This window comes from Amycolatopsis rifamycinica (assembly GCF_000695625.1).
Classification (GTDB): domain Bacteria; phylum Actinomycetota; class Actinomycetes; order Mycobacteriales; family Pseudonocardiaceae; genus Amycolatopsis; species Amycolatopsis rifamycinica.
On record NZ_JMQI01000050.1, the window covers coordinates 57,672 to 147,561 of the forward strand.

An 89,890-nucleotide genomic window follows, 5' to 3' on the forward strand; every position below is an offset into this window, starting at 1 on the left:
GAGCAGCGGAGTCACCTTCGCCATGCCACCGTAGTCCGAGATGCGGGACGACCCGCCACGCGCGATGACCAGGCCGATCACCACGATCAGCATGCCGGTGGCGAGGCTGTGGTTGAGCATGTACGTCGCCGAGCCGACCATCGCCTGCTCGTTGAACGCGAAGATGCCCAGCGAGATGAACCCGAAGTGCGCGATGGACACGTAGGCGATGAACCGCTTCATGTCCCGCTGCCCCGCGGCGAGGATCGAGCCGTAGAGGACGCCGATCACCGAGAGCACCAGCACCAGCGGCGCCAGGGTCCGGCTCGCGTCCGGGAACATCGGCAGGCAGTAGCGCAGGAACCCGAACGTGCCGACCTTGTCCAGGATGCCGACCAGCAGGACGGCGACACCGATCGGCGCCTCCCCCGCCGCGTCCGGCAGCCAGGTGTGGAACGGCACCAGTGGCGCCTTGATCGCGAAGGCCAGGAAGAACCCGAGGAACAGCCAGATCTGCGTGGACAGCGGCGCGTCGCGCACCACCGTCACCAGCGTGGCCCAGTCGAACGTGCCCTTGCCGAGCTTGTCCGCCGCCAGCGAGTACGCCCCGATCGCCGACGCCAGCATGATCAGGCCGCCGAGGAACGAGTACAGGAAGAACTTCACCGCCGCGTACTGCCGGTTCGCGCCGCCGTAGCCGCCGATCAGGAAGTACATCGGGATCAGCATGATTTCGAACAGCACGTAGAACAGGAAGACGTCGGTCGCGGCGAACACGCCGATCGTGAGCGCCTCCTGCAGCAGGATCAGCGACAGGTACCCGCCCGCGCTGCGCCCCGCCGGCAGCTTGTCCATCGTGCCGAGCCCGCCGACGACGATCGGCACCAGCAGCGCGATCACCGCGATCATGATCAGCGCGATGCCGTCGACGCCGAACGCGATGTGCACGCCGAAGCTGGGGATCCAGTCGAAGCTCGACGTCATCTGCAGCCGCGCGCCCGAAGGCGAGTAGCTGAGCCAGAACGGGATCACCAGCAGGAACTCGAGGATCGAGAACCCGAGCGCGGCCAGCACCGCGGCGCGGTCGTTCCCCTTGAGGAACGCCAGCACCAGCGAGCCGGCGAGCGGCACCAGGATGAGGATGAGCAACCAGGTCATCAGGAGAACCTCACCAGCAGGAGAGCCGCCAGAAGCAGGAACGTGCCGCCCAGCATCGACAGCGCGTAGGACCGGACGAACCCGGTCTGCAGCCGCCGCAGCCGGCCGGACCCGCCGCCGAGACCGGCGGCCAGGCCGTTGACCGCGCCGTCGACGCCGCGGTTGTCGACGAAGACCAACGCCCGCGAGAGCCAGGTGCCCGGACGGGCGACCAGCGTCTCGTTGAGGGCGTTGCCGTACAGGTCCTTGCGCGCGGCCCGGGTGACGAACGAGACCCGCTGGGGCTGCTCGACCGGGACGTCACGGCGGAAGATCAGGGCCGCGATCACCACGCCCAGCACGGAGAACACGATCGCGGCGGCGGAGATCACCCACGCGTCGAACGGCGCGTGGTGCGCCTCCTCCAGTTTGCCGACCGAGGGGGTCAGCCACTCGGCGAAGCGGTGGCCGAGTGCGAAGAACGCGCCGGCGCCGACCGAGCCGATCGCCAGCACCGCCATCGGGATCCACATGATCGCCTTGGACTCGTGCGGGTGGAAGTCGCGGCCGTCGGTGCTCTTGATGTCCTTCCAGCGCTCCTTGCCGAAGAACGTCATCATCATCAGCCGGGTCATGTAGAACGCGGTGAGCCCGGCGCCGAGCAGGGCCGCGCCGCCCATCACCCAGCCGCGCCAGCCGCCCTGGCCGAACGCCGCCTCGATGATCGCGTCCTTGGTGAAGAAGCCCGACAGCGGCGGGATGCCGATCAGGGCCAGGTAGCCGAGGCCGAAGGTGATGAAGGTGATCGGCATGTGCTTGCGCAGCCCGCCGAACTTCCGCATGTCGACCTCGTCGTTCATGCCGTGCATGACCGACCCGGCCCCGAGGAACAGCCCGGCCTTGAAGAAGCCGTGCGCGACCAGGTGCATGATCCCCAGCGCGTAGGCGATCGGCCCGAGGCCGACGGCCAGCATCATGTAGCCGATCTGGCTGACCGTGGAGTACGCGAGGACCTTCTTGATGTCGTCGTACGCGCAGCCGATGATGCACCCGAGCAGCAGGGTCACCGTGCCGACCAGCGTGACGATCAGCCTGCCGTCCTCGGTGGCGTTGAAGATGTCCTTCGAGCGGGCCACCAGGTAGACACCCGCGGTCACCATCGTGGCCGCGTGGATCAGGGCCGACACCGGGGTCGGGCCCTCCATCGCGTCCGGGAGCCACGCCTGCAGCGGGAACTGGCCGGACTTACCGCAGGCGCCCAGCAGGAGCAGGATCGCCATGGCGGTGATCGCGCCCGGCGAGAACTTGCCGTCGCCGACCGCCTGGAACACCTGCGCGTAGCCGGTGGAGCCCGCGTACTTGAACATGATGAAGATGGCCAGCGCGAGCCCGACGTCACCGACGCGGTTCATCAGGAACGCCTTCTTCGCCGCGGTCGCGGCGGACGGGCGGCCCTGGTACCAGCCGATGAGCAGGTAGGAGGCGAGACCCACGCCCTCCCAGCCCATGTAGAGCGTCACGAAGCTGTTGCCCAGCACCAGGACCAGCATCGAGGCGACGAAGAGGTTCAGGTACGCGAAGAAGCGGTACCGGCCCTCGTCGTCGGCCATGTAGCCGATCGAGTAGTAGTGGATCAGCATGCCGACGCCGGTGATGAGCAGCACGAACGTCAGCGACAGCGCGTCGATCCGCAGCCCGAAGTCGATCTGCAGCGCGCCGGCCGGGATCCACGAGTAGACCTTGGTGTCGGTCGTGGTGCCGGTGTCGGCGGTGAAGAACAGGATCAGCCCGTAGACGAAGGCGAGGGTGACGGTGGCACAGCCGAGCAGATGCCCCCAGGCCTTGGCCCGCTTACCCGCCAGCAGCAGGATCAGGGCGCCGAGGCCAGGCAGGGCCACCAGCAGCCACGATGATGCGGTCACTCGGTGTCTCCTAGTACTTCAGCAGGTTGGTGTCGTCGACCGAAGCCGAGCGCCGGGTGCGGAAGATGGCCATGATGATCGCCAGGCCGACCACGACCTCGGCGGCCGCGACGACCATGACGAAGAACGCCATGATCTGGCCGTCGAGCCCGCCGTTGATCCGGGCGAAGGTGACCAGCGACAGGTTCACCGCGTTGAGCATCAGCTCGATGCACATGAACACGACGATCGCGTTGCGCCGCACCAGCACGCCGACCGCGCCGAGCGCGAACAGCAGCGCCGACAGCAGCAGGTAGTACGTCGGGGTCATGCCCTCTCCCCTTCCGAGGCTTCCGGGGCTTTCGAAGCACCCTCGGAGCCGACCAGCGCGTGCGCGTCGGGGTGCGGGCCCTCGTCCGCGACGAGCTTGCGTTCCTTCGCCAGCTCGATCGCCGAGGTGGACTCGATGATCGCCGAGAGCGACTCCGGGGCGACCGAGCCGTCCGGCAGCAGCGCCGGCGTCGCCACCGAGTTGGCGGTGGCGAACACACCCGGGCCGGGCAGCGGCGACGGCCGGTCGTGCTCGCCGCGGAAGCGCAGGAGCACGAGTTCCCTCTGCGACAGCTTCCCGCCCTTGGCGTGCCGGTCGGTGAAGGCCAGCACCATCGCGCCGATCGCGGCGGTGATGAGCAGCGCCGACGTCAGCTCGAAGGGGAAGAGGTAGTCGGTGAAGATCAGCCGGCCCAGGCCCTTCGGCCCGCCGCCCGCCGGGGTGGCGGAGTCGAGCGGGACGGCCGGGGTGACGTTGGCCAGCGCCCGGTAGATGCCGGTGGCGAGCAGCGCGGCCAGCCCGATGCCGAGCACGGTCGCCGCCAGCCGCTGTCCGCGGAGGACTTCGACGACGGAGTCGGAGCTCTCCCGGCCGACCAGCATCAGCACGAACAGGAACAGCATCATGATCGCGCCGGTGTAGACGATGATCTGCGTGAAGCCGAGGAACGGCGCCGACTGGATCATGTACAGCGCGCCCAGGCTCAGCATCGTCAGGACCAGCCACAGCGCCGAGTGGACGGCGTTGCGGGAGAAGATCATGCCGAGCGCGCCGAGCAGCGAGAGCGGGCCGAGGATCCAGAACGCCACGGCCTCGCCGGTGGAGACACCCGCCGACGCGTTCGGCGCCTGGGCGAGGAGTGCGGAGATCACTTGACGCCCTCCCCGCGTGCCAGTTCGGGGCCGTTGACGTAGTAGTCCTGCTCGTTCTCGCCGAGCCGCATCGGGTGCGGCGGCTGCTCCATGCCGGGCAGCAGCGGGGCGAGCAGGTCCTCCTTCGTGTAGATCAGCCGCTGGCGGTCGTCGTCCGCCAGCTCGTAGAAGTTGATCATCGTCAGCGACCGGGTCGGGCACGCCTCGATGCAGAGGCCGCAGCCGATGCAGCGCAGGTAGTTGATCTGGTAGTCCTTGCCGTACCGCTCGCCCGGCGAGAACCGCGCTTCCTCGGTGTTGTCACCGCCCTCGACGAAGATCGCGTCCGCCGGGCACGCCCACGCGCACAGCTCGCAGCCGACGCACTTCTCGAGGCCGTCCGGGTGGCGGTTCAGCTGGTGCCGTCCGTGGTACCGCGGCGCGGCGGGGGCGCCGGCTTCCGGGTATTCCTCGGTGGCGACCTTCTTGAACATCATCCCGAAGGTGACGCCGAAGCCCTTGACGGGATCAAGAAACCCCATCTTGTGCCCCTTCCTGTGCGGTACCGACGGCCGCCGGCTTGCGGCGGGCCGCCTTCGCCTCGGCCTTGGCCAAAGCCTTCTGACGCGGGGTGGTCTGCGGGACCTTGAGGTCCAGCGGCGGGACCGGGAAGCCGCCGCCGGTCACCGGGATCGACTCGCTCTCCTCTTCGCGGCCCGCGGCGCGGACGTAGAAGAACAGCGCGACGACGATGAAGATGGCGACCGCGGCGATGATGATGGTCGTGGTGTTCCAGGTGATCACCTTCGCGAAGGTCACCATGACGATCCACACCAGGTTCAGCGGGACCAGGACCTTCCAGCCCAGGCGCATGAACTGGTCGTAGCGCAGGCGGGGCAGCGTGCCGCGCAGCCAGATGAACCCGAACAGCAGGACGAACATCTTCGCGAAGAACCACAGCACCGGCCACCAGCCGGTGTTGAGCACGTTGTTCCCGATCAGCGACAGCGGCCACGGGGCCATCCAGCCGCCGAGGAACAGCGTCGTCGCGAACGCCGAGACGATCACCATGTTGACGTACTCGGCGAGGAAGAACATCGCGAACTTCATCGAGCTGTACTCGGTGTGGAACCCGCCGACCAGCTCCGACTCGGCCTCCGGGAGGTCGAACGGGGCACGGTTGGTCTCACCGACCATCGAGATCAGGTAGATCACGAAGCTCGGGACCAGGTAGAGGAACCACGCGGGCTGCTGCTTGCCGACGATGTCGGCCAGGTTCAGCGACCCGGCCTGCAGGATCACCGCGACGATCGACAGGCCCATCGCGATCTCGTACGAGATCACCTGCGCCGCGCTGCGCATGCCGCCGAGCAGCGGGTACGGCGAACCGGATGACCAGCCGGCGAGCACGATGCCGTAGACGCCGATCGAGGAGCAGGCCAGGATCACCAGCGCGCTGACCGGCAGGTCGAGCAGCTGGAGCACGGTCCGCTCGCCGAAGATCGACACGACCGGGCCGAACGGGATGGCCGACAGCGCGATCAGCGAGGGCACCACGCACATGACCGGGGCGAGGAAGTACACCTTGCGGTCGGCGGTGTCCGGGATGATCTGTTCCTTGAACGGCAGCTTGATCGCGTCCGCCAGGGACTGCAGGTAGCCGCCAGGGCCGACCCGGTTGGGGCCGGGCCGGTTCTGCATCCGGCCGACCGCCTTGCGCTCCCAGACGATCAGGAAGATCGTCATGATCGGCCCGATCAGCAGGATGACCACGCACTTGAGCAGGATCAGCCACAGCGGGTCGTCCGCCAGCAGCGCCGCCCGCGTCGCCGCGTCCGGAACACTCCCGACGGCGGCTTCGGTCAGCAGCGGGGTCATTGCCCACCTCCAGCGAGGTTCACGACGGCGCCGTGCCCGGCGCCGAGCGTCTTGAACACGGCGGAGCCGTCGGAGTTGCCCGGCAGCCACACGACGCCGTCGGGCAGGTCGGCGATCTCCACCGGCAGCGTGATCGCACCGCGCTCGGTGCTGACCCGCACGGTGGTGCCCAGCCCTTCGGCGGTCTTCGCGGACAGCCGCGCGACCGGCGTGCGCTGGGTGCCCTTGAGGTGCGGTTCCCCGTCCTGCAGCGAACCGTTGTCGATCAGCTGGCGCCAGGTCGACAGGATCGCCTGGCCGTCACCCGGCGTCGCGGGCGGCGCGACCTCGGCGGCGACGTGGCTCCAGCGCAGCGCCGAGGCCTGGCCCAGCTTCTCGAAGTCGCCGCGGGCGGCGGCCGGCGTCTGCGTGAACAGGTCCGCGTCCATCTCGACGGCGAGGGTGTCGAGCACCCGGCAGTCCGGCAGGGCGCCGGTGCCTTCGATCGTCGTGTCGAACGGGCGGGTGCGGCCCTCCCAGTTGAGGTAGCTGCCGGCCTTCTCGTCCGACGTCGCCACCGGGAGCACGACGTCCGCGCGCTCGGTCACCGCGCTGTGCCGCAGCTCGAGGCTGACGACGAAGCCGGCCGCGTCCAGTGCGCGCAGCGCGAGGTCCGGGTCCGGCAGGTCGAACGGGTCGACACCGCCGACGACCAGGCCGCCGAGCTCGCGCGCCGAGGCGGCCAGCAGGATGTCGGTCGTGTCGCGGCCCGGGGTGGCCGGGAGCGGGACGCCCCAGGCGTTCTCGACGGCGACGCGGGCGGCGTCGTCGCCGACCCGGCGACCGCCGGGCAGCAGCGACGGCACGCAGCCGGCTTCCAGCGCGCCCCGGTCGCCGGCGCGGCGCGGGATCCACGCGAGCCGGACGCCGGTGCGCTCGACCAGGTCGTGCAGGGCGGCGAACAGGCCGGGGATCGCGGCGGCGCGCTCGCCGACCAGGACGACGGCGCCTTCGCCGCGCAGGGCCTCGTCGAGGTCCGGCGCGTGCTTGGCGATGCCTTCGACGGCCGCGGCCTCCTGGCCGGGGACGCAGGCGAGCAGCTCGCCGAACGTCTTGCGCACCGACGACGTCGTCCACTGTCCCAGGTGGACGACCCGGGTCTTGTTCCGGCGGGCCGCCTTGCGCAGCCGCAGGAACACGATCGGGGCTTCGTCCTCGGGCTCGAAGGCGACGCACAGGACCGTGCGGGCCCGCTCGATCTCGCCGAAGGTGACGCCGGACTCCGGCGTCACGCCCACGACGTGCGAGGTGAGGAACGCGAGTTCCTCGGTCGAGTGCGGGCGGGCGCGGAAGTCGACGTCGTTGGTGCGCAGGGCGACGCGGGCGAACTTCGAGTACGCGTAGGCGTCCTCGACGGTCAGCCGTCCGCCGGTCAGCACGCCGACGCCGCCGTTGCCGCGAGCCTCGGTGAGGCCCGCCGCCGCGATGCGCAGCGCGTCGGTCCAGGACGCCTCTTCCAGCTCACCGGTCGCCTGGTTCCGGACGAGCGGACGGCGGATGCGGTCCTCGGCGCCGGTGTAGCGGAAGGCGAACCGGCCCTTGTCGCAGATCCACTCTTCGTTGACGTCCGGGTCGTCGCCGGCCAGCTTGCGCTGGACCTTGCCGCGCCGGAAGTCGGTGCGCTCGGCGCAGCCGGACGAGCAGTGCTCGCAGACGCTCGGCGAGGACACCAGGTCGAACGGCCGCGACCGGAACCGGTAGGCCGCGCTGGTCAGGGCGCCGACCGGGCAGATCTGGATGACGTTGCCGGAGAAGTAGGACTGGAACGGCTGGCCGCTGGTCGTCCGCGAGGCCAGGTCCAGCACGTCCGCCGTCTCCGCGGTGCCGATCTGCTGGTGGGCGCCGCGTTCGAGGAGCTCGATGAACGGGTCGCCGGCGATCTCGCGGGAGAACCGGGTGCAGCGCTGGCAGAGCACGCAGCGTTCGCGGTCCAGCAGCACCTGCGTCGAGATCGGCAGCGGCTTCGGGAACGTCCGCTTGGTGTCGACGAACCGCGACTCCGTGCGGCCGTGGGCCAGCGCCTGATTCTGGAGCGGGCACTCGCCGCCCTTGTCGCAGACCGGACAATCCAGGGGGTGGTTGATGAGCAGGAGCTCCATCACGCCCTGCTGGGCCTTGTCCGCGACCGGCGACGTCAGCTGCGTCTTGACGACCATGCCGTCGGCGACGGTCATCGTGCAGGACGCCTGCGGCTTCGGCATCGGCCTGCCGCCCATTTCGACCTCGACCAGGCACTGGCGGCAGGCGCCCGCCGGGTCGAGGAGCGGGTGGTCGCAGAACCGCGGGATGACCGTGCCGAGGCGTTCGGCCGTGCGGATGAGCAGTTCGCCCTTGGGGGCGATGACCTCTTCGCCGTCGATGACCAGCTTGACGTGGCCTTCGGGGACCGGCGTCTCGGTGGTCTCTGGCTTGTCGGGCGCGATCGTCATGATGCCTGCGCTCCCACGAGTTCGGGCTTGGTCTGTTCGTGGCGGTTCGCTTCGCACAGCGCGAGGAACTCCTCGCGGAAGTACTTGATGCCGCTGGTGATCGGCGACACCGCGCCGTCGCCGAGTGCGCAGAACGACCGGCCGAGGATGTTGTCGCAGACGTCGAGGAGGGTGTCGATGTCCTCCTCGGTGCCGTGGCCGGAGACCATGCGCTCGAGGATCTGCGCCAGCCAGTACGTGCCTTCGCGGCACGGCGTGCACTTGCCGCAGGACTCGTGCTCGTAGAACTGCGTCCACTTCATCACGGCCCACGGCACCGACACGGTCTCGTTGAAGACCTGGACGGCGGTGGTGCCCAGCATCGACCCGGCTTCCGCCGCGCCTTCGAAGTCCAGGGGAACGTCGAGGTGCTCGGCGGTGAACATCGGGGTGGACGAGCCGCCCGGGGTCCAGAACTTGAGCGGGATGCCGTCCTTCATGCCGCCCGCCATGTCCAGCAGCTCGCGCAGCGTGGTGCCGAGCGGGCACTCGTACTGGCCGGGCTTCTCGACGTGACCGGAGATCGAGTAGATCTTCGGGCCGGGCGACTTCTCGCGGCCCATCTCGCGGAACCAGCTGGAGCCGCCGTTGACGATGTAGGGCGCGCTGGCGATGGTCTCGACGTTGTTCACCGTCGTCGGCGCGGCGTAGAGACCCGCGGCGGCCGGGAACGGCGGCTTGAGCCGCGGCTGCCCACGACGTCCCTCGAGGGAGTCGAGCAGCGCCGTCTCTTCGCCGCAGATGTACGCACCCGCGCCCGCGTGGACGGTGATCTTGAGGTCGAAGCCCGAGCCGAGGATGTTCTCGCCCAGGTAGCCCGCCGCTTCGGCCTCGCGCACGGCCGCGTTGAGCCGGCGGATGCAGTGCAGCGCCTCGCCGCGGACGTAGATGAAGCAGTGGTTGGACCGCATCGCGTACGAGGCGATGATGCAGCCCTCGATGAGGGAGTGCGGGTCCGCCATCATCAGCGGGATGTCCTTGCAGGTCCCCGGTTCGCCCTCGTCGGCGTTGATCACCAGGTAGTGCGGCTTGTCGAAGTTCGGCGGCATGAACGACCACTTGATGCCGGCCGGGAAGCCCGCGCCGCCGCGGCCGCGCAGGCCGGAATCCTTGATGAGCTGGACGAGCTGCTCCGGCGTCCCCGCGAGGGCCTTGCGGATCGCGGTGTAGCCCTCGAGCGCCTCGTACTGGCCGATCTGCCAGGAGTTCGGCGACAGCCAGCGCTTCGTGAGGACCGGAGTGATGGGGTCAGCCATTACTTCTTCTCCACTTCCGGAAGCGGGACGTCCTGGGCGGCGGGGGCGACCCAGCCGCGCTCCTGCGCGAGCTGGGCGCCCCGCAGCGTCTCGACGGCCTGCGAAGGGCCGTCGACGTCCCGGCGGTAGGTCGCCTCGTCCTCCGGGAAGAACCCGGCGAGCTGCAGCTCGGCGCCCTTGAAGTTCGTCAGCGGGGCCCCGCGCGTCGGGGCCGGCTTCTTGCCCGCCTGCAGCGCGTCGACCAGGGCGACGGCCTTCTCCTCGGTCTGGTTGTCGAAGTACTCGTAGTTGACCTGGATGACCGGCGCGAGGTCGCAGGCCGCGAGGCACTCGGCGTGCTCGAGGGTGATCGAGCCCGGCTCGTTCGGCGTGCCCGCGGTCTCGTTGTGCCCCAGCGGCCGCTCCTCGGAACCGAGGTGCGTCTGGAGCTTCTTGTAGATCGCGTCGCCGCCCATGGCCGCGCACAGCGTGTTGGTGCAGACGCTCACGAGGTGCTCGCCGCACGGACGCCGCTTGTACATCGTGTAGAACGTCGCGACCGCGCTGACCTCGGCGTCGGACAGGTCGAGCTGCTTCGCGCAGAACGCGATGCCTTCCTGGCTGACGTAGCCCTGCACCGACTGCACGAGGTGCAGCATCGGCAGCAGCGCCGAGCGGGACATCGGGTAGCGCGCGATCAGCTCCTGCGCCTTCGCGTGGATGTCCGCGTCGAAGACGTCTTCCAGCGGCGTCTCGGTGATGATCCCGGCGGCCACCGCGGAGTCCGGCGCGATGGCGACGACGTCGGTGTCCGCCGACGCCGCCGCGTACGTCGTCGCCGCGTCCTTCGGTCCCGGCTCGGGGAACGTTGAGGTCATCGGTCCACTCCCCCCATGACGGGGTCGATCGAGGCGATCGCGGCGATCACGTCCGCGACCAGGCCGCCTTCGGCCATTGCGGGCATCGACTGCAGGTTCACGAAGCTCGGGTCCCGCACGTGGACGCGGACGGGCCGGGTGCCGCCGTCGGAGACCAGGTGCACGCCGAGCTCGCCGCGCGGCGACTCCACCGAGGCGAAGACCTGGCCCGGCGGGACCTTGAAGCCCTCGGTGACCAGCTTGAAGTGGTGGATCAGGGACTCCATCGACTGGCCCATGATCTTCTTGACGTGCTCGAGCGAGTTGCCCATGCCGTCGCTGCCGATGGACAGCTGCGCGGGCCACGCGATCTTCTTGTCCTCGACCATGACCGGGCCCGGCTCGAGCTTCTCGAGGCACTGCTCGATGATCTTGAGGCTCTCGTGCATCTCGTGGACGCGGATCAGGTAGCGCGACCAGCAGTCGGCGCCGTTGTCCACGGGCACGTCGAAGTCGAACTCGTCGTAGCAGGAGTACGGCTCGGTCTTGCGCAGGTCCCACGGCAGGCCGGCGGACCGCAGCACCGGGCCGGTGACGCCGAGCGCGAGGCACGCGTCGACCGGCAGGTACCCGACGCCCTTGAGCCGGTTGCGCCAGATCGGCTGCCCGGTGAAGAGCTTGTCGTACAGCGGAAGGCGTTCCTTCATCGTCTTGACGAATTCGGTGACCTTCTCGCGGTAGTCGGCCGGCATGTCCTGCGCGAGGCCGCCGGGGCGGATGAACGCGTGGTTCATCCGCAGGCCGGTCAGGTGCTCCAGCAGGTGCAGCACCTCTTCGCGCTCGCGGAAGCCGAGCGTCATCGCCGTGGTGGCGCCGAGCTCCATGCCGCCGGTGGCGATGTAGACCAGGTGCGAGCCGATCCGGTTGATCTCCAGCAGCATCACGCGCAGCAGCTGCGCACGACGCGGGGCCTCGATCTGCAGCAGCTTCTCGACGCCGAGGCAGTACGCCATCTCCGTCGACAGCGGGGCCAGGTAGTCCATGCGCGTCACGAAGGTGACGCCCTGGGTCCAGGTCCGGTACTCGCAGTTCTTTTCGATGCCGGTGTGCAGGTAGCCGATGACCGACCGCAGCTGCGTGACGGTCTCGCCCTCCATCTCCAGCACGAGCCGGAGCACGCCGTGCGTCGACGGGTGCTGCGGGCCCATGTTGATGACCATGCGCTCGTCGTGCGCCGCGTCGGCGATGACGTCGTCCCAGTCGCCGCCGGAGACCGTGTAGACGCGGCCTTCGGTGGTGTCGCGGGAGTCGGCGTAGCCGACGTTGTCGGTGCCGGCCTTGTCGTCGGTGCTGTCGCTGCCGGCTTTGGTCGTCGACGTGCCCGTGGTGACGTCGGAAAGGTTCTCGGTGCTCACGAGTACGACCTCCGCTGGTCCGGCGGCGGAATTTCCGCGCCCTTGTATTCGACCGGGATCCCGCCGAGCGGGTAGTCCTTGCGCTGGGGGTGGCCGTCCCAGTCGTCCGGCATGAGGATCCGGGTCAGCGCGGGGTGGCCGTCGAAGACGATCCCGAACATGTCCCAGGTCTCCCGCTCCTGCCAGTCGGCGGTCGGGTAGGTCTCCACCAGCGACGGCACGTGGGCGTCCTCGACGTCGAGGGCGACCTCGAGGCGAATCCGGCGCCGGTAGGTCAGCGACGTGAAGTGGTAGACCGCGTGCAGCCGCTGCGGGACGTCGACGCCGTAGTCCACACCGGACACCGACGACAGCAGCTCGAAGCGGAGGCCGCCGTCGTCGCGCAGCGTCTTCGCGATGGCGGGCAGGTGCTCTCGGGCGACGTAGAAGGTGATCTCGCCGCGGTCGACCGTCGTCTGCAGGATCGCCTCGGCGGGGATCTTGCGCTCGGCCAGCGCGGCGTAGAACTCGTCGGCGAACTGGTCGAACCAGCCGCCGTACGGGCGCTCGGCCGGCGCCGGGCTGTACGCCGGGAGCCGGACGCCGCCGTAGCCGGAGGTGTCGCCGGTGCCGCGGACACCGAACATGCCCCGGCGCTCGCTACCGGTGACGACGGCTTCGGCCGAGCCCGGCCCCTTCGCCGTCAGGCCGGTTTCGGCTCGCTCGGCGCTGGACTGCTCTTCGCCGGGTTGGGGGTTCTCAGTCATCGCTCTACTTCTTCGCGTACTTGATCGACGACGCGACGAGCTCGGTGCGCTCCCCGCTCGCGGCGCGGATCGCGGCGCGGCGGGCGTTGATCGGCTCGTCCTGGATCTTGGCGTGCAGCTTGAGGATCGCGTCCAGCAGCATCTCCGGCCGCGGCGGGCAGCCGGGCAGGTACATGTCGACCGGCACGATGTGGTCGACGCCCTGGACCACGGCGTAGTTGTTGAACATGCCGCCGGAGGAGGCGCAGACGCCCATGGCGAGCACCCAGCGCGGCTCGGCCATCTGGTCGTAGATCTGGCGCAGGACCGGCGCCATCTTCTGCGTGACGCGCCCCGCGACGATCATCAGGTCGGCCTGCCGCGGCGTCGCGCTGAAGCGCTCCATGCCGAAGCGGGCGATGTCGTAGCGGGAACCGCCGACCGTCATCATCTCGATCGCGCAGCAGGCGAGGCCGAAGGTCGCGGGCCACAGCGAGTTCTTGCGCGCCCAGTTGACGAGGCCTTCGAGGCTGGCCAGCAGGACGCCGTTGGGGAGTTTTTCTTCCAGGCCCATGGGTCTAGTTCCAATCCAGGCCGCCGCGCCGCCACACGTAGGCGTACGCGAAGCCGACCGTCGCGATGAACAGCAGGATCTCCACCAGGCCGAACGTGCCCAGCGCGTCCGCCTGCACGGCGAACGGGTAGAGGAAGACCATCTCGATGTCGAACAGGATGAACAGCATCGCGGTGATGTAGTAAGCGACCGGCATCCGCCCGGCGCCGACGAGCGGCTGCGGGGACGGCTCGATGCCGCATTCGTAGGCGGACAGCTTGGCCCTGTTGTAGCGGCTGGGTCCGACGAGCGGGCCCAGCAGGACCGACAGCACGGCGAACGCCAGTGCCAGCACGAACAACAGGACCAGGGGCAGGTAGGGCTTCAGGCTCGGGGCCTCTTGCGCCAGCTGCACCGTGTCGGTCCGGGTCAGCAACGTCAGCACGGGGTCTTCGCCATCCTTTCCGCGCCGCTGCGGTTGAGCTTGGGGTGGGGAACCGCTGGGCCTCGTCGGCACCCTAAGGGACCTGGGTCACACCGCCGAGGGTCAGGGTCTCCTTACGGCCCGTGGCTGGACCTGGAGGGGAAACACAGCTCGCTTGTGAAATAGTTCACAAGCCACTCGTCGCGGATGTGAAGGGATTCACAAAGCATGGGGGGAGTCTAGGACGCGACTCACACTCTTGTCCCTAGTACCCCGTGTTATAAGGGTCGCCTAAGTTCTGTCGCCATCGTTGTCACGGGTCGGCAACGCCGCGCGCGCGACCTGCGCGAAAGCCGTCCAAGATCGCGTTCCGGCCGGACAAACCGGGCGTTGACCTGTGACTTATCCCACTGACCGCACGGCCAACTTGCTAGGCCACTCGTGTGTCCGCGCGCGAAACCCGCCGTGCCCCAACGGGCATCACGCGTGCTTGAAGGGGCATCACGCGTGTCTGCAGAGGCATCACGCGTGACTGACCGGGCATCACTCCGATGCCCGCCGGATCACGCGTGATGCCCGCCGGATCACGCGTGATGCCCCGCTGGTCACGCGAGATGCCTCTGGGAGCACGTGTGGTGCCCCGGAGCGCGCGGGGGGGCCAGGCCGGGCGAGCGGCACTTTCACGTGAAAGTGCCGCTTTGGGGTCAGCGCGGGCTGGGCGTCACCTTCGCCAGCGCTGCGATGAGGCGGTCGACGGCGTCGCCGCCCTTGGCGTCGTAGCAGCCTGAGAGGCCCTTGTAGACCAGCGGGAGGAGCTTGTTGACGCGCAGGCCGTACTTGGTGCACGCGTGCATGATCTTCGGCTTGCCGATGATCTTCGCGAAGACGTTGCCCAGCGCGTAGTAGCCGCCCATCAGCTCGCCGACCGCGCGCGGGTACGCCTCCAGGGCCCGCTCCCGCGAAGGGCCTTCGCGCCGGGCCAGAGCCTGCACGACGACCTCCGCGGCGATCTGCGCGGACTCCATCGCCGCCGAGATGCCTTCGCCGTTGAACGGGCTGACCATGCCGCCCGCGTCGCCGAGCAGCAGGAGGCCGTCGCGGTAGTGCGGGGTGCGGTTGAAGCCCATCGGGAGGCCGGCGCCGCCGACCTTGCCGATCGCGTTCTCCTCGCGGTAGCCCCACTCCTCCGGCGTCCCGTCGAGCCACTGGCGCAGCAGGGCGCGGTAGTCGGTGTTCCGGAACGAGGCCGACGTCGAGAGCATGCCGAGGCCGACGTTCACCGTGCCGTCGCCGAGCGGGAACGCCCAGCCGTAGCCCGGCAGCAGCTTCGGGTCCCGCGGGTCGGAGTGGTCCCACAGCTCGAGGTGGCCCTCGATGAACGGGTCGTCGTGGCGCGGGCTCTTGTAGTACTGGCGCACCGCGACACCCATCGGGCGCTTCTCGTTCTTCTGGATGCCGACGCTCAGCGCGAGCCGCGCGGACACGCCGTCGCAGGCCAGGACCAGCGGCGCGTAGTACTTCACCGGCGTCCGCTCCGGGCCGACCTTCGCCTCGACGCCGACCACGCGGCCGCCCGCGTTGGTGATCGCGCTGGTGACGGTGGTGCGCTCGTACAGCCGCGCGCCCGCCTTCACGGCGAGCTTCGCGAGCAGGTCGTCGAAGTCGTGGCGGGTGCGGGAAACGCCGTACGGCGGGTAGCTCGTCAGGTCCGGCCAGTCGAGCTCCAGCGTGAGGTCGCCGGTGAGGATCCGCAGGCCGCGGCTGTGCACCCAGCCCGCGTCCTCGCTCGTGTCGATGCCGAGGTCGATCAGCTGCTTGACGCCGCGCGGGGTCAGGCCGTCGCCGCAGACCTTCTCGCGGGGGAACTCGGTCTTCTCCAGCAGGAGGACGTCGACGCCCGCGCGGGCCAGGTAGGTGGCCACGGTGGAACCGGCGGGTCCGGCGCCGACGACGATGACTTCGGCGTCCTGGTCTGCGGTGCGTCGCGTCATAGGCGCGAGTTTAGGCAGGCTTTCGCGCGCGGTGGATCGCCACGACCCCGAATGTGAGGTTCAACCACTCGACGTCGGTCCAGCCCGCGCTCGCGATGATCTCGCCGAGGGTGCGCTGGTCGGGCCAGGTCAGCATGGATTCGGCCAGGTACTGGTACGCCTCCGGGTTCGACGACGTCCGGCTGCCGACCCAGGTCAGCAGCTTGAGGACGAAGTTCCGGTGGACGAACCGGATCGGCGCGAACGGCGGCGTCGAGACCTCGCAGATCACCAGGCGGCCGCCCGGCTTGACCACCCGGGCGATCTCGGTGAGCGCGGCCTTCGGGTCGACGAAGTTGCGCAGGGCGAGCGAGATCGTCACGGCGTCGAAGCTCTCGTCGGCGAACGGCAGGTGCAGCGCGTCCGCGGCGACCATCGGGACCTTGCGGTGCAGCCCGGCGCGCAGCATGCCGAACGAGAAGTCCGCGGCCAGGCACCAGGCGCCCCCGCGGGCGTACTCGACGGTCGAGACGCCGGTGCCGGCCGCGAGGTCCAGGACCTTTTCGCCGCGGCGGGCGTCGAGGACGCGGGCGGTCGTGGTGCGCCAGCGGCGGTCGAAGCCGAAGGTCATGAACGAGTTCGCCCGGTCGTACCCGTCCGCGACGCCGTCGAACATCGCGGCGACTTCGTGCGGATCCTTGTCCAGGCTTGCGCGTGACATGACTCGAATCTAGACGCCGGGCGCAGCTCGCCCGTCGAGGGTCGCGGTGGCCGGGCAAATCCGCAGCAAAGCGGTGGCAAAGTAACAGCAAAGCCGACCTCGGCAGTGTCTTCCTCACGGCAGGCGAACAGCCGGCCCCCGAGAAAGGCACTACGAGATGAGCTTCGTCAAGAAGGCGGCGGCCGTGGCCGCGCTGACCGGCGCCGTCGTCGGTGGTTCCCTGATCAGCTCGGCTCCCGCGATGGCGGGCACCGACGGTGTGGTGACGATCCAGGGCACCTGCGGTGACAAGTTCAGCCCCTCGGTCGGCGGTGGCTCCGCCGCGTGGACGATCACCTGCACCAGCGGCAAGGTCGCGGTCAACGGCTGGGTGAAGGACACCGACGCCGACGGCAAGGCCGCCGAGGTCTACGGCACCTGGGAGGACGGCACCAACTTCGGCACCGTCCGCGCCGGCGGCGAGGGCACGAAGAAGGAGTTCAACAAGACCCACGCCGGCTCGCACGTGTACCTCTACCTGCGCGTCATCTGATCCCGCCGGACGGGCCCGGTGCCGCGCGGGCGCCGGGCCCGTCCGCCAGGATCCGCCGTTCGAGGTCGCGCAGCGCGCGGCCCGGTTCCAGGCCGAGCTGCCGGACCAGCACCCGGCGGGCGCGGCGGTAGGCCTCCAGGGCCTCCGCGCGCCGCCCGTCCAGCGACAGCGCCATCACCAGCAGGTAGTGCAGCCGCTCGCGCAGCGGGTACCGCCGCACCAGCCCGGTCAGCTCGGCCACCACCGCGGCGTGCCGGCCGAGGTCCAGTTCGGCCTGGTGCAGCTGTTCGAACAGGGCCAGGCGGCGCTCGGTCAGCCGCAGCACCTCGTCCGCGAGGACCGGGACGTCCAGCCCGCCGTAGGGCGTGCCGTGCCACAGCCCGAGCGCCTCCCGGATCAGCGCGGTCCGCTCGGCGGGCCGCGGTTCCGCCGCCGCCCGCACCGCGAGCGCCTCGAAGCGCTCGGCGTCCAGTTCCCCGGGCCGCACGACGAGCCGGTAGCCGCCGTGCCCGGAGTCCAGCCGCTCGCGTTCGGGCAGCGCGGACCGCAGCTTGTGCACGTGCCAGTGCAGTTTCCGCGCCGCGCGCCGGTCAGGATCGCCGTCCCACAGCACGTCGGCGAGCACGTCGGCGCGGACGAAGTGGTTGGCGTCGGCCAGGAGCACGCCGAGCAGGGTGCGCCGCAGCCGTCCGGGCACGGGGATCGCCCGTGCGCCGGCCACCAGGGTGATCGGACCCAGAACCTCGAACTCCACCGGACTGTCCCCCTCCTCCGTCGAGAAGTTGACCTTGATCAGCCGGCGTACAAATCGCGTACAGAGCGGGCTCAGCCGTGGGTGGCCAGCATCCCGGCAACGGCCGCGGGCCAGGTGAACTCCTCGGCGCGGGCCCGCGCGGCCGCCCGCCGCAGGTCCTCCGGGCAGCCGAGCAGGTCGGTCACGGCGGCGGCGAACGCGGGCGCGTGGTCGTCGACCGCCGCCCCGCAGCCCGGCCGCACGATCTCCCGCAGCGCCGAGGACGCCGAGACGACCACCGGCGTCCCGGACGCCAGCGCTTCCAGGGCCGCGAGGCCGAACGTCTCGTGCGGACCGGGCGCGAGGGAGACGTCCGCGCTGGCCAGCAGCCGGGCGACGTCGCCACGGCCCGGCAGGAATCCCAGGAACGTCACCGGCAGGCCGCGCGCCCGGCGTTCGAGGGCCCGCCGCCGCGGCCCGTCGCCCGCCACCACCAGCCGCACGCGCGCCCCGGCCTCCGTCAGCTCGGCGACGGTGTCCACGCTGCGCTCCACGTGCTTTTCCGGCGATAAGCGTCCACAATGGACCAGCAGGGCGTCGGCGCCGGAGATGAGCCCGGCGCGCCAGCCGTCGTCGCGCATCGCGGGCCGGAACGTCGTGAGGTCGACGCCGAGCGGGACGCGGCGGACGTTCGGCGCGGCGATCCGGTCGAACTCCGCGCGGGCGAACGCCGTCGTGCAGACGACCGTGTCGTAGCTCGCGGCCATCCGCCGGTTCGCGGCGTCGGCGACGCGGCGGGCCATCGGCGCGGGCAGCAGGAACTGCTCCAGCAGGCGGTCCAGGCGCTCGTGGGAGATGACCGTGCTCGGCACGCCGTGGCGGCTCGCCCAGCCGCCCATCCCCCGCAGCGTCAGCCGGTCGGACACCTCCAGCCGGTCGGGCTCGAGCTTCCGCAGCACCGCGCGGACGCGGTGCGGGTCGACGGCGCGGTAGCCGCCGGTGCCCGGGATCCGCGGCGCCGGCAGGGTGAACCGGCGCACGCCGGTCGGCAGGACCTCGTCGGCGTACCGGCGGCCGGGCACCACGAGCGTCACCTCGTGCCCGCTCGTGACGTACCCGGCGCCGAGGTGGTGCAGCGCCGTCCGCAGCCCGCCCGAGCGCGGGCCGTAGAAGTTCGCGAGCTGGACGATGTGCACGTCAGGCCGCGCGGGCGGCCGGGCCCCGCACGGCTTCGTAGTGCCCGACCAGCTCGTGGCAGACGGCGGACCAGGTGCGGCCCAGCACCACCTTGCGCGCCTTCTCGCCGAGCCTCGCGCGCAACGCGGCGTCCCGGAGGGCGTCGACCTTCTCGACAAGCGCCGGGCCGAACCGCTCGCGGTCCGCCGGCAGCAGATAGCCGGTGCGGCCGGGCAGGACGAGGTCCTTCGGGCCGCCGGCGTCCGGGGCGAGCACCGGCAGCCCGGAGGCCATCGCCTCCTGCACCGCCTGGCAGAACGTCTCGTGCGGTCCTGTGTGGACGAAGACGTCGAGGCTCGCGTACGCCTTCGAGAGGTCTTCGCCGTACTTCGCGCCGAGGAAGGCCGCGCCGGGCAGCTGCTCCCTGAGGGGTTCGAGCTCCGGCCCGTCGCCGACGACGACCACCCGGACACCCGGCAGCCCGGCGAGCGCGGCCAGCCGGTCGACCTCCTTCTCCGGCGCCAGGCGGCCGACGAACCCGACGAGCAGTTCGCCGTCCGGGGCCAGCTCGGCCCGCAGCGCCGGGTCGGCGTGCGCCGGGGAGAACCGGTCGATGTCGACGCCGCGGGCCCACCGGTGCACCCGCGGGACGCCGTGCCGCCGCAGCTGCTCGACGGAGTCGCTGGAGGGCGCGAGCGTCCGGTCGGCGCGCGAGTGCAGCCGCCGCACCCACCGCCACGCGGCGCGGGCGGCGATGCCGAAGCCGTACGCGGCGGCGAACCCGGCGATGTCGGTCTGGTAGACGGCGATCGAGGGGACGCGCAGCCGTCTCGCGGCGGCGAGCCCGCGCGCGCCGACGACGAACGGCGAGGCCAGGTGCACGACGTCCGGACCGAACGCGGCCAGCGCGTTCAGCACCGTGCGCGTCGGCAGGCCGATCGGCAGGGAGCTGACCCCGGGGACGTCGAGCGCGGGGATCCGGACCACCGGGGCGCCGCGGTAGGAGTCCGGGCCCGGGCCGGGGGCGATGATCAGCACGTCGTGCGCGCGTTCGCGCAGGTGCTCGACGACCCGCAGGACGGAGTTGGTCACGCCGTTCACCTGGGGCAGGAAACTTTCGGTGACTATGGCGACTCGCACGTCTTGGACGATCGCACCCGATCCTGGCGCTGGTGTGACGTGTGAGCCAACGGTGCCGGAACAGATCGGCTACGACATGTCATCTCAAGGTCGCGTGCCGGAAACCCGGGTGACCCAGACTAAGCAGGCATGACCCTCTTGTCCTCACGGCCGCCGCGGCCCGTCGAGCCCGGCCTGCTGTCGAGGGCGCTCGAAGTGGCCGGGCGGCTGGCCAACGACGCCACCGACGTGATCACCGCGACCGCCGGCCGCGGCGCCCACCCGTCCACGCTGGACTCGCCGTTCGACTGGGTCACCGACACCGACCGGATCCTGGAGCGGCACACGCGGCGCGTGCTGACGGCGGAGTTCCCGGGCATCCCGGTGGTCGGCCACGAGTTCGGCGCCGACCACGGCGCGGACGTCGCGGAGTACCGCTGGGTGGTCGACTCGGTGGACGGCACGGCGAACTACGTGGCGGGGGTCCCGTGGTGCGCGTACAGCCTGGCGCTGGTGGACGCGGCGGGCCCGGTGGTCGGGGTGGTGGCGGACCCGTACCGCGCGCAGATCTACGCCGCGGCGCGCGGCCGGGGAGCCCGCGCGAACGGCAAGCCGATCCAGCTGACGGACCGCTGCGTGACGGCGGGAGCGCTGGTGTGCACGGAGCTGGCCCGCACGGGCCCGTGGCCGGGCATGGGCGGCTTCATCGAGCGCGCGGCGGCGGCCCACGCGGGGGTACGGGTGCTCGGGTCGGCGGCGCTGTCGATCGCCCAGGTGGCACTGGGTCACGCCGCGGCGGCGGTGCTGCACAGCTACCACGAGTGGGACGTGGCGGGCTCGGTGGCGATGGCCATCGAGGCGGGCGCGGTGGTGCTGGACAAGCACGGCGAGGACACGGCCCTGCCGACGGACGGCCTGCTGGTGGCGGCCCCGGGGGTGGCGGACGAGGTGCTCGGCTGGTGGCAGGAGACGGCGGGCTAATCCAGTTGCGGGCGCGGTGAAGATCGAGGCATGCCGGCCCTGCACACCCCACGGCTCAGGCTCGAGCCGCTGAGCGACGACCACCTGGAGCTGGAGTACGAGCTGGACTCCGACCCGGCGGTGATGCGCTACCTGACCGGCCGGGCTTCGACCCGCGAGGAGGTCTCCCGGGCGCACGCCCGCCGGATGGCCACCGCGCCCGGGTTCGGCTTCTGGATGGGCTTCGCGGGCGAGAACTTCGTCGGCTGGTGGCTCCTGCGGCCGCCGCACGGGCCGGACCAGCCGGAGGTCGAAGGCGAGGCGGAGCTGGGGTACCGGCTGCTGCGCCGCCACTGGCGGCAGGGATACGCCCGGGAAGGCTCGCTGGAGCTGATCCGGTACGGCTTCGAGGAGCTGGGCCTGAACCGGATCTTCGCCCAGACGATGGCGGTCAACACTCCTTCCCGCGCGACGATGGCCTCCGCCGGGTTGACGTTCGCGAGGGCGTTCACCTCGGCCGCGGAGTACGACGACCCGATCGAGGGGGCGGAGGAGGGCGAGGTCGAGTACGAGATCACGCGGCGCCGCTGGCTCGAGGTGGTGGGCTGAGTTGTCCACATCGGGTCCGGCTGTCCACAGATTCGCCGCGTCACCCGTTTGTGAAGCCACCCGCCGATAGACTGGAACAGGGCACGCCCCCCAGGGTGTGGCGGGGGAGCTCTTCGGGCGGTCGGCCGCCCCGGCGGTCAGCCGCCCCCGGCGATCAACCTGTCCCGGCGATCAACCTGCCCCGGCGGTCGACTGCCCCGGCGGTCAGCGGGCAGGGGCCGGAACTCGCTTGTTCTGCCGCCGGATCCACCACAACGCCGGGCCGGCCACCAGCCAGGTGAAGACCACGAAACTCCCCAGCGGCAGCACCGTCAGCGCCGCCGAGCGGCCGGCCACCCGGGCCAGCTCCGGGTCGGACGCGTCGTACTCGATGCGGACCAGCTGACCGGCCGCCAGGCCGTCCGGGTACAGCACCCCGTTCGCCGGGCTGTGGACGATCCCGTCCGGGGTCTCGAAGTGGATGATCGTCCGGTCGAACGCCACCGAATCCACCGTGGCCGTTGCCGTGCCGAGCTGGGCCGAGATCGCTCCGTCGTTGCGGATCGCCGCGAACAGGAGGCACACGCACATCACCGTGAGGAGCGAGGCGACGCCGAGGGTGGTCCACCACCCGACGCGCCTCGCCCGCTCACCTTTCGTGCTCACGCCGCGAGCGTAGCGGTCTTGCTCAGCCCGCGTGTTCGGCGGCGAGGAACCGGTGGTTCGCCTGGATCTGGTCGTACGAGCGCGGCTTCACCGAAGCCGGAGCCGGGGCCGCGGCGGCCCGGAAAGCGGCGACCGAACCGTTCGGGCCCACCGCCGGCTTGCCCGCCGTGTACAGCCATGTCTGGAACAGGTCGTGCAGCGGCTTGCCCGAGATCTTCTCCGCCAGCGCGATGAACTCCAGGATCCGGCCGTCCTTGCCCGCCTTCTGCGCGTGCCAGGTCTGCAGGATCTTGAAGAACGCCTCGTCGCCGACGGCGGTCCGCAGCGCCTGCAGGGTCAGCGCTCCGCGGTCGTACACCGCGTTGTCGAACTGGTTGTCCGCGCCCGGGTCGGCCGGGACGAGCTTCCACAGGTCGGCGTCGGCCGCGTTGGAGTCGTAGGTGTACTGCGCCAGCTCCGCGACCGTGCCCTCGCCCTCGTGCTCCGACCACAGCCACTCCGCGTAGGACGCGAAGCCCTCGTTCAGCCAGATGTCGCTCCAGCGCCCCAGCGAGACGCTGTCGCCGTACCACTGGTGGGCGTTCTCGTGCGCGATCAGCGTCGTGTTCGAGCCGGCGCGGAAGTTGCGGGCGCCGTACGTCGGGCGGGTCTGGTTCTCCAGGGAGAAGCCGATGCCGCTGGTCACGACGCCGCCTTCGGCCTCGAACGGGTACGGGCCGAACTGGGTCCCGAGGAACTCGTTGATCTCCGCCGTCCGCTCGACGCTGGCCTTCGCCGCGTACAGCGAGTCGCCGAGGTCGGCGCCGTAGGCGTTGATGTACGGCTTGCCGTCGGGCGTGGTCGACTCGACGACTTCGTACTTGCCGACGATGAACGACGTCAGGTACGTGGCCTGCGGTTTCGTGCTGCGCCACTGCCAGCGGGTCCAGCCGGCGCGCTGCTTCGTCTTGCGGACGAGGGTGCCGTTGGAGATGGCCGCGTCGCCGTCCGGCGCCTCGATCGAGACGTCGTAGGTCGCCTTGTCGGTCGGGTGGTCGTTGGCCGGGAACCACCACGCCGAGCTCTGCGGCTCGTCGATGCCGAGCGCGCCGAAGGAGCCCTTCTTCCACGCGTTGAGCCCGTCCACCGTCGCGGTCGACGGCGTGTCCGCGTAGGCGACGACGACCGTCGCCGTCTGGCCCTTGAGCAGCGGCTGCGCCGGCGTGATGACGAACTCGCCGTTGCCGGTCTGGTTCGTGAACTGCGCCGGCCGGTTGTTCACCCGCACGCTGGAGGCCTTCAGCGCGAAGTCCAGGTCGAACCGCGAGAGGTCCTGCGTGGCGGTGAGCAGCAGCGTCGTCGTGCCCGACAGGAGGTCGGTCGCGGGCTGGTAGGTGAGCCGGATGTCGTAGTGCAGCACGTCCGTGCCGCCGTTGCCGGCGTTCGGGTAGTACGGGTCGCCGACGCCGGGGGCGCCGGGCGCGGGCGCCGCGCTCGCGGTGCCGGCGAGCAGCACCGAGACGACGCCGGCCGCGAGCGCACCGAGACCGGTGCGCGTTCTTGCACGCATTCGAAATCCTCCAAAGGAGTGAGGAAGCAGCGCGCTCGAACGTAGCCAGCCAGGAACCACCCAGGAACAGCCGAAGGGAGGTTTCTTGCCTTTTGGGAATCCACCCGGAAAGCGGTTGACGTCAGCTCGCCGAGACGGCCGCCGACACCGCCGCCCGCAGGCGGGCGTGCAGGTCCCGGTGCCGTGACCGGTCCACCCGCACCTCGACGACCCGCAGCCCCGGCGCCGGTTCCAGGGCCGCCCGGAACTCCGTCAGCGTCTCCGCGACGACGTGCGGGACGCGGTAGCCGGCACACAGGGCCCCCAGGTCGGCGCCGTGCGGGGTGCCGAAGACGCGCTCGAAACTGGCCGAGTGCTCCGGTGCCCCCTGCTCCAGCAGGGAGAAGATGCCGCCGCCGTCGTCGTTGAGCACGACGATCGTGAGGTCGGGCCGCTGCTCGGCGGGGCCGGTCAGCAGCCCCGACGCGTCGTGCAGGAACGTCAGGTCACCCAGCAGCGCGTACGACGGCCCGCGGTGGACGTACGCGGCGCCGATGGCCGTCGAGACCGTGCCGTCGATGCCCGCGACGCCGCGGTTGCGGTGCACCAGGACGTCCGGGCGCAGCCGTCCGGCCAGCGCGACGTCCCGAGTCGGGTTGGACGAGCCCACGACCAGCAGCGAGTCCGGCGGCAGCACGTCCACCAGTTCGGTCGCCACCCGCAGGCCGCTGGGCCACGGCTCGTCGGCCAGCGTCGAAGCCACCGCGGCCGCGGCCGCGGCGTCGGCCCGGCGCCAGCTCGCCAGCCACTCCGGGTCGGCGGGCTTGGTCGGCTCGTCGAACCACTGCCCGACCTGCCGGACGTTGTGCGCGGGCGCCGGCCAGTCCGAGTCCGGGCGCACCAGCAGCACCTCGACCGAGGCGTCCGAGAGCACCTTCTGGATCTGCCGGAACACCGTCGGCCGGCCCAGGCAGAGCACCTGCTCCGGCCGGTGCCTGCTGATGAACTCCTCGACGGCCAGCAGCCACACGCCGGAGGAGATCGCCGTCCCGCCCGACAGCCCGAGCCCGCCGGTCTCCGAGATCACCGGCCAGCCGTGCTGCTCGGCCCACTCGCTGGCCGCCTGGACGCCGGTGTCGCACGCGATGACCAGGCCGTGCCGCGCCGAGGGCACCACGAACGACGGCAGCGCGCCGAAGTCCGGCAGCTCGGTCCAGCGCGAACCGTCGGCGCGGCCGTCGAGCGATTCGTACCACTCGCCGTCGTCGTCCAGGTCCGGGACGAGCGGCTCGCGGAACGGGATGTTCAGGTGCACCGGCCCGCAGCGCCACTCGCCGTAGGCGGCGTTCCACACCCGGCAGATCTGGCTGCGCCAGTACGAGTTCTGCCCGGCCCGCCGCTCGGCGACGGCCAGCTCGTCGAAGTAGCGGATGGCGTCGCCGTAGAGCCGGTGCTGGTCGATGACCTGCGACGCCCCCGCGGCCCGCAGCTCGGGCGGCCGGTCGGCGGTCATCACGATCAGCGGGACGCCGGCCCGGTCGGCCTCCAGGACCGCCGGGTGGAAGTTCGCGGCCGCGGTGCCGGACGTGCAGAGCACGGCCACCGGGCGGCCGGTGCGCGCGGCGATGCCGAGGGCGAGGAAGGCGGCGCCGCGCTCGTCGATGCGGACGTGCAGCCGCAGCTTCCCCGCGGCCGCCGCGTCGTACAGGGCGATCGACAGCGGCGCGTTGCGGGAGCCCGGGCAGAGGACGACGTGCGAAACGGTGTTGCGGACGAGTTCGTCGACGATGACCCTGGCCTGCGCGGTGGATGGGTTCACCGGCACGCCCCTGGTACACCCAGCTGGTTCATGTCCACACGTCCTATCCTCGCAAACGTGGATGACGCCCGAGTTTCCGAGCTGTTCGATCCGGCCGCGTGGACCGAGGTCGAAGGTTTCGCCTTCACCGACATCACTTACCACCGCTCCGCTGAGAGCCGCGGCGGCAAGCGCGTCGTGCGGATCGCGTTCGACCGTCCCGAGGTCCGCAACGCCTTCCGGCCGCACACCGTCGACGAGCTCTACCGGGCGCTCGACCACGCCCGGATGAGCTCGGACGTCGGCTGCGTCCTGCTCACCGGGAACGGCCCCTCGCCGAAGGACGGCGGGTGGGCGTTTTGTTCCGGTGGTGACCAGCGTATTCGCGGACGGTCCGGGTATCAGTACGCGAGCGGGGAGACCTCCGACACGGTGGACCCGGCGCGGGCCGGCCGGCTGCACATCCTCGAGTGCCAGCGGCTCATCCGGTTCATGCCGAAACCGGTGATCGCGGTGGTGGCGGGCTGGGCCGCGGGCGGCGGGCACTCCCTGCACGTGGTGTGCGATCTCACCCTCGCCTCGGCCGAGCACGCGAAGTTCAAGCAGACCGACGCCGACGTCGGCTCGTTCGACGGCGGCTACGGCTCGGCCTACCTGGCGAAGATGGTCGGGCAGAAGTTCGCCCGCGAGATCTTCTTCCTCGGCCGCGAGTACTCCGCCGAGCAGATGCACCGGATGGGCGCGGTCAACGCCGTCGTCCCGCACGCCGACCTGGAAACGGAGGCGCTGACCTGGGCGTGGGAGATCACGCGCAAGTCGCCGACGGCGCAGCGGATGCTCAAGTACGCGTTCAACCTCACCGACGACGGCTTGGTCGGCCAGCAGCTGTTCGCCGGCGAAACCACCCGGTTGGCCTACATGCAGGACGAGGCCGTCGAAGGCCGTGACGCCTTCCTCGAGAAGCGCGACCCCGACTTCAAGGACGTCCCCTATTACTACTGAGCTGCTCCCGGTCCACCTCGACGGCTCGCCCGGCGCCCTCGACGCGCTGACCAGAGCCGTCGCGGACGCGCTGGGCGGCGGCCCGGCGGTGCTGCCGTTCACCGACCCCGCGCTGCGTGACGCGATGGCGCCGGACGAACCCGCCGAGCCGGGCACGGCCGTGGTCATCGCCACCTCGGGCTCGACCGGCGCGCCCAAGGGCGTGCTGCTGTCGGCCCGCGCGCTGACCGCGTCCGCCGAGGCCACGCACGCCCGGCTCGGCGGGCCGGGCCACTGGCTCCTGGCGACGCCGGCGCACTACATCGGCGGGCTGCAGGTACTCGTCCGGTCGCTGCTGGCCGGGACGACCCCGGCCCTGCTGACCGGCGCCGGCTTCCGCCCGGACGACTTCGCGGCCGCGGCGGCCCGGCTCAAGGGCAGCCCGCGGTACACGGCGCTGGTGCCGACCCAGCTGGTCCGCCTGCTGGACGACGGCGGCGCGGGGCTGGCCGCGGCGAAGGCGTTCGACGCGATCGTGGTCGGCGCGGCGGCGACGTCGCCGTCCCTGCGCGAGCGCGCCGCGGACGCCGGGGTGCGGATCGTGCCGGCGTACGGGATGAGCGAGACGGCCAGCGGCTGCGTCTACGACGGCTTCCCGCTCGACGGCGTCCGGGTGGACGTCGACGGCGACCGCATCCGGATCGCCGGGGACGTCCTCGCCCACGGCTACCGCCGCCGTCCCGACCTCACCGCGGAGTCGTTCTCGGGTGGCTGGTTCACGACGTCCGACCGTGGCGTTCGCCACGGCGACGGCCGCGTCGAGGTCCTCGGCCGGGCCGACGACATGATCAACACCGGCGGCGTGAAGGTGTCGGCGACCGCGATCGAGCGCTGCCTCTGCGCGCAGCCGGGGGTGCGTGACGCGTGCGTCGTGGGCGTGCCGGACCCCGAGTGGGGCGAGGCCGTGGTCGCGCTGGTCGTCCCGGAAGGTGAGCACGGAGACCTGCGCGCGGCCGTTCGCGCGGAACTGGGCGCGGCGGCGACCCCCAAGCGCTTCGAATTCGGCCCCGAGCTGCCGTTGCGCGGACCGGGCAAGGTCGACCGGGCGGCGGTGAAGGCCCGGCTCGCCCCGCGTTCGACCGGCTGAATGGCGGCACTTCCTTGACATTCACGGGGCGCGGCCGCTTGGCTACTCACCATGACGCGCTGGATTCGCACTGCTCTCGTCGGTACCGCGGTCGCGCTGGGGATCCTCCTTCCCGCAGGCACGGCGCTGGCCGACGGCCCCTTCGCGGACCCCAACAGCGGCCAGCTCGTCTGGCAGCTGCCGACCACGAACTGACCCGGGAGAACCGGGACCGCGCCGCCCCCTCGGCGGCATGGGCCCGGCCCCGCTCCCGCGACCGCTCACGCGGTGTGTTCACGACTGTGCCGTGCGCATCGTGACAAAACCTTGCAGCCCGCTTGAACGAGCTGGTCGAATGCGGTGCCGGCTCGGCACGGGCCCGGCTGCGGGGAGGGTGCAGGGGTGGAGTTCCGGTTGCTGGGCACGATCGAAGCCCGCCAGGACGGCAGGCGGGTGGACCTCGGGCCGGTCCGGCAGCGGTCCGTGCTGGCGGCCCTGCTCGCCGACGCGAACCGGATGGTGCCGGTCGACCAGCTGATCGACCGCGTGTGGGCGGAGAGCCCGCCGTTGCGGGCGCGCGACACGCTGTACAGCTACCTGTCCCGGCTGCGTGGCGTGCTGGCGGGCGGCGGGCTGGAGATCGAGCGGCTCGGCGGCGGCTACCTCCTGCGCGTCGACCCGGACGCGGTGGACCTGCACCGGTTCCGCCGGCTTGTGGCCGAGGCACGCGAGGCCGGAGACAACGAGGCCGCCGCCGTCCTCTTCGACCGGGCCCGCGCGCTCTGGCGCGGGGAAGCGCTGGCCGACGTCGGCACCGAGTGGGCCGACGAGCTGCGCCGTGACCTGCGGGCGGAAAAGTGGGCGGCGGAGCTCGACCACACCGATGTGCGCCTGCGCCAGGGCCGGCACGCCGAACTGGCGGCGGAGCTGACGGCGTGGACCCGCGAGCACCCCTTGAACGAGCGGCTCGCGGGTCAGCTCGTGCTGGCGCTGTACCGCTGCGGCCGCCAGGCCGATGCCCTCGACCACTACGAGCAGCTGCGGCGAAGGCTCGTCCGGGAGCTGGGGACCGATCCCAGCCCGCCGCTGCGGGAGCTGCACCAGCGGGTCCTCCGCGGCGACCCGGACCTGATCGCGGCGCCGGCAGGCACTCCGGCCGGCGCCGACGCGGTGCCGCACCACTTTCCCGCGGCACCGCCGTCGTTCATCGGCCGCGCCGACGAGCTCGCCGCGCTCACCGCCGCGTCCCGCCCCGAGGCGGACGTGAGCCGCGTGGTGCAGATTTCCGCACTGGCCGGCGCCGGCGGGGTCGGCAAGACCTGGCTGGTCCTGCACTGGGCACACGCGCACCGCGAGCGGTTCCCGGACGGCAGGCTGTTCGCCGACCTGCACGGGTTCTCCCCGGCCGGTGCGCCGCTCGATCCGTCCGTCGTGGTGCGCGGGTTCCTCGGCGCGCTGGGCGTCGCCCCGAGCCGCATCCCGCCCGATCAGGACGCCCAGGTCGCGTTGTACCGGAAGCTCGTCGACGGCAAGCGGATGCTGGTCGTGCTGGACAACGCGGCGAACGCCGGCCAAGTGGTCCCGCTGCTGCCGGGCAGCCCGGCCTGCACGACCATCGTCACCAGCCGGCGGCACCTCGCCCCGCTGATCACGCGCTACGGTGCGCGTCACCTGCAGCTCGACATCCTCAGCCACACCGAAGCCCGCGCCCTGCTGGCCGAACGCCTCGGCGAGCCCCGGATCGCCGCCGAGCCCGCCGCGGCCGAAGCGCTGATCAGCCTGTGCGGGCGCTACCCACTGGCGCTGGCCATCATGAGCCGGCACGCCCAGACCCGGCCCCACATCCCGCTCGCCGAGTTCGCCGCCGAGCTGCGCGACCTCGGCCTCGACGCGCTGGACCACGAAGATCCCACCGTCAGCCTGCCGACGGTCCTGTCGTGGTCCCTGCGGGCCCTCACCGGCGAACAGCGCGCCTTGTTCGCCCTGCTCGGCATCGCGCCCGGAGCGGACATCGGGCTGCCCGCCGTGGCCGCGCTCGCCGGCTCGCCCCCGCGGCGGACCGCCAAGGTGCTGAGCATGCTGGAGGAGGCCTCGCTGCTGACCCGCCGCGCCGGTGGCCGGTACGCGATGCACGACCTCATCCGCGACTACGCCGCGGCCACCGCCGACCGGGACCTCCCGCGCGAAGAGCGTGAATCCGCGCTGCGCCGGGTGATCGACCACTACACCCACACCGCGCACGCCGCCGACCACCGGGTGGATCCGCACCGCAAGGTCGTCCCGCTCCCGGCCCCGGCACCCGGCGCCGAACCCGGCTCGCCGGCCGACGACTCGGGCGCCATGGCGTGGTTCGACGGCGAGCACGCCAACCTCCTGGCCGCCCAGCGCACCGCCGCGGCACTCGGGTGGCACGACGCGGTGTGGCACCTGGCGTGGGGCCTGCACACCTTCCAGAACCGGCGCGGGCTGCTCCACGACCGGCTCGCGGTGTGGCAGGCCGCACTGGACGCTGCCGCGCACCTGCCCGACCCGGCCGCGGGCATCCGGGCGCACCGGCTGCTCGGCGACGTCTTCCTCTACTGCCGGCGGCACGACGAGGCGGTCAAGCACCTCCACGAGGCCATCACCCTCGCCGAACAGCACGAAGACGCCACGGAAGAGAGCCTGGCCCACCACAGTCTTTCGTGGGCTTGGCAGCTGCGTGGCGACGACCACCGGGCACTCGCGCACGCCTCCCGCGCGCTGGAGCTGTTCCGCGTACTGGGCCAGCGGGTCTGGGAGGCGCGCGAGCTCAACCAGGTGGGCTGGTTCGCCGCCCGGACCGGCGACTTCGAGACCGCGCGCGGCCACTGCACGGCCGCACTGGCCCTGCACCGGGAGCACGGCGATTCCCACGCCGAGGCGGACACCCTGGACAGCCTCGGCTACATCGAGTTCCACACCGGCCACCACTCCTCGGCGATCCGGCGCTACCGGGCGGCGCTCGCCCTCTACCGCGACCGCGGCAACACCTTCCAGGTGGCCGACACCCTCGACCGCCTCGGCGAGCCGCACGCCGCTCTCGGCCACCACGACGACGCCCGCACGGTGTGGCGAGAAGCACTCGAGATGTACCGGCAGCAGGACCGGGCCCACGACGCCGGCCGCGTCCAGCGGCAGCTCGACGCCCTGGACGGCGACCGGTCACCGGGAGCGGTCCGGGAAGCGTCCGGGTTCCCGTCCCCCGGCTGATCACCATGGCGTTGAATGGCGCCATGGCGAGCTTGAGCGAGTGGATCGAAGGGGCCCGGCCGCGGACGCTGCCCAACGCGGTGGCGCCGGTGGTGGCGGGCGTCGGCGCGGCGATCGCGCTGGACGCGTTCTCCTGGTGGCGTTCGGTGCTGGCGCTGCTGGTGTCCCTCTCGCTGATCGTCGGCGTCAACTACGCCAACGACTACTCCGACGGCATCCGCGGCACGGACGAAAACCGCGTCGGCCCGCTCCGGCTGGTCGGCTCCAAGGTCGCCGCCCCCAAGGCCGTGCTGACCGCCGCGCTGGTCTCCCTGGGCCTCGCCGGGGTGCTGGGACTGGTCCTGGTGGCCGTCAGCGGCCACTGGTGGCTGCTCGCGATGGGCGCGCTGTGCATCCTCGGCGCGTGGTTCTACACCGGCGGCAAGAAGCCCTACGGCTACTACGGCTTCGGCGAGATCGCCGTGTTCGTGTTCTTCGGCCTGGCCGGCGTGCTGGGCACGGTGTACGTCCAGGCGGGCCGGGTCAGCTGGGCGGCGCTGGCGTGCGCGGTCGCGGTCGGCTGCTTCTCGACGGCGGTCCTGACGGCCAACAACCTGCGTGACATTCCGACGGACATCGAGTCCGGCAAGCGCACCCTGGCCACCCGCCTGGGCGACCAGGGCACCCGGCGGCTCTACCTGGCCCTGATCGCGGTGCCGTACGTGCTCAGCGGAGTCCTGCAGTTCACCACGCACTCGCTTGCCGCGCTCACGGTGCTGAGCGTCGCCCTGCTGCCCCAGTCGGTCAGGGCGATCCTCCAGGACGCGACCGGTCGCGCCCTCATCCCGGCGCTGCGGGACACCGGGCTCGCGATGCTCGCCTGGGCCGCGCTGGCCGCGTTCGGCCTCAACCTTTAGAGCGCCGGGAACTTCCCGGTGGCCAGGAACTCCTCGAACAACGCCGTGTGCGGCGCGAGGTCCAGGTCCTGCTGGGCCAGCCACTCGTCGTTGTAGTACGTGTGCGCGTACCGCTCGCCGCCGTCGCACAGCAGGGTGACGACGCTGCCCGCCTGGCCGTCCTCGACCATCCGGGAGATGAGCCGGAAGGCGCCGTAGAGGTTGGTGCCCGTCGAGCCGCCCGCCCAGTGCCCGGTGCGCTCGCGCAGCAGCCGGATGGCCGCCAGGGACCCGGCGTCGGGGATCTGGAACATCTCGTCGATGACGCCCGGGACGAACGACGGCTCGCAGCGCGGCCGCCCGATGCCCTCGATCCGGGACGGCATGCCGGTGCCGTAGTCCAGCGCGCCGGTCTCCCAGGCGCCGTAGAACGACGAGTTCTCCGGGTCGACGACGCAGATCTTCGTCGTGTGGCGCTTGTAGCGGACGTACCGGCCGAAGGTCGCGCTGGTGCCGCCCGTGCCCGCGCCGACGACGATCCACTTCGGGATCGGGTGGCGCTCCGCGCGCATCTGCGCGAACACCGACTCGGCGATGTTGTTGTTCCCGCGCCAGTCCGTCGCGCGCTCGGCGTAGGTGAACTGGTCGAGGTAGTGCCCGCCGCACTCGGCCGCGAGCCGCTCCGCCTCGGGGTACATCGCCGGGGCCTCGTCGACGAAGTGGCACTCGCCGCCGTAGAACTCGATGAGCGCGACCTTCTCCTTCGACGTGCGCCGCGGCACGACGGTGATGAAGCGCAGCCCCAGCATCCGGGCGAAGTAGGCCTCGGACACCGCGGTGGACCCGCTGGAGGCCTCGACGAGCACGGTGTCCGGCCCGATCTGGCCGTTGACCAGCCCGTAGAGGAACAGCGACCGAGCCAGCCGGTGCTTCAGCGAGCCGGTCGGGTGGACCGACTCGTCCTTGAGGTACAGGTCGATGCCCCACTCCGGGGGCAGCGGGAAGACGTGCAGGTGCGTGTCGGCGCTGCGGTTGGCGTCGGCCTCGATGATCCGGACGGCCTCGCGGACCCAGCTGCGGTTGTGCGGGCGGCTCACTCGGACTGCCCGGCGGCCGTGTCACCACGCAGCTGCGCGCGCAGCTGCGCCCGGGCGCGGGCGCGCTTCTCGTTGCGCTTCGCCAGGCCGGCGGTCACGCGGGCGTTGAGCGGGCGGAACAGCAGCAGGCCGAGCGGCAGCCCGACGACCAGGCCGATCACCAGGCCGACCAGCAGGGGCACGCCGGCCAGCGAAAGCGCCCACGCGATCACCCCGACCAGCACGAACCGCGCCAGCAGGTACAGCGTCAGGTCACGGGGCAGGTGGTCGGCCTTCACGTCGCTCACATCAACGCAGGCTACGCCCCGCCCGGCCGGTCCTTCTGCAGGCCCGCGTTGTTCGGGCGGCCCTCGAACCGCGTCGAGAGCACGACGGTGGTGTTCGTCCGCCCGACGCCGGGGATGCGGCGCAACCGGCCGAGCGTGCGTTCCAGCTCGTCGACGGTCGGCACCCGCACCTTGATGACGAAGGCCTCGTCGCCCGCCACCGCGTAGCAGCTCTCGACCTCGTCGAGTTCGGCGAGCGCGTCGGCGACGTCGTCCTCCGTGGCGGTGTCGGTCGGGTGGATGCTGACGAGGGCGGTGACGCCGAGGCCGACGGAACTGGGGTCGACGACCGCGTGGTAGCCGGTGATCACGCCGGCGGCTTCCAGCTTGCCCACGCGTTCGTGCACCGACGACGCGGACAGCCCGACGGCTCGTCCGAGATCGGCGTAAGTGGCCCGTCCGTTGATGCGCAACGCTGCGATGATCTTCCGGTCCAACTGATCCACGGCATCACTCTATGCGGTTGGACAATCCCCCATTGGCACCACGCCCGGCCGCCGTCGGCCACCGGAGCGCCGTCTCCGCACGTCAGGTCACCGGAGGGTAGTTGCATAGCGTGAACAAACTGTCCGTTTTGACCTTTAAGGGCTCTTTACTCGCGGACAACCGTTCGAGTACCCGACGGGTGAAGTGCAACGATTGCCTCGTTGGCTACCCCGGCGCGACGGGCAGAAGGGCCCGGACGCCTCCGGTATAGCAGTGAGTTCGTTAAGGAGGCGGAAAATGACCGCGACGATGGGCGGACGCCTGCTCACCCCTGGCGAGGTGGCGGCGCTGTTCCGAGTGGACCCCAAGACGGTGACGCGGTGGGCGACCGCGGGCCGGATCGGCTCGATCCGGACCCCGGGCGGGCACCGGCGGTTCCGGGAGTCCGAGGTGAACGAGCTCCTCGCCGAGCTGACCACCGACGCCAGCGAACCGGCGCGCAACGCCTGAACCATCCGGACGTCAGGGCCGTGTCGGGTACGGGAACACCCCGTCCCCGGCACGGCCTTCGTGCTTTCCCGGCCCGCTTCAGGCCCACCACACGGCCGGAGAGGTTAACCTCGGGGGACAGGCAGCCATACGGAAGGATCCGGCATGCTCGCTCTGCTCGCGGCGGTCGGCGCGCTGGTCGTCGCCCTGCTCCTGTGGCGGTCGTTCGCCGGTCAGCGGATCGGGGTGCCCTCGGCTCCGCGCCGCGCGCCCCTCGCGCCCGACGACGACCCCGACTTCCTGCGCCAGCTGGCCGAACAGCAGCGCAAACGCCGGGACGAAGACCTCTAGGCCCCTTTACCTTCGCCCACCCCCACGTGCCGAAGCCGGCACTTTCACGTGAAAGCGTTCCGGAGTTACGAACTCCGGGTCACTTTCACGTGAAAGTGCCGGGCCGGGGTCAGCGGTAGCCCTGCGAAAGCGGGGTGGCGAAGCCGTCGGCGACGGTGGCCGCCAGTTCCAGCAGGGCCAGGCGGGTGTCGCCGGACAGGCGGTCCAGCTCGATCTCCGCGCCTTCCTCCAGGTGCGGGTCGAACGGCACCTTGCAGACCGCGCGGACCTTCGCGCCGAAGTGCGCCGACAGCTTGTCGAGGTCGACCGAGCCGCCCTTGGGGCGAACCGAGTTGATCACCGCCACCGAGCGCTTGACCAGCTCGCCGTAGCCGTGCGCCTCGAGCCAGTCGAGCGTCGCCGAGGCGCTGCGGGCGCCGTCGACCGAGCCGGACGAGACCACGACCAGCGCGTCCGCGACGTCCAGGACGCCCTTCATCGCCGAGTGCATCAGGCCGGTGCCGCAGTCGGTGAGCACGATGTTGTAGAAGTGCTCCAGCAGGTTGACCGTGCGGCGGTAGTCGTCCTCCGAGAACGCCTCCGACACGGCCGGGTCCTGCTCGCTGGCCAGGATCTCCAGCCGGCTCGAGCCCTGGGACGTGTAGGACCGGACGTCGCTGTAGCGCGTGATGCGGGCCGCGTCGCGCAGCAGGTGGCGGACCGTCGCGGTCGTCTCCAGGGGGATCTTCTGCGACAGCGTGCCGCGGTCCGGGTTGGCGTCCACCGCGACCACGCGGTCGCCGCGCAGGGACGCGAACGTCGAGCCCAGCGTCGTCGTCACCGTGGTCTTGCCGACGCCGCCCTTGAGCGACAGCATCGCGATCTTGTAGCACCCGCGCAGCGGCTGGTTGACGCGGGCGATGAGCTCGCGGCGGCGGGTGTCCGCCGGGCTCTCCCCCGGGTTCACCAGCTTGCCCGTGCCCACGTAGACCGCCTTGCGCCAGCCGGACTGCGGCGGCCGCCTGGTCTGCTTGACCAGGTGCGCGGTCGACAGGTCGTGGCCGTGGCCCGGCTGCTGCGGGGCCGCGTGCCGGCCGCCCTGGGGCTGCGGGAGCCCGGACGCCGGCTGCTGCTGCGGGTACTGGGCGTGCGCCTGGTACGGCTGCGCCGGGTCGCCGTACTGCGGCTGCAGCGGCGGGAGGTTCCGGTCGTAGCCGTAGGGCACCTGGTGCGGCCCCGACACGGCCGGATTGGGCACTTGGTGCGGGCCCGACACAGCCGGGTTGGGCACCTGGTGCGGGCCCGAAACCGCCGGGTTGGGCGGCGGGGCCACCGCCTGCGTCGGCTGCACGTCGAACGCCCCCGACGTCTCGGGGTGCGGGTGCGAGTCCGTCCGATCGTCGGCGAACAGGCCCGGCTGCGGTGCGGCAGCGGCCGGTTCAGCCTGTTCGGGGTGGCCTGGAGCCGATTCTTCGCTGGGTCCGGTCACCGGTGAAAACCTCCACGCGCTCCGCCTGACACTCCGCCCCCGGTGACGACGGTAGTCGGCGGACGCGCGGGACGCTCAGCCCACCCCGGCGTAGGAGTGCAGGCCCGCGGTGACGAGGTTCACGAAGAACAGGTTGAAGACGATCGCGGCGAACCCGACGATGTTGATGGCCGCCGCCCGGGCCCCGCGCCAGCCCGCGGTCGCCCGCGAGTGCAGGTAGGCCGCGTAGACCACCCAGGCGATGAACGCGACGGTCTCCTTCGGGTCCCAGCCCCAGAACCGGCCCCACGCCGACTCGGCCCAGACCGCGCCGCAGAGCACGCCGAAGGTGAACACCGGGAAGGCGAAGATGGTGGTCCGGTAGGCGATCCGGTCGAGGACGTCGGCCGCGGGCAGCTTCGGCGCGAACCGGGCGAACTTCGTGTTGTCCTTGTCGTGGGCCGCGCGGAACAGGTACAGCACGCTCGCGACCCCCGGCACGAGGAAGACACCGGACCCGATGATGGCCGCCGAGACGTGGATGACCAGCCAGTACGACTGCAGCGCGGGCTGCACCGGCGCCGCGATCGTGTACAGCATCGTGCCGTTGACGAACATCAGGATCACGACGGGCAGCAGCAGGAAGCCGGTGAGGTGGCGGACCGGGAACTTCCCCATCACGACCAGCCAGGTCACCACCGTGATGAAGGTGACGGCCATGCCGTACTCGTACATGTTGCCCCACGGCGCGCGGTGCACGGCGAGCCCGCGCAGCACGATCGCCGACAGCTGCAGCAGCGCGCCGAGCACGAGCAGCGACGCGCCCATCCGGCCGATCCGCTCGGGGCGGCCGACCTCGCGCGGCGCGGCCGGGGCCTCTTCGACCGGCGGCCCGCCGGCGCCGACGAGCTCGCGCGAGCGCCGCTGGGCCCGCTCCATGGCGAGCCGGCCCTTGGCGCCGAAGCCCTGCTCGATCAGCGTCATCATCAGCGCGACGACGTAGATCGCCGCGGCGGTGGTGTACAGCCAGTCGCTGTAGCGCGACAGCGTCTCGTTGATCGGCATGCCTCAGCCCTTCTGCCCGCCGAGCAGGCGTTCGCTGACCCGGTGGAACTCTTCGCCGTACCCGGCCTGGTCGGTGCGGGCCAGCCCGGCAACCTCGATCACGGTACTCGGGTCGTCTTCGGTACCGGGCTTCACCCGCACCCACAGCCGGCGGCGCTTGACCAGCAGGGACGCGCCGAGACCGACGAACATCGCGATGGCGAAGCCGAGCACGAACCCCTGCGTCGGGTCGTGGGACACCTGCAGCGAGACCCACTGGCCGACGCCGTCGAAGCGGATCTTCGTGCCGTCGTCGAGCTTGATCTCCTGCCCGACCTCGAGGTTCTGCCGGGCGACCTTCTTCAGCCTGCCGTCGTCGACCCGCGATTGGTCGACCTCGAAGACCGACTGGCCGCGTCCGGAGTCCAGGCCGAGGTCGCCGCGCAGGACGTCGACGGCGACGGCCGGGTCCTTCGCCTCGGGCGCCGACGACGTCAGGACGGTGCCGTGCAGGAACGCCGTCGGCGCGAACAGGCCGGTGATGGCCAGCTGGCGGGTCCGCCGCTGCACCTCGTCCGTGATGCCGGGCTGGTCGAACTTCGTCGCGCCCTCGGCGAGCATCGTGGCCGGGTCGACGGTGCGCCACTGCGTGCTCTGGGTGCGCTGCGAGCCGTCCGGGAAGGTGACCGTGAACTTCGGCGAGTAGCCGTGGCCGAGCAGGTAGACGCGGTCGCCGGCGGTGCGCAGCGGCGAGTTGACCTCCAGGCCGTACGGGCGCCAGGTGCCCGTCTCGAGGTCCGGGCCGGACTGGTACTCGATGTTCGAGTGGTAGTAGTCCGGCTGGCCCGACGCGGTGTAGCGCGCGGTGAAGTCGTTCACCTTCACGCAGAACGGGTTCAGGTCGGTGCCGTCGACGCGCAGGCCGGCGTTGAACGAGTCGTAGTTGTAGATGCCGGCGTTGCAGAACGAGCTGCCGTCGGCCTGGACGATGACCTGGCCTTCGTAGCCGAAGAGCTTGCCGAGGGCGAAGAACACGATCAGGCCGAGCATGCTGAAGTGGAAGACGAGGTTGCCGGTCTCGCGCAGGAACCCGCGTTCGGCGGAAATCGTGCGGACGCCGCCATCCTCTTCACGCTCGATGCGCCGCCAGCCGGACAGCTGCTGGTGGGCGGCCGCGATCACGGTGGCGACGTCGGCGGTGGCGGCGCCGCGGCCGGGCCGGTAGTGCGGCATCCGGGCCAGGTTGCGCGGCGTCAGCACCGGCTTGGCGCGCATCGCCTTGACGTACTCGAAGCTGCGCGGGGTCAGGCAGCCGACGAGCGAGACCATCAGCAGCAGGTAGATCGCCGAGAACCAGATGCTGGAGTAGACGTCGTAGAACTCGAGCTGGTCGAGCAGCGTCCCCCACCAGCCGTGCGCGCTGATGTACTCGTCGACCTTGGGGGCGTTGAGCTTCCGCTGCGGCAGCAGCGCGCCCGGCAGGGCGGCCAGGGCGAGGAGGAACAGCAGGACGAGCGCGGTGCGCATCGACGTCAGGCCGCGCCAGGTGTTGCGGAGGAAGGCGAAGGTGCGCTTGACGGGCGTGTGGTGCGGCTTCGGCGCGGCGGGCGGCGCCTCGGTGGTCGTCACAGCGGCAGCTCCAGGTTGAGCGAGAACTCGTTGCGGAGCCAGCCCATCAGATCCCCCCAGACGCCGGTGACCAGCAGGATGCCGACAGCCATCAGCAGCACACCGCCGAAGATCTGCACCTGACGGCCGTGCCGGCGCACCCAGTCGGTGGCGCGCACGGCCCAGCGGGCGCCGAGCGCGATGAGCAGGAACGGCACCCCGAGGCCGAGGCAGTAGACGGCGATCAGCAGGTACCCGCGGGCCGCGGCGCCGCCGGTGGCGCTGGCCAGCGTCATGACCGCGGACAGGGTCGGCCCGATGCACGGCGTCCAGCCGAGCCCGAAGACCGCGCCGAGCAGCGGAGCGCTCCAGACCCCGCCGCGCGGCACGTGGTGCGAGCGGACCTCGCGCTGCAGGCCGGGGATCCAGCCGAGGAACACCAGCGCCATGGCGATGGTGAGCACCCCGCCGAAGCGCTGGAGGACGTCCTGGTTGAGGGTGAGGGTCGCGGTCAGCCAGACCAGCGTGCCGAGCGTGGCGACGAAGACGGCGGTGAACCCGAGCACGAACAGCAGCGCGGCCCCGACGACGGCCCAGCGCCCCTGCTTGCGCTCCTCGTCGGCGCTGACGGCCGGCGCGTCGGCCCCGACGAGCGCGGCGAGGTAGGCGAGGTACCCCGGCACGAGCGGCACGACGCACGGCGAGGCGAAGGAGACGGCCCCGGCCAGCAGCGCGACACCCGCGGCGAGCAGCAGCGGCCCGGAGATCGCCAGCTCGGTCACGGAGTTCACTCCGTTGAGGGTAGGCAGTGAGGTCCTGGTGAGAACGCCGGGGCCGCTTCACCGGACCTCGGTCACAGCAGATCAGGACCTTGGTCCCCCTGTCACGTCCCGCCCGAGCGCACCCAATGTGGCGTTCGGTGCTCCATCCATGCCCCCGCCACCGCCCTCAACGGAGGCGCTCCGCGCCGCAGTGCTGATTCCAGCGCACCCAACGCCACATTGGGGCGCTCGGGTCAGGCCGGAGCGCCGAGGATCAGAAGCGCACCTCGACGCACGGACGGCCGCGCAGGGAGTGGCCGCCGTCGGCGTTCTTCACCCAGGCTTCGACGCAGAGGACCGAACCGTTCGGCAGGTCACGCCGCGGGTAGATGGTCCAGCCGAGGCCGGGTGTCCAGTTGCCCGTCGAGCTGTTGGTGTCGATGCCGCCGCCGTAGATGTGGTAGTGGCCGTAGAAGTCCCTGCCCGACAGCGAGTCGGCGGTGATCGACTCGACGCGCAGGCCCTGGCCTTCGACCCCGATGCAGGTGCCCTCGTTGCACCCGCTCGCCGAGGCGAACGCGGCCGTCGGGACGAGCACGGTGGCAGCCCCCGCGACCAGCGCGGCGGCAGCGATCTTCTTCAGCATGGGTTCCCCCTTGGTCCGGTGAAATGATCAAGGGGAAACCTAGCCGAAAAATCACCCGTGCCGGTTAAAAACCGGCAAAAGCTCCGACGACTGCGGTCAGGCTTCCGCGGTCAGCCGCCGCGCCACCGGCAGCAGGTCCTGGGCCAGGACCGGCCGCAGGAACACCGCCGCCACCCGGTGCTGCTTGTCCAGCACGATCGTCGACGGGATGATGTTGCGCGGGTAACCGCTGAGCTTGAGCAGCACCCGGCCGTCCGGGTCGTAGATCGACGGGAACGTCAGCTTCCGGTCCCGCACGAAGTCCTGGGCCACCTCGCGCGCCGGGTCGCGGACGTCGATGCCCACCACCTGCACGCCCTGCTTCGCCAGCGACTCCATCTCCGGGGCCTCCGTGCGGCACGGCCCGCACCACTGGCCCCACAGGTTCAGGACGACGACCTTGCCGCCGAAGTCCGCCAGCGACAGCTGCTTGCCCTCGTTCATCAGGTCCTCGCCCGCCAGGACCGGGGCCGTCTGGCGCTGGGCGAGGTCGTAGGTGATGTCGACCTTGCCGCCCGGGGAGACGAAGCTGAAGCTGCTTCCCTGCACCACCGCGTCCTTGCCGGTGCTGCACCCGGCCAGCGCCAGCACCGCGGCCACCCCGGCGACCAGCCGCTTCATGCGCCGGTCACCTTCGGGTCGGTGGAACCCGCAGGCTCGCTGTAGACGATCTCGCGCAGCTCGTCGCCGTCGAAGACCAGGCTGGTCAGCGACGCGAGCGAGCACTGGCGGCGCCGCGGGTCGTGCCACAGGCGCTTGCCCTCGAGGAACCGCCGGAGCGTCCAGATCGGCAGCTGGTGCGACACGCACAGGGCCTCGTGCCCGTCGGCCGCCTCGCGCGCCCGGTGGACCGCGCCGAGCATGCGGTGGGCGATCTCGAGGTAGGGCTCGCCCCACGACGGCTTGAACGGGTTGACCAGCTTCGGCCAGTGCTTCGGCTCCCGCAGCGCGCCGTCACCGACGGCCACGTGCAGGCCTTCGAACTGGTTGCCCGCCTCGATCAGGCCTTCGTCGGTGGCGATGTCGAGCCGGTGCGCGGCGGCGATCGGGGCCGCCGTCTCCTGCGCCCGCTGCAGCGGCGACGCGACGACGTGCACGAGGTCGTGGCCCGCGACGGCCTCGGCGACCGTCAGCGCCTGCCGTTGCCCGCGCTCGGAGAGCCGGTAGCCCTCGAGACGGCCGTACAGGATCTTCTCGGGGTTGTGCACTTCGCCGTGACGCAGCATGTGGACGACGGTGGTCACTGGACGGCTCCAGCCGCCGCGCGTGCCGCCGCGGGCAGAGCCGCTTCGATCACCGAGAACGCTTCGTCGTCCATGGCCGCGTTGACGAACCAAGCTTCGTACGCGCTCGGCGGCGCGTACACGCCTCCGTCGAGCAACGCGTGGAAGAACGGCGGAAAGCGCCACGTTTCGGACGCCTGCGCGCCCGCGTAGTCGTGGACCGGCGTCTCGCCGAAGAACACGCTGACCAGGTTGCCCGCGTACTGGACGTTGTGCGCGACCCCCGCTCCGCTCAAAGCGGCGTGGAAGAGGTTGCCGAGACGCTTCGCGTTGGCGTCGAGAGCCGCGTACACGGCGTGGTCGGCCGCGCGCAGCGTCGCCAGGCCCGCGGCCACCGCGACGGGGTTCCCGGAGAGCGTCCCGGCTTGGTAGACCGGACCGCCCGGGGCGAGCTTGGCCATCACGTCGGCGCGGCCGCCGAAGGCCGCCGCCGGCAGCCCGCCGGACATCACCTTGCCGAACGTGTAGAGGTCGCCGGCCACGCCTTCGAGGCCGAACCAGCCCGCGTGCGAGACGCGGAACCCGGTCATCACCTCGTCCATGATCAGCAGCGCGCCGTGCTCGTGGGCGATCTCGCGCAGCCCCGCGTTGAAGCCGTCGGCGGGCGCGACCGCGCCCATGTTGCCGGCCGCCGCCTCGGTGATCACCGCGGCGATCTCGCCCGGGTTGTCCACAAAGGATTTCCGGACGGCGTCGAGGTCGTTGTACGGCAGCACCAGCGTGTCCGCGGCCTGTGCGCCGGTCACGCCCGGCGACGTCGGCAGCCCGAGCGTCGCGACGCCGGAGCCGGCCTGGGCGAGCAGCGCGTCGACGTGACCGTGGTAACACCCGGCGAACTTCACGATCTTCGACCGGCCGGTGAAGCCCCGGGCCAGCCGGATCGCGCTCATCGTGGCTTCGGTGCCCGAGTTGACCAGGCGGACCCGCTCGACGGGCCCGACGCGGTTGATGATCTCCTCGGCCAATTCGACCTCGCCGATCGTCGGCGTGCCGAACGAAAGCCCGGACGTCGCCGCCGTGCGCGCCGCCTCGACGACCGCCGGGTGCGCGTGCCCCAGGATCATCGGGCCCCAGGACGACACCAGGTCGACGTAGCGGTTGCCGTCGGCGTCCCACAGGTGCGGGCCCTCGCCGCGGACCATGAACCGGGGCGTGCCGCCGACCGAGTTGAAGGCCCGGACCGGCGAGTTCACCCCGCCCGGGATGGCCGTCTTCGCGCGGTCGAACCATGCCTTGGACTGCTCGGTTCCAGTGCTCACCTGCCCAGTGTGGCAAACCCGCCTAGGATGGCGGGCAGCCGCCCGGGAGGGGAACAGCCGGTGACCGAACGCGCCCCGCACCGCAACCAGTGGCTCATGCTGGCCGGGTTCCTGGGCGTCGTCGCCGTGGTGGCCGTGGTCGGCGGGCTGGCCGCGACGTCGGCGAGGGAGGTCTACGCGCGGCTCGAGCAGCCGCCGTGGGCGCCGCCCGCGTCCGTGTTCGGTCCGGTGTGGACGGTGCTGTACGTCACCATCGCGGTGGCCGGCTGGCTGTACTGGCGGACCGACGGCGAGACACGCGGGTTCGCCGCCTACGGCGTCGGCCTGCTGTTCAACCTGCTCTGGACGCCGCTGTTCTTCGAGAGCGGCGCGGCCAGGGTGGCGCTGGCGGACATCGTGCTGCTGGACGTCGTCGTGGTCGTGACGATCGCCCTGTTCGGCCGCCGGTCGAAGGCCGCCGCCGCGCTGCTGGTGCCCTACCTGGCCTGGATCCTGTACGCGACGGCGCTCAACACCGCGATCGTCGTCCTCAACTAGCGCGCGGCCTCCTGGGTGATGGCCTGGGCGGCCACCGTCCCGTCGCTGCCCGCCTGTCCCTGCACGACGACGGTCGCCCCCGGCTTGAGGTCCGACAGCTTGCCCTGCTGGGTGACCCCGACCGTGGTGGAGTCCGATGTGGACACCTTGACGTCGGTGCCCTGCGTGGTCTTGACGTACACGGTGGTGCCGTCGACGCGGTCGACCGTGCCCGTGGTGCCCCGGCCGCCGCGGAACCCGCCGCCCTGCTGGCCCGCACCGGCCTGCTGGCCGCCCGCCTGCCGGGTGGGTGCGGAAGGGGTCGAGGAGCCGAACGCCGCGTGCGTCCAGGCGCCGCCGCCGAACGCGATCGCGAGCACCACGAGCCCGGCGAGCACCAGCGTGGTGCGCGAAAACGGCTTCGCGGCGTGGCGCATTTCGGCGTTCAGGTCACCGTCGACCGCCGGGCTGGCGATGATCTCCTCAGCGCCACTTTCACGTGAAAGTGGCGCCCCCTGGTGGTCACTTTCACGTGAAAGTGGCGGCTGGGCGGATGGGGGCGTGGGAACTCCTTATTCGTGACGCAGGGCGTCGATGGGCCGGAGCTTGGCGGCCCGGTTCGCGGGGAAGCTGCCGAAGAACAGGCCGATCAGGGCGGACACCGCGAAGGCGAGCAGGATCGACGACGGCACGATGACGGGTTTGATCCCGGAGATGGTGAACCGGCTGCCGATCAGCCCGATCGCGACGCCGAGCAGCCCGCCGAACAGGCTGAGCATGGTGGCTTCGGCGAGGAACTGGCCGAGGATGGCCGAGCGCGGGGCGCCGATGGCCTTGCGGATGCCGATTTCGCGGATCCGCTCGGTCACCGTGACGAGCATGATGTTGGTGACGCCGATCCCGCCGACGAGCAGGGAGATCGCCGCGACGGCGGCCAGCAGCACGGTGAACGTCTCGGTCGCCGACGTCCGGGTCGCCAGCAGCTGCTCGGAGTTCTGGATCTGGTAGTCCGGGGTGCCGCCGAGGCGGATGCCGTGGCGGGCGTTCAGGATCGCGGTGATCTCGGACTGGGCCAGCGAGACGGAGTCCGCGCTGATGGCCTGGACGGCGATCTGGCTGAGGCTGCCGTAGCCGGCGAGGGAGTTCTGGACGGCCGAAATCGGCGCGATGGCGACGTCGTCGGCGTTCTGGAGGCCGGTGCTGCCCTTGGCCTGCAGCACCCCGATGACGGTGAACTGGATGCTGTTCAGCAGGACGTTCCTGCCGACCGGGTCGGCCGTGCCGAAGATCGACTCGGCGGTCGTCGGGCCGAGGACGACGACCTTCCGCGCGGCCGTGACGTCCTCGCTCGTGAACAGCTGACCCTGGGCGAGTTCGCGGTTGGTCGTGGTGAAGTACGCGGGTTCGGTGCCGGCGACGCTGGAGATGTCGTAGGACGTCTGCCCGTAGGTCGCGGTCGCCGTCGTGTTGACCACCGGCGACGCGGCCTTGACGTCCGGGGCGCCGACGGGGTCGACCAGGGCGTGCGCGTCCTGCACGGTCAGCGGCCGGGCGGTCGCGCCCTGCCCGCCGCCGCGCGCCGGGGAGACGTTGACGACGTTGGTGCCGAGGCCCTGGATGCTGGCGGCGATGGCCGCCGACGCGCCGTTGCCGACCGCGACCAGCAGGATCACCGCCGCGACGCCGATGGTGATGCCGAGCGTGGTGAGGGCCGACCGCAGCTTGTTGGCCGTGAGCCCGCGCACCGCGAACCGCAGGATTTCGAGGAGGTTCACGAGACGGCTCCGACCGCGCGCGTCACTTCGTCGGACACGATGAGGCCGTCGTCGACCCGGACGACGCGGTGCGCGTGCTCGGCGACCTCGTCTTCGTGGGTGATGACGACGATGGTGCGGCCGAGGGAGTTGAGCCGGTCGAACACGCCGAGGACGTCTTCGGTGCTGCGCCGGTCGAGGTTGCCGGTCGGTTCGTCGGCCAGCAGCATCGCCGGGCCGGTGACCAGCGCCCGCGCCACCGCGACGCGCTGGATCTGCCCACCCGAAAGCTCGCTCGGGAGGTGCTTGGCCCGGTCGGACAGCCCGACCATCTCCAGCGCCGCGAGCGCGCGCCGCCGTCGCTCGGACCGGCGTAGTCCACTGTAGACCAACGGCAGTTCCACATTGGACAACGCCGACGTCCGGGGCACGAGGTTGAACGACTGGAAGACGAAGCCGATCTTCCGGTTACGCAGCAACGCCAGCTGCCGCTCGTTCAGCCTGCCGACCCCGAACCCGTCCAGGAGGTACCGGCCGGACGTCGGCACGTCCAGGCAGCCGAGCATGTTCAGCAGGGTGGACTTCCCCGAGCCGGACGCGCCCATGATCGCGACGTACTCGCCGGGCCACACCGTGAGGTCGACGCCGCGCAGCGCGTGCACCGCCGTCTCGCCGTCCCCGTAGGTCTTGCGCAGCGCGGAGACCTCGATCACCGGGTTCATCCGCGCCCGCCGAAGCCACCGCCGGCGCCGGTGCCCGTGCCGCGCTGGCCACCGCCCGGGAACCCGCCGGTCCCGCCGCCGGGGAACCCGCCGGTGCCACCCGTTCGGCCGGTGGTCCCGGTCGAAGCCGTCCCGGTGAGCACGACGTTCTCGCCCTCGGTCAGCCCGGAGGTGATCTGGACCGTCGACTCGCCGCGCAGCCCGACCTGCACCTGACGCGTGACGTTCTGCCCGTTCTCCTGCACGGTGACGAGGTTGGTGCCGCCGGCCGTCTGCACCGCCGCGGCCGGCACGCTCAGCGCGTCGGCCGCCTCGGCGACGGTGATCACGACGCTCGCCGACTGGCCGGGCCGCAGCCCGTCCGGCGGGCTGGTCAGCGCCAGCTGCGCGCCGTACGAGACGACGCTGCCGCTGGTGGTCGGGGTCAGGTTGACGCTCGACACGGTGGCCTGGATCGGCTTGTCCGGCAACGCGTTGAGGGTCACCGTGGCCTTCTGGCCCGCCTTGACCTTGCTGACGTCGATCTCCGCGACGGAGGTGTTGACGACCAGGCCGGTCAGGTTCGTGATGGTGATGAACCCGCCGGAACTGCTGCTGCTGCTGCTCGCCGCGGCGGCGCCGGAGTTCGACGAAGAGCCCTGGCCGCCCTGGCCGCTGCTGCTGCTCGACGACTGGCTCGTGGCCGAGGAGCCGCTGGAGGACTGCTGCCCGACGGTGCCGTTGATCGCGGTGACCGTGCCCGCGCCGGGGGCGTACAGCACGGTGTTGTCGAGCGCCTGCTGCGCGGTCTGGACGTCGAGCTCGGCCTGGTCGAGCTTGGCCTGCGCGGACGTGACGCTGTTGGCCTGGCTGTTCTGTCCGGTCGCCGGAGCGGCTTCGGCGCTTTCGGCGGTGTCGAGGCCGTCCTGCGCGACGGCGAGGTTCGCCTTCGCGACCTGAAGCTGCTTCGCCGCCTGGGTGCTGTCGATGGTGGCGAGCTTCTGCCCGGCGCTGACGACGTCACCGACCTTGACGTCGATCGAGGTCACCTTGCCTGCCGTGGCGAAGTTCGCCGCGCCGGTGTAGCTGCTGGCGAGCGTCCCGGCGGCGGCGACGGTCTCGGTGACCGTCGCCCGGCGGACCGGGGTGCTGCGCGACTGCGCCTGCGCCGAGCTCGGCGCCGGGCTGAATGCCTGGTATATCCCGAATCCCGCTCCGGCCAGCAGGACCACCAGAGCTCCGTTGATCACCCATGCCTTCGAGGCACGCACGCGCGTCATGCGGCAAACTCTGGGGCCACTGCTTAGCAATGGACTGTTCGTTGCCTGTGCGCGAGCTGTGTATCAGGCCTTCGGCTGGGGGCTCCGCGCCCGGATGGCGAGCGCCAGCTGACGCACCGCGTCGACGAGCAGCAGCGCGGCCACGGTCCCGAGCCCGATGGCGGCGGCGAGCAGGCCGCCGAAGTACCGGTGCGACTCGAGCACGGCACCGTCGTCGGTCCGCGTGACCACGCTGGCGACGCTGTTGTGCCAGCAGGCGTAGGCGGCCCACCCGGCCAGAACGGCGAGCACGACCTCCACGACGGCGACGAGCGTTCGCCACGGCTTGTGCAGCCGGGCAGCCGGGCCGGCTTCTTCCGGCGGCCAGAGCTCGGCCCCGGTGGGCTGCGGAAGGTCGATCACGCCGCCGATTTTCTCATGCTTCGCGCGGCGTCGCCCGGACGAGCCGGTCCAGCGCGTCCCGCAGCGCCTCGACGTCCTTCGCCCAGGCCAGCACGACCGTGCCGTCCGCCAGCTTCACCGGCAGCGAGTCGTACTTCCGCGGCACCGACCAGCCGCCGCCGAGCACCCGCGCCCCGACCGGCGTCCCGACGTCCGTCACCGACGCGATCTGCGCCGCCGGCACCTGCTCGCGGCCCTGCCGCAGCTGCTCGGTCGTCACCTCCAGCGACAGGAAACGGCGGCGCGCGTACACCCACGGCATCGTGATGACGCCCAGCGCGAACCCGGTCATCAGCCAGCCCACCACGTGCACCGGACCGCCCGTGACCAGCTCCGCCAGCGCGCCCACCAGTGCGAACAGCGGACCCCAGCCGATCGCCGCCCAGCTCACGCCGGACTCGGCGTAGAGCCTCACGGCTTCTTGCCCACCTTGGGGAAGTAGCCGCTCACCGAAGGCAGGTACAGCAGCACCACCGCGATCACGAACAGCAGCACCGCCGCCAGCGTCAGGTACGTCAGCACCGGCGCGAACGTGAAGATCAGCAGCAGCAACACGAACGGCAGCACGGTGAGCACCGTCCGGGCCGAGCGGGTGCCTTCGCGGGCCTTGTACGCGAACAGCAGGAACAGGAGGGTGAACACGATCGCCCCGGCCAGGAAGAACCACAGCATCGCCGTGACGCCGTCCGTGATCATCTGCCGGGTGATCTTCGGGTCGGTGGTGCCCCGGACGAACTGGTCGATGACCGCGGACTTGCTGGCCATCAGCTGGACGTACCCGAGGATCAGCAGCACCCCGCCGGCCAGCCACAGCCAGAACGACACGGCCACCGGGCGCGGCGGAGCCGCCTTGGGGGCCCGTTCGCCGGGGAGCACCGGGTCGGGCGAGCGGCCGCGCTTGCGCCGTTCGTCGTCGGTCAGACCCGAGAGGTCCTCTTTGTCTTCCACGCGTGGACTATAAGCCTCAGTCCAGCCAGGCAGCGGCTTCGGCGGCCCAGTAGGTGAGGATCATGTCGGCGCCCGCGCGGCGGATCGACGTCAGCACCTCGAGGACCGTCCGCTCGCGGTCGAGCCAGCCGTTCGCCGCGGCGGCCTCGACCATCGCGTACTCGCCCGAGATGTTGTACGCGGCCACCGGCACCGGGGAGATGTCCGCCGCCGCCTTGATGACGTCCAGGTAGGCCAGCGCGGGTTTGACCATGATCATGTCCGCGCCCTCGGCGAGGTCCAGCTCGATCTCGCGCAGCGCCTCGCGGCCGTTGCCCGGGTCCTGCTGGTAGGTCTTGCGGTCGCCTTTGAGCTGCGAATCGACGGCCTCGCGGAACGGTCCGTAGAACGCGCTGGCGTACTTCGCGGAGTACGCGAGGATCGCGGCCTCCTTGTGCCCGACCTCGTCGAGCGCCCGGCGGATGACGCCGATCTGGCCGTCCATCATCCCGCTCGGCCCGAGCACGTGCGCGCCGGCTTCGACCTGCGCGATGGCCATCTGCGCGTAGATCCGCAGGGTGGCGTCGTTGTCGACCGCGCCGTCGGCGTCGAGGACGCCGCAGTGACCGTGGTCGGTGAACTCGTCGAGGCAGGTGTCGGCCATCAGCACGGTGGCGTCCCCGAGCTCGTGGCGCAGGTCGCGCAGGGCGACGTTGAGGATGCCCTTTTCGTCGACGGCTCCGGAGCCCTCGGCGTCGCGCGTGGCCGGGATGCCGAACAGCATCAGCCCGCCGACCCCGGCGTTGACCGCGTCGACGGCGGCCTTCCGCAGCGTGTCACGGGTGTGCTGGACGACACCGGGCATGCTCGAGATCGGCCGCGGCGCGTCGATCCCTTCGGCGACGAACATCGGGAGGATCAGCTGGCGTGGCCGCAGCGTCGTTTCGCCCACCAGCCTGCGCATGGCCGGGGTGGTGCGAAGCCTGCGGGGACGATGCTCGGGGAACACCCTTACCAAGTTACTCCGGCGGCTTTCGCCGGGGTTCCGCAAGGGTGCGCTTGACGCGGCTCCCGCGGGGACGCTTCGGTGCGGAGGTGTACGTCGAACGCCTGCCCGTGCCCGCGCTGGCCGGCCTCGTGCGGACGGTCTGGATCCAGCGCACCGGCGACGAGCCGTACGTCCAGCGGCACCTGCCCACCGGCGGCGCCGAGCTCCACTTCCCCCTCGGCGGCCGTCCCCGGCTGCTCGGCCCGCTCACCACCGCGCGGCTCGAGGTCATCCCGGCGCGCACGACCCTCGTCGGCGTGCGGTTCCGGCCCGGGGCCGCGCCGCCGCTCCCGGTGCCCCTCGGGGACCTGGTGGACCAGCACACGGATCTCGCGGACGACCGCCTGGCCGAAGCCGTGGCCACGGCCGGGTCTCCGGAGCGCGCGCTCGAAGTCGTCCAGGCCAGGCTGCCGGTGGAAGCGGCGGATCCGCTGGTGCGCGAGGCCGTCCGGCGGCTGATGCCGTGGCACCCGGTCGGCCTCGACACCCTGGCCGGGCACCTCGCGCTCTCCCCCAGCCAGCTGCGCCGACGGTGCCTGCGGGCGGTGGGCGTGAGTCCCAAGGTTCTCCAGCGGACGCTGCGGTTCCAGGGTTTCCTCGCGCTGGCCCAGGCGGGCGCGGTCAGCCCGGCCGGGCTCGCCGCCGACGCCGGGTACGCCGACCAGGCCCACCTCGGCCGCGAGTGCCTCCGCCTGACCGGGCTGACGCCGCGGGCGCTGCTCGGCGGCAGCGTCGAGGAGTGCGCCTGCGGCCACGACCACTCCGCGTCCTACCTGCCGTTCCTGCGCGATTCGTTCAAGAAACGGCGACCGGACGTCCCTAGCCTGGCGCGATGATCCTCGTCACCGGCGGGCTCGGCATGATCGGCGCCCACACCGCCCGCGCGCTCCTCGACCTCGGCCACGACGTGGTCGTGACGTCCCACCGGCGCACCGAAGTCCCGTCTTTCCTGGCCGGCCGGGTCACGGTCGAGCAGCTCGACGTCACCGACCGCGACGCGTTCCTGGCGCTCGGCTCGCGCCACGGGATCAGCGACATCGTGCACCTCGCGGGCAGCATCCCGGGCGGCGATCCGGTCGGGTTCTTCCGCACGGACACCTCCGGGCTGCTGAACGCGCTGGAGGCGGCCCGGACGTGGGGCGTCCGCCGGTTCGCGGTCGCGAGCAGCCTCGGCGTGTACATCGGCCGTCCCGAGGTCCCGTGGACCGAAGGCCTCGCCCTGCCCACGGCGGCCCTGCCGCACCTGATCATCGCCTACAAGAAGGCGGTCGAGCCGCTGACGACGCACAGCCTCGCCGGCAGCGGCGTCCAGCCGGTGGTGCTGCGAATCGGCACGATCTGGGGCCCGCTGGTCGACCCGGACTCCCCGTTCTGCCCCATCCCGTCGTTCGTCAACACGGCCGAGCCACCCCCGGACGTGCACGCGGACGACGGCGGCGACGTCTGTTACGCCCCGGACGCGGGCCGCGCGATCGCTCTCCTGACGACGGCGCCGGAGCTGCACCACGAGGTCTACAACGTGTCCAGCGGCCGCCCGTTCACGTACGGCGAGTTCGCTTCGGCGCTGGGCGTAACCCTCCAGCCAGGCGGCTCGAGCGGCCCGTACCTGGATATCTCCCGGCTTACCGAGGACACCGGGTTCGAGCCGCAGTTCGACGTCGCGGCGTCGGTGGCCGACTACCTGAAGTGGCGCGAGACCAACGCCCGCTGAAACGAGCGAAGGCCGCCCCGGCGAACCGGAGCGGCCTTCGTCGTGAAGAACCTCAGGAGCGGCGAGCCCGCTTCGCCTTCCGCGGCGGCGGCAGCGCACCCTCCGCGCGGAGCCGGGCAGCGTGCTCGGCGAGCGCGTCCACCAGGTGCGGCACGTCCGCCTTCTCCGGCTGGACGTCGACCCGCAGCCCGAACTCCACCGCGGTCTCGGCGGTCTTCGGGCCGATGCACGCGACCAGCGTGCGGGTGTGCGGCTTGCCGGCGATGCCGACCAGGTTCCGCACGGTCGAAGACGAGGTGAAGCAGACCGCGTCGAACCCGCCGGTCTTGATCATCTCGCGGGTCTCGGCGGGCGGCGGCGCCGCCCGGACGGTCCGGTAGGCCGTCACGTCGTCGATCTCCCAGCCGCGCTCGCGCAGGCCGGCCGACAGCGTCTCGGTGGCGATGTCCGCCCGCGGCAGCAGCACGCGGTCGACCGGGTCGAGCACGTCGTCGTACGGCGGGAACTCGGCCAGCAGCCCTTCCGAGGACTGCTCACCCGAGGGGATCAGCTCCGGGATGATGCCGAACGAACGCACCTTCGCCGCGGTCGATTCGCCGACGCAGGCGATCTTCACGCCGGAGAACGCCCGAGCGTCGAGCCCGAACTCCTCGAACTTCTCCCACACCGCGCGGACCGCGTTGGTGGAGGTGAAGACGATCCACTGGTAGCGGCCGTCGACCAGGCCCTTGACCGAGCGCTCCATCTGCGCCGGGCTGCGGGGCGGCTCGACCGAGATGGTCGGCACCTCGTGCGACGTCGCGCCGTGGCCGCGCAGGCGCTCGGCCATCTCGCCCGCCTGCTCCTTGGTGCGCGGCACCAGGACCTTCCAGCCGTACAGCGCCCGCGACTCCCACCACGACAGCTTCGAGCGCTGCCCGGCGGCCTGGCCGATCGTGACGATCAGCGGCCCGACGAGCTCGCCGGCGTCGTTGGCCAGCTTCTCGAGCGTGGTGTCGAGGGTGCGCTGGGTGTTGATGGTGCCGTTCGCGGTGACCGCGACCGGGGTGGCCGCCGGCACGCCGTTGCCGGTCAGCGCCGAAGCGGCCTCGGCCAGGTGCGCCGACGTCGCGTGCAGCACCAGCGGGCCGGGCGCGGCGGCCAGCGCCGCCCAGTCGACGTCGCCGCGGACGTCGACCTCGGTGTGCGTGCCGCCCAGCGCGACGCCCGCGTACGCCGGGACGGCCGCGGCCGGGGAGACACCCGGGATGACGTCGAACACGGCGCTCGTGCGCGCGACCGCCTGGACCTCGGCCACCACGGCCGGGGTGGTCAGCGGGTCGCCCGCGACCAGGCGCAGCACCAGCCGGCCGGCCTTGGCCTCGGTGGTCAGGTCCTTGGCGACCTCGGCGGCCTCGCCGACGGCGGGCCGGACCTCGGCGCCCTCGGCGGCCATGGCCAGGACGGTCTGCGGCACGTCGGGGTCGGTCACCACGACCTCGGCCTTGGCGAGCAGTTCCTGGGCACGGACCGTGAGCAGGCCGGCGTCGCCGGGGCCGGAGCCCACGAACGCTACGCGCCCTGTGGTCTTTCGCGCGGGGGTCATCTGTGCGTTTCTCCTCTTGCGGCGGCCGTGCCCGATCGCCAGGCCGCAGGTCTCCTACGTTCTGAAAGCGCTCGCGAGAGCGCTACTGAGCGGGACCGGAGAGTGCTCCGGCGCCCAGGTCCAGCAGCTCGGCGGCCAGGTCCTTGCCCAGCTGGGCGGCCTGGTCCTTGTCGGCCAGCGCGGAGGCCCGGACCATGTCCACCGCGCCGTTCCCGTCTTCCGCGGCGGCGGTGCCACGCAGCGAGATCCGTTCCACGACCTTGCCCTCGGCGTCGAGATCTTCGACGATCTCGGCGAGCGCGCCCACCGGCGCGCTGCACCCCGCCTCGAGCGCGGCCAGCAGGGCCCGCTCGGCCGTCACCGCGGCCCGCGTGCCCTCGTCGTCCAAAGTGGACCGGAGCAGCTGCTCGAGGTCCACGTCTCCCGTCCGGCACTCCACCGCCAGCGCGCCCTGCGCGGGCGCCGGCAGCATCTGGATCGGGTCGAGGGTCTCGGTGATCGCCTCGGCCCGGCCGATCCTGGCCAGTCCGGCACGCGCGAGCACCACGGCATCGAGCTCGCCGTCGGACACCTTGCGCATGCGGGTGTCGATATTGCCGCGAATCGGCACGATTTCCAAACCGAGACCCAGCGCGCGCAGCTGCGCGGTGCGCCGCGGGGAGCCCGTGCCCACCTTCGCGCCCGGCAGCAGCTCGCCGAGCGTCAGCCCGTCGCGCGCGACCAGGGCGTCCCGCGGGTCCTCGCGCGGCGGCACGGCGGCCAGCGTGATGCCCGGTTCGGGGGCGGTCGGCAGGTCCTTGTAGGAGTGGACGATGACGTCGACCTCGTTGCCCAGCAACGCTTCCCGCAGCGCCGACGTGAAGACGCCGACCCCGATCGTGGGAATCGGCGCGGAGGACTGGTCACCGGGCGTGGTCACCTGGACGATCTCGACCTCGGCGCCGGTGGCGCGCAGGGCGTCGGCGACGGTCCCGGTCTGGGCGAGCGCGAGCTTCGAACCGCGCGTGCCCATGCGAATGACTCTGGTCACTGCTACTTCTTCTCTGGTGGGGGCTTCGGGCTCGCCACCGCGGCGGGCGCCTGCGGGTCGAGGCAGAACAGTTCTCGCAACGCGTTCGCGTAGTCGGTTTCGGCCGTCTCGGCGGCCAGCTGCTTGACCCGCACCGTCGGCGCGTGCAGCAGCTTGTCGACCACCCGGCGGACCGTGCGGCCGACCTCTTCGCGCACCGCGCTGTCCAGCTCCGGCAACCGGTTGTCCAACCGCAGGAGCTCGGCGTCGACGACCTCGGCCGCGCGGCGGCGCAGCGCGGTCACCGTCGGCGTCACCTCGGCGCTGCGCTGCCCGGCGAGGTAGTCGCGCACCTCGTCGAGGACGATCCCGGTCGCCTTGGCGGTCTGGCGCTCGGTGGTCGGGGTCCCGGCTTCGCGCATCCGGCGCTGGATGGTGGCCAGGTCGACCACCCGGACGCCGGCCAGCTCGCCGACCGCGGGGTCGACGTCGCGGGGCAGGCCCAGGTCGCAGACGACGAGGTCCCGGCCGCCGCGCGGCAGCACGTGCTCCGGGCCGAAGACGGCGTCCTGCGCGCCGGTGCAGCAGATCACGACGTCGGCGTCGCGGACCGTGTCGGCGACGAGGGACAGCGGGACCGCGCGGGCCGGCACGCCCTGCTCGGTGACGTTCGCGGCGAGCCGGCGCGCGCGGGCGTCGGTGCGGTTGGCCACGGTGATCTCGCCGATCCCGGCCTTGCGCAGCTGCGACGCGCTCAGCGCGCCCATCGAGCCGGCCCCGACGATGACGGCGTGCTTGCCGGCGACGTCCCCGGCCGCGGCGAGCGCTTCGGACACGACCGACGCGCCGAGCTGGTCGAGCCCGGTCTCGCTGTGCACGCGCTTGCCGACGCGCAGCGTGGTCTGGATCAGCTCGTGCAGCGTGCGGCCGACGGTGCCGGCCTCGCGCGCGGTGGCGTAGGCGGAGCGGATCTGGCCGAGGATCTGCGTCTCGCCGACGACCATCGAGTCCAGGCCGGAGGTGACGGAGAACAGGTGCTCGACGGCGGCGCCGGCGTAGTGGACGTACAGGCTGTCGTAGAGCTCGGCGGGGGTCATCCCGGCCTGCCGGGCGAGCACCTCGGAGACGTCGTTCAGGCCGCCGTGGAAGGTCTCGACGACCGCGTAGACCTCGATCCGGTTGCAGGTCGAGACGAGCATGACCTCACTGACGTGCTCGGCCTGCTGCAGTTCGTCGAGGACCTTGCCGATTTCGGGCGCGGGGATCGCGACGCGCTCGAGCGTGCTCAGCTCCGCACTCCGATGCGAAAGCCCGACCGCCAAGACGCTCATGAGCGCACCACCATTTCCCGTCCGCCGTCCGGACCCGCGCCGTTCCGCCTGCCGTTCCCATTTTCGGACGGGAGCACCGGGCCGGGTAATCCGGAATTGCCCTGATTACCGGCGGCGTCGTCCGCACGGCGGGCCACATGGAACGAGAGTATCTGCAGCTCGACGGCCAAATCCACCTTGCGGACCTCGATGTGAGCAGGAACCTGCAGCACGACCGGAGCGAAGTTGAGGATGCACTGGACACCGCCCGCGACCAACCGGTCACAGACCGATTGCGCCGCGGTGGGCGGGGTGGCGATCACGCCGATGGAGATGCCGCGCTCGGCGCAGATCCGCGGGATGTCGTCCATGTGCGAGACGGGGAGGCCGCCGACCGGCACGCCGATCAGGTCCGGGTCCAGGTCGAACAGCGCTTCGACCGGGAAACCGCGCCCCGGGAAGCCGCCGTAGTTGGCCAGCGCGTGGCCCAGGTTGCCGATCCCGACCACGGCGACCTTGTGCTGGCGGGTCAGGCCGAGGATGCGCTCGATCTGGCTGACCAGGACGCCGACTTCGTAGCCGACGCCGCGGGTGCCGTAGGAACCCAGGTAGGAGAGGTCTTTGCGCAATTTCGCGGAATTGACGCCCGCGGCCTGCGACAGCTCTTCGCTCGAAACGGTCGTCGCGCCCTGTTCGGACATACCGGACAGCACCCGGAGATAGACGGCGAGCCGGGCGACGGCGGCTTCGGGGATGGATTTCGCCCGGACGGCCTCGGGGGCATCCCCGTTGCGGCCCGGCTCACCGGCCGGCACCGCGGGTATTTCGGCGGTCGGGGCGTTGTCGGCGTCGAGACCGGCCGGACGGCGGGGCCGCCGGGGCGCCCGGCCCGGGGAGTCCGCCGCGTCGCGCCTCCCCCGCTGTGTCACCACGCCGTCGTCTCCTGCCCGCTGTGCACGTCTGGCGGCCATCGCCATTCGGAACTGTGTCTTGACCCAGGACCCGGAGTCCGGTTCGATACCGGCCGCTCCGGGCGATGGCCCTACGGTAGACCACTTGTGAACGCACGCACAAAGTCACTGGTCGGAGGCGGTTCCGGCGCCGCACGCGCGGGGCCGCGATCACGACACGGCGTCAGAATCCTTGTCCGCCAGGCACTTCCGCGTTCACCGCGGCCGGACGGTGCTTCGCCGGTGATCGGCGGCGGCCGCACGGCGCGGCGAACGGACGGTCCCGCGCGGCGAGTGGCAACCCCCGATCGGTCGCGCGCTCAGCGGGCGTCGAGGGTCACCGAGTGCCAGCCGGTGGCGCCGTCGGGCACCGGGTCCGCGCGGTTTTCCGTCTGCGTGTAGCCGTCCTGGTCGGTGGCCCGGACCGACGCCTGGTGCGTCCCCTTCGGCACGTCCAGCTCGATCCACCACATCCGCCAGGTGTCCTTGCTCACCTCGGCCGAGAGCGTGGCCGGCTGCCACGGTCCCTGGTCCAGCCGGACCTCGACCTTCGCGATGCCCGTGTGCTGGGCCCACGCCGTGCCGGCCAGCCGGACCTTGCCCGCCGTGACGCCCGCGAACCCGCTCGGCGTGTCGATGCGCGATTCGGTCTTGATCGGCGCCTGTTCCGCCCAGCCGCGGCTGAGCCAGTACGCCTGCCGGGCGTCCCACCGGGTGAATTCCAGGGACTCGACCCACTTCGTCGCGGACACGTAGCCGTACAGGCCGGGGATGACGATCCGCGCCGGGAAGCCGTGCTCGACCGGCAGGGGCTCGCCGTTCATCCCGATCGCCAGCATCGCGCCGCGGGCCCGGTCGAGGGCGACGTTCGCCGGGGTACCGCACGTCCAGCCGTCGACGCTGGTGGCGAACATCTGCTCCGCGCCCGGCCGCACGCCGGCCTCGTCGAGCAGGTCGGCGAGGTCGACGCCGATCCAGGCCGCGTTCGAGATCAGCGGGCCGCCGACCTCGTTGGACACGCACGTCAACGTCACCCGGCGCTCGACCAGCGGCCGGTCGCGGATGTCGGCGTAGGAGAACGTCACCTCGCGGTCGACCATGCCGTGGATCTTCAGGCTCCAGTCCTCGGCGCGGATCTGCGGCACGACCAGGGCGGTGTCGATGCGGTAGAAGTCCGCGTTCGGCGTGAGGAACGGCGGTGACCCGAGCTTCGCGAAGTCGGCGTCCGCGGGCAGCGGCGGCTCGGTGCGCGCGGGGACGAGCGGCCCGACGGCGGCCCGGGAGTCCTCGGCGTTCGTGCTGGTCCCGGCGACCTGGCCGACGACGGCCGCGATCCCCGACCCCGCGGCCACCCCCACCCCGGCCCGCAGAAACTCCCGCCGCGACGCCCCCTGAGCGCCACTTTCACGTGAAAGTGCCGCCCCCTGGTGGGCACTTTCACGTGAAAGTGCCGCCCCCTGGTGGGCACTTTCACGTGAAAGTGCCGTCCGGTGGAGGTAGGTGAACACCGCCAGGCCGGCGACCAGGGCGGCGACCGGCGCCAGCAGCGAAACCTGGCCCAGGTCGCTGCGCGCGTACACCGCCGCGACGCCGGCGGCACCGAGGACGAAGACGAGCACCTGCCCGGCCCGCGGCGTCCGGCGGGAGAACTGCCCGGCCAGCAGCGCCAGCAGGACCAGCACCACGGCGAGCCCGGCCTTCAGCACCGGCTTGTCCCAGGTGCCCAGCGTCCGCTCGGCCCACTTCACGACGGCGGTCGGGCTGTGGTCGACGACGTAGTTCGCCACGGCGATGAACGGCGACGCCGTGTACCCGACGAAGCCCGCGACGAGGTGCCCGACGCCGAGGGCGGCGGCCAGCGCGAGGAGGCCGATCAGCGTCGCGACCGGCAGGGACAGGCGACGGGCCTCGGGCGGGGCTTCCTGCAGAGTGCTCACGCCTCCATCTTCGGAGCGCGAGCCGCCCGCGGCTGCCCGATGTGGCTTACGGACGTGTTACGGCCGCAGCGCTCGCCGCAGCCGGTCCTCTTCGACGCGCCAGTACCCGTGCTCGGCGCCGTCGACCAGGATCACCGGGACGCGGTCGCCGTACTCGGCACGCCACTCCGGGTCGGTGTCGACGTCCTCGGCCTTCCAAGCGACGCCGAGCTCCCCGCAGATCCGGGCGACGTCGGCCTCCGCGACCTCGCAGAGGTGGCAGCCGTCCCGGCCCATCACCGTCACTTCGTGCGCCATGCCGTCCTTCCTACCGCAGCCGCAGGCGGCGCAGCTTCCCGGTGGCCGAATGCGGCAGCGACTCGGCGAATTCCACCGCGTGCGGCACCTTGTACCCGGCCAGGTGGGCCGCACAGTGGTCGACGACCTGCTGCTCGGACAGCGAAGCCCCGGCCGCGGGCACGACGAACGCCTTGACCGCCTCGCCGCTGCGCTCGTCGACCACCCCGACGACCGCCGCCTCGGCCACCTCCGGCAGCTCGTCGATCACGGCCTCCACCTCGCGCGGGAAGACGTTGAAGCCGTTGACGATGATCAGGTCGTTGGCCCGGTCGACCAGGTGCAGGTCGCCGTCGGTGTCGAGGTAGCCGACGTCGCCGGTGCGGAACCAGCCCTCGTCGTCCGGCCCGTGGTCACCGTCGGGCCAGTAGCCGGAGAAGAGGTTGGCGCCGCGGATCGACACCAGCCCGGTCTCGCCCTCGGCCTCGAAGACGTCGTCGACGTCGTCCGGGTCGAGCGGCACGGCCTGGTCGCTGCCGTCGCTGTCGACCAGCCGCAGCTCGATCCCGGGCAGTGGCCGCCCGACCGAGCCCGGCTTCGGGTAGCCGGTGACCAGCGTCGAGGTCACCACCGGCGCGCATTCGGTGAGGCCGTAGCCCTCGAACACGTCGAGGCCGGTGGCCTCGCGGATCGCGGTCAGCACCTTCGGGTGCAGCGGCGCCGCACCCGAGGTCATCCGGCGCACGGTGGCCAGGCCGCGGCGGAGCTCGTCGGCGCCGAACGCGGCGAACTCGCCGTACATCGTCGGGACGCCGGTGATCGACGTGACGCGGTGTTCGGCGCAGTCGTCCAGCGTCCGCTGCGCTTCGAAGCGCTCCGACAGGACCGCGGTCGCGCCGACCGCGGTGGCCTGCAGGAGGCCGGGGCCGAGGCCGTAGACGTGGAACAGCGGGATGGTGATCAGCACGCGGTCGTCGTGCTCGAGGACGCCCTCGACCGCGCTGATCTGCTCGAGGTTCGCCAGCAGCGCGCGGTGCGACAGCATCACCCCGCGCGGCGGCCCGGTGGTGCCGGACGTGTACGAAACGACCGCGATGTCCTCCCCGGCCCGGCCGGCGTCGGGGACCTCGCCTCCTCCATCCGGGTCACCCACGGGCGTGAGACCGCTCACGCCGTCCGGGAGCTCTTCCGCCTCGTCGCGCTGGACGACGACCTTCGCGCCGCTGTGCTCCAGCAGCTTCTCGAGTTCGGGCCGGGGCACCTGCGGCGACAGCGGCACGACGACGGCTCCCGCCCGGAGCGCCCCGAAGAAGGCGACCACGAAGTCCACCGACGTCGGCAGCCGCAGCCCGACCCGGTCGCCCGGCCCGACGCCGGCGTCCGCCAGCCGGCGGGCCTGGGCCTGGGCGGCCGCGTCGACCTGGCGGTAGGTCAGGCCGCGTCCGGTGCCGGTTTCGACCACGGCCGGGTGCTCCGGCCACGTCGCCGCGGCCCGTGTGAGCAGCCCGCCGACCCCCGGCTGCGTCCCTCCTGGAGCACTCACCCGCGACCCACCTCTCCTCGCCCGGCGCCAACCGTTGCAAGTCTGTCATCTGAAGCGACGTCATGGGTGCTGACCGCGAGCGTTCCGTCTGCGCAACCCCGGAACCACTACCTACTTCGCGGTAACAACACGTATGCTGCACTGCGTCGCGCCGGTGGTGTTGATCACCGCCGCGGCCGGAGAGAGGGAGTCGCCGTGAGGAACTTGCCTGCCCACGAGGTCGTGGGGCACGCGAGCCTGCCGGCCCCTGCTCGTCCGGGTTCCGGGGGTACCGAGGCCCGCTGGGTCGAAGCCACCGCCGGAGGTGCCGCCCGATGACCGTCCCGACCGCCGTCAGCCGCAGGCCCGTCTTCATGTTCGCCGAGCGCGTCTTCGGACGGTCGGCGGCCGTGCCGCTGAGCAGGCAGGCCGCCGACGACGAACGCGCCGAGGCGGCGAAGGCCGAGGCCTGGGAGCTGGTGCGGGCCGCGCAGGACGGCGACTCGTCCGCCTTCGGCCGGCTCTACGACCGCTACGTCGACGTCGTCTACCGGTACGTGCTGTTCCGGCTCGGCGACCGCGACCTCGCCGAGGACGTCACCAGCGAGACGTTCCTGCGCGCGCTGCGCCGCATCACGTCGGTGAGCTACCAGGGACGTGACGTCGGGGCCTGGTTCGTCACCATCGCCCGCAACCTCGTGCTCGACCACGTCAAGTCGAGCCGGTTCAAGCTCGAAGTGGTCACCGACGAGGTGACCGAGCCCGGTTCGGCGCCGTTCGGCGTCGGCGCGAGCGCCCCGGCGGGCCCCGAGCAGGAGGCGATCAGCCGCGCCACCCGGGCCGAGCTGCTGCGCTGCGTCGCGGAACTGGGCGATGACCAGCGGGAATGCATTGTCCTGCGGTTCCTGCAGGGTCTGTCGGTGGCCGAGACGGCCGAGATCATGAACCGCAACGAGGGCGCGATCAAGGCGCTGCAGCACCGCGCGGTACGCCGATTGGCACAACTTCTGCCCACCGGATTGCGCTGAACCCGCGAACTTTCGCGTTCGTCGACCGAAACCGGTAACCCCGGCGGCTTCTGGATCGTTACCCACGCAGACCGGTGTCGGACCGGCCGAAGCCCGGGATGGAGACTAGCGCCGTGAGGTTTGCGCGTGAGCGAGCCGAGAGCGAGCGGTTCGCGCGTGCCCTGGAACCGTCGCCGGTACGCCGGGACGGCGAGTTCGCCGAAGAGCTCGCGCTCGTCGGCGCCCTGCGCGACCTCGGTGCGGCCGGTGCCCCGGACCTGGAGACGCGGCAGCGGATCCGCGCGGAGATCGCGGGCCGCCTGGAGACGGCGGCGGCCACCACTCCCCGTCGGAGGTGGCGGCCGCGGACCGCCGACCTGGTGGCCGCCGCGCTCTTCCTCGTCCTGATGCTGTCCGGGCTGACCCTGGTGCTCTCGCGAAGCGCGTTGCCCGGTGATCCGCTGTACAGCGTCAAACGCGCCGGCGAGTCGACCGCGCTGGGCCTGACGTTCGGCGAACAGGAGAAGGCGCGCAAGCACCTCGAGTTCGCCACCAACCGGATCACCGAGCTCGGCGAGCTGGCCGCCGAAGGCGCGGGCGAAGCCGACTACCGGACCGCGTACGACGACTTCGCCGCCGATCTGCGGGCCGGCGTCGCCCAGCTGGCCGCCGTGGCGACCAGCGACGGCAGCGGCACGCAGGCGCTCTCCGACGTCCGGCTGTGGGCCCGCAACCAGGCGGCGAGGCTGGCCGCGCTCCCGCCCCCGGCGGCCGCGGCGCCGGTGTTCGGCGGCGTCCGCGACCTGCTGGGCAAGGTGCAGGAGCGCACGAGCGGCCTGGTGGCGCGGATGAACTGCTACCAGATCACCACCGGCTCGGCCGACGACCTGGGCCCGCTGCCGGCGACCGGCGAGTGCACGCAGCGGCCCGCCCCGGCGGCCGGCGGCCGTCCGACGTCGGCGTCGTCGGACGCGCCCCCGCCGGCGGACAGCACGTCGCCGTCGCCGACGGGCACGCAGCTGCCGCCGTCGGACGCCGCGGCGACCCCGGGCATCCCGGCACCGAGCGGCGGGGTGACGCCGCCGCCGGTGTTCGGCCAGCCGTCGACGACGTCCCGGCCGCCGTCGACGCCCACCACGACGTCCCCGCCCCCGCTGGTGTCGATCCCGCCGCTGCTGCCGGGACTTCCGCCGATCGTGATCGGCTGAGGTCCGCCCCACACCTGCGACGGCGCGGTGGGCGGCTCGCTACGCTGTGCGAAGGACCGGGACGTGGCCAGACGTGGGCAAACGTGGAGGCGGTGGGCGTGTCAGCTTGGCGTGGCAGGGACAAGAGCCAGGAGCTCGAACGGCTCGCCGCGCTCGCGGGCGAGGCGTCGGCCGAGGCCGCCCACGCCCGGGTGGTCTCCGAGGCCGCCGAGCCCCCCGCCCCGCCCGCGCCGCCGGACCTGACCGCGGCCGCGTTCTTCGACGTCGACAACACGATGATGATGGGCGCGTCGATCTTCTACTTCGCCCGCGGGCTGGCGGCGCGCAAGTTCTTCACGTCGTCGGACCTGGCCGGGTTCGTCTGGGGCCAGATCAAGTTCCGCCTCGGCGGCCGGGAGAACAAAGAGGACATCAAGACCCACCGCGAGCGCGCACTGTCCTTTGTGGCCGGCCGCACGGTGGCGGAGCTGACCTCGATCAGCGAAGAGATCTACGACGAGCTGATGGCGGACAAGATCTGGTCCGGCACGCGGGCCCTGGCCCAGATGCACCTGGACGCGGGCCAGCGCGTCTGGCTGGTGACGGCCACCCCGATCGAGCTGGCGGCGATCATCTCCCGCCGCCTGGGTCTCACCGGCGCACTCGGCACGGTGGCGGAGACCCGCGACGGTGTGTACACGGGCCGTCTGGTCGGCGACCTGCTGCACGGCCGCGCGAAGGCGCACGCGGTGCGGGCGCTGGCGTCCCGTGAGGGCCTGAACCTCAAGCGCTGCACGGCGTACTCGGACTCGGCGAACGACATCCCGATGCTGTCGGTGGTGGGCACGGCGGTGGCGGTGAACCCCGACGGCGGGCTGCGCGACGTGGCCCGGGCGCGCGGCTGGGAAATCCGCGACTTCCGGACCGGCCGCAAGGCGGCGAAGATCGGCGTGCCGTCGGTGCTGGGCGCGGGTGCGCTGGCCGGCGCGGTCGCGGCCGGGATGGCCTACCGCCGCCGGTAGCGCCTGCGCTACCCCCTTTTCGGGTGCGCGCGGGAATGACCCGCCCGCCGCCGGCTGGTGTGCTTTTCCCATGGGAAAAGCAACTCCGGCGAAGGGCAGTGCGGTGGCGACCCGAGTGGACATCGAAAAGCGGGCCGGTGACGGGGGCAGGCTGCGGGACAGCATCCGCAGACACCCGCTCACCTGGTTCTTCGGCCTGGCCAACCTGCTGAGCTGGGTCGCGTGGACGCCCTACATCCTGTCGGAGAACGGGCTGGGCGTCCTGCACTTCCGCTTCCCGGAACTGCTCGGCACCGCCCAGCTCGCCGGCGTCCTGCCGGGCGCCTACCTCGGCCCGATCGGCGCCGCGTTCCTCGTCACCGCGATCGCCGACGGGCGGACCGGGCTCCGCCGCTGGACCGGGCGGCTGTTCAAGTGGCGCGTCCACTGGCTGTGGTACGTCGGCGTCGTGGTGAGCGTGCCGGCGCTGCTCACGATCGCCACGGTCGCGCTGTCGGAGCAGAACCCCCTGGTGCCGGCCGCGGCGACGCTGGTGGCCTACGTGCCGGGCCTGCTGCTGCAGATGGTCACGACCGGGCTCGCGGAGGAACCCGGCTGGCGGGACTTCGCCCTGCCTCGCCTCCAGCAGCGCTACGGCCCGCTCGGCGGCACGCTCATCCTCGGCCCGCTCTGGGGCGTGTGGCACCTGCCGCTGTTCTTCAGCGAGTGGGGTGGCTGGCCGGACGTCACCTGGTGGACGCCGATCGAGTTCATCGCCACCTGCGTCACCTTCAGCATCATCATGACCTGGGTGTTCAACCGCACCGGCCAGAGCCTGCCGCTGGCCATGCTGCTGCACACCAGCGTCAACAACTTCTTCTCCATCGCCTGGTCGGAGATGTTCCCGTCGCTGACGGCCCGGGACACGACCCACGCGTTCCTGCTCGCCTCGGCCGTGGTGGCGCTCGTCCTGCTCGTCGCGACCCGGGGACGGCTGGGCTACCGGCAGAAAGCCCGCGGGCTCGAGGCCTGAGCGCTCAGCCGCGGAAGACGGACTTCCGCTGGGAAAGCCGCTGGTACAGCGTCTGCTGGATGGACTCCCGGACCTGGTCGGTCAGCTGGAACACCAGCATCGGGTCGTCGACGGCGTCCGGGCCGTAGGAGTCCGTCTCGATCGGCGCGCCGAACTCGATGCTCCACTTCGTGGGGAGCGGGACGGCGCCCAGCAGGCCCAGCGCCGGGAAGAACGGCGTCACCGGGAAGTACGGCAGCCCGAGCATCCGGGCCAGCACCTTGATGTCGCCGAGTTTCGGGTAGATCTCCTCGGCGCCGATCACCGACACCGGGATGATCGGCACGCCTGCCCGCAGCGCGGCCGACACGAAGCCGCCGCGGCCGAAGCGCTGCAGCTTGTAGCGGGAGGCGAACGGCTTGCCGATCCCCTTGAAGCCCTCCGGCCACACCCCGACCAGCTCGCCCTTGCGCAGCAGGCGCTCGGCGTCCGCGTGGCAGGCCAGCGTCTGGCCGGACTTGCGGGCGAACGACCCCACCAGCGGGACCTGGAACACCAGGTCGGCGCCGAGGCCGCGCAGGTGACGGCCGCCCGTCTCGTCGTGGACGGCCACCGCCGTCATCAGGGAGTCGAGCGGGATCGTGCCCGAATGGTTGGACACCAGCAGCGCGCCGCCGGTCGTCGGGAGGTTTTCGACGCCGTACGTGTCGACGCGGAACCACTTCTTGTACAGCGCGCGCAGCGGCGGGAGGAACACGGCTTCGGTGAGCTCGGCGTCGAAGCCGAACTCGTCGACCGTGTAGTCGCCGGTCAGCCGGTCGCGGATGAAGCCGAGCGCCGAGCGCACGGCGTCCGAAAGCGGCTCGTCCGCGGCCGGCCGGTCGAAGCCGCCGCCGGGGAACGCCACGACCGGCGCGTCCACCCTGGCGGCTTCCGGCTCGCGGCGGTCCCGCTCGGCGTCCAGGGCCTCCGGCTTCTCCCGGCCCGGTCCGTGCAGGGGGATGACCTGCGCTTCGGCACCGCCCACCGTTCCCGCCTCGCTTTCGAAGTCGTCCGAGTCGTGCGGTTTGGTCACCGGCTCTGTCCCGTCGCGGCGGCGACGAGCACCCGGCCGGCCAGTCCGGCCAGCTTGCCGCCGTCGAGCACCGGACGGAGCCCGCGTCCCACGATGTAGTCGTCGAACGCCTCACGCGTGGTCCACCGCGGGGTGTACCCGAACTCCTGCTTCAGCTTGGCGATGTCGACGACCCGGCCGAAGTTCAGCAGCCGGACCTGGTCGGCGGAGAAGTCCACGACGCGGGCGCCGCGCAGGACCTTGCCGACCGACGGCACCACGCTCCGCGGCATCGGCAGCTCGACCCGGCCGGCTCGCCGGATCGCCTGTGAGAGGGTGAGTACCCCTTCCGCCCCGACGTTGAACACGCCGGGCTTGTCGTGCAAGGTCGCCCGCTCCAGCACGGACAGCGCGTCCGAAGAGTGCAGCAGCTGGATGCGCGCGTCGTAGCCGAAGACCGTCGGCACCACCGGCAGCGCGAAGTAGCGCGCGAGGACGGTGTCGGTCTCCGGACCGATGATGTTGGCGAAGCGGAACAGCGTCGTCGTGATGTCGGGGCGGCGGCGCACCAGACCGCGCACGTACCCCTCCATCTCGACGGCGTCCTTCGCGTATCCGCTGGTCGAGGTCGGGATGAGCTCGGAGTCCTCGGTGAACACCGCCTGCGAGCGGGCGCCGGCGCCGTAGACCGCGGCCGTCGACTTGACCACCAGCTTCCGGACCAGCGGCGAGCGCTGGCACGCGGCCAGCAGCCGCATGGTGCCGATGACGTTGACTTCCTTGATCGCCGTGCGGCGGCCCGGCCCGGCCGGGTGCGCGGTGCAGGAGGCGTGCACCACGGTGTCCACCTGGGCCGTGCTGATCACCTTGGCGATCAGCGGGTTCCTGATGTCCGCGCGGACGAACTCCGCGTGCCCCATGCGCTGCAGGACCGCCTTGTCCGGCGGCACGGTGTCGACACCGATGACCCGTTCGAAGTCGGGGTTGTTGCCCAGCCGGGCGAGCAGCTTGCCGCCCAGTTCGCCGGCGACCCCGGTGACGAGCACGATGTTCGACGGCATGCGACTCCCTGCGGCGTGGGGCAAGTGGGGGGTGGACGGTCACCCGAGGCGCGCGAACCTGCACTCGCTGGAGCATCGCGCGGACGCCATTGAGATGTTACCGCTCTTCAGTGGTAGCTCAGGGCCGTCTCACGTGCTATTAACACCGATTCCCCCGGAAAGCGACGAACGCCTCACTCGAACGGGGGGACCGGCCCACCACATGGACGTGGCCCGTCCAGAGACTGGACGGGCCACGATCACGCTCAGCTGAGCCGGCGGTCTTACTTGCCGGCCTTGCGCCGCTGCACTCGCGTGCGGCGAAGCAGCTTGCGGTGCTTCTTCTTGGACATGCGCTTGCGGCGCTTCTTGATCACAGAGCCCATGGGCGCTCCTTAGGTCGACGTCGGTCACGCTGCCCGGCGCAGCGTCCAACGGGTGGAGCGCACAGGCACGAGCGGTTTTCCAGGTTACCCGTCACCCGTGACGGACCGGTCGGGGGGCACACCGTAGCGCTGCGCGCCGCCGGCCACGGCGTGCCCTCCAAGGGTCAGCCCACGTCGTAATAGGCACCCTGCAGGTACTCGTGCACTGCTTTTTCCGGCACCCGGAAGGACTTCCCGACCCTGACGGCGGGCAGCTCACCCGAGTGCACGAGACGGTAGACGGTCATCTTGGAGACCCGCATCAGCGTGGCCACTTCGGCGACCGTCAGGAACTGGACCTGCCCGACAGCGGGCAAATCCTCCTTCTTGTTCGGCGACATGTTTACCGCGTCCTTCGACACGTGTCGCGCCACGAGGCTTCCCCACCTGTGGTATCGACACGCACGTGCTCTATCGAGAGTAGCGGGACTGGTGGGACTAATGCGACGCCTGTCACCGAGATGGGCCCCTACCAGCGCTAACGCACGAGCACCGGCGCGTGCAATACCCCGGCCATCGCCCTTTCCGGCGAAATCAGGCTTCTTCGTGCGCCTTGCCGAGCTCCACCGAACGGTCTTTCGCGGCCTCGATGGCGGCCAGCAGCGCCGCGCGGACGCCGTGCTTCTCGAGCTCGCGGATGGCGTTGATGGTCGTCCCGGCCGGCGACGTCACGGCCTCGCGCAGCAGCACGGGGTGCTCGTCGGATTCGGCCAGCATCTTCGCCGCGCCGACGGCCGACTGGATGATCAGCTGCCCGGCCAGCGCGCGCGGCAGGCCCAGCAGGATCCCGGCGTCGATCATGGCCTCGACCAGGTAGAAGAAGTAGGCGGGTCCGGACCCGGACAGCGCGGTGACGGCGTCCTGCTGGCTTTCGGGCACCTCGACGACCCGCCCGACGTGCGAGAGCAGGTCCCGCACGACGGCGAGGTGTTCGGCGGTCGCGTACCGGCCGGCGGAGATCGCGCTCATGGCCTCGTTGACCAGCATCGGCGTGTTCGGCATGACCCGGACGACGGGGACGCCCTCGGCGAGCCGCCGTTCGTACAGCGAGGTGGGCAGCCCGGCGCACAGCGAAACCACCAGCGAAGACGCCCCGAGCAGCGGCGCGAGTTCGTCGAGCACGGGCTCGATGTCCTGCGGCTTGACGGCGACGACCAGGATGTCGGCCCGCTTGGCGGCCTCCTCGACCTCGACGCCGCGGATGCCGTAGCGGCTGGTCAGCTCTTCGGCCCGCGCCGGGTACCGCTCGGTGAAGAGCAGGTCGCCGGGCTCGTGGCCGCCGTGCAGCAGCCCCGAGAGCAACGCCTCGCCGATCTTGCCCGCACCCAGCACCGCGATGACCGTCATGGGACCAAGCGTGCCAAACCCGCCCCGCCGGCCCGGGGCCGGGGCAACCCGGCAAACCGTGTCGTCCCCCCAATCACGCGTGATGCCCCCTCAATCACGCGTGATGCCCTCCAGTCACGCGTGATGCCCCTCCGGTCACGAGCCGCCGGGGGCCGGCGCCAGGCCCAGCTGGCGGGCCTGGCACACCAGCCGCCCCTGGGCGTCGACCACGGTCGCGTCCGAGTCGAACCAGGACTCGTTGACCGACCGTGACTCCACCACCACCCGCAGCCAGCCCGGCGCCGGGCGTGTCCGCAGCAACGCCGTCAGCTGGACCGTCGGCGCCCAGCCGACGCGGCCGAGGTTCATCACCACCGGCGGGTTCACGTCGGACGCCAGGAGCGAGAAGTACGGGTCGACCAGGCCGTACCGCGGCCGGACCCACAGCCGCATCCGGGGCGGCTCGCCCGTGCGGCCGGTCAGGTAGCCCGCCGTCGCCGGGTCCAGCCGGACCTCACAGCCCTTCGCCAGGTTGAACGGCCCCTCGGTGCTCTCCGCCAGCGCAAGCGCGCCCGGTGGCGGCTCGGCGGGCATCGACGGCACGTCGGTCCACTCCGGGCGCCGCATCGGCAGCCGTCCCGTCGTCACCCTGGCTTCGACGCAGCTGCGGCCGCGCTGCTCCAGGCGGACCTCGACCACCGTCGCGCGGCGGCCGACCTTGCGGACGTCCGTGCGCAGCAGCACCGGGCCGAGCGCCGGCGCGTGCAGGAACTCCGCGCTGACGACCAGCGGCTCCGCGTGCGGCTCACCGCGCTCGTGCAGGGCGGAGACCGCCGCCCGGGCCAGCAGAGCGAGCAGGAAACCCCCGTGCGGGTGCGAGCCGATGGCCCATTCCGCACGCAGCACCGCGGTGAAGGTGCCGTCCCCCAGCGACCGCGCCGCACTCGCCGTGTCGAAGGACACGGCGGTGCCGTCCATTGCGCTCACGAACGGCCCACGCCATTTCGGGAATCCGGGTGGGTGACAAGCAACGAGAGCGACGGGTTCACGGTCCGAACTTTACGGGTTGGACCGGCGGAAACGCACTCGGGAGTAGCCACGCGGGGCGTGGTTATTGCCCGAGGTGGAACCGCGCGAACAGCAACGCCTCGGCCAGATCCCGGACGCGGTGGGCCGCGGTGACGGCGTGCCGGGTGTTGATCTCCAGCACGATCTGGCCGGCGAAACCGTTGCTGACCAGCTTCTCGAGCAGTTCGGCGCACGGCTGGCCGCCGCGTCCGGGTACCAGGTGCTCGTCCTTCGGGACGCCGGTGCCGTCGGCCAGGTGGACGTGCGAGAGGCCGTCGCCCATCCGCTGGGCGAGCGCCAGCGCGTCCATCTCGGCCGCCGCGGTGTGGGACAGGTCGAGCGTGTAGTGCCGGAACCCGACGTCCGTCGGATCGATCGACGGCCGGAACGCGGACACCCGCGAATTCTTCGCGCCACCGGGCGGCCGGACCTTGAACATGTTTTCCACGGCGATTTCGACGCCGCTGGACTCCTCCAGTTCGGCGACCAGATCGGCGAACGCGTCCCCGTACCGGCGCTGCCAGCGGAACGGCGGGTGCACCACCACCGTGCGCGCGCCGAGCTCGAGCGCGGCGTCGACCGACATCCGCAGCCGCACGACGGGGTCCGGCGACCAGATCCGCTGGGTGATCAGCAGCGACGGCGAGTGCACCGACAGCACGGGCACGCCGGTGCGCCGCGACCAGCGCCGCAGCGCCGTGACGTCCTGGCTGACCGGGTCGGCCCAGACCATCACCTCGACGCCGTCGTAGCCGAGCTCGGCGGCCAGCTCGAAGGCCGTGCCCGCCTTGAGGGGCCACACGGACGCCGTGCTGAGGCCGACGGGGACCGGCTGCTCGTCTGTCACGCGCGCCATCCTGCCTCCCGCGCGGTGGGTGCGCGGCGCCGCCGGGCCGCCAACGCGACGCGGATCACCGCGTCAGCGGCCGACCAGCAGCAACGCAGCCGGCGAAACCGTCACCACCAAGCCCACCAGCACCGCCAGCACCGTGGTCTGCAGGTCTTCGGCGCGGCGGATCTTCCGCACGATCCAGACCAGCGCGACGACCACCAGCAGGGCGGCGATGAGCGCGGCGGCCGGGATGTTCACCCACAGCCAGTTGAAGCCGAGCCAGACGGCCGCGCCGCCGACGACACCCATCGCCAGCTGGCCGGCCAGTGCCAGCCACTGCTTGCCGGGCGAGGCCGCCGGCTCCGGCTCGGCGACCGGCTCGGGCGCGTCGTCGTAGTCGTCGTCCTCGTAGCCTTCGCCCTGCTCGTAGCCGTAGTCGTCCTGCTCGAAGTCCGGGCCGTCCGCGGGGTAGTCGTCGGTGAACTCGCGCTCGTAGGGCGCGAGGTCGTCCGGGATCGGGGCCCGCGAAGCCCGGTCGCCGGGCGCGAACGGCATCGGCGGCGGGTACGCGCCGGTCGGCGGGCCCGCGTCGTAGGCGGCCTGGTAGCCGCTGCTCTCCGGGGCGAAGCCGTCGGGCTCGAAGTCGTCCTCGGGGTAGCCGTCGTCCGGGGCGTCGGTGGGCACCGCCGGCATGACGCCGATCTCGGTGTCCTCCATCTGCTCCTTCTGGCGCCGCTTGCGCCAGTTCGCCAGCCCCGCGGGCGAGGACGGCTCCGGCGGCTCGGGCTTCTTGCCCTTCGGCGGCACCGGCGGCGCCGGCGGAACGGGCGGCTCGTCGTCCGGAACCGCCGAGAACTGCTCGGTGTGGTCCTCGCGCTTCGGCTCCGGACGGCGCGACGGGGCGCGGCGCGGGCGGCCGGGCGCGGCGGGCGGCGTCGCGAACGACCCGCCGGCCATCGGGGGTGGCGGGACGTCGATGTCGGCGTCCGGGGTGCCGTTGAGGCCGTCGAGGCGGGCCGACAGCGGGCCGCCGGGCGGCGGCGGGGGTGTCGGCAGCTGCTGAGACGGCTGGGGCGGCACGGGCAGCTGCTGCGAGGGCTGCGGCGGGCCCGGGCGGCGCCGGACCGGCGGGACGGCCGCGCGGGTCTCCTCGGCGGACGGCGGGATCGGCAGCTTCTGCGACGGCGGCGGCACCGGCAGCTGCTGCGACGGCTGCGGCGGCACGGGCAGCTGCTGGGACGGCTGCGACGGCGGGGGCTGGCGGCGCGGCGCGGCGCGCGGCGGCACCGGCGGCTGCGCCGGCTCCTGCGGCCGCGGCGGCACCGGGTGCGGCCCGGACTCCTGCGGGCGCGCGAACTGGCCCGATTCCTGCGGCGGCCGGGCGAACTGGCCCGACTCCTGCGGGACCGGGCGGGCGTACTGGCCGGACTCGGCGCCGCCGGGGGCGGGCCGCGCCGGGGGCGGCGGCACCGGCCGGGGCAGCGGCTGGGAGTCCTGCGGGACCACGCGGGGCGCGGGCGGCGGCGGGGACGGCGGCTCGGCACGGCGCCGCCCGGCGGGCCGGGCCGGCGGGGCGGGCGGTGGCGTGCCCTCGGCGGCCACCCGGTCGATGATCGCCTGGGGGCCGGTGTCGCTCACGCCGGGGCGCCGGTGCGAGCCGGTCGCCGCGGGCGGGGCTTCGGGGGTGCCGGGCTCGTCGTCGTCATCGGCGGCGCGCCGGCGGCGACGGCGTCCGCCGTCGACCTGGGCACCGTGCTGGGCGAGCAGCTCAGCCACGGTCTTCTGCGGCTGGTCGCCTCCGGTCTGGTCCGTCATACCTGGTGATCCCCTGCGCGCTCTGGGTTCTCGGCACTCGGCGGAGCGGTACCCGACGGCACACCGGCGGCGCCGCGCGCGCTGTACACCGACCTCTGCATGTCCGTCACCTCTCCACCGTGCCCGTTGTCCGTCCGGGAAGTCCAGCCGCGTGCTTTCACCGGTCCTCCTGTGCGCCGAAGCGCCCCACGAGGGCGGCTCCAGTCTCATCCGCGCCGTTCGAATGGTCCAGCCGCCGCAGGATGACACCCTCTCGCAGAGCCCACGGGCAGATCTCGAGTTCCGGCACACCGAGCGCCCGCATCGTGGCCTGCGCGACGAGCGCACCCGCCACGAGCTGGTGCGACCGGCTCGAACTGACGCCCTCGAGCTGGGCGAGATCGGCCGACGGCATCCGCGAGATGAAGGCCAGGAGCTGGCGCAATGCGGTGTCCGAGAGCGTACGTCGGACACGCGGGCCCGCCGCCGAGGGGGCGGCGCCGGTCAGCCGGGCGAGCGAGCGGAACGTCTTCGACGTCGCCACGACCCGATCAGGTTCACCCCATTTGGTGACCTTGCGCGCGAGGTCGGTGAGCTGGTCGTCCAGCCACGCCGACGTCGAGACGAGTTCCGAGCGCGTCGGCGGGTCGTGCCGGAAGCGGGTCCGCGTGGTGCGGCCGGCGCCCAGGGGCAGCGATTCGGCCAGCACGGGCTCTTCGTCGCGGCCCATGGCGACCTCGAGGGAGCCGCCGCCGATGTCGAGCACCAGCAGCTGCCCGGCCGACCAGCCGTACCAGCGGCGGACGGCGAGGAACGTGAGCCTCGCTTCGTCGGTGCCCGAAAGGACCTGGAGGTCGACGCCGGTTTCCTCGGCGACCCGCGCGAGCACCTTGGCGGAGTTCTTGGCCTCGCGGACCGCGGAGGTGGCGAACGCCATGACCTCTTCGCAGCCGAGCCGCGCGGCGGCTTCCTTCGCGGACTGGACCGCGGTGCAGAGCTCGTCGGCCCCGGCCTTGCTGAGCTCGCCACCGCGGGTGATCCGCTCGGCCAGCCGCAGCACGGACTTCTCGGAATGCATCGGCGTCGGGTGGGCGCCACGGTGGGCGTCGACCACGAGCAGGTGGACGGTGTTGGAACCGACGTCGAGTACCCCTAGGCGCACGGGGGTCCAGCGTACCGGCCCCAGCGCCAGGTCTCGAACATGTAACCAACAACACTCGGTGCGGCCTCGTCCCGGCGCGCCTTCCCGCCTCCGGAGCGGCACTTTCACGTGAAAGTGACCTGGAGCGCCCACTCCGGATCACTTTCACGTGAAAGTGACCGTCCTACGTCTCGAACTTGTAGCCCAGGCCGCGCACCGTGACGAGGTGCCGCGGCGAGCCGGGGTCCGGTTCGATCTTCGAGCGCAGCCGCTTCACGTGGACGTCGAGGGTCTTCGTGTCGCCGACGTAGTCCGCGCCCCACACCCGGTCGATCAGCTGCCCGCGCGTCAGCACCCGGCCGACGTTGCGGAGCAGGTACTCCAGCAGGTCGAACTCCTTGAGCGGGAGCGACACCTCGGCGCCGTCCACGGTCACCACGTGCCGCTCGACGTCCATCCGCACCGGTCCCGCCGAGAGGACCAGCGGGGCCAGCTCCCCTTCGGAGCCCGGCTCGCCGCCGCGCCGGAGCACCGCCCGCACCCGCGCGATGAGCTCGCGGGCCGAGTACGGCTTGGTGACGTAGTCGTCCGCGCCCAGCTCCAGGCCCACGACCTTGTCGATCTCGCTGTCGCGCGCGGTCACCATGATGACCGGCACGGCCGAGCGCTGGCGCAGCTGCTTGCAGACGTCGGTGCCGCTCATCCCGGGCAGCATGAGGTCGAGCAGCACGATGTCGGCGCCGTTGCGGTCGAACTCCTCCAGTGCGGCCTGGCCGGTGCCGGCCACGGCCGCGGTGAACCCTTCCTTGCGCAGCAGGAAGGCGAGGGGGTCGGCGAACGACTCCTCGTCCTCGACGATGAGAACCCTGGTCACAGGTTTCCTCCATGATCTGGGCTGTCCTGCCCGGTAACCACGAGCCTCGGGGTGCGCTCGGGGGTCTTCTCCTGCCGCGGTGCCGGCGAGGTCTTGGCCGCCCGCGCCGGCTCGGCGGCCGGGTCGGGGCTGACGTGCGCGGGGATGCGCAGGGTGAACGTCGAGCCGGTGCCGGGACGGCTCCACAGGCCGACCGAGCCACCGTGGTTCGCCGCGACGTGCTTGACGATCGCCAGGCCGAGGCCGGTGCCGCCGGTGGCGCGGGACCGGGCCTTGTCCGCGCGGTAGAAGCGCTCGAACACGCGCTGCTGCTCGTCCTCGGCGATGCCGATGCCGCGGTCGGTGACGGCGATCTCGACCATGCCGTCGGCGAGCCGCCGGGAGATCGACACCGGGCTCCCCGCCGGCGAGTAGTTGACCGCGTTCTCCAGCAGGTTCGACAGCGCGGTGACCAGCAGCGTGCGGTCCCCCTCGACGAGCAGGCCGCTGGGGTGGTCGGTGGTGATCCGGATGTCGGCCGACTCGGCCGAGAGCGTCGTGCGGCCGAGCGCCTCGCGCACGACCGCGTCGACCTCGACGACGTTGAGGTCGGGCAGCCGTTCGGCGCCCTGCAGCCGGGACAGCGCGATCAGCTCGGTGACGAGCTGGCCGAGCCGGGTGGACTCGCGCAGGATCTTGCCGCCGAAGCGGCGGACCTCGGCGACGTCCTCGGCGGCGTCGAGGACGGCCTCGGTGAGCAGCGCGATCGCGCCCACCGGGGTCTTGAGCTCGTGGCTGACGTTGGCGACGAAGTCGCGGCGCACGGCTTCCAGCCGGATGGCCTCGGAGTGGTCGACGGCCTCGACGACGGTGAAGCCGTCGCCGAGCGGCCGGACCTGGCCGAGGACCGCCTCCGGCTGGCGGCCGCGCGCTTCGAGCGGGGACAGGTCGATTTCCAGCGGCTCGTCGGTCTCGGTGACCTGCTCGGCGGCCTTGCGGGCCCGCGGGTCGGCCCGGTTGACCCTCACCAGGCCGAGCTCGTAGGCGCGCGGGTTGTGCAGCACCATGTCGCCGAAGCGGTTGAGCACGACGATGCCGTTGTTGGAGGAGCGGACCAGCCGTTCGAGGAGCTCCGCGACGGTCGGGCCCAGTGGCCGGGCCTCCTCGCGGCGGGTGCGTGCCCGCGCCAGGAGGTAGCCGACCACCGCACCGGCCACCAGTGCGCCGATGGCCAGAGCGAGTGAAACAGGCGTGGTCACGGGCCGATCGTAAGCTGAGAAGTGGCCCTTCGGCCTAGCGTTGTCCGCCTTGTCGTGAGCACCGCGACACCTGCGGAGGACATGTTCGCCGGGGCTTCAGGCGGCGTTCACCCGATCGATTCCCCGGCGAGACATTCCGGCGAAATCACCCGAGGGTCTCGAGGTCTTCGGCGGTGAGTTCCAATGCCGCCGCGGCGACGTTCTGCTCGAGGTGGGCGACGTCGCCGGTGCCGGGGATGGCGAGCACGTGCGGTCCCTGGTGGAGCGTCCACGCGAGCCGCACCTGCGCCGGCGTGACGCCGTGGCGGCGCGCGACCTCGGCGACGTGCGCCTCCTCCGCCGAGCCGCTGGCCATGGCGAAGAACGGCACGAAGGCGATCCCGCGCTCGGCGCACATCCGCACGAGTTCGTCGTCCTCGCGCCGGGCGGTGAGGCCGTACTGGTTCTGGACGCAGACGACGGGCGCGATCTCGAGGGCCTCGCTGAGGTGCTCCGGGCCGACGTTGGAGATGCCCAGCTCGCGGATCAGCCCGGCTTCGCGCAGCTCGGCGAGCGCGCCGAAGCCGTCGGCGAGCGAGCCCTCCCCGCGGTCGAGGGCCTGGCCGATCCGGTAGTTGACGACGTCGAGGTGGTCCAGGCCCAGTTCGCGCAGGTTCTGTTCGACCTGGGCGCGCAGCTGCTCCGGGCGGGCGGTGTAGAAGGTGCCCTCGAAGTCGCGGCCCGGGCCGACCTTGGTGGTGATGACGAGGTCGTCGTAGGGCGAGAGCGCGCTGTTGATCAGTTCGTTCGCCGAGCGCGGGCCGGCGAAGTAGAACTCGGCGGTGTCGATGTGGTTGACGCCGAGCTCGACGGCCCGGCGCAGGACGGCGAGGGCGGTTTCGCGGGCGCGGATGCCGCCGTCCGAAGTGGACATCAGGCGCATGGCGCCGAACCCGAGCCGGTTGACTTCGAAGGAGCCGAGCTTCCAGGTGCCCGCCGCGGCGGCGGGGAGGGTGTTCGTGGTCATGCCGCCAGCTTTCCGGCGGCACCCGCGTGACCACCGCGATTGGCATCTTGCTGCCACACTGGAATACGTGGAGAAGGTGACTGACGTCGTCATGGTGCGCGGCGAAGCGGAGCTGTCGAGCGGACGGCGCACCTCTTCGAGCTCGCGACGGAGATCTCCTGCGCGGCCCGCGACCTGCACACGTGGGCGGTGACGCACCCGAGCGCACCCGAGCGCGAGCGATCGGTGCGCGAGCTGACGGTGCGCAAGATCTACCTGCCCGGCGTGCTGTTCGACCCCGCGCTGGCCGCCCACCTGCGGCAGATCACCGCCCACGGCGCCCAGGTCCGCATCACCGAGCGCGAGATCAACGAGACGATCCTCCTCGACCGCCGCATCGCCATCGTGGCCGGCGACCACGTCGGCGGCGTCCGCGGCTACACGGTGATCAGCAGCCCGGCCCTGGTCCAGGGCATCCAGTCGCTGTTCGACGCGGCCTGGCACGCGGCGACCGACCTGGAGTCGTACCAGGCCCGGTTCACCGAGCTGGGCGCGCGGGAGATCCTGGAGCAGCTGGCCTCGGGCTGCAAGGACGAGACGGCGGCCCGGGCCCTCGGCGTCAGCCTGCGGACCTACCGACGGCGGGTGGCGGAGCTGATGGAGCTGCTGGGCGCGTCGTCCCGCTTCCAGGCCGGGGCCCGGGCTCGCGAAGCCGGACTGCTCTGAGCCAACCCCGCACCGGAAACCACGAAGGCCACGTTGCGGGACTGAGCGCAACGTGGCCTTCGGTGGTCGAAGCTCAGCGACCCTGGTTCGCCACCGCGGCAGCGGCTTCCTTCGCCGCGTCCGGGTCGAGGTACTCGCCGCCCGGCTTCACCGGCCGCAGGTCGTCGGTGAGGTCGTAGCGCAGCGGGATGCCCGTCGGGATGTTCAGCCCCGCGATGTCGGCGTCCGAGATGCCGTCGAGGTGCTTCACCAGCGCGCGCAGCGAGTTGCCGTGCGCGGCGACGAGCACCGTCTTGCCCGCGCGCAGGTCCGGCACGATCTCGGACTCCCAGTACGGCAGCAGCCGCTCGACGACGTCCTTCAGGCACTCGGTCAACGGCGCCTTGTCGCCCAGGTCCGCGTACCGGGCGTCGCCCGCCTGGCTCCACTCGTCCGCCGGGTCGATGGCCGGCGGCGGGGTGTCGTACGAACGGCGCCAGAGCATGAACTGCTCCTCGCCGAACTCGTCGAGGGTCTGCTTCTTGTTCTTGCCCTGCAGCGCGCCGTAGTGGCGCTCGTTGAGGCGCCAGTCGCGCTTGACCGGGATCCAGTGCCGGTCGGCGGCGTCCAGCGCGATGTTCGCGGTGGAGATCGCGCGGCGCAGCAGCGAGGTGTGCACCACGTCCGGGAGCAGCCCGGCGTCGGCCAGCAGCCGCCCGCCCTGGCGGGCCTCGCCTTCGCCCTGCTCCGAAAGCGGTACGTCCACCCAGCCGGTGAACAGGTTTTCCGCGTTCCAGGTGCTCTGCCCGTGCCGCAGCAGCACCAACGTCCCAATCTCGCCCATGCCCCACAGCCTGCCAGAACGCACACGGCGAGCGACCGGTGACCTACGCCGCACCGCCCCTCCTACCCAGAGTGCGTTACCCCGGAGTAACACCTCACTCTTCAACAAGTCCGCCTGCCAACAACGCGCAAAATCCGGACTCCAGACTGCATACCGTTATCGATGTTCCGAAAATTCACTCGAACGGGCTAGCCAGTAGTCTTGTGATTACCGCCCGGTATCTGACAGGTTGGCTACGTCCCGAGCGGCCGGATTCCACGCACTCCCCGGCCGGATTCGGGCGTTGACCGCGGCTCGTCTCCCCCCTGCCGGGCCGCGGCCCGCCGGCCCCGTTGGCACCCCCCTCGTCACCGGGTCCTGATCGGCGGGAACTTCAGCGGGGCGGCTCGAGATCGCGACTCCCCCTCCCTCGAGCCGTCCCGCCTGTTCCGCTCAGCCCTCGCCCGGCTCCGCCGCCGCCACCGGCGGACGGCGACGCCGGTACAGCCACCGGCCGAGCCAGCCCAGCGGCACGAGGAACAGCAGGAACGGCGCGACCGCACCCAGCACGGTCAGCAGGCCGCCGCCGAAGACGAGGAACGCCTCCCAGCCGCCGGCCAGCCCGGCGAGGAACCCGCTGCGGTCCTCCGACGGCGGCGGCGGCGCGGCGACGCTGCGGATGGTCATCGCCACGGTCGCCATGGCGACGCTGCCGGCCAGGGAGTTCCGCTGCTGTTCGAGGGATTCGAGCGTCGCCTCGCGGCTGGTCAGCTCGCTTTCGACCGACGCGATTTCCGACACCGAAGCCGCCTTCGCCAGCAAGGCGCGGATCCGCTCCACCGACGCCCGCTGCGTCGCGAGCCGCGCTTCGACGTCGACGACCTGCTCGGTCACGTCCTGGGTGTTCAGCTCCCGCTTCACCATGCCGCTGCCCAGGTGCGAGAGCTGGTCGAGCACGCCGTCGAGCTTGTCGGCCGGCACCGCGAGGCTGAGCGTGGCCAGCTCCTCACCGGTGCTCTCCTGCCCGGTGTAGCCGCCGGCGCCGAGTGCGACGCCGCGGGCCTGCGCGACGACGTCGAGCACTTTGGTGGCGGTCAGTTCCAGCCGGGCGCTGCGCGAGAGCTTGCGTTCGGTGGCGCCCGGCTGCGGCGGGGTCACCTTCTCCGGCCCGGTCTTGCCGCTGCCCTGCTGCGGCGCGGCCGGGACCGGCCCGGAACCGGCGCTGTCCGCCGTGGACGATGCCTTTTCCTGTCCCGCCGAGCAGCCCGCCAGCACGAACACCACGCCCACCGCGGCGAGCCCGGCTCTCCATCGAGTCCGCATCCTGCGTCTCCCTCCAGTTTCGGCTGGCGAAGAGACGGATGCCGGGTTCAGGGCCGTTGCACGGCCACGGTCACGACTCGGTCAAGCCCGGTTCGTGCGGCTTCTCGGGCGTGACGAGGTGCTTGAACGCCTGGAGGTTGGCCAGGGACTCCCCGCGGGAGACGCGCCAGTCCCACTCGCGCCGGATCGACGTCGCGAAGCCGATCTCGAGCAGCGTGTTGAAGTCGCCGTCGGCCGCTTCGAGGACCTGGCCGAGCACCTTGTCGAGCTCGTCGGCGGACATCGTCTCCTTGCCGAACCGGCCGACCAGGTAGATGTCCCCGAGACTGTCCACTGTGTAGTGGACGCCGTAGAGCCTCGCGTTGCGCTGCAGCAGAAAGCGGTAAACGTCCTCATGGGACTCATCGGGACGGCGGCAGACGAAGGCCTCCACGGAGAACGCGTGGTCGCCGTCGACCAGCCACGCGTTCGTCTGCAGCTTCTTGGTGCCCGGCAACGTGACGAAGTACTTGCCCGGCCCGCGCCGGTCGTACTCCAGCTCCGCTGAGTCCAAAGTAGACCGGATCAGCTCGTCCAGGCTCACACCGCCACCTCCGCGCGCAGGTCCAGCGCGCGAGAGAAGGCGCTGGTGGCCTGAGCATAGATGTCCAGGAGCGCGTCCGTCGTCCGGCGCCAGGAGAACCGGCGCGCGTGCACGACGGCGTTGGCGCCGAGTTCGGCACGCCGGTCCGGGCGCAGGGCGACCGCGGCCAGCGCGTCCGCCCACTCCTGCGCGCCGTGGCCGGGCACCAGCAGCCCGGAGACGCCGTGCGGCACCGCCACCGGCAGCCCGCCGACCTCGGCGGCGACCACGGGCGTCCCGCAGGCCTGCGCTTCGAGGGCGACCAGGCCGAAGGACTCGTTGTAGCTCGGCACCGCGACGACGTCGGCGGCGCGGAAGACGCGGGCGAGGCGCTCGCCCGGCTGCGGCGGCAGGAACCGGACCTGCCGCTCGATGCCCAGGGTGACGGCCAGCTCGCGCAGGGCCTGCGGCTGCTCCAGCCCGGTGCCCGACGGTCCGCCGACGATCAGCACGACCAGCCGGGCCGCCAGCTCGGGACGGCGGCGGAGCATCGCGGCCGCGGCGTGCAGCAGCACGTCCGGCGCCTTCAGCGGCTGGATCCGGCCGGCGAAGGCGAGCACGACGTCGTCCTCGGCCAAGCCGAGCTCCGCGCGCGCGACGGACCGGGAGCCCGGCGTGAAGCGTTCGAGGTCGACGCCCGGCGGCACGGCGTGCACGGCTTCGGGTTCGGCGTCGTAGAGCTCGATGAGCTGGCGCGCCTCGACCGCGGTGTTGGCGACCAGCCGGTCGGCCTCGGCGACCACCTGCTCCTCGCCGATCACGCGGGTGCGCGGTTCGGGCTTGTCACCCTCGGCCAGCGCGGCGTTCTTGACCTTCGCCAGTGTGTGCGCGGTGTGCACCAGCGGCACGGACCAGCGGTCGCGGGCGAGCCAGCCGACCTGGCCCGAGAGCCAGTAGTGGGAGTGGATGAGGTCGTAGTGACCGGGCTCGTGGAAGGCCTCGGTCCGCAGCACGCCGGAGGTGAACGCGCACAGCTGGGCGGGCAGCTCGTCGCGGCCCAGCGGCTCGAACGGGCCGGCCTGCACGTGCCGCACGGTCACGCCCGGCGCCAGCTCGGCCACCGGCGGCTGGTCGGACGCCGTCGCGCGGGTGAAGACCTCGACCTCGACGCCGCGGCGGGCCATCTCGGTCGCCGTCTGGCTCACGTACACGTTCAGCCCGCCGGCGTCGCCGGTCCCGGGCTGCTCGAGCGGCGAAGTGTGCACGGACAGCACCGCGATCCGGCGCGGCACAGCCCGGAACCTCCGGAGGGAGCTGGTCACCTGGTCACGTCTCCTGCTACTTCAGCATTCTTCGGCGAACTGCCGGAGCACCGCGTCGAACTCGGCCGCGGACTCGGCGAAGGGCGCGTGCCCCCCGCCAACGAACCAACGCCCGGCGGCACCCGGAATCTTCCCGAGGGCGTGCTCGGCCACCGAGGGCTCGATCACGCGGTCGCCGGTGCCGTGCGCGACGAGGACCGGCTTGTCGATCCCGGCCAGCACATCTTCGCTGCCGACGTCCCGCCGGAACAACGCCGAGCGCACCGAAGGCGGCACGCTGAGAGAAGTGCCGAGCAGGGCCTGGGCCTGGGCGCCGGGCACCGGCCCGGTCACCATCCCGCGGCTGAACGCGGTGAGCGCCGGGACCGCGATGTCCGGATCGTCCGAAAGCATCGCCCGCATGTGCTCGCGCATCAGCGCGCCGACGCGACCGCCCGGCCGGTCCCGGCCGATCTCGGTGATGGCGCCGACGAGCACGAGCCCCCGCAGGCGTGCGGTGCCGTGCACCCGGATGTGGTCCATCAGCACCAGGCCGCCGTACGACCAGGCGACGACGATCGCGTCCGGGCCGGCGAAGTCGAGCACCGCGGCGAGGTCGTCGGCCCAGACCCGGGGGTCGTCGTACCCGGAAGCCGGGACGTCGGAGGCGCCGTGGCCGCGCAGGTCCACGGCGACCAGGCGGAACCGCTCGGTCAGGGCCGGGTCGGCGAGCTGCGCGGCCCAGCAGCCGGCCGACTGCGCCCAGCCGTGCACGAACACGATCGGCCTGCTGTTCCCGGCGCCCTCGACCCGCAGGCCGAGCCGGACCCCGCCGTGCCCGACGACTTCGGTGCGCACGGGTTACTTCGCACCCAGCCCTTGCCAGGCCGCCCAGCTGAAGTTCCAGTCCTTGACGTCGGAGTTCATCGGCGGGGACAGCTTCGAGCCGGTGATCTCGACCGGGTCGCCGATGATCGCCGAGTCGAAGTAGTCCTTGGCGTCGGCCTCGAGGAGGTTGACGCAGCCGTGGGAGTTGTTGGTCTTCCCGATGTTGGCCGCGTTGTCCTGGTTCTCGTGGATGAACTCGCCGTGGTTGGAGAACCGGCAGGCCCACTTCTTGTTGACGTTCGTGTAGCCGTAGCGGGCGTTGTCGAAGATCGCCGACGGCTCCTTGCTCATGATGATGTAGGTGCCGTTCGGGGTGTTGCGGTCGACCTCGCCGTCCAGCCCGTTCGCGCACGGGTAGCTCTTGACCTGGGACCCGCCGCGGTAGACGTGCATCTGGTGGTCCGGGGTGTTGATCTTGACGACCTGGTTGCGGCCGATCTTGAACTTCGTGGTGACGTCGGCCTTGCCGTACGCGCCGCCGCCCAGGTCGACGCCGTACAGCTTCGCCTCGACGTTCACGGTGATGTTCTGCGGCCAGTACTCCTTCGGCCGGTAGTCGACCTGGCTGTCGGACAGCCAGCCCCACGCGCCCTCGACCTCTCCCTTGTCCGTCTTCACGGACAGGGCCTTCTCGACCGCCTTGCGGTCCTTGACCGGCGAGGCGAACTTGACGCTGATCGGCATGGCCACGCCGACGGTCTGGTTGTCGGCCGGGTTGAGCGTGGCGCGGACCTGCTTGGCCGGGGCGATGGTGGTGAACTTGCCGGTGAACTCGACCGGCTTGCCGTCGTTGCCGGTGGCCTTGGCCGAGTAGGTGTAGGTCTTGCCGTACCCGAGCGGCTCGGAGCTGGTCCAGGTGAGCCCGTCCGGCGAGGTGTCGCCCTTGACGGTCTTGCCGCCGTCGGCGGTCAGCTTGCACTCGACGAGCTTGCCGTCGGCGACCTTGAGCACGGCCGGCTTGAGCACCGGGACGTCCTTGGCGTCGGCCGCCGGCTCGGCCGTGATCTTCGCCACGGGCTGTGCGCCGCCCTCGCCGTCGGCGTTGGCGCCGGTGGGCAGCGCGTTGCCGCCGTTCTCGCTCGAACACGCGGCGGCGACCAGTGCGGCTCCAGCCGCCAGGGCAGCCTTGAAGACCGTACGCCGTTCGATCACCGAAACCTCCTGGAATCCCCCGCCGACCAGCGGGCACACGCTTGAGCGCTGGTGGCCCAGCCGACGTTACCCGCCGGACGGTCAAGACCGGCCGTTCAGGTGTAGGACGTCTTTGTCGACAAAGACGTCCTACACACGTACGGGTTGCCCGGTTCGGCTCAAATCACGCAGTTGATCAGCAGCGGTTCGGGATGCAGCCGAACACCGAAGCGCTCCTGGACGCCGTCGCGGACCTCGCGGGCCAGCGCCAGCAGGTCCTCGGTCGTCGCGGCACCGCGGTTGGTCAGCGCCAGGGTGTGCTTCGTCGACAGCGAAACCCGGTTCCCCGGACCGGGGTACCCCTTGGCGAAGCCCGCGCGCTCGATCAGCCAGGCCGCGGACAGCTTGACGCCGCCGTCGGCCGGGTACTGCGGCACGGCCGCGCCGACGCGCTCGGTGATCCGCGTCACCACCGCTTCCGCCTCGGCCGACGGGACGATCGGGTTGGTGAAGAACGAGCCGGCGCTCCACGTGTCGTGGTCGGCCGGGTCGAGCACCATGCCCTTGCCGCGCCGCAGCTTGAGGACCGCTTCGCGCGCGTCGGCGGCCGGGACGCGGGCGCCGATCTCGACGCCGAGCGTGCGCGCCAGTTCGGCGTAGCGGATGGGCGCGGAGAGGCCGTCCTCGCGCACTTCGAAGCGGACCGAGAGGACGACCCCGGTGTCCGTGCCCTTGAGGACGCTGGTGCGGTAGGCGAAGCCGAGCTCGTCGGCCTTCAGCGTGCGCACTTCGCGCGTCCCGCGGTCGTAGAGCTCCACCGAGACGATCGACTCGGCGACTTCGCAGCCGTACGCGCCGACGTTCTGGATCGGCGTCGCCCCGACGCTGCCGGGGATGCCGGAGAGGCATTCGAGCCCACCCAGCCCGGCCTCGACCAGCGCGGCGACGAAGGTGTCCCAGTTCTGGCCGGCCTGGACCTCGACGACCTCCCCGTCGCGGCGCCAGCCGGTGGTGGCCACCTCGACGAGCGTGCCGTCGAACCCCGCGTCGCCGACCACCAGGTTGGAGCCACCGCCGAGCAGCAGCACCGGCTCGCCCGCCGCGTCCGCCTCGCGGACCGCCGCGACGAGGTCTTCGCTGGTCACGGCGCTGACGAAGCGGCGGGCCGGGCCGCCGAGCCGCAGCGTGGTGTACGCCGAGAGCTTCGGGAGGGCGGGAGTTCGGGCGGAGTTCACGGGTCTGACGGTACTGTCCGGCTCATGGGATCCCGGATCGAGCACCGTGCTGCGTTCGCCGCCGACGTCGCGTCCACGTACGCGGCCGTCGCGGGTGAGGCGGCGCTGCGGGCGCGCCTGGAGGAGCTCGGCGGACACGACGCGGCGCTGCTGGCGTACGAGGTGTCCGACGCGGGCCTGCGCTACCAGCTGCGGCAGGGCATCAGCGCCGACAAGCTGCCGCAGGCGGTCCGCACGCTGCACAAGGGCGACCTGCTGGTGACGCGCACGCAGACCTGGCGGGTGAGCAAGGACGGCACCGGCCACCAGGGCAACGCCACGGTCGAGGTCGGCGGCGTCCCGGGCGAGATCGCCGCGCGGACCGCGTTGCTGGCCAACGAGGACCAGACCGTGCTGCGGATCAGCGGCGAGGTCACGGTCCGCATCCCGCTGTTCGGCGGGAAGCTGGAAAGCGTGATCGCCGAACAGGTCACGAAGCTGCTGGAGCGCGAAGCCGAATTCACGGCGAAGTGGCTCGCGCAAGCAAACTGACCCCGGTCGGCGCGCCGACGCGCGGCACGACCAACCCGAACCGCCTGCGCCGGGTCGACCGCTGGATCGCCTCCTCGCCGCGGACGTCGCGGCTGCTTCGCGCGGCTGACTCGCCTCTGGTCGTCGACCTCGGCTACGGCGCTTCCCCGGTGACGACGATCGAGCTGGCCCGCCGGCTGCGCGGGGTCCGCCCGGACGTCCGCGTGCTGGGCCTGGAGCTGGATCCGGCACGGGTCGCCGCCGCGCTGCCCGCCGCGTCGCCGCCGCTGCTGGACTTCCGCCGCGGCGGGTTCGAGCTGGCCGGGACGCGGCCGGTGCTGGTGCGGGCGTTCAACGTGCTCCGGCAGTACTCGGAGGACGAGGTCGCGGGCGCGTGGGGCCTGGTGCTGGACTCGATGCCCGCCGAAGGCCTGCTGGTCGAGGGCACCTGCGACGAGATCGGCCGGCTGTCGTCCTGGGTGCTGGTGGCTCGTTCCGGTCCGGTCTCGCTGACGCTCTCGATGCGGCTGGCCGGGCTGGACCGCCCGTCGACCGTGGCCGAGCGGCTGCCGAAGGTCCTGATCCACCGGAACGTGCCCGGCGAGCGCGTCCACGACCTGCTCGCGACCCTGGACGCCTGCTGGGCCACGGCGGCCCCGCACCAGGCGTTCGGCGTCCGGTCGCGCTGGCTGGAGACGGTCCGGCTGCTGGTCGCCCGGGGCCGGCCGGTGCTCGGGCCGCCGTCGCGGATCCGGCTGGGCGAGCTGACCGTGCCGTGGTCTTCGGTCGCTCCCGCCTGAAGCGCCCCGAGGGTTCACCGGGCCACCCCCGTTGCGTCACCCGCAGGTGACCTGCGGTGATCACCATTGAGCCGTGGAACTCCTGGGGCAGGTCACCGAGCTGCTGCGTGACGCGCTCGGCTCGCCGTGGCTGTGGGTGCTCGTCTTCGCCGTGTCGGGGCTGGACGCGCTGCTGCCGTTCATGCCCAGCGAGACCACGGTGGTGGCCGTCGCCGTCCTGCTCGGGCCCGATCCGGCGCAGCTCGCCCTGCTGGCCGCGGTGGCCGCCGGGGGCGCGTGGGCGGGCGACTGCCTGGGGTACGCCGCCGGCCGGTCCGCCGGGCCGCGGGCGATCGCGCGGCTGCAGCGCGGGCCCGACGGCCGCCGTCGCTACGCATGGGCCCGTGACCAGGTGCGGCGCAACGGCGGGCTGCTGATCGTCGCGGCGCGCTACCTGCCGGGCGGGCGGGTCGCCAGCGCGCTCGCCAACGGCAGCCTCGGCTACCCGCTGCGCCGGTTCGTAGCCCTCGACGCCGCCGGCGCCGCGATCTGGGCCGTGTACAGCGTGCTGATCGGCTTCGCCGGCGGAGCGGCCTTCGCGGACGAGCCGGCCAAGGGCTTGCTGCTGTCGTTCAGCCTCGGGCTCGGCCTGGTCGGCGCGATCGAGTGTGGACGGCGGCTCAGGCTGCGCGCGCTACGGTCGGCGGATGGATTTCCTCGAGGCCGTCGACGTCCACACCGACGCGCTGAAGCGGGCCGCGCTGGCGGCGGGCCCGGCGGCCCCGGTCCGCAACTGTCCGAAGTGGACTGTTCATGACCTGGTGCGGCACTTGGCGTGGGTGCACGCCTTCGCCGTGGCGACGGCCATGAACCGCGAGCCGGACGCGACGCCGCCGGAGGACTGGGAGGACCTGCTCGGCTGGTGGGACGGGCAGCGCCTGGCCGCGCGCGAAGCCCTCAGCCGGCCGCCGGAGACGCCCGCGCGCTCACCGTTCCCCGGGTTCGAAATCACGGTCGGCGACTGGGCGCGGCGGATGGCGCACGAGGCCGCGGTCCACCGGCTCGACGCGGAGTCCGCGCTCGACCCCGTCCCGGCGACCCGGCTCTCCCCCGCGTTCACCCTCGACGGCATCGACGAGTACGCGACGTTCCTCGTTCCGCGCCGCTCACCCCGCTACCCCGTGGCGACGACGGTCCACCTCACGGCCGCCGGGCGCACCTGGGCCCTGCGCCTGACGCCGGGCGAGCACGCCCGCGCCGGCGAGCCGGGCGTCCCGGACGTCGAGCTGAGCGGCGACCCCGACGACGTCTACCGCGCGTTGTGGGGCCGCCCGAACTCGGCGACCGTCGTGGGCGACCCGGCTCTGCTCGCACCGCTCGCGGCGCCCTGACCAGCGCGGGGGACAATACCCGCCGTGACCGCTCCCGAACACCGCTACGTCATCACCTTCGGCTGCCCCGACCGCACCGGCATCATCGCCCGGATCTCCGGGTTCCTCGCCGAGCACGGCGGCTGGATCGTCGAGGCGGCCTACCACACCGACCCGGACACGGGCTGGTTCTTCACCCGCCAGGTGGTCCGGGCCGACTCGCTGCCCTTCGACGCCGCCGAACTGCGCGCCCGCTTCGGCGAGGTGGCCGCGGAGCTGTCCGCGGAGTCGAGCTGGCGGGTCAGCGACACCGGTGAGCGGCGCCGGGCGGTGATCCTCGTCTCCAAGGCCGGGCACTGCCTGTACGACCTGCTGGGCCGCGTCGCCTCCGGGGAGCTCGAGGTCGACATCGCCGCGGTGATCGGCAACCACGACTCGCTCGCCGACATCACCCGCGCGCACGGCATCCCGTTCCACCACGTGCCGTTCCCGGCCGGCGACAAGGCGGCGGCGTTCGAGCAGGTGCGCAAGCTCGTCGGCGAGCACGACCCGCACGCGGTGGTGCTGGCCCGGTTCATGCAGATCCTGCCCGCGGACCTGTGCCGCGAGTGGGCCGGGCGGGCGATCAACATCCACCACAGCTTCCTGCCGTCGTTCATCGGCGCGAAGCCGTACCACCAGGCCCACACGCGCGGGGTGAAGCTGGTCGGCGCGACCTGCCACTACGTGACGGCGGACCTCGACGCCGGCCCGATCATCGAGCAGGACGTCATCCGCGTCGACCACGGCGACTCGGTGGGGGACATGGTCCGCAAGGGCCGGGACATCGAGAAGGTCACGCTGGCCCGCGGCCTCCGGTGGCACCTGGAGAACCGCGTGCTGGTGCACGGCAACCGGACAGTGGTGTTCTGACCGGCTGCCGTGCTTTCGTCACGCGCCGATGGTCTTGGCGTCGATGACGAACCGGTAGCGGACGTCGGAGTTCTCGACGCGCTCGTAGGCCTCGTTGACCTGGTCGGCCGAGATCGTCTCGATCTCCGCGCCGATGCCGTGCTCCGCGCAGAAGTCCAGCATCTCCTGGGTCTCGGCGATGCCGCCGATCATCGAGCCGGCCAGCACCTTGTTGCCGCCGAGCAGCGAGAAGGCGTTGTAGGACAGCGGCTCGCCGGGCGCGCCGACGTTGACCATCGCGCCACCGACCCGCAGCAGGCCGAGGTAGGCGTCGACCGGCAGCTTGGCCGACACGGTGTTGAGGATGATGTCGAACCTGCCGCGCAGGACGTCGAACGTCGTCTCGTCGCTGGTGGCGTAGTAGTCCTTCGCGCCGAGCTTGAGGCCGTCCTCCTGCTTCTTGAGGCTCTGGCTCAGCACGGTCACCTCGGCGCCCATCGCGGCGGCGATCTTGACGGCCATGTGGCCGAGCCCGCCCAGGCCGATCACGGCGACCTTCTTGCCGGGGCCGGCGCCCCAGTGGTGCAGCGGCGAGTAGGTGGTGATGCCCGCGCACAGCAGCGGCGCGGCGACGTCGAGGTCGATGCCCTCGGGGATGCGGCAGACGAAGGCGTCCTTCACGACGATCTGGTTGCTGTAGCCGCCGTAGGTGTTCTCGCCGTCGAAGCCGACACCGTTGTAGGTCTGGATGTTGCCCTTGACGCAGAACTGCTCGGTGCCGGCCAGGCAATACTCGCACTCGCCGCAGGAGTCGACCATGCAGCCGACGCCGACGCGGTCGCCGACCTGGTACTTGGTGACGTCCGACCCGACCGCGGCGACGACGCCGGCGATCTCGTGGCCCGGGACCATCGGGAAGATCGCCTGGCCCCAGTCCTCCTTGGCCTGGTGGATGTCGCTGTGGCAGATGCCGGCGTAGGCGATGTCGATCAGCACGTCGTCGGGACGCAGGTCACGGCGCTCGATCGTGGTCGGCGCCAGCGGCGCGCCCGGCGCCGGAACGGCGATGGCGTGCGTGGTCGTGCTCATGGAACCCTCCAAGTTCAAGTACCGTTGTCCTCGTAAGAGGCCTCTTACATCTCTACGTAAGAGAGGTCTTACATATTTCGAACGAGAGATGTGATCCGGGTCATGGGCGGCAAGTACCACCACGGCGACCTCCGCGGCGAGCTCGTCCGCGTCTCGTTGGACCTGATCGCGGAGCAGGGCCTGGCCGGCTTCTCGGTCGCGGAGGTCGCACGGCGGGCGAACGTCAGCCCCGGAGCGCCGTACCGGCACTTCGCCTCCCGCGAAAGCCTGCTGGCCGAGGTGGCCGGCAACATCGCCTGCCAGCTCGCCGACCGCGTCACCGCGGCGGCCGGCGGACACGAAGACCCGGTGGACGGCCTGGCCGCGGCGGCGGGCGCGTACACGCGTTACGTCATCGAGCGCCGGGCCGGGATGAACGTGATCTACGCCGACGGCCTGCACGGGCCGCGGCACACCGGCCTGCACGACCAGACGCGGCGGCTGACCGACGAGTTCCTGCTGCGCTGCCTGGCGGTCGCCCCGGACCCGGCGACCGCGCTGGAGCTGATGGAGCAGCTGTTCACCCAGGCCCACGGCTACGGCACGTTCCAGCTCGACGGCGTCTTCGTGAAGCACGGCTATTCGACGGACCTGGTGGTGCGCAAGTCCGAGGAGGCCGCGCGCGCCGCGATCATGGGCCGGATCGCCGGTGCCGGCCGCTAGGTTGGGCGCATGGGGATCATCGACTCACAAGAGGCCCTGCGCGAGGTCGTCGGCGAAGTGGCCGAGCTGACGCAGAAGAAGGTCATCGACCGGATCGACGAGCACGCGCGCACCCTGATCGCGCACTCGCCGTTCGTGCTGCTGGCGACGTCGGCGCCGGACGGCAGCTGCGACGTCTCACCGCGCGGCGACCCGGCGGGGTCGGTGCTGGTGCTCGACGAGAAGACGCTGGTGCTGGCGGACCGCCCGGGCAACAAGCTGGTCGACAGCTTCCGCAACATCGTCGACAACCCGCACGCCGGGCTGCTGTTCCTGGTGCCGGGGATGAACGAAACCCTCCGGGTCAACGGCCGGGCGACGCTCGTGTCGGAGGCGCCGTTCTTCGACTCGCTGGTGGTCAAGGGAAAGCGGCCCCGGCTGGCCGTGGTCGTCGAGGTCGAGCAGCTGTACATGCACTGCGCCAAGGCGTTCCTTCGGTCGTCGCTGTGGCAGCCGGAGACGTGGCCGGACCGCTCGGCGCTGCCGTCGATGGGGACGATCATGCGCGACCAGATGGCCTTGCCGATCGCGGCCGAAGAGCTCGACGCGCGCCTCGACCACCGGGCGTTGACCGAGCAATACTGACCGGATGCTGTGCGTCCTCGACGTCAACGAGACCCTGCTCGACCTGGCCGCGCTGGACGCCACGATCGGCGGCCCCGAGCTGCGGCGCGAGTGGTTCGGCCTGGCCATCCACACCGTCCTGACCGTGACGGCCACCGGCGGCTACCGCGACTTCGCGGGCATCGCCGGTGACGCCGCGATCGAGGTCGCGGCCCGGCACGGACGCGAGCCGGACCTCGGCGCGATCGCCGCGGGGCTGCGCTCGCTGCCCGCCCACCCGGATGTCCCCGCCGGGCTGGCCAAGCTGCGGGCGGCGGGGCACACCGTCGTCGCGCTGACGAACTCGCCGCTCGCCACCGCCGAGGCGCAGCTGCTGAACGCCGGGCTGGCGCCCCTGCTCGACCGGATCTTCTCGGCCGAGCAGGTCGGCAGGCTCAAGCCCGCGCCCGAGCCG

The 89,890-nt window shown here is 71.8% G+C and carries 92 protein-coding genes and 1 pseudogene (1 of these 93 running past the window's edge); 26 read left to right on the plus strand and 67 right to left on the minus strand.

Features of this window, described 5'->3' with window-relative positions; translation table 11 throughout:
* From DV20_RS23570 to DV20_RS23640, 15 genes are all read right to left on the minus strand, one after another.
* Positions 1-1,137: the 5' portion of an NADH-quinone oxidoreductase subunit M gene (locus tag DV20_RS23570; RefSeq protein ID WP_043783827.1), read on the minus strand. 414 nt of this gene lie to the left of the window's left edge; only the first 1,137 of its 1,551 coding nucleotides appear in the window; the start codon lies at positions 1,135-1,137; its stop codon lies off the left edge, out of view.
* A complete protein-coding gene (gene nuoL / locus DV20_RS23575; RefSeq protein WP_043783829.1) occupies positions 1,137-3,038 on the minus strand; it encodes an NADH-quinone oxidoreductase subunit L in 1,902 nt (633 codons plus the stop codon). The genes DV20_RS23570 and nuoL overlap by 1 nt, the downstream gene beginning before the upstream one ends.
* Before the next feature lie 10 nt (positions 3,039-3,048).
* On the minus strand, positions 3,049-3,348 hold the full coding sequence (nuoK, locus tag DV20_RS23580) for an NADH-quinone oxidoreductase subunit NuoK (protein WP_003081840.1): 300 nt from the start codon (positions 3,346-3,348) through the stop codon (positions 3,049-3,051).
* Positions 3,345-4,220, minus strand: coding sequence for an NADH-quinone oxidoreductase subunit J (locus DV20_RS23585; protein WP_043783833.1), 876 nt, complete (start codon positions 4,218-4,220; stop codon positions 3,345-3,347). The genes nuoK and DV20_RS23585 overlap by 4 nt, the downstream gene beginning before the upstream one ends.
* The gene (gene nuoI, locus DV20_RS23590) at positions 4,217-4,741 is read right to left on the minus strand and encodes an NADH-quinone oxidoreductase subunit NuoI (protein ID WP_043783834.1); all 525 of its coding nucleotides are present in this window, start codon (positions 4,739-4,741) and stop codon (positions 4,217-4,219) included. The genes DV20_RS23585 and nuoI overlap by 4 nt, the downstream gene beginning before the upstream one ends.
* Positions 4,728-6,077, minus strand: coding sequence for an NADH-quinone oxidoreductase subunit NuoH (gene nuoH, locus DV20_RS23595; RefSeq protein ID WP_043783836.1), 1,350 nt, complete (start codon positions 6,075-6,077; stop codon positions 4,728-4,730). The genes nuoI and nuoH overlap by 14 nt, the downstream gene beginning before the upstream one ends.
* A complete protein-coding gene (locus tag DV20_RS23600) occupies positions 6,074-8,545 on the minus strand; it encodes an NADH-quinone oxidoreductase subunit G (RefSeq protein ID WP_043783838.1) in 2,472 nt (823 codons plus the stop codon). The genes nuoH and DV20_RS23600 overlap by 4 nt, the downstream gene beginning before the upstream one ends.
* On the minus strand, positions 8,542-9,840 hold the full coding sequence (gene nuoF / locus DV20_RS23605) for an NADH-quinone oxidoreductase subunit NuoF (protein WP_043783840.1): 1,299 nt from the start codon (positions 9,838-9,840) through the stop codon (positions 8,542-8,544). The genes DV20_RS23600 and nuoF overlap by 4 nt, the downstream gene beginning before the upstream one ends.
* On the minus strand, positions 9,840-10,697 hold the full coding sequence (gene nuoE / locus DV20_RS23610) for an NADH-quinone oxidoreductase subunit NuoE (protein WP_043783842.1): 858 nt from the start codon (positions 10,695-10,697) through the stop codon (positions 9,840-9,842). Before nuoE ends, nuoF begins: the two co-directional genes overlap by 1 nt.
* Entirely contained in the window at positions 10,694-12,091 is a 1,398-nt protein-coding gene (locus DV20_RS23615) for an NADH-quinone oxidoreductase subunit D (protein ID WP_043783844.1), read from the minus strand. The genes nuoE and DV20_RS23615 overlap by 4 nt, the downstream gene beginning before the upstream one ends.
* Entirely contained in the window at positions 12,088-12,837 is a 750-nt protein-coding gene (locus DV20_RS23620; protein WP_043783845.1) for an NADH-quinone oxidoreductase subunit C, read from the minus strand. The genes DV20_RS23615 and DV20_RS23620 overlap by 4 nt, the downstream gene beginning before the upstream one ends.
* 4 nt (positions 12,838-12,841) lie before the next feature.
* Positions 12,842-13,390 (minus strand): NuoB/complex I 20 kDa subunit family protein, encoded by a 549-nt coding sequence (locus DV20_RS23625; RefSeq protein WP_043783847.1) that lies wholly within the window; start codon positions 13,388-13,390, stop codon positions 12,842-12,844.
* A gap of 4 nt (positions 13,391-13,394) precedes the next feature.
* Positions 13,395-13,814: an NADH-quinone oxidoreductase subunit A gene (locus DV20_RS23630; protein ID WP_051736101.1), complete on the minus strand. Its 420-nt coding sequence runs from the start codon at positions 13,812-13,814 to the stop codon at positions 13,395-13,397.
* A 683-nt stretch (positions 13,815-14,497) separates the two neighbouring features.
* Positions 14,498-15,784, minus strand: a complete 1,287-nt coding sequence (locus DV20_RS23635) for a geranylgeranyl reductase family protein (RefSeq protein ID WP_043783849.1) — start codon at positions 15,782-15,784, stop codon at positions 14,498-14,500.
* A 10-nt stretch (positions 15,785-15,794) separates the two neighbouring features.
* Positions 15,795-16,484 (minus strand): class I SAM-dependent methyltransferase, encoded by a 690-nt coding sequence (locus DV20_RS23640; protein ID WP_043783851.1) that lies wholly within the window; start codon positions 16,482-16,484, stop codon positions 15,795-15,797.
* 157 nt (positions 16,485-16,641) lie between these two features.
* Here DV20_RS23640 and DV20_RS23645 point away from each other — a divergent pair, with 157 nt between their 5' ends.
* The gene (locus tag DV20_RS23645) at positions 16,642-17,016 is read left to right on the plus strand and encodes a hypothetical protein (RefSeq protein WP_043783853.1); all 375 of its coding nucleotides are present in this window, start codon (positions 16,642-16,644) and stop codon (positions 17,014-17,016) included.
* Here the strand turns inward: DV20_RS23645 and DV20_RS23650 are convergent.
* The 3 genes from DV20_RS23650 to DV20_RS23660 all read right to left on the minus strand — a co-directional run bounded on the left by DV20_RS23650 (position 17,009) and on the right by DV20_RS23660 (position 20,017).
* The gene (locus DV20_RS23650) at positions 17,009-17,770 is read right to left on the minus strand and encodes an AfsR/SARP family transcriptional regulator (protein ID WP_043783854.1); all 762 of its coding nucleotides are present in this window, start codon (positions 17,768-17,770) and stop codon (positions 17,009-17,011) included. The two genes, DV20_RS23645 and DV20_RS23650, sit on opposite strands and share 8 nt — an antisense overlap.
* 71 nt (positions 17,771-17,841) lie before the next feature.
* Positions 17,842-18,945 (minus strand): glycosyltransferase family 4 protein, encoded by a 1,104-nt coding sequence (locus DV20_RS23655; RefSeq protein ID WP_043783855.1) that lies wholly within the window; start codon positions 18,943-18,945, stop codon positions 17,842-17,844.
* Position 18,946: 1 nt separating this feature from the next.
* Complete coding sequence (locus DV20_RS23660) at positions 18,947-20,017, minus strand: glycosyltransferase family 4 protein (RefSeq protein ID WP_326938503.1); 1,071 nt, start codon at positions 20,015-20,017, stop codon at positions 18,947-18,949.
* Positions 20,018-20,194: 177 nt separating this feature from the next.
* Between DV20_RS23660 and DV20_RS23665 the strand changes: the two genes are divergently transcribed.
* Positions 20,195-21,025 (plus strand): inositol monophosphatase family protein, encoded by an 831-nt coding sequence (locus tag DV20_RS23665; protein ID WP_043783858.1) that lies wholly within the window; start codon positions 20,195-20,197, stop codon positions 21,023-21,025.
* Between the two features lie 30 nt (positions 21,026-21,055).
* On the plus strand, positions 21,056-21,613 hold the full coding sequence (locus DV20_RS23670) for a GNAT family N-acetyltransferase (protein ID WP_043783860.1): 558 nt from the start codon (positions 21,056-21,058) through the stop codon (positions 21,611-21,613).
* A 204-nt stretch (positions 21,614-21,817) separates the two neighbouring features.
* On the opposite strand, the gene DV20_RS23675 is transcribed toward DV20_RS23670, so the two are convergent.
* The 3 genes from DV20_RS23675 to menD form a co-directional block, all read right to left on the minus strand.
* On the minus strand, positions 21,818-22,258 hold the full coding sequence (locus tag DV20_RS23675) for a DUF3592 domain-containing protein (protein WP_043783862.1): 441 nt from the start codon (positions 22,256-22,258) through the stop codon (positions 21,818-21,820).
* 22 nt (positions 22,259-22,280) lie between these two features.
* Positions 22,281-23,807 (minus strand): M1 family metallopeptidase, encoded by a 1,527-nt coding sequence (locus DV20_RS23680; protein ID WP_043783864.1) that lies wholly within the window; start codon positions 23,805-23,807, stop codon positions 22,281-22,283.
* 121 nt (positions 23,808-23,928) lie between these two features.
* On the minus strand, positions 23,929-25,605 hold the full coding sequence (menD, locus tag DV20_RS23685; protein WP_043783970.1) for a 2-succinyl-5-enolpyruvyl-6-hydroxy-3-cyclohexene-1-carboxylic-acid synthase: 1,677 nt from the start codon (positions 25,603-25,605) through the stop codon (positions 23,929-23,931).
* A 57-nt stretch (positions 25,606-25,662) separates the two neighbouring features.
* Here menD and DV20_RS23690 point away from each other — a divergent pair, with 57 nt between their 5' ends.
* The 5 genes from DV20_RS23690 (at position 25,663) to DV20_RS23705 (ending at position 31,818) form a co-directional block, all read left to right on the plus strand.
* The gene (locus DV20_RS23690; protein ID WP_043783865.1) at positions 25,663-26,586 is read left to right on the plus strand and encodes a 1,4-dihydroxy-2-naphthoyl-CoA synthase; all 924 of its coding nucleotides are present in this window, start codon (positions 25,663-25,665) and stop codon (positions 26,584-26,586) included.
* Position 26,587: 1 nt separating this feature from the next.
* Positions 26,588-27,712, plus strand: a complete 1,125-nt coding sequence (gene menE, locus DV20_RS23695; protein ID WP_200876492.1) for an o-succinylbenzoate--CoA ligase — start codon at positions 26,588-26,590, stop codon at positions 27,710-27,712.
* 51 nt (positions 27,713-27,763) lie between these two features.
* Entirely contained in the window at positions 27,764-27,907 is a 144-nt protein-coding gene (locus DV20_RS45925; protein ID WP_167344395.1) for a hypothetical protein, read from the plus strand.
* A gap of 186 nt (positions 27,908-28,093) precedes the next feature.
* Complete coding sequence (locus tag DV20_RS23700; RefSeq protein ID WP_043783866.1) at positions 28,094-30,922, plus strand: AfsR/SARP family transcriptional regulator; 2,829 nt, start codon at positions 28,094-28,096, stop codon at positions 30,920-30,922.
* Positions 30,923-30,945: 23 nt separating this feature from the next.
* Positions 30,946-31,818, plus strand: a complete 873-nt coding sequence (locus tag DV20_RS23705; protein WP_043783867.1) for a 1,4-dihydroxy-2-naphthoate polyprenyltransferase — start codon at positions 30,946-30,948, stop codon at positions 31,816-31,818.
* On the opposite strand, the gene cds1 is transcribed toward DV20_RS23705, so the two are convergent.
* The 3 genes from cds1 to DV20_RS23720 are packed head-to-tail and all read right to left on the minus strand — an operon-like array spanning position 31,815 to position 33,666.
* Complete coding sequence (gene cds1 / locus DV20_RS23710) at positions 31,815-32,894, minus strand: L-cysteine desulfhydrase Cds1 (RefSeq protein ID WP_043783868.1); 1,080 nt, start codon at positions 32,892-32,894, stop codon at positions 31,815-31,817. The two genes, DV20_RS23705 and cds1, sit on opposite strands and share 4 nt — an antisense overlap.
* Entirely contained in the window at positions 32,891-33,181 is a 291-nt protein-coding gene (locus tag DV20_RS23715; protein WP_043783870.1) for a DUF4229 domain-containing protein, read from the minus strand. The genes cds1 and DV20_RS23715 overlap by 4 nt, the downstream gene beginning before the upstream one ends.
* 11 nt (positions 33,182-33,192) lie before the next feature.
* On the minus strand, positions 33,193-33,666 hold the full coding sequence (locus DV20_RS23720; RefSeq protein WP_043783872.1) for an Lrp/AsnC family transcriptional regulator: 474 nt from the start codon (positions 33,664-33,666) through the stop codon (positions 33,193-33,195).
* 277 nt (positions 33,667-33,943) lie between these two features.
* Between DV20_RS23720 and DV20_RS23725 the strand changes: the two genes are divergently transcribed.
* The gene (locus DV20_RS23725) at positions 33,944-34,156 is read left to right on the plus strand and encodes a BldC family transcriptional regulator (protein WP_003081896.1); all 213 of its coding nucleotides are present in this window, start codon (positions 33,944-33,946) and stop codon (positions 34,154-34,156) included.
* A 144-nt stretch (positions 34,157-34,300) separates the two neighbouring features.
* Positions 34,301-34,486, plus strand: coding sequence for a hypothetical protein (locus DV20_RS23730; protein WP_043783873.1), 186 nt, complete (start codon positions 34,301-34,303; stop codon positions 34,484-34,486).
* 109 nt (positions 34,487-34,595) lie between these two features.
* Here DV20_RS23730 and DV20_RS23735 read toward each other — a convergent pair whose 3' ends face one another.
* The 8 genes from DV20_RS23735 to hemL all read right to left on the minus strand — a co-directional run bounded on the left by DV20_RS23735 (position 34,596) and on the right by hemL (position 42,573).
* Complete coding sequence (locus tag DV20_RS23735) at positions 34,596-35,954, minus strand: MinD/ParA family ATP-binding protein (RefSeq protein ID WP_043783875.1); 1,359 nt, start codon at positions 35,952-35,954, stop codon at positions 34,596-34,598.
* A gap of 75 nt (positions 35,955-36,029) precedes the next feature.
* Positions 36,030-36,998 (minus strand): c-type cytochrome biogenesis protein CcsB, encoded by a 969-nt coding sequence (gene ccsB / locus DV20_RS23740; protein WP_043783876.1) that lies wholly within the window; start codon positions 36,996-36,998, stop codon positions 36,030-36,032.
* A 3-nt stretch (positions 36,999-37,001) separates the two neighbouring features.
* Positions 37,002-38,606 (minus strand): cytochrome c biogenesis protein ResB, encoded by a 1,605-nt coding sequence (gene resB / locus DV20_RS23745; protein ID WP_043783878.1) that lies wholly within the window; start codon positions 38,604-38,606, stop codon positions 37,002-37,004.
* A complete protein-coding gene (locus tag DV20_RS23750; protein ID WP_043783880.1) occupies positions 38,603-39,376 on the minus strand; it encodes a cytochrome c biogenesis CcdA family protein in 774 nt (257 codons plus the stop codon). The genes resB and DV20_RS23750 overlap by 4 nt, the downstream gene beginning before the upstream one ends.
* Before the next feature lie 244 nt (positions 39,377-39,620).
* Complete coding sequence (locus tag DV20_RS23755; RefSeq protein WP_043783882.1) at positions 39,621-39,992, minus strand: hypothetical protein; 372 nt, start codon at positions 39,990-39,992, stop codon at positions 39,621-39,623.
* A 96-nt stretch (positions 39,993-40,088) separates the two neighbouring features.
* The gene (locus tag DV20_RS23760; protein ID WP_043783884.1) at positions 40,089-40,652 is read right to left on the minus strand and encodes a TlpA family protein disulfide reductase; all 564 of its coding nucleotides are present in this window, start codon (positions 40,650-40,652) and stop codon (positions 40,089-40,091) included.
* Positions 40,649-41,275 carry a histidine phosphatase family protein gene (locus DV20_RS23765; protein ID WP_043783886.1) on the minus strand — a complete coding sequence of 209 codons (627 nt, stop codon included), beginning with the start codon at positions 41,273-41,275 and terminating at the stop codon, positions 40,649-40,651. Before DV20_RS23765 ends, DV20_RS23760 begins: the two co-directional genes overlap by 4 nt.
* Complete coding sequence (gene hemL, locus DV20_RS23770) at positions 41,272-42,573, minus strand: glutamate-1-semialdehyde 2,1-aminomutase (protein ID WP_043783887.1); 1,302 nt, start codon at positions 42,571-42,573, stop codon at positions 41,272-41,274. Before hemL ends, DV20_RS23765 begins: the two co-directional genes overlap by 4 nt.
* A gap of 60 nt (positions 42,574-42,633) precedes the next feature.
* Between hemL and DV20_RS23775 the strand changes: the two genes are divergently transcribed.
* Positions 42,634-43,110 (plus strand): TspO/MBR family protein, encoded by a 477-nt coding sequence (locus tag DV20_RS23775; protein ID WP_043783888.1) that lies wholly within the window; start codon positions 42,634-42,636, stop codon positions 43,108-43,110.
* Here DV20_RS23775 and DV20_RS23780 read toward each other — a convergent pair.
* From DV20_RS23780 to hemB, 8 genes are all read right to left on the minus strand, one after another.
* Positions 43,107-43,568, minus strand: coding sequence for a hypothetical protein (locus tag DV20_RS23780; protein ID WP_043783889.1), 462 nt, complete (start codon positions 43,566-43,568; stop codon positions 43,107-43,109). The two genes, DV20_RS23775 and DV20_RS23780, sit on opposite strands and share 4 nt — an antisense overlap.
* Before the next feature lie 93 nt (positions 43,569-43,661).
* Positions 43,662-44,864, minus strand: a complete 1,203-nt coding sequence (locus DV20_RS23785) for an ABC transporter permease (protein WP_043783890.1) — start codon at positions 44,862-44,864, stop codon at positions 43,662-43,664.
* Entirely contained in the window at positions 44,861-45,565 is a 705-nt protein-coding gene (locus DV20_RS23790; protein WP_043783891.1) for an ABC transporter ATP-binding protein, read from the minus strand. Before DV20_RS23790 ends, DV20_RS23785 begins: the two co-directional genes overlap by 4 nt.
* Positions 45,562-46,824 (minus strand): efflux RND transporter periplasmic adaptor subunit, encoded by a 1,263-nt coding sequence (locus DV20_RS23795; RefSeq protein WP_043783892.1) that lies wholly within the window; start codon positions 46,822-46,824, stop codon positions 45,562-45,564. The genes DV20_RS23790 and DV20_RS23795 overlap by 4 nt, the downstream gene beginning before the upstream one ends.
* 63 nt (positions 46,825-46,887) lie before the next feature.
* A complete protein-coding gene (locus tag DV20_RS23800; protein ID WP_043783893.1) occupies positions 46,888-47,226 on the minus strand; it encodes a hypothetical protein in 339 nt (112 codons plus the stop codon).
* Positions 47,227-47,239: 13 nt separating this feature from the next.
* A complete protein-coding gene (locus tag DV20_RS23805; RefSeq protein WP_043783894.1) occupies positions 47,240-47,680 on the minus strand; it encodes a hypothetical protein in 441 nt (146 codons plus the stop codon).
* Entirely contained in the window at positions 47,677-48,213 is a 537-nt protein-coding gene (locus DV20_RS23810) for a hypothetical protein (protein WP_043783896.1), read from the minus strand. The genes DV20_RS23805 and DV20_RS23810 overlap by 4 nt, the downstream gene beginning before the upstream one ends.
* Before the next feature lie 16 nt (positions 48,214-48,229).
* Entirely contained in the window at positions 48,230-49,201 is a 972-nt protein-coding gene (hemB, locus tag DV20_RS23815) for a porphobilinogen synthase (protein ID WP_084093629.1), read from the minus strand.
* Between the two features lie 86 nt (positions 49,202-49,287).
* Between hemB and DV20_RS23820 the strand changes: the two genes are divergently transcribed.
* Both DV20_RS23820 and DV20_RS23825 read left to right on the plus strand, forming a co-directional pair.
* Positions 49,288-50,076, plus strand: coding sequence for a helix-turn-helix domain-containing protein (locus DV20_RS23820; protein ID WP_235190928.1), 789 nt, complete (start codon positions 49,288-49,290; stop codon positions 50,074-50,076).
* On the plus strand, positions 50,073-50,951 hold the full coding sequence (locus DV20_RS23825) for an NAD-dependent epimerase/dehydratase family protein (protein WP_043783901.1): 879 nt from the start codon (positions 50,073-50,075) through the stop codon (positions 50,949-50,951). Before DV20_RS23820 ends, DV20_RS23825 begins: the two co-directional genes overlap by 4 nt.
* 52 nt (positions 50,952-51,003) lie before the next feature.
* Here the strand turns inward: DV20_RS23825 and DV20_RS23830 are convergent, their stop codons facing one another.
* The 7 genes from DV20_RS23830 to DV20_RS23860 all read right to left on the minus strand — a co-directional run bounded on the left by DV20_RS23830 (position 51,004) and on the right by DV20_RS23860 (position 59,561).
* On the minus strand, positions 51,004-52,536 hold the full coding sequence (locus DV20_RS23830) for a bifunctional uroporphyrinogen-III C-methyltransferase/uroporphyrinogen-III synthase (RefSeq protein WP_043783903.1): 1,533 nt from the start codon (positions 52,534-52,536) through the stop codon (positions 51,004-51,006).
* Positions 52,537-52,618: 82 nt separating this feature from the next.
* Positions 52,619-53,548: a hydroxymethylbilane synthase gene (hemC, locus tag DV20_RS23835; protein ID WP_043783904.1), complete on the minus strand. Its 930-nt coding sequence runs from the start codon at positions 53,546-53,548 to the stop codon at positions 52,619-52,621.
* A gap of 20 nt (positions 53,549-53,568) precedes the next feature.
* A complete protein-coding gene (locus tag DV20_RS23840; RefSeq protein WP_043783905.1) occupies positions 53,569-54,876 on the minus strand; it encodes a glutamyl-tRNA reductase in 1,308 nt (435 codons plus the stop codon).
* Positions 54,873-55,787, minus strand: coding sequence for a redox-sensing transcriptional repressor Rex (locus DV20_RS23845; protein ID WP_043783906.1), 915 nt, complete (start codon positions 55,785-55,787; stop codon positions 54,873-54,875). Before DV20_RS23845 ends, DV20_RS23840 begins: the two co-directional genes overlap by 4 nt.
* Positions 55,788-56,125: 338 nt before the next feature.
* Positions 56,126-57,742, minus strand: a complete 1,617-nt coding sequence (locus DV20_RS23850; protein WP_043783908.1) for a molybdopterin-dependent oxidoreductase — start codon at positions 57,740-57,742, stop codon at positions 56,126-56,128.
* Positions 57,743-57,799: 57 nt separating this feature from the next.
* Positions 57,800-58,039: a glutaredoxin family protein gene (locus DV20_RS23855; protein WP_043783909.1), complete on the minus strand. Its 240-nt coding sequence runs from the start codon at positions 58,037-58,039 to the stop codon at positions 57,800-57,802.
* 10 nt (positions 58,040-58,049) lie between these two features.
* Positions 58,050-59,561: an AMP-binding protein gene (locus DV20_RS23860; protein WP_043783910.1), complete on the minus strand. Its 1,512-nt coding sequence runs from the start codon at positions 59,559-59,561 to the stop codon at positions 58,050-58,052.
* Positions 59,562-59,875: 314 nt separating this feature from the next.
* On the opposite strand from DV20_RS23860, the gene DV20_RS23865 reads away from it, so the two are divergent.
* From DV20_RS23865 to DV20_RS23880, 4 genes are all read left to right on the plus strand, one after another.
* Entirely contained in the window at positions 59,876-60,568 is a 693-nt protein-coding gene (locus DV20_RS23865; RefSeq protein WP_043783912.1) for a sigma-70 family RNA polymerase sigma factor, read from the plus strand.
* A gap of 113 nt (positions 60,569-60,681) precedes the next feature.
* A complete protein-coding gene (locus DV20_RS23870) occupies positions 60,682-61,755 on the plus strand; it encodes a DUF5667 domain-containing protein (RefSeq protein ID WP_043783913.1) in 1,074 nt (357 codons plus the stop codon).
* Between the two features lie 83 nt (positions 61,756-61,838).
* Positions 61,839-62,756 carry an HAD family hydrolase gene (locus tag DV20_RS23875; protein ID WP_043783915.1) on the plus strand — a complete coding sequence of 306 codons (918 nt, stop codon included), beginning with the start codon at positions 61,839-61,841 and terminating at the stop codon, positions 62,754-62,756.
* Positions 62,757-62,826: 70 nt separating this feature from the next.
* Positions 62,827-63,768, plus strand: a complete 942-nt coding sequence (locus tag DV20_RS23880; protein ID WP_043783917.1) for a CPBP family intramembrane glutamic endopeptidase — start codon at positions 62,827-62,829, stop codon at positions 63,766-63,768.
* A 4-nt stretch (positions 63,769-63,772) separates the two neighbouring features.
* On the opposite strand, the gene DV20_RS23885 is transcribed toward DV20_RS23880, so the two are convergent.
* From DV20_RS23885 to DV20_RS23935, 12 genes are all read right to left on the minus strand, one after another.
* Positions 63,773-64,822, minus strand: coding sequence for a lysophospholipid acyltransferase family protein (locus tag DV20_RS23885; RefSeq protein ID WP_043783919.1), 1,050 nt, complete (start codon positions 64,820-64,822; stop codon positions 63,773-63,775).
* Positions 64,819-65,862, minus strand: a complete 1,044-nt coding sequence (locus tag DV20_RS23890) for an NAD-dependent epimerase/dehydratase family protein (RefSeq protein WP_043783921.1) — start codon at positions 65,860-65,862, stop codon at positions 64,819-64,821. The genes DV20_RS23885 and DV20_RS23890 overlap by 4 nt, the downstream gene beginning before the upstream one ends.
* 263 nt (positions 65,863-66,125) lie before the next feature.
* Positions 66,126-66,227, minus strand: coding sequence for a 30S ribosomal protein bS22 (locus tag DV20_RS44240; RefSeq protein ID WP_007030867.1), 102 nt, complete (start codon positions 66,225-66,227; stop codon positions 66,126-66,128).
* A 164-nt stretch (positions 66,228-66,391) separates the two neighbouring features.
* The gene (locus tag DV20_RS23895; RefSeq protein ID WP_013222402.1) at positions 66,392-66,607 is read right to left on the minus strand and encodes a helix-turn-helix domain-containing protein; all 216 of its coding nucleotides are present in this window, start codon (positions 66,605-66,607) and stop codon (positions 66,392-66,394) included.
* A gap of 193 nt (positions 66,608-66,800) precedes the next feature.
* Positions 66,801-67,613: a pyrroline-5-carboxylate reductase gene (gene proC, locus DV20_RS23900; RefSeq protein ID WP_043783923.1), complete on the minus strand. Its 813-nt coding sequence runs from the start codon at positions 67,611-67,613 to the stop codon at positions 66,801-66,803.
* A 135-nt stretch (positions 67,614-67,748) separates the two neighbouring features.
* Positions 67,749-68,570: a thioesterase family protein gene (locus DV20_RS23905; RefSeq protein ID WP_043783925.1), complete on the minus strand. Its 822-nt coding sequence runs from the start codon at positions 68,568-68,570 to the stop codon at positions 67,749-67,751.
* A 133-nt stretch (positions 68,571-68,703) separates the two neighbouring features.
* Positions 68,704-69,516: a sugar phosphate isomerase/epimerase family protein gene (locus DV20_RS23910; protein WP_200876487.1), complete on the minus strand. Its 813-nt coding sequence runs from the start codon at positions 69,514-69,516 to the stop codon at positions 68,704-68,706.
* Positions 69,517-69,579: 63 nt separating this feature from the next.
* Positions 69,580-71,307 carry a hypothetical protein gene (locus DV20_RS23915; RefSeq protein WP_200876488.1) on the minus strand — a complete coding sequence of 576 codons (1,728 nt, stop codon included), beginning with the start codon at positions 71,305-71,307 and terminating at the stop codon, positions 69,580-69,582.
* Between the two features lie 157 nt (positions 71,308-71,464).
* Positions 71,465-72,448, minus strand: coding sequence for a Ppx/GppA phosphatase family protein (locus DV20_RS23920; RefSeq protein WP_043783927.1), 984 nt, complete (start codon positions 72,446-72,448; stop codon positions 71,465-71,467).
* Between the two features lie 163 nt (positions 72,449-72,611).
* A complete protein-coding gene (locus tag DV20_RS23925; RefSeq protein ID WP_003062718.1) occupies positions 72,612-73,301 on the minus strand; it encodes a response regulator transcription factor in 690 nt (229 codons plus the stop codon).
* Positions 73,298-74,539: a sensor histidine kinase gene (locus tag DV20_RS23930; RefSeq protein ID WP_043783931.1), complete on the minus strand. Its 1,242-nt coding sequence runs from the start codon at positions 74,537-74,539 to the stop codon at positions 73,298-73,300. The genes DV20_RS23925 and DV20_RS23930 overlap by 4 nt, the downstream gene beginning before the upstream one ends.
* 145 nt (positions 74,540-74,684) lie before the next feature.
* The gene (locus DV20_RS23935) at positions 74,685-75,545 is read right to left on the minus strand and encodes an oxidoreductase (RefSeq protein WP_043783933.1); all 861 of its coding nucleotides are present in this window, start codon (positions 75,543-75,545) and stop codon (positions 74,685-74,687) included.
* A gap of 67 nt (positions 75,546-75,612) precedes the next feature.
* On the opposite strand from DV20_RS23935, the pseudogene DV20_RS23940 reads away from it, so the two are divergent.
* Positions 75,613-76,250, plus strand: a pseudogene (locus DV20_RS23940) (DUF6879 family protein).
* 73 nt (positions 76,251-76,323) lie between these two features.
* On the opposite strand, the gene DV20_RS23945 reads toward DV20_RS23940, so the two are convergent.
* The 7 genes from DV20_RS23945 to DV20_RS23975 all read right to left on the minus strand — a co-directional run bounded on the left by DV20_RS23945 (position 76,324) and on the right by DV20_RS23975 (position 83,492).
* A complete protein-coding gene (locus DV20_RS23945) occupies positions 76,324-77,073 on the minus strand; it encodes a phosphoglyceromutase (RefSeq protein WP_043783934.1) in 750 nt (249 codons plus the stop codon).
* Positions 77,074-77,505: 432 nt separating this feature from the next.
* Positions 77,506-78,375 (minus strand): DUF4349 domain-containing protein, encoded by an 870-nt coding sequence (locus DV20_RS23950; protein ID WP_200876489.1) that lies wholly within the window; start codon positions 78,373-78,375, stop codon positions 77,506-77,508.
* A 70-nt stretch (positions 78,376-78,445) separates the two neighbouring features.
* Complete coding sequence (locus tag DV20_RS23955; RefSeq protein WP_043783938.1) at positions 78,446-78,958, minus strand: type III secretion system chaperone family protein; 513 nt, start codon at positions 78,956-78,958, stop codon at positions 78,446-78,448.
* Complete coding sequence (mshA, locus tag DV20_RS23960; protein ID WP_200876490.1) at positions 78,955-80,259, minus strand: D-inositol-3-phosphate glycosyltransferase; 1,305 nt, start codon at positions 80,257-80,259, stop codon at positions 78,955-78,957. The genes DV20_RS23955 and mshA overlap by 4 nt, the downstream gene beginning before the upstream one ends.
* Before the next feature lie 21 nt (positions 80,260-80,280).
* Entirely contained in the window at positions 80,281-81,096 is an 816-nt protein-coding gene (locus DV20_RS23965; RefSeq protein WP_043783941.1) for an alpha/beta fold hydrolase, read from the minus strand.
* A gap of 3 nt (positions 81,097-81,099) precedes the next feature.
* Positions 81,100-82,278, minus strand: coding sequence for a L,D-transpeptidase (locus tag DV20_RS23970; RefSeq protein ID WP_043783942.1), 1,179 nt, complete (start codon positions 82,276-82,278; stop codon positions 81,100-81,102).
* A 158-nt stretch (positions 82,279-82,436) separates the two neighbouring features.
* Positions 82,437-83,492: a UDP-N-acetylmuramate dehydrogenase gene (locus DV20_RS23975; RefSeq protein WP_043783944.1), complete on the minus strand. Its 1,056-nt coding sequence runs from the start codon at positions 83,490-83,492 to the stop codon at positions 82,437-82,439.
* 24 nt (positions 83,493-83,516) lie between these two features.
* Between DV20_RS23975 and DV20_RS23980 the strand changes: the two genes are divergently transcribed.
* The 5 genes from DV20_RS23980 to purU all read left to right on the plus strand — a co-directional run bounded on the left by DV20_RS23980 (position 83,517) and on the right by purU (position 87,063).
* A complete protein-coding gene (locus tag DV20_RS23980; protein WP_043783945.1) occupies positions 83,517-84,023 on the plus strand; it encodes a DUF2505 domain-containing protein in 507 nt (168 codons plus the stop codon).
* Entirely contained in the window at positions 84,002-84,802 is an 801-nt protein-coding gene (locus tag DV20_RS23985) for a hypothetical protein (protein ID WP_043783947.1), read from the plus strand. Before DV20_RS23980 ends, DV20_RS23985 begins: the two co-directional genes overlap by 22 nt.
* Positions 84,803-84,875: 73 nt before the next feature.
* Positions 84,876-85,598 carry a DedA family protein gene (locus DV20_RS23990; RefSeq protein ID WP_043783948.1) on the plus strand — a complete coding sequence of 241 codons (723 nt, stop codon included), beginning with the start codon at positions 84,876-84,878 and terminating at the stop codon, positions 85,596-85,598.
* On the plus strand, positions 85,489-86,172 hold the full coding sequence (locus DV20_RS23995; RefSeq protein ID WP_084093630.1) for a maleylpyruvate isomerase family mycothiol-dependent enzyme: 684 nt from the start codon (positions 85,489-85,491) through the stop codon (positions 86,170-86,172). Before DV20_RS23990 ends, DV20_RS23995 begins: the two co-directional genes overlap by 110 nt.
* Positions 86,173-86,196: 24 nt before the next feature.
* The gene (gene purU / locus DV20_RS24000) at positions 86,197-87,063 is read left to right on the plus strand and encodes a formyltetrahydrofolate deformylase (RefSeq protein ID WP_043783952.1); all 867 of its coding nucleotides are present in this window, start codon (positions 86,197-86,199) and stop codon (positions 87,061-87,063) included.
* An 18-nt stretch (positions 87,064-87,081) separates the two neighbouring features.
* On the opposite strand, the gene DV20_RS24005 is transcribed toward purU, so the two are convergent.
* On the minus strand, positions 87,082-88,131 hold the full coding sequence (locus DV20_RS24005; RefSeq protein WP_043783953.1) for an NAD(P)-dependent alcohol dehydrogenase: 1,050 nt from the start codon (positions 88,129-88,131) through the stop codon (positions 87,082-87,084).
* 102 nt (positions 88,132-88,233) lie between these two features.
* Between DV20_RS24005 and DV20_RS24010 the strand changes: the two genes are divergently transcribed.
* The 3 genes from DV20_RS24010 to DV20_RS24020 all read left to right on the plus strand — a co-directional run.
* Positions 88,234-88,833: a TetR/AcrR family transcriptional regulator gene (locus DV20_RS24010; RefSeq protein ID WP_235190932.1), complete on the plus strand. Its 600-nt coding sequence runs from the start codon at positions 88,234-88,236 to the stop codon at positions 88,831-88,833.
* Positions 88,834-88,842: 9 nt separating this feature from the next.
* Entirely contained in the window at positions 88,843-89,457 is a 615-nt protein-coding gene (locus tag DV20_RS24015) for a pyridoxamine 5'-phosphate oxidase family protein (RefSeq protein WP_043783956.1), read from the plus strand.
* A gap of 4 nt (positions 89,458-89,461) precedes the next feature.
* Positions 89,462-89,890: HAD family hydrolase (locus DV20_RS24020; protein ID WP_043783958.1), on the plus strand; the 429-nt coding region annotated here is incomplete at its 3' end.

Coding starts and splice junctions, on each gene's coding strand:
- DV20_RS23880 (WP_043783917.1), top strand. CDS start 62,827: ATGGGAAAAGCAACTCCGGCGAAGGGCAGTGCGGTGGCGACCCGAGTG.
- DV20_RS23790 (WP_043783891.1), bottom strand. CDS start 45,565: ATGAACCCGGTGATCGAGGTCTCCGCGCTGCGCAAGACCTACGGGGAC.
- DV20_RS23830 (WP_043783903.1), bottom strand. CDS start 52,536: ATGACCCCCGCGCGAAAGACCACAGGGCGCGTAGCGTTCGTGGGCTCC.
- DV20_RS23840 (WP_043783905.1), bottom strand. CDS start 54,876: ATGAGCGTCTTGGCGGTCGGGCTTTCGCATCGGAGTGCGGAGCTGAGC.
- nuoE (WP_043783842.1), bottom strand. CDS start 10,697: ATGACCTCAACGTTCCCCGAGCCGGGACCGAAGGACGCGGCGACGACG.
- DV20_RS23895 (WP_013222402.1), bottom strand. CDS start 66,607: ATGTCGCCGAACAAGAAGGAGGATTTGCCCGCTGTCGGGCAGGTCCAG.
- nuoF (WP_043783840.1), bottom strand. CDS start 9,840: ATGGCTGACCCCATCACTCCGGTCCTCACGAAGCGCTGGCTGTCGCCG.
- ccsB (WP_043783876.1), bottom strand. CDS start 36,998: ATGCCGATCAACGAGACGCTGTCGCGCTACAGCGACTGGCTGTACACC.
- DV20_RS23755 (WP_043783882.1), bottom strand. CDS start 39,992: ATGCTGAAGAAGATCGCTGCCGCCGCGCTGGTCGCGGGGGCTGCCACC.
- proC (WP_043783923.1), bottom strand. CDS start 67,613: ATGACGGTCATCGCGGTGCTGGGTGCGGGCAAGATCGGCGAGGCGTTG.
- nuoI (WP_043783834.1), bottom strand. CDS start 4,741: ATGGGGTTTCTTGATCCCGTCAAGGGCTTCGGCGTCACCTTCGGGATG.
- DV20_RS23795 (WP_043783892.1), bottom strand. CDS start 46,824: ATGACGCGCGTGCGTGCCTCGAAGGCATGGGTGATCAACGGAGCTCTG.
- DV20_RS23865 (WP_043783912.1), top strand. CDS start 59,876: ATGACCGTCCCGACCGCCGTCAGCCGCAGGCCCGTCTTCATGTTCGCC.
- DV20_RS23760 (WP_043783884.1), bottom strand. CDS start 40,652: ATGAAGCGGCTGGTCGCCGGGGTGGCCGCGGTGCTGGCGCTGGCCGGG.
- DV20_RS23635 (WP_043783849.1), bottom strand. CDS start 15,784: ATGACGCGACGCACCGCAGACCAGGACGCCGAAGTCATCGTCGTCGGC.
- DV20_RS23910 (WP_200876487.1), bottom strand. CDS start 69,516: ATGGCGCGCGTGACAGACGAGCAGCCGGTCCCCGTCGGCCTCAGCACG.
- DV20_RS23665 (WP_043783858.1), top strand. CDS start 20,195: ATGACCCTCTTGTCCTCACGGCCGCCGCGGCCCGTCGAGCCCGGCCTG.
- DV20_RS23905 (WP_043783925.1), bottom strand. CDS start 68,570: ATGGACGGCACCGCCGTGTCCTTCGACACGGCGAGTGCGGCGCGGTCG.
- DV20_RS23855 (WP_043783909.1), bottom strand. CDS start 58,039: ATGGCGCACGAAGTGACGGTGATGGGCCGGGACGGCTGCCACCTCTGC.
- DV20_RS24010 (WP_235190932.1), top strand. CDS start 88,234: ATGGGCGGCAAGTACCACCACGGCGACCTCCGCGGCGAGCTCGTCCGC.
- DV20_RS23645 (WP_043783853.1), top strand. CDS start 16,642: ATGAGCTTCGTCAAGAAGGCGGCGGCCGTGGCCGCGCTGACCGGCGCC.
- DV20_RS23680 (WP_043783864.1), bottom strand. CDS start 23,807: ATGCGTGCAAGAACGCGCACCGGTCTCGGTGCGCTCGCGGCCGGCGTC.
- nuoH (WP_043783836.1), bottom strand. CDS start 6,077: ATGACCCCGCTGCTGACCGAAGCCGCCGTCGGGAGTGTTCCGGACGCG.
- DV20_RS23950 (WP_200876489.1), bottom strand. CDS start 78,375: ATGCGGACTCGATGGAGAGCCGGGCTCGCCGCGGTGGGCGTGGTGTTC.
- DV20_RS23730 (WP_043783873.1), top strand. CDS start 34,301: ATGCTCGCTCTGCTCGCGGCGGTCGGCGCGCTGGTCGTCGCCCTGCTC.
- DV20_RS23670 (WP_043783860.1), top strand. CDS start 21,056: ATGCCGGCCCTGCACACCCCACGGCTCAGGCTCGAGCCGCTGAGCGAC.
- DV20_RS23935 (WP_043783933.1), bottom strand. CDS start 75,545: ATGACCACGAACACCCTCCCCGCCGCCGCGGCGGGCACCTGGAAGCTC.
- DV20_RS23980 (WP_043783945.1), top strand. CDS start 83,517: ATGGGATCCCGGATCGAGCACCGTGCTGCGTTCGCCGCCGACGTCGCG.
- DV20_RS24005 (WP_043783953.1), bottom strand. CDS start 88,131: ATGAGCACGACCACGCACGCCATCGCCGTTCCGGCGCCGGGCGCGCCG.
- DV20_RS23915 (WP_200876488.1), bottom strand. CDS start 71,307: ATGACGGACCAGACCGGAGGCGACCAGCCGCAGAAGACCGTGGCTGAG.
- DV20_RS23625 (WP_043783847.1), bottom strand. CDS start 13,390: ATGGGCCTGGAAGAAAAACTCCCCAACGGCGTCCTGCTGGCCAGCCTC.
- DV20_RS23640 (WP_043783851.1), bottom strand. CDS start 16,484: ATGTCACGCGCAAGCCTGGACAAGGATCCGCACGAAGTCGCCGCGATG.
- DV20_RS23945 (WP_043783934.1), bottom strand. CDS start 77,073: ATGGGCGAGATTGGGACGTTGGTGCTGCTGCGGCACGGGCAGAGCACC.
- DV20_RS23620 (WP_043783845.1), bottom strand. CDS start 12,837: ATGACTGAGAACCCCCAACCCGGCGAAGAGCAGTCCAGCGCCGAGCGA.
- DV20_RS23600 (WP_043783838.1), bottom strand. CDS start 8,545: ATGACGATCGCGCCCGACAAGCCAGAGACCACCGAGACGCCGGTCCCC.
- DV20_RS24015 (WP_043783956.1), top strand. CDS start 88,843: ATGGGGATCATCGACTCACAAGAGGCCCTGCGCGAGGTCGTCGGCGAA.
- hemC (WP_043783904.1), bottom strand. CDS start 53,548: ATGGGCACGCGCGGTTCGAAGCTCGCGCTCGCCCAGACCGGGACCGTC.
- DV20_RS44240 (WP_007030867.1), bottom strand. CDS start 66,227: ATGGGCTCTGTGATCAAGAAGCGCCGCAAGCGCATGTCCAAGAAGAAG.
- DV20_RS23890 (WP_043783921.1), bottom strand. CDS start 65,862: ATGCCGTCGAACATCGTGCTCGTCACCGGGGTCGCCGGCGAACTGGGC.
- nuoK (WP_003081840.1), bottom strand. CDS start 3,348: ATGACCCCGACGTACTACCTGCTGCTGTCGGCGCTGCTGTTCGCGCTC.
- DV20_RS23705 (WP_043783867.1), top strand. CDS start 30,946: ATGGCGAGCTTGAGCGAGTGGATCGAAGGGGCCCGGCCGCGGACGCTG.
- DV20_RS45925 (WP_167344395.1), top strand. CDS start 27,764: ATGACGCGCTGGATTCGCACTGCTCTCGTCGGTACCGCGGTCGCGCTG.
- DV20_RS23725 (WP_003081896.1), top strand. CDS start 33,944: ATGACCGCGACGATGGGCGGACGCCTGCTCACCCCTGGCGAGGTGGCG.
- DV20_RS23995 (WP_084093630.1), top strand. CDS start 85,489: ATGGATTTCCTCGAGGCCGTCGACGTCCACACCGACGCGCTGAAGCGG.
- DV20_RS23825 (WP_043783901.1), top strand. CDS start 50,073: ATGATCCTCGTCACCGGCGGGCTCGGCATGATCGGCGCCCACACCGCC.